108 protein-coding genes (2 of these 108 running past the window's edge) are annotated in these 115,343 nt (G+C 58.5%); 82 read left to right on the forward strand and 26 right to left on the reverse strand.

The window, feature by feature from the left end; genetic code table 11:
- Positions 1-2,948: the 5' portion of a ribonuclease E gene (rne, locus tag HUW52_RS09645; RefSeq protein ID WP_175553500.1), read on the reverse strand. The gene continues 292 nt to the left of window position 1, outside the view; 2,948 of the gene's 3,240 nt are visible here — the first part of the coding sequence; its start codon is at positions 2,946-2,948; its stop codon lies off the left edge, out of view.
- Between the two features lie 699 nt (positions 2,949-3,647).
- Between rne and rluC the strand changes: the two genes are divergently transcribed.
- From rluC to sppA, 3 genes are read left to right on the forward strand one after another with little or no spacing between them, the layout of a single operon-like run.
- A complete protein-coding gene (gene rluC, locus HUW52_RS09650) occupies positions 3,648-4,607 on the forward strand; it encodes a 23S rRNA pseudouridine(955/2504/2580) synthase RluC (RefSeq protein WP_175553501.1) in 960 nt (319 codons plus the stop codon).
- Positions 4,594-5,256: an HAD-IA family hydrolase gene (locus HUW52_RS09655; RefSeq protein WP_016986033.1), complete on the forward strand. Its 663-nt coding sequence runs from the start codon at positions 4,594-4,596 to the stop codon at positions 5,254-5,256. Before rluC ends, HUW52_RS09655 begins: the two co-directional genes overlap by 14 nt.
- Before the next feature lie 24 nt (positions 5,257-5,280).
- Positions 5,281-6,270, forward strand: coding sequence for a signal peptide peptidase SppA (gene sppA / locus HUW52_RS09660; protein ID WP_016986032.1), 990 nt, complete (start codon positions 5,281-5,283; stop codon positions 6,268-6,270).
- Between the two features lie 50 nt (positions 6,271-6,320).
- On the opposite strand, the gene HUW52_RS09665 is transcribed toward sppA, so the two are convergent.
- Complete coding sequence (locus HUW52_RS09665; RefSeq protein ID WP_175553502.1) at positions 6,321-6,899, reverse strand: nucleoside triphosphate pyrophosphatase; 579 nt, start codon at positions 6,897-6,899, stop codon at positions 6,321-6,323.
- A gap of 105 nt (positions 6,900-7,004) precedes the next feature.
- Between HUW52_RS09665 and HUW52_RS09670 the strand changes: the two genes are divergently transcribed.
- From HUW52_RS09670 to HUW52_RS09800, 27 genes are all read left to right on the forward strand, one after another.
- Positions 7,005-7,532, forward strand: a complete 528-nt coding sequence (locus tag HUW52_RS09670) for a YceD family protein (protein ID WP_008086273.1) — start codon at positions 7,005-7,007, stop codon at positions 7,530-7,532.
- A gap of 13 nt (positions 7,533-7,545) precedes the next feature.
- Positions 7,546-7,728 (forward strand): 50S ribosomal protein L32, encoded by a 183-nt coding sequence (rpmF, locus tag HUW52_RS09675; protein WP_003179396.1) that lies wholly within the window; start codon positions 7,546-7,548, stop codon positions 7,726-7,728.
- Positions 7,729-7,732: 4 nt separating this feature from the next.
- Positions 7,733-8,743, forward strand: coding sequence for a phosphate acyltransferase PlsX (gene plsX, locus HUW52_RS09680; RefSeq protein ID WP_016986030.1), 1,011 nt, complete (start codon positions 7,733-7,735; stop codon positions 8,741-8,743).
- A gap of 122 nt (positions 8,744-8,865) precedes the next feature.
- The gene (gene fabD / locus HUW52_RS09685) at positions 8,866-9,804 is read left to right on the forward strand and encodes an ACP S-malonyltransferase (protein ID WP_016986029.1); all 939 of its coding nucleotides are present in this window, start codon (positions 8,866-8,868) and stop codon (positions 9,802-9,804) included.
- A 16-nt stretch (positions 9,805-9,820) separates the two neighbouring features.
- Positions 9,821-10,564 (forward strand): 3-oxoacyl-ACP reductase FabG, encoded by a 744-nt coding sequence (fabG, locus tag HUW52_RS09690; RefSeq protein WP_008086267.1) that lies wholly within the window; start codon positions 9,821-9,823, stop codon positions 10,562-10,564.
- 196 nt (positions 10,565-10,760) lie between these two features.
- A complete protein-coding gene (gene acpP / locus HUW52_RS09695) occupies positions 10,761-10,997 on the forward strand; it encodes an acyl carrier protein (protein ID WP_003442511.1) in 237 nt (78 codons plus the stop codon).
- A 111-nt stretch (positions 10,998-11,108) separates the two neighbouring features.
- Positions 11,109-12,353 (forward strand): beta-ketoacyl-ACP synthase II, encoded by a 1,245-nt coding sequence (gene fabF / locus HUW52_RS09700; protein ID WP_175553503.1) that lies wholly within the window; start codon positions 11,109-11,111, stop codon positions 12,351-12,353.
- A complete protein-coding gene (gene pabC, locus HUW52_RS09705) occupies positions 12,353-13,168 on the forward strand; it encodes an aminodeoxychorismate lyase (protein ID WP_175553504.1) in 816 nt (271 codons plus the stop codon). Before fabF ends, pabC begins: the two co-directional genes overlap by 1 nt.
- 3 nt (positions 13,169-13,171) lie before the next feature.
- A complete protein-coding gene (gene mltG / locus HUW52_RS09710) occupies positions 13,172-14,347 on the forward strand; it encodes an endolytic transglycosylase MltG (protein ID WP_175553505.1) in 1,176 nt (391 codons plus the stop codon).
- Between the two features lie 19 nt (positions 14,348-14,366).
- Positions 14,367-14,999, forward strand: coding sequence for a dTMP kinase (tmk, locus tag HUW52_RS09715; RefSeq protein WP_175553506.1), 633 nt, complete (start codon positions 14,367-14,369; stop codon positions 14,997-14,999).
- Positions 14,992-15,975 carry a DNA polymerase III subunit delta' gene (locus HUW52_RS09720; RefSeq protein ID WP_175553507.1) on the forward strand — a complete coding sequence of 328 codons (984 nt, stop codon included), beginning with the start codon at positions 14,992-14,994 and terminating at the stop codon, positions 15,973-15,975. Before tmk ends, HUW52_RS09720 begins: the two co-directional genes overlap by 8 nt.
- Before the next feature lie 42 nt (positions 15,976-16,017).
- Positions 16,018-16,374, forward strand: a complete 357-nt coding sequence (locus HUW52_RS09725) for a PilZ domain-containing protein (RefSeq protein ID WP_007950801.1) — start codon at positions 16,018-16,020, stop codon at positions 16,372-16,374.
- A 15-nt stretch (positions 16,375-16,389) separates the two neighbouring features.
- On the forward strand, positions 16,390-17,181 hold the full coding sequence (locus tag HUW52_RS09730) for a TatD family hydrolase (protein ID WP_175553508.1): 792 nt from the start codon (positions 16,390-16,392) through the stop codon (positions 17,179-17,181).
- Positions 17,182-17,531: 350 nt separating this feature from the next.
- Positions 17,532-18,170, forward strand: a complete 639-nt coding sequence (locus HUW52_RS09735) for a TetR/AcrR family transcriptional regulator (RefSeq protein ID WP_016986022.1) — start codon at positions 17,532-17,534, stop codon at positions 18,168-18,170.
- Positions 18,171-18,307: 137 nt separating this feature from the next.
- The gene (locus HUW52_RS09740) at positions 18,308-19,276 is read left to right on the forward strand and encodes a GTP 3',8-cyclase MoaA (protein WP_016986021.1); all 969 of its coding nucleotides are present in this window, start codon (positions 18,308-18,310) and stop codon (positions 19,274-19,276) included.
- Between the two features lie 171 nt (positions 19,277-19,447).
- Positions 19,448-20,053 (forward strand): DUF4823 domain-containing protein, encoded by a 606-nt coding sequence (locus tag HUW52_RS09745; protein WP_007908280.1) that lies wholly within the window; start codon positions 19,448-19,450, stop codon positions 20,051-20,053.
- A 15-nt stretch (positions 20,054-20,068) separates the two neighbouring features.
- Positions 20,069-20,629: a DUF1285 domain-containing protein gene (locus HUW52_RS09750; RefSeq protein WP_175553509.1), complete on the forward strand. Its 561-nt coding sequence runs from the start codon at positions 20,069-20,071 to the stop codon at positions 20,627-20,629.
- Positions 20,630-20,822: 193 nt separating this feature from the next.
- Complete coding sequence (locus HUW52_RS09755; protein WP_016986019.1) at positions 20,823-21,539, forward strand: FadR/GntR family transcriptional regulator; 717 nt, start codon at positions 20,823-20,825, stop codon at positions 21,537-21,539.
- A gap of 131 nt (positions 21,540-21,670) precedes the next feature.
- Entirely contained in the window at positions 21,671-22,546 is an 876-nt protein-coding gene (locus HUW52_RS09760; protein ID WP_175553510.1) for an SMP-30/gluconolactonase/LRE family protein, read from the forward strand.
- A 271-nt stretch (positions 22,547-22,817) separates the two neighbouring features.
- Positions 22,818-23,636: an SDR family oxidoreductase gene (locus tag HUW52_RS09765; protein ID WP_175553511.1), complete on the forward strand. Its 819-nt coding sequence runs from the start codon at positions 22,818-22,820 to the stop codon at positions 23,634-23,636.
- Between the two features lie 136 nt (positions 23,637-23,772).
- A complete protein-coding gene (locus tag HUW52_RS09770) occupies positions 23,773-24,777 on the forward strand; it encodes a substrate-binding domain-containing protein (RefSeq protein ID WP_064120360.1) in 1,005 nt (334 codons plus the stop codon).
- A 53-nt stretch (positions 24,778-24,830) separates the two neighbouring features.
- Entirely contained in the window at positions 24,831-26,378 is a 1,548-nt protein-coding gene (araG, locus tag HUW52_RS09775) for an L-arabinose ABC transporter ATP-binding protein AraG (RefSeq protein ID WP_175553512.1), read from the forward strand.
- Between the two features lie 12 nt (positions 26,379-26,390).
- Positions 26,391-27,359 carry an L-arabinose ABC transporter permease AraH gene (gene araH / locus HUW52_RS09780; RefSeq protein WP_026000669.1) on the forward strand — a complete coding sequence of 323 codons (969 nt, stop codon included), beginning with the start codon at positions 26,391-26,393 and terminating at the stop codon, positions 27,357-27,359.
- 267 nt (positions 27,360-27,626) lie between these two features.
- A complete protein-coding gene (locus HUW52_RS09785) occupies positions 27,627-28,340 on the forward strand; it encodes a GntR family transcriptional regulator (RefSeq protein WP_175553513.1) in 714 nt (237 codons plus the stop codon).
- On the forward strand, positions 28,337-29,335 hold the full coding sequence (locus tag HUW52_RS09790; RefSeq protein WP_016986012.1) for an ADP-ribosylglycohydrolase family protein: 999 nt from the start codon (positions 28,337-28,339) through the stop codon (positions 29,333-29,335). The genes HUW52_RS09785 and HUW52_RS09790 overlap by 4 nt, the downstream gene beginning before the upstream one ends.
- 203 nt (positions 29,336-29,538) lie before the next feature.
- Entirely contained in the window at positions 29,539-31,005 is a 1,467-nt protein-coding gene (locus HUW52_RS09795) for a cytosine permease (RefSeq protein WP_016986011.1), read from the forward strand.
- On the forward strand, positions 30,998-31,927 hold the full coding sequence (locus HUW52_RS09800) for a PfkB family carbohydrate kinase (protein WP_175553514.1): 930 nt from the start codon (positions 30,998-31,000) through the stop codon (positions 31,925-31,927). Before HUW52_RS09795 ends, HUW52_RS09800 begins: the two co-directional genes overlap by 8 nt.
- 146 nt (positions 31,928-32,073) lie before the next feature.
- On the opposite strand, the gene HUW52_RS09805 is transcribed toward HUW52_RS09800, so the two are convergent.
- The 4 genes from HUW52_RS09805 to HUW52_RS09820 all read right to left on the reverse strand — a co-directional run bounded on the left by HUW52_RS09805 (position 32,074) and on the right by HUW52_RS09820 (position 34,760).
- Positions 32,074-32,331: a hypothetical protein gene (locus tag HUW52_RS09805; RefSeq protein ID WP_016986009.1), complete on the reverse strand. Its 258-nt coding sequence runs from the start codon at positions 32,329-32,331 to the stop codon at positions 32,074-32,076.
- Positions 32,332-32,375: 44 nt separating this feature from the next.
- A complete protein-coding gene (locus HUW52_RS09810) occupies positions 32,376-32,717 on the reverse strand; it encodes a hypothetical protein (RefSeq protein ID WP_008085503.1) in 342 nt (113 codons plus the stop codon).
- A gap of 82 nt (positions 32,718-32,799) precedes the next feature.
- A complete protein-coding gene (locus HUW52_RS09815; RefSeq protein WP_175553515.1) occupies positions 32,800-33,996 on the reverse strand; it encodes an MFS transporter in 1,197 nt (398 codons plus the stop codon).
- Between the two features lie 110 nt (positions 33,997-34,106).
- Positions 34,107-34,760 (reverse strand): HD domain-containing protein, encoded by a 654-nt coding sequence (locus HUW52_RS09820; protein WP_175553516.1) that lies wholly within the window; start codon positions 34,758-34,760, stop codon positions 34,107-34,109.
- Positions 34,761-34,988: 228 nt separating this feature from the next.
- On the opposite strand from HUW52_RS09820, the gene HUW52_RS09825 reads away from it, so the two are divergent.
- The 10 genes from HUW52_RS09825 (at position 34,989) to HUW52_RS09870 (ending at position 43,323) form a co-directional block, all read left to right on the forward strand.
- Positions 34,989-35,468 (forward strand): GNAT family N-acetyltransferase, encoded by a 480-nt coding sequence (locus tag HUW52_RS09825; protein WP_007908312.1) that lies wholly within the window; start codon positions 34,989-34,991, stop codon positions 35,466-35,468.
- A 158-nt stretch (positions 35,469-35,626) separates the two neighbouring features.
- Positions 35,627-36,289, forward strand: a complete 663-nt coding sequence (locus tag HUW52_RS09830) for a hypothetical protein (protein ID WP_175553517.1) — start codon at positions 35,627-35,629, stop codon at positions 36,287-36,289.
- Positions 36,286-36,780 carry a PAAR domain-containing protein gene (locus HUW52_RS09835; RefSeq protein WP_016986005.1) on the forward strand — a complete coding sequence of 165 codons (495 nt, stop codon included), beginning with the start codon at positions 36,286-36,288 and terminating at the stop codon, positions 36,778-36,780. Before HUW52_RS09830 ends, HUW52_RS09835 begins: the two co-directional genes overlap by 4 nt.
- A 5-nt stretch (positions 36,781-36,785) precedes the next feature.
- A complete protein-coding gene (locus HUW52_RS09840; RefSeq protein ID WP_077574055.1) occupies positions 36,786-37,520 on the forward strand; it encodes a hypothetical protein in 735 nt (244 codons plus the stop codon).
- Complete coding sequence (locus HUW52_RS09845) at positions 37,517-38,047, forward strand: hypothetical protein (protein WP_016986004.1); 531 nt, start codon at positions 37,517-37,519, stop codon at positions 38,045-38,047. Before HUW52_RS09840 ends, HUW52_RS09845 begins: the two co-directional genes overlap by 4 nt.
- A 105-nt stretch (positions 38,048-38,152) precedes the next feature.
- Positions 38,153-39,142, forward strand: a complete 990-nt coding sequence (locus HUW52_RS09850) for a 2-dehydro-3-deoxygalactonokinase (RefSeq protein ID WP_134176392.1) — start codon at positions 38,153-38,155, stop codon at positions 39,140-39,142.
- A gap of 19 nt (positions 39,143-39,161) precedes the next feature.
- Positions 39,162-39,782: a 2-dehydro-3-deoxy-6-phosphogalactonate aldolase gene (locus HUW52_RS09855; protein ID WP_175553518.1), complete on the forward strand. Its 621-nt coding sequence runs from the start codon at positions 39,162-39,164 to the stop codon at positions 39,780-39,782.
- 47 nt (positions 39,783-39,829) lie between these two features.
- On the forward strand, positions 39,830-40,978 hold the full coding sequence (dgoD, locus tag HUW52_RS09860; protein WP_008085519.1) for a galactonate dehydratase: 1,149 nt from the start codon (positions 39,830-39,832) through the stop codon (positions 40,976-40,978).
- A gap of 170 nt (positions 40,979-41,148) precedes the next feature.
- The gene (locus tag HUW52_RS09865; protein WP_175553519.1) at positions 41,149-42,459 is read left to right on the forward strand and encodes an MFS transporter; all 1,311 of its coding nucleotides are present in this window, start codon (positions 41,149-41,151) and stop codon (positions 42,457-42,459) included.
- Between the two features lie 60 nt (positions 42,460-42,519).
- Positions 42,520-43,323 (forward strand): IclR family transcriptional regulator, encoded by an 804-nt coding sequence (locus HUW52_RS09870; RefSeq protein ID WP_016986000.1) that lies wholly within the window; start codon positions 42,520-42,522, stop codon positions 43,321-43,323.
- Here the strand turns inward: HUW52_RS09870 and HUW52_RS09875 are convergent.
- Positions 43,320-44,372 (reverse strand): NAD(P)-dependent alcohol dehydrogenase, encoded by a 1,053-nt coding sequence (locus tag HUW52_RS09875; RefSeq protein ID WP_007908332.1) that lies wholly within the window; start codon positions 44,370-44,372, stop codon positions 43,320-43,322. The genes HUW52_RS09870 and HUW52_RS09875 overlap by 4 nt on opposite strands.
- A 192-nt stretch (positions 44,373-44,564) precedes the next feature.
- On the opposite strand from HUW52_RS09875, the gene HUW52_RS09880 reads away from it, so the two are divergent.
- Positions 44,565-45,455 carry an AraC family transcriptional regulator gene (locus HUW52_RS09880; RefSeq protein WP_008085522.1) on the forward strand — a complete coding sequence of 297 codons (891 nt, stop codon included), beginning with the start codon at positions 44,565-44,567 and terminating at the stop codon, positions 45,453-45,455.
- A 183-nt stretch (positions 45,456-45,638) separates the two neighbouring features.
- Here HUW52_RS09880 and HUW52_RS09885 read toward each other — a convergent pair whose 3' ends face one another.
- Positions 45,639-47,303: an electron transfer flavoprotein-ubiquinone oxidoreductase gene (locus HUW52_RS09885; protein ID WP_016985998.1), complete on the reverse strand. Its 1,665-nt coding sequence runs from the start codon at positions 47,301-47,303 to the stop codon at positions 45,639-45,641.
- 552 nt (positions 47,304-47,855) lie between these two features.
- Between HUW52_RS09885 and HUW52_RS09890 the strand changes: the two genes are divergently transcribed.
- The 10 genes from HUW52_RS09890 (at position 47,856) to HUW52_RS09935 (ending at position 57,278) form a co-directional block, all read left to right on the forward strand.
- On the forward strand, positions 47,856-48,605 hold the full coding sequence (locus tag HUW52_RS09890; RefSeq protein ID WP_007908338.1) for an electron transfer flavoprotein subunit beta/FixA family protein: 750 nt from the start codon (positions 47,856-47,858) through the stop codon (positions 48,603-48,605).
- 2 nt (positions 48,606-48,607) lie between these two features.
- The gene (locus HUW52_RS09895; RefSeq protein WP_007908340.1) at positions 48,608-49,537 is read left to right on the forward strand and encodes an electron transfer flavoprotein subunit alpha/FixB family protein; all 930 of its coding nucleotides are present in this window, start codon (positions 48,608-48,610) and stop codon (positions 49,535-49,537) included.
- Between the two features lie 79 nt (positions 49,538-49,616).
- Positions 49,617-50,450, forward strand: a complete 834-nt coding sequence (locus tag HUW52_RS09900; protein ID WP_175553520.1) for an ABC transporter substrate-binding protein — start codon at positions 49,617-49,619, stop codon at positions 50,448-50,450.
- 9 nt (positions 50,451-50,459) lie between these two features.
- Positions 50,460-50,816, forward strand: a complete 357-nt coding sequence (locus tag HUW52_RS09905) for a DUF4398 domain-containing protein (RefSeq protein ID WP_016985996.1) — start codon at positions 50,460-50,462, stop codon at positions 50,814-50,816.
- A complete protein-coding gene (locus tag HUW52_RS09910; protein ID WP_016985995.1) occupies positions 50,813-51,625 on the forward strand; it encodes an OmpA family protein in 813 nt (270 codons plus the stop codon). Before HUW52_RS09905 ends, HUW52_RS09910 begins: the two co-directional genes overlap by 4 nt.
- A 202-nt stretch (positions 51,626-51,827) precedes the next feature.
- A complete protein-coding gene (locus HUW52_RS09915) occupies positions 51,828-53,267 on the forward strand; it encodes a PLP-dependent aminotransferase family protein (protein WP_016985994.1) in 1,440 nt (479 codons plus the stop codon).
- Between the two features lie 78 nt (positions 53,268-53,345).
- A complete protein-coding gene (locus HUW52_RS09920; RefSeq protein WP_175555659.1) occupies positions 53,346-53,816 on the forward strand; it encodes a translation initiation factor 2 in 471 nt (156 codons plus the stop codon).
- Positions 53,817-53,982: 166 nt separating this feature from the next.
- Complete coding sequence (locus HUW52_RS09925; protein ID WP_150706512.1) at positions 53,983-54,237, forward strand: YkgJ family cysteine cluster protein; 255 nt, start codon at positions 53,983-53,985, stop codon at positions 54,235-54,237.
- A gap of 41 nt (positions 54,238-54,278) precedes the next feature.
- Positions 54,279-54,884 carry an START domain-containing protein gene (locus tag HUW52_RS09930; RefSeq protein WP_122597194.1) on the forward strand — a complete coding sequence of 202 codons (606 nt, stop codon included), beginning with the start codon at positions 54,279-54,281 and terminating at the stop codon, positions 54,882-54,884.
- A gap of 300 nt (positions 54,885-55,184) precedes the next feature.
- A complete protein-coding gene (locus HUW52_RS09935) occupies positions 55,185-57,278 on the forward strand; it encodes an LTA synthase family protein (protein WP_175553521.1) in 2,094 nt (697 codons plus the stop codon).
- A gap of 74 nt (positions 57,279-57,352) precedes the next feature.
- On the opposite strand, the gene HUW52_RS09940 is transcribed toward HUW52_RS09935, so the two are convergent.
- Entirely contained in the window at positions 57,353-57,511 is a 159-nt protein-coding gene (locus HUW52_RS09940; RefSeq protein ID WP_169432680.1) for a DUF3309 family protein, read from the reverse strand.
- A 301-nt stretch (positions 57,512-57,812) separates the two neighbouring features.
- Between HUW52_RS09940 and HUW52_RS09945 the strand changes: the two genes are divergently transcribed.
- From HUW52_RS09945 to csrA, 3 genes are all read left to right on the forward strand, one after another.
- Positions 57,813-58,628, forward strand: coding sequence for an SDR family oxidoreductase (locus HUW52_RS09945; protein WP_095120542.1), 816 nt, complete (start codon positions 57,813-57,815; stop codon positions 58,626-58,628).
- A 63-nt stretch (positions 58,629-58,691) separates the two neighbouring features.
- Positions 58,692-59,024, forward strand: a complete 333-nt coding sequence (locus HUW52_RS09950) for a YnfA family protein (RefSeq protein WP_175553522.1) — start codon at positions 58,692-58,694, stop codon at positions 59,022-59,024.
- A 135-nt stretch (positions 59,025-59,159) separates the two neighbouring features.
- Entirely contained in the window at positions 59,160-59,345 is a 186-nt protein-coding gene (csrA, locus tag HUW52_RS09955) for a carbon storage regulator CsrA (RefSeq protein ID WP_007908359.1), read from the forward strand.
- 5 nt (positions 59,346-59,350) lie between these two features.
- On the opposite strand, the gene HUW52_RS09960 is transcribed toward csrA, so the two are convergent.
- The 5 genes from HUW52_RS09960 to HUW52_RS09980 form a co-directional block, all read right to left on the reverse strand.
- Positions 59,351-59,578, reverse strand: coding sequence for a YheU family protein (locus HUW52_RS09960; RefSeq protein WP_003192759.1), 228 nt, complete (start codon positions 59,576-59,578; stop codon positions 59,351-59,353).
- A gap of 142 nt (positions 59,579-59,720) precedes the next feature.
- Positions 59,721-60,911, reverse strand: coding sequence for an osmoprotectant NAGGN system M42 family peptidase (locus HUW52_RS09965; RefSeq protein ID WP_077574040.1), 1,191 nt, complete (start codon positions 60,909-60,911; stop codon positions 59,721-59,723).
- Positions 60,912-61,070: 159 nt separating this feature from the next.
- Complete coding sequence (ngg, locus tag HUW52_RS09970) at positions 61,071-62,819, reverse strand: N-acetylglutaminylglutamine synthetase (protein ID WP_175553523.1); 1,749 nt, start codon at positions 62,817-62,819, stop codon at positions 61,071-61,073.
- Between the two features lie 3 nt (positions 62,820-62,822).
- Complete coding sequence (locus HUW52_RS09975; RefSeq protein ID WP_175553524.1) at positions 62,823-64,595, reverse strand: N-acetylglutaminylglutamine amidotransferase; 1,773 nt, start codon at positions 64,593-64,595, stop codon at positions 62,823-62,825.
- Positions 64,596-64,722: 127 nt separating this feature from the next.
- Positions 64,723-66,045 carry a dermonecrotic toxin domain-containing protein gene (locus tag HUW52_RS09980; RefSeq protein WP_175553525.1) on the reverse strand — a complete coding sequence of 441 codons (1,323 nt, stop codon included), beginning with the start codon at positions 66,043-66,045 and terminating at the stop codon, positions 64,723-64,725.
- 250 nt (positions 66,046-66,295) lie between these two features.
- Here HUW52_RS09980 and HUW52_RS09985 point away from each other — a divergent pair, with 250 nt between their 5' ends.
- Complete coding sequence (locus HUW52_RS09985; protein WP_175553526.1) at positions 66,296-71,131, forward strand: NEL-type E3 ubiquitin ligase domain-containing protein; 4,836 nt, start codon at positions 66,296-66,298, stop codon at positions 71,129-71,131.
- A 4-nt stretch (positions 71,132-71,135) separates the two neighbouring features.
- Here HUW52_RS09985 and mnmC read toward each other — a convergent pair whose 3' ends face one another.
- Positions 71,136-73,115, reverse strand: a complete 1,980-nt coding sequence (mnmC, locus tag HUW52_RS09990) for a bifunctional tRNA (5-methylaminomethyl-2-thiouridine)(34)-methyltransferase MnmD/FAD-dependent 5-carboxymethylaminomethyl-2-thiouridine(34) oxidoreductase MnmC (protein ID WP_175553527.1) — start codon at positions 73,113-73,115, stop codon at positions 71,136-71,138.
- A gap of 171 nt (positions 73,116-73,286) precedes the next feature.
- On the opposite strand from mnmC, the gene pap reads away from it, so the two are divergent.
- Complete coding sequence (gene pap / locus HUW52_RS09995) at positions 73,287-74,801, forward strand: polyphosphate:AMP phosphotransferase (RefSeq protein ID WP_175553528.1); 1,515 nt, start codon at positions 73,287-73,289, stop codon at positions 74,799-74,801.
- Positions 74,802-74,903: 102 nt separating this feature from the next.
- Complete coding sequence (locus HUW52_RS10000; RefSeq protein WP_175553529.1) at positions 74,904-76,088, forward strand: thiolase family protein; 1,185 nt, start codon at positions 74,904-74,906, stop codon at positions 76,086-76,088.
- A gap of 138 nt (positions 76,089-76,226) precedes the next feature.
- Here the strand turns inward: HUW52_RS10000 and HUW52_RS10005 are convergent, their stop codons facing one another.
- Positions 76,227-76,421, reverse strand: a complete 195-nt coding sequence (locus tag HUW52_RS10005) for a DUF6316 family protein (RefSeq protein ID WP_016986976.1) — start codon at positions 76,419-76,421, stop codon at positions 76,227-76,229.
- A 211-nt stretch (positions 76,422-76,632) separates the two neighbouring features.
- On the opposite strand from HUW52_RS10005, the gene HUW52_RS10010 reads away from it, so the two are divergent.
- On the forward strand, positions 76,633-77,592 hold the full coding sequence (locus HUW52_RS10010; RefSeq protein WP_175553530.1) for a DMT family transporter: 960 nt from the start codon (positions 76,633-76,635) through the stop codon (positions 77,590-77,592).
- A 122-nt stretch (positions 77,593-77,714) separates the two neighbouring features.
- On the opposite strand, the gene HUW52_RS10015 is transcribed toward HUW52_RS10010, so the two are convergent.
- On the reverse strand, positions 77,715-79,109 hold the full coding sequence (locus HUW52_RS10015; protein ID WP_175553531.1) for a class II fumarate hydratase: 1,395 nt from the start codon (positions 79,107-79,109) through the stop codon (positions 77,715-77,717).
- Between the two features lie 193 nt (positions 79,110-79,302).
- On the opposite strand from HUW52_RS10015, the gene HUW52_RS10020 reads away from it, so the two are divergent.
- From HUW52_RS10020 to HUW52_RS10050, 7 genes are all read left to right on the forward strand, one after another.
- Positions 79,303-79,824 (forward strand): DUF2059 domain-containing protein, encoded by a 522-nt coding sequence (locus HUW52_RS10020; RefSeq protein WP_016986973.1) that lies wholly within the window; start codon positions 79,303-79,305, stop codon positions 79,822-79,824.
- 12 nt (positions 79,825-79,836) lie between these two features.
- Entirely contained in the window at positions 79,837-80,136 is a 300-nt protein-coding gene (locus HUW52_RS10025) for a BolA family transcriptional regulator (protein ID WP_016986972.1), read from the forward strand.
- Positions 80,137-80,238: 102 nt separating this feature from the next.
- The gene (locus HUW52_RS10030; RefSeq protein WP_158958083.1) at positions 80,239-81,180 is read left to right on the forward strand and encodes a rhodanese-related sulfurtransferase; all 942 of its coding nucleotides are present in this window, start codon (positions 80,239-80,241) and stop codon (positions 81,178-81,180) included.
- A gap of 35 nt (positions 81,181-81,215) precedes the next feature.
- On the forward strand, positions 81,216-81,818 hold the full coding sequence (locus tag HUW52_RS10035) for a DsbA family protein (protein WP_175555660.1): 603 nt from the start codon (positions 81,216-81,218) through the stop codon (positions 81,816-81,818).
- A complete protein-coding gene (locus HUW52_RS10040; protein ID WP_016986969.1) occupies positions 81,811-83,637 on the forward strand; it encodes an ABC transporter ATP-binding protein in 1,827 nt (608 codons plus the stop codon). Before HUW52_RS10035 ends, HUW52_RS10040 begins: the two co-directional genes overlap by 8 nt.
- A gap of 201 nt (positions 83,638-83,838) precedes the next feature.
- Entirely contained in the window at positions 83,839-86,298 is a 2,460-nt protein-coding gene (locus HUW52_RS10045; RefSeq protein WP_175553532.1) for an EAL domain-containing protein, read from the forward strand.
- A 79-nt stretch (positions 86,299-86,377) separates the two neighbouring features.
- Positions 86,378-87,139 (forward strand): TenA family transcriptional regulator, encoded by a 762-nt coding sequence (locus HUW52_RS10050; RefSeq protein WP_219342090.1) that lies wholly within the window; start codon positions 86,378-86,380, stop codon positions 87,137-87,139.
- 136 nt (positions 87,140-87,275) lie between these two features.
- Here the strand turns inward: HUW52_RS10050 and HUW52_RS10055 are convergent, their stop codons facing one another.
- From HUW52_RS10055 to HUW52_RS10075, 5 genes are all read right to left on the reverse strand, one after another.
- Complete coding sequence (locus HUW52_RS10055; protein WP_175553533.1) at positions 87,276-88,202, reverse strand: GGDEF domain-containing protein; 927 nt, start codon at positions 88,200-88,202, stop codon at positions 87,276-87,278.
- A gap of 361 nt (positions 88,203-88,563) precedes the next feature.
- Positions 88,564-89,304, reverse strand: a complete 741-nt coding sequence (locus HUW52_RS10060) for a YciK family oxidoreductase (RefSeq protein WP_175553534.1) — start codon at positions 89,302-89,304, stop codon at positions 88,564-88,566.
- A 76-nt stretch (positions 89,305-89,380) separates the two neighbouring features.
- Positions 89,381-90,052 (reverse strand): N-acetylmuramic acid 6-phosphate phosphatase MupP, encoded by a 672-nt coding sequence (gene mupP, locus HUW52_RS10065; RefSeq protein ID WP_016986964.1) that lies wholly within the window; start codon positions 90,050-90,052, stop codon positions 89,381-89,383.
- A gap of 4 nt (positions 90,053-90,056) precedes the next feature.
- Positions 90,057-90,755 carry a bifunctional 2-polyprenyl-6-hydroxyphenol methylase/3-demethylubiquinol 3-O-methyltransferase UbiG gene (gene ubiG, locus HUW52_RS10070; protein WP_016986963.1) on the reverse strand — a complete coding sequence of 233 codons (699 nt, stop codon included), beginning with the start codon at positions 90,753-90,755 and terminating at the stop codon, positions 90,057-90,059.
- A 58-nt stretch (positions 90,756-90,813) separates the two neighbouring features.
- The gene (locus HUW52_RS10075) at positions 90,814-92,148 is read right to left on the reverse strand and encodes a TRZ/ATZ family hydrolase (protein WP_016986962.1); all 1,335 of its coding nucleotides are present in this window, start codon (positions 92,146-92,148) and stop codon (positions 90,814-90,816) included.
- A gap of 108 nt (positions 92,149-92,256) precedes the next feature.
- Here HUW52_RS10075 and mtnA point away from each other — a divergent pair, with 108 nt between their 5' ends.
- The 8 genes from mtnA to rpsA all read left to right on the forward strand — a co-directional run bounded on the left by mtnA (position 92,257) and on the right by rpsA (position 104,786).
- Positions 92,257-93,333 (forward strand): S-methyl-5-thioribose-1-phosphate isomerase, encoded by a 1,077-nt coding sequence (gene mtnA / locus HUW52_RS10080; RefSeq protein WP_016986961.1) that lies wholly within the window; start codon positions 92,257-92,259, stop codon positions 93,331-93,333.
- A 425-nt stretch (positions 93,334-93,758) separates the two neighbouring features.
- Positions 93,759-96,533 carry a DNA gyrase subunit A gene (gene gyrA, locus HUW52_RS10085; RefSeq protein ID WP_016986960.1) on the forward strand — a complete coding sequence of 925 codons (2,775 nt, stop codon included), beginning with the start codon at positions 93,759-93,761 and terminating at the stop codon, positions 96,531-96,533.
- Between the two features lie 223 nt (positions 96,534-96,756).
- Positions 96,757-97,842, forward strand: a complete 1,086-nt coding sequence (gene serC, locus HUW52_RS10090) for a 3-phosphoserine/phosphohydroxythreonine transaminase (protein ID WP_175553535.1) — start codon at positions 96,757-96,759, stop codon at positions 97,840-97,842.
- Positions 97,842-98,936 carry a prephenate dehydratase gene (gene pheA, locus HUW52_RS10095; RefSeq protein WP_007908404.1) on the forward strand — a complete coding sequence of 365 codons (1,095 nt, stop codon included), beginning with the start codon at positions 97,842-97,844 and terminating at the stop codon, positions 98,934-98,936. The genes serC and pheA overlap by 1 nt, the downstream gene beginning before the upstream one ends.
- 13 nt (positions 98,937-98,949) lie before the next feature.
- Positions 98,950-100,062: a histidinol-phosphate transaminase gene (hisC, locus tag HUW52_RS10100; protein ID WP_077574022.1), complete on the forward strand. Its 1,113-nt coding sequence runs from the start codon at positions 98,950-98,952 to the stop codon at positions 100,060-100,062.
- A 28-nt stretch (positions 100,063-100,090) separates the two neighbouring features.
- Positions 100,091-102,298, forward strand: a complete 2,208-nt coding sequence (locus tag HUW52_RS10105) for a bifunctional prephenate dehydrogenase/3-phosphoshikimate 1-carboxyvinyltransferase (protein ID WP_256668504.1) — start codon at positions 100,091-100,093, stop codon at positions 102,296-102,298.
- Positions 102,295-102,984: a (d)CMP kinase gene (gene cmk, locus HUW52_RS10110; RefSeq protein WP_064391442.1), complete on the forward strand. Its 690-nt coding sequence runs from the start codon at positions 102,295-102,297 to the stop codon at positions 102,982-102,984. Before HUW52_RS10105 ends, cmk begins: the two co-directional genes overlap by 4 nt.
- A 119-nt stretch (positions 102,985-103,103) precedes the next feature.
- Positions 103,104-104,786, forward strand: coding sequence for a 30S ribosomal protein S1 (gene rpsA, locus HUW52_RS10115; protein ID WP_007908431.1), 1,683 nt, complete (start codon positions 103,104-103,106; stop codon positions 104,784-104,786).
- Positions 104,787-104,894: 108 nt separating this feature from the next.
- Here the strand turns inward: rpsA and HUW52_RS10120 are convergent, their stop codons facing one another.
- The 4 genes from HUW52_RS10120 to HUW52_RS10135 are packed head-to-tail and all read right to left on the reverse strand — an operon-like array spanning position 104,895 to position 108,944.
- Positions 104,895-106,472, reverse strand: coding sequence for an FAD-dependent oxidoreductase (locus HUW52_RS10120; protein WP_175553537.1), 1,578 nt, complete (start codon positions 106,470-106,472; stop codon positions 104,895-104,897).
- The gene (locus tag HUW52_RS10125) at positions 106,462-107,742 is read right to left on the reverse strand and encodes an NAD(P)-dependent oxidoreductase (RefSeq protein WP_016986953.1); all 1,281 of its coding nucleotides are present in this window, start codon (positions 107,740-107,742) and stop codon (positions 106,462-106,464) included. The genes HUW52_RS10120 and HUW52_RS10125 overlap by 11 nt, the downstream gene beginning before the upstream one ends.
- Positions 107,743-107,745: 3 nt before the next feature.
- Positions 107,746-108,153, reverse strand: coding sequence for a GtrA family protein (locus HUW52_RS10130; protein ID WP_175553538.1), 408 nt, complete (start codon positions 108,151-108,153; stop codon positions 107,746-107,748).
- A complete protein-coding gene (locus HUW52_RS10135) occupies positions 108,150-108,944 on the reverse strand; it encodes a class I SAM-dependent methyltransferase (protein ID WP_016986951.1) in 795 nt (264 codons plus the stop codon). Before HUW52_RS10135 ends, HUW52_RS10130 begins: the two co-directional genes overlap by 4 nt.
- Positions 108,945-109,337: 393 nt before the next feature.
- Between HUW52_RS10135 and HUW52_RS30290 the strand changes: the two genes are divergently transcribed.
- The 9 genes from HUW52_RS30290 to HUW52_RS10175 form a co-directional block, all read left to right on the forward strand.
- Complete coding sequence (locus tag HUW52_RS30290) at positions 109,338-109,616, forward strand: hypothetical protein (RefSeq protein ID WP_016986950.1); 279 nt, start codon at positions 109,338-109,340, stop codon at positions 109,614-109,616.
- A 149-nt stretch (positions 109,617-109,765) separates the two neighbouring features.
- The gene (ihfB, locus tag HUW52_RS10140) at positions 109,766-110,062 is read left to right on the forward strand and encodes an integration host factor subunit beta (RefSeq protein ID WP_003189779.1); all 297 of its coding nucleotides are present in this window, start codon (positions 109,766-109,768) and stop codon (positions 110,060-110,062) included.
- 27 nt (positions 110,063-110,089) lie between these two features.
- A complete protein-coding gene (locus tag HUW52_RS10145) occupies positions 110,090-110,329 on the forward strand; it encodes a lipopolysaccharide assembly protein LapA domain-containing protein (RefSeq protein ID WP_016986949.1) in 240 nt (79 codons plus the stop codon).
- A gap of 209 nt (positions 110,330-110,538) precedes the next feature.
- Positions 110,539-111,615, forward strand: coding sequence for a dTDP-glucose 4,6-dehydratase (rfbB, locus tag HUW52_RS10150; protein ID WP_016986948.1), 1,077 nt, complete (start codon positions 110,539-110,541; stop codon positions 111,613-111,615).
- On the forward strand, positions 111,612-112,505 hold the full coding sequence (rfbD, locus tag HUW52_RS10155; protein ID WP_175553539.1) for a dTDP-4-dehydrorhamnose reductase: 894 nt from the start codon (positions 111,612-111,614) through the stop codon (positions 112,503-112,505). Before rfbB ends, rfbD begins: the two co-directional genes overlap by 4 nt.
- Positions 112,502-113,392, forward strand: coding sequence for a glucose-1-phosphate thymidylyltransferase RfbA (gene rfbA / locus HUW52_RS10160; RefSeq protein ID WP_175553540.1), 891 nt, complete (start codon positions 112,502-112,504; stop codon positions 113,390-113,392). The genes rfbD and rfbA overlap by 4 nt, the downstream gene beginning before the upstream one ends.
- A 52-nt stretch (positions 113,393-113,444) precedes the next feature.
- Entirely contained in the window at positions 113,445-114,368 is a 924-nt protein-coding gene (locus HUW52_RS10165) for a glycosyltransferase (RefSeq protein WP_016986945.1), read from the forward strand.
- Positions 114,323-115,327 (forward strand): SDR family oxidoreductase, encoded by a 1,005-nt coding sequence (locus HUW52_RS10170; protein ID WP_306150193.1) that lies wholly within the window; start codon positions 114,323-114,325, stop codon positions 115,325-115,327. The genes HUW52_RS10165 and HUW52_RS10170 overlap by 46 nt, the downstream gene beginning before the upstream one ends.
- Positions 115,324-115,343, forward strand: the 5' end (the start) of a protein-coding gene (locus HUW52_RS10175) for a glycosyltransferase family 4 protein (protein ID WP_016986944.1). The gene runs 991 nt beyond the window's last position; 20 of the gene's 1,011 nt are visible here — the first part of the coding sequence; its start codon is at positions 115,324-115,326; its stop codon lies beyond the right edge, outside the window. Before HUW52_RS10170 ends, HUW52_RS10175 begins: the two co-directional genes overlap by 4 nt.

The following is a 115,343-nucleotide window of genomic DNA, read 5'->3' on the forward strand; positions in this document are numbered from 1 at the left end:
GGAGCTGGAGCTTCGGCAACGACAGGTGCTTCGACAACCGGTGCTGGTTCAGTAACAACCACTGGCTCGGCAACTTTGGTCTCTTCAAACACAGGAGCTTCAACCGCAGGCGCTTCGAACACTGTCGCTTGAACAACCGGTGCTTCAACCACTGGCGCTGGTGTTTCAGCAACAGCTGGTTCGGCAACCCAGTTGAAGGCGGTTTGTTCTTCACGAACTTCACGCACGGTTTCGGTCACGGTTTCAGCGACGGTTTCAACCACTGGCTCAGCGAACACAACTGGCGCTGGCTCGACTTGAGGCAGAGTTTCCTGCACCGGTGCTACTTCGACTTCCGGAGCAGCAACCACTTCTACTGGCGTAGTTGCTTCAACAACCGGCGCTTCCACTGCAGCAGTTTCCTGCACAGTGGCGGTGGCGCGTTCGGCTTGCTCGTGGGCTTGTGCTTCGGCCGGAGCGCTGATCACGCTGCTGGCAACAGCAGCAGTCACCGCCAGGCCAGCAGCCAGTTCGGCAGTGCTTGGCTCTTCAGTGTTTTCGCCGGCTTCGGATTCTTCCGAACCTTCGATCACGTTGCCGTTGGCATCACGCTGACGCTCACGACGGTTGCTGCGACGACGCTGACCGCGCGAACGACGACGTGGACGATCGCCTTCGGCGTTCTCCGAACCGTCTTCCGGCAGTTGCTCTTCGTTGCTGTTCACTTCTTCTTCGGCGACGGCAGCAGCGGCCTGTTCGGCGCGTGGCTGACGCTCTTCACGCGGCGGACGCGGTGCGCGTTCTTCACGTGGCTGACGGGCCGGGCGCTCTTCAGCAGTGACGGCTACGGCAGCTGCAGCGGCTGGAACGGCGTCCAGTGGCTCGCGCAGTTCACGTACACGCTCTTCACGCTCGCCACGTGGCTTGCGATCTTCACGCGGAGCACGTGGTGCACGTTCTTCACGCGGAGCTCGTGGCGCGCGCTCTTCACGAGCGGCCGGAGCAGCTTCGGTACGGGCTTCACGCGGCTCACGCACTTCACGGGCTTCGCGTGGCTGACGCTCTTCGCGCGGCTCACGTGGGGCGCGCTCTTCACGCGGTGCACGTTCTTCGCGCGGCTTGCGCTCTTCATCACGGCGACCGTTACGGTTGCGGCTCTGCTGGCGACCGTTGCGACGTTCTTCGTTACGGGCCGGACGCTCGCTGGCTGGTTTTTCAACTACAACCGGAGCTACTGGCTCTTCTTTGGTGGCGAACAGGCTGACCAGCGATTTCACCAGGCCTTTGAACAGGCTTGGCTCAGGCGCGGCAACCGGGGCCGGTACTGGAGCGGCAGGGGCGGCGGCTTCGGTCGGAACCGGAGCATTGGCGCGGGCCGGAGCCGTCTTGACTGCGGCTTCCTGGCGAACCAGGGTGCGGGTCGCAGCGGCTGGCTGGACTTCTTCGACTTCGGCAGCGGCAGCAGCGATTTCGTAGCTGGACTGGTTGGTCGCGGCTTCCGGGCTGTCATCACGCAGACGCTGAACTTCGAAATGCGGGGTCTCGAGGTGGTCGTTCGGCAGAATGATGATGCGAGCACGGGTGCGCAGTTCGATCTTGGTGATCGAGTTGCGTTTTTCGTTGAGCAGGAACGCAGCGACCGGGATCGGCACCTGAGCGCGCACTTCGGCAGTGCGGTCTTTCAGGGCTTCTTCTTCGATCAGGCGCAGGATGGCCAGCGACAGCGATTCAACGTCACGGATGATGCCGGTGCCGTTGCAACGCGGGCAGACGATGCCGCTGCTTTCGCCCAGCGATGGACGCAGGCGCTGACGGGACATTTCCAGCAGGCCGAAGCGCGAGATGCGGCCGATCTGCACGCGAGCGCGGTCGGCTTCCAGGCATTCGCGGACTTTCTCTTCCACGGCGCGCTGGTTCTTGGCAGGGGTCATGTCGATGAAGTCGATGACGATCAGGCCGCCGATGTCGCGCAGGCGCAACTGACGGGCGATTTCTTCGGCGGCTTCAAGGTTGGTCTGCAGGGCGGTTTCTTCGATGTCGCTGCCTTTGGTGGCGCGCGCCGAGTTGATGTCGATGGACACCAAAGCTTCGGTCGGATCGATAACGATGGAGCCGCCGGAAGGCAGTTCAACGACGCGCTGGAAAGCGGTCTCGATCTGGCTTTCGATCTGGAAACGGTTGAACAGCGGCACGCTGTCTTCGTACAGCTTGATCTTGCTGGCGTACTGCGGCATCACCTGGCGGATGAAGGTCAGGGCTTCGTCCTGGGCTTCAACGCTGTCGATCAACACTTCGCCGATGTCCTGGCGCAGGTAATCGCGGATGGCGCGGATGATCACGTTGCTTTCCTGGTAGATCAGGAATGGCGCGGAACGATCCAGCGAGGCTTCTTTGATGGCGGTCCACAGTTGCAGCAGGTAATCGAGGTCCCACTGCATTTCTTCGCTGCTGCGGCCAAGGCCGGCAGTGCGCACGATCAGACCCATGTCGGCCGGTGCAACCAGACCGTTCAGCGCTTCACGCAGTTCGTTGCGCTCTTCGCCTTCGATGCGACGGGAGATACCGCCGGCACGCGGGTTGTTCGGCATCAGCACGAGGTAACGACCGGCCAGGCTGATGAAGGTGGTCAGGGCGGCGCCCTTGTTGCCACGTTCTTCTTTTTCGACCTGAACGATGACTTCCTGGCCTTCGCTCAGGACGTCCTTGATGTTGACGCGACCTTCAGGGGCTTTCTTGAAGTACTCGCGGGAGATTTCTTTGAGGGGCAGGAAGCCGTGGCGCTCGGAGCCGAAATCGACAAAGGCAGCCTCAAGGCTTGGTTCGATGCGAGTGATGCGGCCTTTATAGATGTTGGCCTTCTTCTGCTCGCGTGCACCGGATTCGATGTCCAGGTCGTAGAGGCGTTGGCCATCTACCAGTGCAACACGCAACTCTTCGGGTTGAGTTGCGTTAATCAGCATTCTTTTCATGTAGTACCGTCGGTTTCCGGGCTGCCGGAAACGGCGTTCGGCACACACGACTTCTCACGGTCGGTGTCAGGTGCGTCGGGAGTGGTTGGCCATTCCCGTGTCCAGCGATATGCGGCCAATTGGGCCGATATAGCGACGTACGCGTCCTGCTTGCTGTGGCTACTTAAGCACTCAGTCAGGAGGAGGAATCAACCAGCGGCTGTGGACGAGATGAAGCGTCTTGATAAAGCCTATTGCTACACAGTCCAGCGGTTGTGCATCTCCACCCTACACGTATCCCTGATAATTCGGGTGCTGCCGCGCGCAGAATCCGCAGCGGGTTGGCATTTACCGTGAGCTCCGAAAGGGGAGGTCACGCATCATGGCTAATTCAGGCGTTGTTTCCGAAGCATTCGCTCGGGGTCATCTGCAGCTGACTGCACTTTGTGAACTGGCCTTGAATGTGTGCCTGCCAGGCGAGTTAAAACTCTGCTCGGCGGTGTAATTCAGGCCTCATGTCACCTGCGCTCGTTGCAACTGAAAACTCCACCGTTACGTAGCAAAAGCCCCGTAGGACGGCCTCGCGTCCTGGTGAATTGCGTTGGTCAGGGCCGGTTTTTGACCGTGGTTCCGCTGTCCAGGCCGCTTTTGGCGGCGTTCGCGACTATAGCAGCAATGATTAAGTGCTTCAATTCCATAAAAATTGTTATCATCCGCGGCATGACAACTACTGCCCCTTCGACTCCAGGCGTTCAATTGCTTGAAGTCTCGCCGGAGTATGCCGGCCAACGAATCGACAATTTTCTCGTCGCCCGGCTCAAAGGCGTGCCCAAGACTTTGATTTACCGCATTTTGCGCAAAGGCGAAGTGCGTGTGAACAAAGGTCGGATCAAGCCCGAATACAAGCTGCAGGCCGGTGATATCGTGCGCGTGCCGCCGGTTCGCGTGCCTGAGCGTGATGAGCCGGTGCCACTCGCCCAAGGCTTGTTGCAGCGCCTGGAAGCCTCGATTGTCTTCGAAGACAAAGCCCTGATCGTGATCAACAAGCCCGCTGGCATTGCGGTTCACGGTGGCAGTGGCTTGAATTTCGGCGTGATCGAAGCCTTTCGTCAGTTGCGTCCCGATGCCAAAGAGCTGGAGCTGGTTCACCGTCTCGACCGCGACACCTCCGGCCTGCTGATGATCGCCAAAAAGCGCAGCATGTTGCGCCACTTGCACGAGCAATTGCGCGGCGATGGCGTCGACAAGCGCTACATGGCGCTGGTTCGCGGCAACTGGGCGACCTCGATCAAGAAAGTCAGTGCGCCATTGCTCAAGAGCAATCTGCGTTCCGGCGAGCGCATGGTCGAAGTCAATGACGAAGGCAAAGAAGCCCTGACCATGTTCAAGGTGCTGCGCCGTTTCGGTGATTTCGCCACCATGGTCGAGGCTAAACCGGTTACCGGTCGAACCCACCAGATTCGCGTGCATACCTTGCATGCTGGTCATTGCATTGCTGGCGACAGCAAGTACGGCGATGAGGACTTCACCAGGGAAATCCGCGATCTGGGCGGCAAGCGCCTGTTCCTGCACGCTTACATGCTGACCGTGCCGCTGCCCGATGGTGGCAAGCTGACCTTGCAGGCGCCTGTCGATGAAATGTGGGCCAAGACCGTGGAGCGATTGAGTGCGCCCATCTGATTACAAGCTGCTGATTTTCGATTGGGACGGCACCCTGGCCGATTCCATTCACCGGATCGTCGAGGCCATGCACTCGGCATCCGGGCGCTCCGGTTTCGAGTTGCGTGATGATTTTGCCGTCAAAGGCATCATCGGTCTGGGCTTGCCCGAGGCGATTCGTACGCTGTATCCCGAAATCAGCGATGCCGAAATGACGTTGTTTCGCGAGTATTACGCCGATCACTACATCGCTGCAGAGGCTGTGCCTTCGCCGTTGTTCGAAGGTGTTGTCGAGTCGATGGCGTCGTTTCGCGAGCAGGGTTATCACTTGGCTGTTGCCACCGGCAAGAATCGCCGGGGACTGGATCGGGTGCTCAAGGCCAATGGCTGGGAAGATTATTTCGATATCACCCGTGCTGCCGATGAAACTGCGAGCAAGCCGCACCCTCTGATGCTGGAGCAGATCCTTGCGCATTGTGGTGTGCGTGCGGAGCAGGCGCTGATGGTCGGGGATTCGTCCTTTGATCTGCTGATGGCGCGCAATGCGGGGATGGATTCGGTGGCGGTCAGTTATGGCGCGCAATCGATCGAGTCGCTGCAGCAGTTCGAGCCGCGCCTGTCGATCGACCGTTTTTGCGAATTGCATGCCTGGCTGGGACAGCAGGCTTAATACGTTTTTGCTGGGGTGGATGGCATGACCGACGAATGGAAAGCACCGGCCAAGGCAAGTGCCGACGGCGGTGACGAGAAAAGCTGGAAGCTGTTGGAAAAGACCCTGCTGGCCGGTGTGCAGGAACAGCGCCGTTCGCGGCGTTGGGGGATTTTCTTCAAGCTGCTGACGTTTGTTTATCTGTTTGTGGCGCTGATTCTGTTCACGCCGCTGATGGACATGGAAAAGAGTGCCACGCGCGGGCCGAACTACACCGCGCTGATCGACGTCACCGGCGTGATCGCCGATAAAGAGCCGGCCAGCGCCGACAATATTGTCGGCAGCCTGCGGGCGGCGTTCGAGGACAAGAAGGTCAAGGGTGTGATCCTGCGGATCAACAGCCCGGGCGGCAGTCCGGTGCAATCGGGTTATGTGTATGACGAGATCAAGCGTCTGCGCGGCCTGCATCCGGATATCAAACTGTATGCGGTGATTTCCGATCTGGGGGCGTCCGGTGCCTATTACATCGCCAGCGCGGCGGATCAGATCTATGCCGACAAGGCGAGCCTGGTCGGTTCGATTGGTGTGACGGCGGCCGGTTATGGCTTTGTCGGCACCATGGAGAAGCTGGGTGTCGAGCGTCGTACGTACACCTCGGGCGAGCACAAATCGTTCCTCGATCCGTTCCAGCCGCAGAAACCTGAAGAAACGGCATTCTGGCAGAGCGTGCTCGATACCACGCACAAGCAGTTCATCAATAGCGTCAAGCAGGGTCGTGGTGATCGCCTGAAGGACAAAGATCATCCGGAGCTGTTCTCTGGGCTGGTCTGGTCGGGCGAGCAGGCGCTGCCGCTGGGCTTGATCGATGGTCTGGGCAATGCCAGTTCGGTGGCGCGTGATGTGATTGGCGAGAAAGAGCTGGTGGACTTCACCGTTCAGGAGTCGCCGTTCGATCGCTTCTCGAAGAAGCTTGGCGCCAGTGTGGCTGAGCAGTTGGCGATGTGGATGGGTTTCCACGGGCCTTCGTTGCGTTAAAAAGTCGCAGTTAAATAAAAAACCGGCCTTGATGGCCGGTTTTTTGTGGATTAGGGGATTTGCACGCCTTCGGCCAGCAGCATGTCGATCAAGCGAATCAGCGGCAGGCCGATCAAACTGGTGGCGTCAGGGCCTTCGGTGGATTGAAACAGGCTCACGCCAAGGCCTTCCGCCTTGAAGCTGCCTGCGCAGTCGTAAGGCTGTTCAATGCGCAAGTAACGTTCGACGCGTGCTTCATCCAGTGTGCGCATGTGGACGGTGAATGGCACGTAGTCGATCTGGCACTGACCGGTCTGGCTGTTGAGCAGGGCCAGGCCGGTCAGGAAGGTCACGCTGGCGCCGCTCGCGGCCAGCAGTTGCTCGCGAGCCTTCTCGAAGGTGTGCGGCTTGCCGATGATCTGCTCGCCGAGCACAGCAACCTGGTCCGAGCCGATGATCAGATGAGCGGGATGACTGTCGGCCAGTGCGCGGGCTTTTTGCTCGGCGAGGCGTTTGACCAGTTCGATGGCTGACTCGTTCGGGCGATGACTTTCATCGATATCCGGCGAGCTGCAGACGAACGGCAGGTGCAGGCGGGCGAGCAATTCCCGGCGGTAGGTCGAGCTTGAAGCGAGTAATAAAGGCAGCATTCGCGTCTCCTGAGGCAGATGCGAATTCTAGCGGAGGCACGCAAGTGACGGACAGGGCACAATTTCCTTTGACATGGGTGGGTGCATCCCTATAATGCTGCGCCTATGTTGAATGACCCGATTCCACCTCACGTTGACCCGCGCAAATTGGCTGACCGTGGCACCACCCTTCAAGGTGAACTGCTGCTGGCCGATTTGAAGAGACTCTGCGACCCGCTTTCCGACGATGTCGGTACGGTGCAGGCGAAATTCGTTTTTGAGCGAGATGAACGTAAATCTGTGGTGATCCACAGCTTTATCGACACCGAGGTCAAAATGGTTTGCCAGCGTTGTCTTGAGCTGGTCACCCTGCCGATCCACAGCGAATGCAGTTATGCTGTGGTGAAAGAGGGTGCGAATACCCAGTCGTTGCCGAAAGGTTATGACGTGCTGGAACTGGGCGAAGATCCATTGGATCTGCAGTCACTGATCGAGGAGGAGCTTCTGCTCGCCTTGCCCATTGTGCCTGCTCATCATCCGGAAGAATGCCAGCAGCCGGCGGGTCTCGATGAGCCCGAACCGAGCGAGGACGAGTCAACGCGGTCCAACCCGTTCAGTGTATTGGCGCAGTTAAAGCGTGACCCAAACGTTTAGGAGTTAATCAATTATGGCTGTTCAGCAGAACAAAAAATCCCGCTCTGCCCGTGACATGCGCCGTTCGCACGACGCTCTCGAGGCTAGCACCCTGTCTGTAGAAAAAACCACTGGTGAAGTTCACCTGCGTCACCACGTATCGCCAGAAGGCGTATACCGTGGCCGTAAAGTGATCGACAAGGGCGCTGACGAGTAATCACTTGTCCGCTCAAGTCATCGCGATTGACGCAATGGGCGGGGACTTCGGTCCCCGCAGCATTGTTCAGGCCAGCCTTGCTTGCCTGTCTGCTACGCCCTCGCTGCACCTGACCCTCGTCGGTCAACCCTCCCTTCTTGAAGAATTGATCCACGGCCAATCGGCTGCTGATCGCGCGCGCCTGACGATTGTTGCGGCCAGTGAAGTCATTACCATGGACGAAAAGCCGACCCAGGCCTTGCGTGGCAAGCCGGATTCGTCGATGCGTGTCGCCCTTGAACTTGTGCGCGATGGCAAGGCTCAGGCCTGTGTCAGTGCTGGCAATACCGGTGCATTGATGGCGTTGTCGCGGTTTGTGCTGAAGACGCTGCCGGGTATTGATCGGCCGGCGATGGTGGCGGCGATTCCAACGCAGAAGGGCTATTGCCAGTTGCTCGATCTGGGCGCCAACGTCGACTGCAGTGCCGAACATCTGCTGCAGTTTGCGGTGATGGGCTCGGTAGCGGCGCAGACGCTGGGCATCCATCGCCCGCGTGTCGCGCTGCTGAACATCGGCACCGAAGACATCAAGGGCAATCAGCAGGTCAAGCTGGCGGCGACGCTGTTGCAGGCTGCTCGCGGCATCAACTACATCGGCTTTATCGAAGGCGACGGCTTGTATCGTGGCGAAGCTGATGTGGTGGTGTGTGATGGATTCGTCGGCAACATCCTGCTCAAGTCCAGCGAAGGGCTGGCGACGATGATTGCTGCGCGCATTGAAGCGTTGTTCAAAAGAAATCTCGTCTCCCGTGCCGTGGGGGCTTTGGCGTTGCCGCTGATGAAGCGCTTGCAGGCCGATCTGGCGCCGGCGCGACATAACGGCGCAAGCTTTCTCGGTTTGCAGGGCATTGTTGTGAAAAGTCACGGTTCGGCCGGGGTTCAGGGCTTTCAGAGTGCGATTCAGCGCGCGCTGATCGAGATTCAGGAGAACCTTCCCGAACGCCTCCACGGTCGTCTGGAGGATTTGTTGTCTTAGGCGTTTTCGTCGGACAATGCTTAAATGTGACCGCCCGGTTCAAAGGGCCATCCAACTGTCAGTTTCTTGCGTCCCCAACGGGACGTCATTTTCCGACGACAAGATCATTAGGGGCTTGTTACATGTCTGCTTCCCTCGCATTCGTCTTTCCAGGACAGGGTTCGCAGTCCCTCGGCATGTTGGCCGAGCTGGGCGCGGAATATCCGTTGATCCTCGAAACTTTCAAAGAGGCCTCTGAGGCTCTGGGTTATGACCTGTGGGCACTGACCCAGCAGGGCCCGGAAGAGCTGCTCAATCAAACCGACAAAACCCAACCGGCCATTCTGACCGCTTCGATCGCTCTGTGGCGTCTGTGGCTGGCTGAAGGTGGTGCGCGTCCGGCATTCGTTGCCGGTCACAGCCTGGGTGAATACAGCGCGCTGGTTGCTGCTGGCAGCCTGACGCTGGCTGACGCGGTCAAGCTCGTTGAGCGCCGTGGTCAACTGATGCAGGAAGCGGTTCCGGCCGGGCAGGGCGGCATGGCTGCCATCCTCGGTCTGGAAGACGCTGACGTGCTGGCGGCCTGCGCTGAAGCTGCGCAAGGCGACGTGGTCAGTGCGGTCAACTTCAACTCTCCGGGCCAGGTGGTCATTGCCGGCGCCAAGGCTGCCGTTGAGCGCGCCATTGAAGGCTGCAAGGCGCGTGGTGCCAAGCGCGCCATGCCGCTGCCGGTGAGCGTGCCGTCGCACTGCGAACTGATGCGCCCGGCCGCCGAGCGCTTCGCCGAATCCATCGCCGCCATCGACTGGCAGGCGCCGCAGATCCCGGTGGTACAGAACGTCAGCGCGCAAGTGCCGGCCGATCTGGAAACCCTCAAGCGTGATCTGCTCGAACAGCTGTACAAGCCAGTGCGCTGGGTCGAGTCGGTACAGACTCTGGCCGCCAAGGGCGCGACCAATCTGGTCGAATGCGGCCCGGGCAAAGTCCTGGCCGGTCTGAACAAGCGTTGCGCCGAAGGCGTGGCGACTTCCAACCTCAATACCCCAGACGCTTTCGCTGCCGCTCGCGCAGCGCAAGCCTGAATCAGGAGAAACTTGCATGAGTCTGCAAGGTAAAGTTGCATTGGTCACCGGTGCAAGCCGCGGTATCGGCCAGGCTATCGCACTGGAGCTGGGTCGTCAGGGCGCCATCGTTGTTGGCACCGCGACTTCCGCTTCGGGCGCTGAGCGTATCGCTGCAACCCTGAAGGAAAACGGTATTCAGGGCACTGGCCTTGAGCTGAACGTGACCAGCGATGAATCGGTCAGCGCAGTGCTGGCGAGCATTCAGGAGCAGTTCGGTGCGCCAGTGGCGATCCTGGTCAATAATGCCGGCATCACCCGCGATAACCTGATGATGCGCATGAAAGACGATGAGTGGTACGACGTGATCGATACCAATCTGAACAGTCTATTCCGCCTGTCCAAGGGCGTTCTGCGCGGCATGACCAAGGCTCGCTGGGGTCGAATTATCAGTATTGGCTCGGTAGTGGGTGCCATGGGCAACGCTGGCCAAGTAAACTATGCAGCCGCCAAGGCCGGTCTGGAAGGTTTCAGCCGTGCAATGGCGCGTGAAGTCGGTTCGCGTTCGATTACGGTCAACTCGGTAACCCCTGGGTTCATCGACACCGATATGACCCGCGAACTGCCTGAAGCACAGCGTGAAGCCTTGCAGACGCAGATTCCGCTGGGTCGTCTGGGACAAGCTCAAGAGATCGCGTCTGTGGTCGCTTTTCTTGCATCCGACGGTGCGGCATACGTCACTGGGGCTACAATCCCGGTGAACGGTGGGATGTACATGTAAGTAAAATGTGACGGATTGCTTCAAAAAAATGTCATACGAGCTGTCTAAAATCCGTTATAAAGCTGCAATCTATTTATAGGCAGAGGGCTGCAGGGTTTGAGGAGTGAAGCTTTCAGTTGAAAAACTGAAAAGTCTTTCTATACACTTACCCACTGGCCAGCTGCCTGAATTTGTCCATTAGGAGTGAAAACAAGGTATGAGCACCATCGAAGAGCGCGTCAAGAAAATCGTTGCCGAGCAACTGGGTGTTAAAGAAGAAGAAGTGGTCAACACCGCTTCCTTCGTAGAAGACCTGGGTGCCGACTCCCTTGACACCGTTGAGCTGGTGATGGCTCTGGAAGAGGAATTCGAGACCGAAATCCCTGACGAAGAAGCTGAGAAGATCACTACTGTACAAGCTGCAATCGATTACGTTACTAACCATCAGGCGTAATAGCTTGTAATCGTTGTTTGCTGTCATGGAAAAACCGCACTGCCATCATGGCGTGCGGTTTTTTCTTTAGGCCTGATGCAAAGTCGTCGTCATTTGAAAAAGGAGAGTGCTGTGTCGCGTAGACGCGTCGTAGTCACCGGTATGGGTATGTTGTCGCCACTGGGCACGGACGTGCCGAGCAGTTGGCAGGGCATTCTGGCTGGCCGCAGTGGCATTGGTCTGATCGAACACACCGACCTTTCTGCCTATTCCACCCGCTTTGGCGGCTCGGTAAAGGGCTTCAATGTCGAGGAATACCTGTCGGTCAAGGAAGCGCGCAAGCTCGACCTGTTCATTCAGTACGGCCTCGCCGCAGGCTTTCAAGCCGTACGCAACGCTGGTCTGGAAGTCACCGACGCCAACCGTGAACGCATTGGCGTGGCCATGGGTTCGGGTATCGGCGGGCTGACCAACATCGAAGAAACCAGCCGTACCCTGCATGAGACGGGTCCGCGTCGAATCTCGCCATTCTTCGTGCCAGGCTCGATCATCAATATGATTTCCGGTTTCCTGTCCATCCACCTGGGTGCACAGGGACCTAACTACGCCATCGCCACTGCATGCACCACCGGTACGCACTGCATCGGCATGGCGGCGCGCAACATCATGTACGACGAAGCCGACGTGATGATTGCCGGTGGTGCCGAAATGGCCGCGTGCGGTCTGGGCATGGGCGGCTTCGGCGCATCCCGTGCGCTGTCGACCCGTAACGACGAGCCGACTCGCGCCAGTCGTCCATGGGACAAGGGTCGTGACGGTTTCGTGTTGTCCGACGGTGCCGGTGCACTGGTTCTCGAAGAGCTGGAGCACGCCAAGGCGCGCGGCGCGACCATCTACGCCGAGCTGATCGGCTTCGGCACCAGCGGCGATGCCTTCCACATGACCTCGCCGCCAGCCGACGGCGCCGGTGCAGCACGCTGCATCACCAACGCGCTGCGTGATGCGAAGATCAATATCGATCAAGTGCAGTACATCAATGCCCACGGTACCTCGACTCCGGCTGGCGACCTCGCCGAAGCCAACGCGATCAAGTCGGTGTTCGGCGAGCACGCCTACAAGCTGGCAGTCAGCTCGACCAAATCGATGACCGGTCACCTGTTGGGTGCGGCGGGCGCAGTTGAAGCAATCTTCAGCGTGCTGGCGATCAACAGCCAGGTAGCGCCGCCGACCATCAACCTCGATGAGCCGGATGAAGGCTGCGATCTCGATTTCGTGCCGCACACCGCGCGAAACATGGACATCGATGTCGTCCTGTCCAACTCCTTCGGTTTTGGCGGCACCAACGGCACCCTGGCATTCCGCCGGTTCGCAGGCTGATGGACTGCTGGGTCGACGGTCAACCGGCTGACAGTCTGTCGCTGAAAGATCGCGGCCTGGCTTACGGTGATGGTCTGTTCGAGACTATCGCCGTGCGTGGCGGCCAGCCGATCCTGCTGGATCGACACCTGACGCGATTGGCCGCTGGCTGTGCGCGTCTGGCTATCGCGGCCGATATCGAGCTGATTCGCCAAGAGCTGCTGAGCTATGCGGCAGCGATGGGTGAGGGTGTGCTCAAGCTCATTCTCACCCGTGGCGACGGTCTGCGCGGCTATGCGCCAGATCCCGCAGCGCCGGGCCGACGCATTCTGCAAGGCAATCCTGCGGCGGCTTATCCTGCTGTGCATGCTAAACAAGGCGTTCGCCTGTTTCCATGCAACACGCGACTGTCCAAACAGCCTTTACTGGCAGGACTCAAACACCTCAATCGCCTTGAACAGGTTCTCGCCCGTGCCGAGTGGCAGGACAGCGAGCACGCCGAAGGCTTGATGCTGGATCAGGTCGGTCGGGTGATCGAGGGTGTGTTCAGCAATCTGTTTCTGGTTAGCGACGGTGTGCTGATAACGCCGGACCTCAAGCGTTGCGGTGTCGCCGGGGTGATGCGCGCCGAAATATTGTTTCAGGCCGAGTCATTGGCCATCCCCACGCAAATCGCCGACATCAGCCTCGAACAGCTGCAATGGGCCGATGAAGTATTTGTCTGCAACAGCGTGTATGGCGTCTGGCCGGTACGCGCCTGTGCTGCACTGAGCTGGCCGGTTGGCCCGCTCACCCGTAAACTGCAAACCATTGCCCGCGCCCTACTGGATGCCTGATTTGTGAGACGTAAACTTTTGCTGCTGCTGGAAACCGGACTGGTTCTGGCAGGGCTGTTGCTGGGCGCCAGCGCCTGGAAGATTCACTCTGCACTGGAACAGCCTCTGAACATCAAGCAGGAAGAACTGCTGGATGTGCCGAAAGGCTCTACACCGACCCGCACTTTCCTTTCACTCGAAACCGATGGCGTCATCAAGGACGCGTTCTGGTTGCGGGTCTATTGGCGCTTCAATCTCGCGGGCACCCCGATCCACAGCGGTGAATACCGCATGCAGCCGGGCATGACCGTTAACGGTCTGATCGACTTGTGGAAGCGTGGCGACGTGGTTCAGTACAGCCTGACGCTGGTTGAGGGCTGGAACTTCCATCAAGTGCGCGCGGCGTTGGCCAAAGACGAAAAGATCGAACAGACCCTGAACGGTTTGAGCGACAGCGACGTCATGGCGAAGATTGGTCATAAAGGGTTGTTCCCGGAAGGGCGTTTCTTCCCCGATACCTACCGCTTCGTGCGGGGCATGTCTGATGCCGAGCTGCTGAAGAAAGCCTTTGAACGTCTCGACGAAGTGCTCGCCAATGAATGGGAAAAGCGTTCGGCCGATACGCCGTACACTGAGCCCTATCAAGCATTGATCATGGCGTCGCTGGTCGAGAAGGAAACCGGCGTGCCGCAGGAGCGCGGGCAGATCGCCGGTGTCTTCGTGCGTCGCATGGCTCTGGGCATGCAGTTGCAGACCGATCCGACGGTGATTTACGGTTTGGGTGATCGCTACAACGGTAAGCTGACCCGTGCTCACTTGAAGGAGCCAACGGCGTATAACACTTACGTGATTCCCGGCTTGCCGCCGACACCGATTGCGATGGTCGGTCGTGAGGCGATTCACGCAGCGCTGAATCCAGTGGAAGGGACAAGTCTGTACTTTGTTGCACGTGGCGACGGCAGTCATGTCTTCTCTGATGATCTCGATGCGCATAACAATGCGGTGCGTGAGTATCAGCTCAAGCGACGTGCCGATTACCGCTCCAGTCCGGCGCCAGCGACAACGCCTGAAGCCGCTCCCGCCAACGAGGAAGCGATTCCGGCAGCGTCTCCGGATACAGCGCCGGAATCGTTGCCACAAGTTGCGCCGCAGGAGCCAGCGCCGACTCCAGAGGCCGCCGCCCCACAAAATACGCAATGACGTTGATTAAGGACTGCCTGTGACTGGCTTGTTTATTACCCTTGAAGGCCCGGAAGGCGCCGGCAAAAGCACCAACCGCGAATATCTCGCCGAGTGCCTGCGCGCCGCCGGTATTGAAGTCGTGCTGACCCGCGAACCAGGCGGCACACCATTGGCCGAGCGGATACGCGATGTGCTGCTGGCCCCGGCCGACGAAGTCATGAACCCTGACACCGAGCTGTTGCTGGTATTCGCTGCACGCGCCCAGCATCTGGCCGAAGTGATTCGCCCGGCGCTGGCCCGTGGTGCGGTGGTGCTGTGTGATCGCTTTACCGATTCGACCTACGCCTATCAGGGCGGCGGTCGTGGTTTGTCGCTGGAGCGCATCGCGGCGCTGGAAGCGTTCGTGCAAGGCGATCTGCGCCCGGATCTGACGCTGATTTTCGATCTGCCGGTGGAAATCGGTCTGGCCCGCGCCAGTGCCCGTGGCCGTCTGGATCGTTTCGAGCTGGAAGGCCGGGCGTTTTTCGAGGCGGTGCGTAGTGCCTTCCTCAAGCGTGCTGAAGCGGATCCTGCGCGTTATGTGCGCATCGATGCCGGTCAGCCATTGGTCAAGGTTCAACAATCGCTGGATACCCTGATTCCGAATTTGCTGGAGCTGGCCCGTGGCTGAGGCCTACCCGTGGCAGGACAGCCTCTGGCAGCAACTGGCCGGGCGTAAGCAGCACGCGCACGCCTATCTGCTGCACGGCCCGGCGGGCATCGGCAAACGCGCGTTGGCCGAACGCCTGATGGCCAGCTTGTTGTGCCAGCGGCCGACGCCGCAAGCCTGCGGCGAATGCAAATCCTGCCTGCTGCTCAAGGCTGGCAGCCACCCGGATAATTACATCCTCGAACCGGAAGAAGCCGACAAGGCCATCAAGGTTGATCAGGTGCGTGATCTGGTCAGTTTCGTGGTGCAAACCGCGCAACTGGGCGGGCGCAAAGTGGTGCTGATCGAGCCAGTCGAGTCGATGAACATCAACGCCGCCAACGCCTTGCTGAAAAGCCTTGAAGAGCCGTCCGGCGATACGGTTTTGCTATTGGTCAGCCATCAGACCAGCCGTTTGCTGCCGACCATCAAAAGCCGTTGCGTGCAGCAAGCCTGTCCGTTGCCGGGCGAGGCAATGAGCCTGCAATGGCTGGCTCATGCGCTGCCGGATTGCTCCGAAGACGAGCGTGTCGAATTGCTGACGCTGGCGGCCGGTTCGCCGTTGATGGCGGTCAGTTTGCAATCCCAAGGCGTGCGCGAACAGCGTGCGCAAGTGGTCGAAGGCGTGAAGAAGTTGCTCAAGCAGCAGCAATCGCCGACGCAATTGGCCGAAGAGTGGAAAAGCATTCCGATGCTGCGCCTGTTCGACTGGTTCTGCGATTGGTCGAGCCTGATCCTGCGTTATCAATTGACTCAGGATGAAGCAGGTCTCGGTCTGACCGACATGCGTAAAGTCGTGCAGTACCTGGCGCAGAAAAGTGCGCAGGGCAAAGTGCTGGAGATTCAGGACTGGATTCTCGCCCAGCGCCAGAAAGTCATGAGCAAGGCCAACCTCAATCCGGCGTTGCTGCTGGAGGCGTTGTTGGTGCAATGGGCGGGATTGCCTGGTCAAAGATAAGAATGTGTACCTAGACTCTGAACATCAGCAGTGGAGGTCAACATGAATGAACCCGTCAGCCCGGGGCCACGCAACGGCATTTTGTCCCTGACCATCAAGGACAAGTCGGTGCTCTACGCCGCTTACATGCCGTTCATCAAGAACGGTGGCTTGTTCATCCCGACCAACAAGAGCTACAAGTTGGGCGACGAGGTGTTCATGCTGCTCAACCTGATGGACGAGGCCGAGAAAATTCCGGTGGCCGGCAAGGTCGCCTGGATCACGCCCAAAGGTGCGCAGGGTAATCGCGCCGCCGGTGTCGGCGTGCAGTTCAACGATGGCGACAACACCGCGCGCAGTCGCATCGAAACCCATCTGGCCGGAGCCCTTAAATCCGACCGTCCCACTCATACGATGTAAGTAGCCGTCTTTTTTATGCTCGTAGATTCCCATTGTCACCTTGATCGCCTCGACCTCGCCGCCCATGACGGTTCGCTGGATGCTGCACTGGATGCGGCCCGTGGGCGCGGAGTAGGGCACTTCCTGTGCATCGGCGTGAGTGCCGACAACGCCGCCGACGTCAAAGCCCTGGCTGAGCGTTATGACGACGTTGATTGTTCGGTGGGTGTGCACCCGCTGGATGTGAAGCCGGGCGCGGCGCCTGCGCTGGACTGGCTGCTGCACGAACTCAATCACCCGAAAGTGGTGGCGATCGGTGAAACCGGCCTCGACTATCACTACGAACCGGAAGCCGCCGAACTGCAGCAGGAGTCATTCCGTCTGCACCTGCAGGCGGCGCAGCAGACTGGCAAACCGGTGATCATCCACACCCGTGGCGCCCGTGCCGATACCCTTGAGTTGCTGCGCGATGCGGCCTTGCCTCAGGCCGGTGTGCTGCATTGCTTCACCGAAGACTGGGACATGGCCAAGGCTGCGCTGGACATGGGTTATTACATTTCCCTTTCCGGCATCGTCACGTTCCGCAATGCCGATGCGTTGCGCGATGTCGCGAGCAAGGTTCCGGCGGATCGTCTGCTGGTGGAAACCGATTCACCGTATCTGGCGCCGATTCCTTATCGCGGCAAGCCCAACCTGCCGCAATACGTGCGCGAGGTGGCGGAATTCCTGGCGATGTTGCGCGGTGAGAACTACGAGCGTTTTGCCGAGCAGACCACCGAGAACTTCAAGCGCCTGTTCCCGCTGGCGAGTGTTAAATCTGCCGTGTAGCCGATTGCCAAATCGCAGGCAAAAAAAACCCGGGTTCTGGGGGGTGAATCCGGGTTAAGACCATTAGGAGTAAAACAAAGGCACGCGGTCCCTTGGTACCTTTATCGGCGCGACACTTGGGGGAGATGTCGCCCGACAGTTCAAGTATTGATCAGTCTGGCGTGCAGTCCAGTGAGCCGGTCGGGGTTTTTAAACAAATTTGGAATACGTTTGCTTCAGTTGAGTTCTCATTGCGCCCAAAACGTTCTCAAAACGAACATGAAACACAGATATGGTCGATGATCCGTGCATTTTTGCGCAAGTTAGGCATAATACGCGGCTTCGAATTTTGACCCTTCAGACCTTTTCTTATGCACAAAGAACCCCGTAAGGTCCGTGAGTTTCGTCGCCGCGAGCAAGAAATTCTCGATACCGCGCTCAAGCTGTTCCTCGACCAAGGTGAAGACAGTGTCACCGTCGAGATGATTGCTGATGCCGTGGGTATCGGCAAAGGCACGATCTACAAGCACTTCAAATCCAAGGCCGAGATCTATCTGCGCCTGATGCTCGATTACGAGCGTGATTTGAACGAGCTGCTGCATTCAGCCGATGTCGACAAGGACAAGGAAGCGCTGTCCCGCGCCTACTTCGAATTCCGCATGCGCGACCCGCAGCGCTATCGCCTGTTCGACCGCCTCGAAGAGAAGGTGGTCAAGGGCAATCAGGTGCCGGAGATGGTCGAGGAGCTGCACAAGATCCGTGCCTCGAACTTCGAACGCCTGACCTTGTTGATCAAGGGCCGCATCAGCGAAGGCAAGCTCGAAGACGTGCCGCCTTACTTCCACTACTGCGCGGCCTGGGCGCTGGTGCACGGCGCTGTGGCGCTGTATCACTCGCCGTTCTGGAGCAATGTGCTGGAAGATCAGGAAGGGTTCTTCCAGTTCCTGATGGACATCGGCGTGCGCATGGGCAACAAACGCAAGCGTGACCCGGAAACGCCAAGCAGCTGAGCCATTCAGCAGCCTTATTGCGCCATGATTTCGCTACATGACGCAGTACCGCAGGAATATACTCAGGCATAGGGCTTGCTAAAACTTGATTTGTGAGTCAAGTTTTAGCGGCTCGAAATCCTTTCGCCGGAGTGATCATGATCGTTGACCGTCAAGGCAGGCGTTTTCGCAATTTGCGGATCAGCCTGACCTCAGCCTGCAACTACGCGTGTACTTACTGCGTGCCCAACGGCAAGCGGTTGGTGGCTGCGCAGGATGAATTGTCGGCCGAAGCCATGGCTCGTGGCGTGGCGTATCTGATCGAAGCCGCCGGCATTGAACGGCTGCGCATCACTGGCGGTGAGCCGCTGGTCAGTCCCAAACTCGAATCGTTCATGACCGCTGTCGGCAAGATGGGCCTGGAAGACATCAGTCTGACCACCAACGGCCAACTCCTCGCGAAGAAACTGCCGCTGCTGGTGGATGCCGGTCTGCGCCGGATCAACGTGTCCCTCGATACCCTCGACGCCGGCGCATTCCGCAGCATCGCCCGTGGCGGCGATCTGGCCACCGTGCTCGACGGCATGGATCAGGCGAAGGCGGCGGGGATGAAGATCAAGGTCAACATGGTGCCGTTGCGCGGGCAGAATCTAGATCAGGTGATGCCGCTGCTGGATTACTGTCTGGAGCGCGGATACGAACTGCGCTTCATCGAGCTGATGCGCATGGGCCACCTGGCCAAGGACAACAATGCGTTCCTGCAACAGTTCGTCAGCCTGCAGCAGTTGCTGGAGCTGATTGGCGAACGTTATGAGTACGCACAAACCGATGCCCCCGTAGACGCCACGGCCGTGCGCTATGCGATCCCGGGGTTGGGCAACTTCGGTGTGATCGCCAACGAAAGCGTACCGTTCTGCCGGACGTGCTCGCGTTTGCGTCTGTCATCGACCGGTTGGCTGCATGGCTGCCTGTCGTCGAGCAACCGTCACTATGTCGGCGATTTGCTCGACAAGCCGCGCCATCAGGCGCTGCCGGCCTTGCAGCGCTTGTTGGTCAAGGCGTTGGGGGACAAGCAGGAAGTGGCGTTCTCCGGCGGCGCGACCATCATGAAAATCATCGGCGGCTGAACAACCGCTTTCGCGAGCAAGCTCGCTCCCACATTTGGAATGCATTTCGAATGTGGGAGCGAGCTTGCTCGCGAATACGATTTATCAATCAACGAAGAACCAGAGCTGGCGCAAAAGCTGCATCCAACGGCCATTCGCCGGTTTTCCGTCACCGGCCTCTGGAGGAATAGGATGCGTAGCCTGGTTTTGCTGCTGGCCGTTTTGGCACTCGGCGGCTGTATGACTGTCAGCGATATGGCCGAAGGCACTCGCTACCAGATGAGCGACGCGGGCCTGCTGGATCACAGCGACAGCCGTCGTGTAAACAACTTCCGCATTCAGCCGGACTCGTTCATCTACATCGCCCAAGGCGCCTTTGCGCCGCCGGGCGGTTCTTACCCGCGCCCGAACGTGGTAGCTGAAGAAGCCTTCAAGGGCTTCGTCGAATACTTCCCGATGGTCCGCCGTGCTCGCGCGCCGGAAGGCCTCGATCAGGCGATGGGCGAAGCTCGCGATGCCGGTGCGCACTATCTGCTGTACACGCGTTTCGCCAAGGCTGACGACCGCATCGGCAACTCCGATGAATGGCTCGATGAGGAGGCGGTCGATCGCCTCGGCATCGATGGCGGCGTGATTCAGATCATGTTGATCGAGACCAGCACCCAGTATTTGATTGATACTGCACGCATCAAGAGTCGTGGCGGTTTACTGACGTTCCACGACAGCAAGCCCGAAGACCTGATCGGCCCGCCGCTGGCACAGTACGCGCGCAGCCTGTTGGGAGTCGGCGACCAATAATTCAAGGAGAACGCCATGAGTGGCCCGCAGAAAGCCAATGACCTGTTGGGACAGATCCCCAAAACCAAAGGCTTGCCGCCGGTGCACTTGTGGAACCCGGACTTTTGCGGCGACATCGACATGCGCATCGCCCGCGATGGCACCTGGTATTACCTGGGCACGCCGATCGGGCGCAAGCCGATGGTCAAATTGTTCTCCACGATCATGCGCCGCGATGGCGATGATTATTTTCTGATCACGCCGGTCGAGAAGGTCGGGATCAAGGTCGATGATGCGCCATTTGTGGCGATTGCGGTCGAGGTTGAAGGCGTAGGGGAGGCGCAGTTGTTGCGCTTTACTACCAACGTTGAAGAAACCGCCGAGGCCGGGCCGGAGCATCCGATCCGCGTCGAGATTGACCCGGCGACGCAGGAGCCTGCGCCTTACGTGCATGTGCGCACCAACCTTGAAGCGCTGATTCATCGCAATGTGTTCTATCAACTGGTGGAGCTGGCGGTGAGCCGCGAGGTCGACGGGCAGCGTTGGCTCGGTGTGTGGAGCGGTGGCGAGTTTTTCCGCATCGGCCTCGAACCCTAAATCCGAACCCTGTGGGAGCGAGCTTGCTCGCGAATGCGTTCTGCCAGTCAATATCTAGGCTGGCAGACAAAACGCCTTCGCGAGCAAGCTCGCTCCCACATTTGGTTTTGTGGCGCGTCTGAAAAATCCTGATTGACTGTTAATCATATGATGATTAGCGTGTTCACCCATTGCGATCCGCTTTGAGGTGTTCATGTCCAGCAGCTTTCATGCAACCACGGTCGACTGGCTGGGCAGCTGGATTGCCGCTGGTCACGTCAAGCCGGGGCAGACCATCAAGGTCGAGGCCGATCTGGGCGAACAGCTCGGGGTCAGCCGCACGGTCATTCGCGAAGCGATCAAAACCCTCGTCGCCAAAGGCATGCTCGAAGTCGGGCCGAAAGTCGGCACCCGCGTATTGCCGGTGCGGCGCTGGAACCTGTTCGATCCGCAGGTCGTCGGTTGGCTGTCGCGTAATGGCTTGCCGGAAAACTTCGTCGATGACTTGCTCGACCTGCGCCGCACCATCGAACCCATGGCCGTGCGCTGGGCTTGCGAGCGGGCGACCCTGGAACAGATCGAAGCGGTGCAACTGGCCTATAACGCCCTTGAGCGTGCGGTCGACAGCGGCATCGATTACAACCGCGCCGATCAGGTCTTCCACGAATGCATCCTCGCGGCCAGCCACAATCAATTCATCGAACAAATGGTTCCGGCGCTCGGCGCGTTGCTCGCTGTGTCGTTCGAAGTTTCTGCGGCCGACCCGGATGAACTGCGCCGCACTTTGCCGATCCACAAAGACATGGCGGATGCCATCGCCGCCCGCGATTCCGCGCGCGGTGTGTGGGCGTGCATGACCCTGATCGACAACGCGGATCTGGCGATCAAACGCTTCTACCCAAAAGTCATGGCCGACAGAAAAGCCAGCTAACACAAAAATCCCCTGTAGGAGTGAGCCTGCTCGCGATAGCGTCGTATCAGGCAAAGTAGCTTCGACTGGTCCACCGCGATCGCGAGCAGGCTCACTCCTACAGTAAAAACAAGAACAATGGAGACCGTCATATGCCGTGGACCGCCCTGACCCAACACCGCGCTCAGCTCGGTGAAGGCCCTTTCTGGGACGCGCCAACCCAGGCGCTGTACTGGGTAGACATCGCTGGCAAACAGGCCCTACGCCTGATCGGCCAGAACGTACAGATCTGGCAGATGCCTGAGCACGTCTCCGCGTTCATCCCCTGCGCCAGCGGCGACGCACTGGTAACCCTGAGCAGTGGCGTCTACCGCCTCGATCTCGACTCCCCGGGCCTTGAGCCACGTCTGACACTGTTCTGCGTCGCCGATCCGCAACCGGGCAATCGCCCCAACGAAGCACGCTGCGATGGTCAAGGTCGTCTGTGGCTCGGCACCATGCAAAACAACATCGGCGAGCAGGGCGAAGACCTGCCGATCACCCGTCGTTCCGGTGGCCTGTTCCGGATCGATCCGGATAAACGCGTCACACCCTTACTGCGCAATCTGGGGATTCCCAACACTTTGCTGTGGAGCGACGACGGCACCACGCTGCTGTTCGGCGACAGTATGGACAGCACGCTGCATCGCTACTTCATTCACACCGACGGCCATCTCGATGCCGCACAAGTCTGGTACGGTCCCGACCAGCAGGGCGGCCCGGACGGCTCGGCGATGGATGCCGAAGGCTATGTGTGGAATGCCCGTTGGGACGGCAGCTGCCTGCTGCGCCTGACGCCTGACGGCAAGGTCGACCGCAAAATCGACCTGCCCGTCAGCCGCCCGACCAGTTGTGTATTCGGCGGTGAAGACCTGAAAACCCTGTTCATCACCAGCGCCAAGAGCCCGCACAACCATCCACTGGATGGCGCGGTACTGACAATGCGCGTTGATGTTGCAGGAAAAATCTGTACACGCTTTGCAGATTAAATCCCAAAATATGGGATGCAAAATTATATATTGAGATTATTTGGCGGTCGGGTTTATAGTCGGCAGCAGCAGTAACACGCACTCACACTTAAAAAGAACAAAACAGGTGAAGTGATGCAGCGAATGTCTATCGCACTCCCGTGTGGAGTCCGCGTCTCGCAACGGCCCCAAGCTGTCGGCCGCGCCTGCCTGTTTCGTTCAAACCGCCTTCCAGACCGGACATCGGCAGATGCCCGGTTTTTTTGTGCTCGCGAAACAGGAGTCCTGTTCCATGGCTGAACCCCTTTCCCTGCCGCCGGTGCCCGCGCCGCCGAAGGGCGAGCGACTGAAAAACAAGGTCGTGCTGCTGACCGGTGCTGCGCAAGGCATCGGCGAAGCCATCGTCGCTGCTTTCGCTTCGCAGCAAGCGAAACTGGTCATCAGTGATATCCAGGCTGAGAAGGTCGAACAGGTTGCCGCTCACTGGCGCGAGCAGGGCTTTGATGTGCAGGCGCTGAAGGCCGATGTCTCACGTCAGCACGATCTGCACGCCATGGCCAAGCGCGCCGTTGAGCTGCACGGGCGCATCGACGTGCTGGTCAACTGCGCCGGAGTCAACGTGTTCCGCGATCCATTGGAAATGACCGAAGAAGATTGGCATCGCTGCTTCGCCATTGATCTCGATGGCGCCTGGTTCGGCTGCAAAGCCGTGTTGCCGCAGATGATCGAGCAGGGCGTCGGCAGCATCATCAACATTGCCTCGACCCATTCCAGCCACATCATTCCCGGCTGCTTCCCGTATCCGGTGGCCAAGCACGGTTTGCTCGGCCTGACCCGCGCGCTCGGCATCGAGTACGCGGCGAAAGGCATTCGCGTCAACGCCATCGCCCCGGGGTATATCGAAACGCAGCTGAACGTCGATTACTGGAACGGTTTCGCCGACCCGCACGCCGAACGTCAGCGTGCTTTCGATCTGCACCCGCCGAAACGCATCGGTCAGCCGCTGGAAGTGGCAATGACCGCTGTATTTCTGGCCAGCGACGAAGCGCCGTTCATCAATGCGTCATGCATCACCATCGATGGTGGGCGCTCGGTGATGTACCACGACTGAGCGCAGTGGCTTTCACGCGGATAAATCCGTTTGCAATCCAATCATCATACGATATGACTATTGTCAGAAGATTTTGCAGGAACACGCTTCAACGCTTTTCAAACATTGCTCAAAAAAAATAACAAGGAGTCAGCTTATGAAACGTCGTTTCGGGATTCGTACCCTCTGCAGTACCGCCCTGGCGGTTACCGCGTTCAGCCTGAGCAGTGCGCTGCTCGCTGCCGACACCGTAAAAATCGGTTTTCTGGTCAAGCAGGCTGAAGAGCCGTGGTTTCAGACCGAGTGGGCCTTCGCCGAGAAAGCCGCCAAGGACAAGGGCTTCGAACTGATCAAGATCGCTGTGCCGGACGGTGAGAAAACCCTCTCGGCCATCGACAGCCTTGCCGCCAACGGCGCCAAGGGTTTCGTGATCTGCCCGCCGGATGTCTCGCTCGGCCCGGCAATCATGGCCAAAGCCAAACTCAATGACCTGAAAGTGATTGCCGTCGATGACCGTTTCGTCGACGCCAACGGCAAATTCATGGAAGACGTGCCGTACCTCGGCATGGCCGCGTTCGAAGTCGGCCAGAAGCAGGGCAACGCCATGGTTGCCGAAGCGAAGAAACGTAACTGGGACTGGAAAGACACTTACGCGGTGGTCAACACCTACAACGAACTCGACACCGGCAAGAAGCGCACTGACGGCTCGGTGAAATCCCTTGAAGACGCCGGCATGCCGAAAGACCACATTCTGTTCGCCGCACTGAAAACCCTCGACGTACCGGGCAGCATGGACGCCACCAACTCGGCGCTGGTGAAACTGCCGAGCGCGGCGAAAAACCTGATCATCGGCGGCATGAACGACAACACCGTGCTCGGCGGTGTACGCGCCACTGAAGCCGCCGGTTTTGCCGCGGCCAACGTGATCGGCATTGGCATCAACGGTACTGACGCCATCGGTGAACTGAAAAAGCCTAACAGCGGCTTCTTCGGCTCGATGCTGCCGAGTCCGCACATCGAAGGCTACAAGACTGCCGAAATGATGTACGAGTGGGTCACCACCGGCAAAGAACCGCCGAAGTACACCGCGATGGACGACGTCACCCTGATCACCCGCGAGAACTTCAAGCAAGAGCTGGAAAAAATCGGCTTGTGGAACTGATGCAGCGACGGCCCGGGCAGCCGGGCCGTTTTTCGGTGTGAAGAGGTGGCTTTATGCACGCGCAAGTACAGACACAAGCACAACACAGCTCCAGCGGCAGCCTGCGCTTCAACGGGATCGGCAAAACCTTTCCCGGTGTGAAGGCACTGGACGCCATCAGCTTCGTCGCGCATCCGGGCCAGGTTCATGCCTTGATGGGCGAGAACGGCGCCGGCAAATCGACCCTGCTGAAAATCCTCGGTGGCGCTTACATCCCGAGCAGCGGCGAGTTGCAGATCGGCGAGCAGACCATGGCGTTCAAATCGACGGCTGACAGCATCGGCAGCGGCGTCGCGGTGATTCACCAGGAGCTGCATCTGGTGCCGGAAATGACTGTCGCCGAAAACCTGTTTCTCGGCCATCTGCCGGCCAGTTTCGGTTTGATCAATCGCAGCACACTGCGTCAGCAAGCGTTGAATTGCCTGAAAGGCCTGGCCGACGAAATCGACCCGCAAACCAAGGTCGGGCGCTTGTCCCTCGGTCAGCGGCAACTGGTGGAAATCGCCAAAGCGCTGTCGCGCGGCGCCCATGTGATCGCTTTCGACGAACCGACCAGCAGTCTTTCGGCCCGCGAGATCGACCGCTTGATGGCGATCATCGGCCGTCTGCGTGACGAGGGCAAAGTGGTGCTCTACGTCTCGCATCGCATGGAAGAAGTGTTCCGCATCTGCGACGCGGTGACGGTGTTCAAGGACGGCCGCTACGTGCGCACGTTCGAAGACATGAGCCAGTTGAGCCACGATCAACTGGTGACCTGCATGGTCGGCCGCGACATTCAGGACATCTACGATTACCGCCATCGTCCACGTGGCGCCGTCGCGCTGAAGGTCGACGGCCTGCTCGGCCCGGGCCTGCGCGAACCGATCAGCTTCGAAGCGCACAAAGGTGAAATCCTTGGCCTGTTCGGATTGGTCGGGGCAGGACGCACCGAGCTGTTTCGTTTGCTTAGCGGGCTGGAACGCAACACCGCTGGACGCCTCGAACTGCGCGGCCACGAGCTGAAATTGCGCTCACCGCGCGACGCGATTGCCGCCGGCATTCTGCTCTGTCCGGAGGATCGCAAGAAGGAAGGCATCATCCCGCTGGCCAGCGTTGCCGAGAACATCAACATCAGTGCACGTGGGGCCAATTCTGGCCTCGGTTGCCTGATTCGCGGCTTGTGGGAAAAGGGCAACGCCGACAAACAGATCAAGGCGCTGAAGGTGAAAACGCCACACGCCGGGCAACAGATCAAATTCCTTTCCGGCGGCAATCAGCAGAAGGCCATTCTCGGTCGTTGGTTGTCGATGCCGATGAAAGTTTTGCTGCTCGACGAACCGACGCGCGGCATCGATATCGGCGCCAAGGCCGAGATCTACCAGATCATCCATAACCTCGCCGCCGAGGGCATTTCGGTGATTGTGGTGTCCAGCGACCTGATGGAAGTGATGGGCATTTCCGACCGCATTCTGGTGCTCTGCGAAGGCGCCCTGCGCGGCGAAATCAGCCGCGACCAGGCCAATGAATCCAACCTGCTGCAACTGGCTTTGCCGCGCCACCGCGCTGACGGCGTGGCGAACTGAGAGGTGACTATGATGACAACCCAAAACGAAACCCTGCCCAAAGAGCGCAAGCCGCTGGACATGCGGCGCTTCCTTGATGACTGGGTCATGCTGCTGGCGGCTGTGGGCATTTTCGTAGCCTGTACGCTGCTGATCGATAACTTCCTGTCACCGCTGAACATGCGTGGTCTGGGCCTGGCGATTTCCACCACCGGGATCGCCGCCTGCACGATGTTGTACTGCCTGGCGTCGGGGCATTTCGACTTGTCGGTGGGCTCGGTGATTGCCTGCGCCGGCGTGGTTGCGGCGGTGGTGATGCGTGACACCAATAGCGTGTTTCTGGGTGTCAGTGCGGCGTTGGTAATGGGCCTGATTGTCGGGTTGATCAACGGGATTGTGATTGCCAAGCTGCGCGTCAATGCCTTGATCACGACGTTGGCGACCATGCAGATTGTTCGCGGTCTGGCTTACATTTTTGCCAATGGCAAAGCGGTGGGTGTGTCGCAGGAATCGTTCTTCGTTTTTGGTAACGGCCAGTTGTTTGGTGTGCCGGTGCCGATTCTGATCACCATCGTCTGCTTTCTGTTTTTTGGCTGGCTGCTGAATTACACCACCTACGGGCGCAACACCATGGCCATCGGTGGCAACCAGGAAGCGGCGTTGCTGGCGGGTGTGAACGTTGACCGGACCAAGATCATTATCTTTGCCGTGCATGGTGTGATTGGTGCGTTGGCCGGGGTGATATTGGCGTCGCGGATGACCTCGGGGCAGCCGATGATTGGTCAGGGATTTGAGCTGACGGTGATCTCGGCTTGTGTGTTGGGCGGGGTGTCGTTGAGTGGCGGGATCGGCATGATTCGGCACGTGATTGCCGGGGTGTTGATTTTGGCGATTATTGAGAATGCGATGAACTTGAAAAATATCGATACGTTTTATCAGTATGTGATTCGTGGTTCGATTTTGTTGCTGGCCGTGGTCATCGACCGCCTCAAACAACGCTGAGTCAAAGGCTACCCTCACCCCAGCCCTCTCCCGGAGGGAGAGGGGGCCGACCGAGGTGTCTTGCGTGATCCGTCGACCTGAAAGATTGTGTCGATTATGGATTCAGCAAGGCGCTTTCAGGTCGGCGAACCTCCTGAGCATCCCCCATTCAGTCCCCTCTCCCTCCGGGAGAGGGCTAGGGTGAGGGTGCCTTTGACTTTCAACCTTCTGTCTCTTCCCCTAAATTTCCCTTGCTCACCCTCACCCGTTTCGGTTATCAATTTGTACATGATTAGACAGGTACGATTTGACAAGAAACAACGGGTGGTCGACGAACTCGTCCGGCGCATCGAAAGCGGCCTCATGGAGGACGGCTTTCTGTTGCCTGGCGAGCATCAGTTGGCTCAAGAATTCCAAGTCAGCCGAGGCACGTTGCGCGAAGCGCTGGCCGAACTGAAACGGCGCAAATACATCGCCACGCAAAGCGGCGTCGGCTCCATCGTCACCTTCGACGGGGTGGTGCTCGACCAGCGCAGCGGATGGGCGCAGGCCTTGGCCGACAGCGGCGTGTTGATCAACACCGAAGTGCTGCGTCTGGAAGCCGTGACCCGTCCCGATCTGTTCTCGCGTTTCGGTACAGACCAATTCATCACCCTCGACCGTCGCCGCCGCTCCAACGACGGTACGCTGGTGTCCCTCGAACGCTCTTTGATGCCAGCGACCGGCGGCCTGGAAAGCCTGCCGCGCGTCGGTCTGATCGACAACTCCCTGACCATCACTCTGGCCGCCTACGGCTACATCGGTGAGCGCGGCGATCAATGGATTGGCGCCGAGCCGCTGAATGCCGAAGACGCCGCACTGCTCGGCCGGCCTGAAGGCACGGTATTCCTCAAAGCGCTGCGCACCACCTACGACCGCCAGAACCGCTTCATGGAGCAGGTCGAAAGCCTGCTCGACCCGGTGCATTTCCGTCTGCACCTGCAATTTGGAGAATCGAAATGACTGCGCTCAACCGTGCTCTCGGCGCTTTCTATGGCCTGGCCCTCGGTGATGCGCTGGGCATGCCGACGCAATCGCTGAACCGCGAAACGATCAAGACCCGCTTCGGCCAGATTACCGATCTGCAGGAAGCCGGCCCCCTGCAACCGATCGCAGCGAACATGCCCAAAGGCTCAATCACCGACGACACCGAGCAGGCGATTCTGGTCGGCGAGTTGCTGGTCGAAGGCAAGGGCCGCATCGAACCGGCGATCCTCGCGCAACGCTTGATCGAGTGGGAAGCCGAGATGCAGGCCAAGGGCTCGCAGGACTTGCTCGGGCCGTCGACCAAACGCGCCATCGAAATGATCCTCGCCGGGCACTCGCCGGAAGAGGCCGGGCGCTACGGCACTACTAACGGCGCAGCGATGCGCATTACGCCAGTGGGAATCGCGGCGGATGTTGCCGACCCTCAGCGATTCATCGCAGCGGTCGTGCAGGCCTGCCAGGTCACGCACAACACCACACTGGGGATTTCCAGTGCGGCGGCGGTGGCGGCGGTGGTATCCGCTGGCATCAATGGCATGGACCTGGGTGAGGCGTTGAACCTCGGTCAGCAAATCGCTCAACAAGCGGAATCACACGGGCACTGGGTGGCCGGTGGGCGCATTGCCTCGCGCATCAGTTGGGCGCGCACCATCAGTGTCGACAGCGACAAGGCTTTGCTCGCGGATCTGCTCTACGACGTGATCGGTACTTCGGTGGCGTCGCAGGAGTCGGTGGTGGTTTCGTTCGCACTGGCACAGCAAGTGGCGGTCGGTGAGATGAGCGCGTTTGATGCGTTGTGCATGGCGGCGAGCCTGGGCGGCGACACAGACACCATCGCCGCGATACTTGGCGCCATGCTGGGGGCTTGCCTGGGTCTTGAGAGTTGGCCTGCCGAGATGATCGAGACGGTGAAAGTCGTCAATCATCTGGAGCTTGAGCCATTGGTGCACGGGCTGTTGGCCTTGCGCTGATCGGACTGACGCCTTCGCGAGCAGGCTCGCTCCCACAGATACGGCATGATCCCTGTGGGAGCGAGCTTGCTCGCGAAGGCCGCACCGCAAATTTCGAATTTTCAACCCGCAATGGATCGCGCAGACAGGCCGAGGACGGCCGCGATGTCTTGTCGTTTTGCATCATTGCCACAACCACAAAAAAGGCAAACAGGAGCACCTTCATGAGTTCATCAAACGCCGGGCAAAGCGCCGGGCAACTGGAAACCCGCGGCATCGAACCGGTACCGGAAGCCGAGTGCAACGGCCATCCGCTGCAACTGTTCTGGGTCTGGTTCGCCGCCAACATCTCCATCCTCGGTCTGCCGCTGGGCGCCACGCTGGTGGCGTTTCGCGGGCTGGCGATCTGGCAGGCAATCATCGTCGCAATCATCGGCGCCGCCGGTTCGTTTGCCGTGGTCGGGATCATCTCGATTGCCGGCCGCCGAGGCCGCGCGCCGAGCCTGACCTTGTCGCGGGCGATCTTCGGCGTGCGTGGCAATATCGGCCCGACACTGGTCTCGCTGATGTCGCGTCTCGGTTGGGAAACCGTCAACACCACCACTGCCGCTTTCGTGCTGCTGTCGCTGTGCTCGATCCTGTTCGGCTCACCGGTCGAAGCGAAAAGTGCGCCGGTACTGACGCTGATCTTCATCGCCATTTTCGTCCTGCTGACCCTGTCGGTATCCGGCCTCGGCCACGCGACCTTGCTGGTGATCCAGAAGTGGGCGACCTACGTGTTCGGCGCGCTGAATATTCTGGTCGGTGGTTTCCTCTGCGCGACCATCGACTGGAGTGCAGTGTTCAACGCCACGCCTGCGCCGATGAGCGCAATGATCATCGGTATCGGCACCATGGCCGCCGGCACCGGGATTGGTTGGGCCAACGCTGGCGCTGACATGTCGCGCTATCAGCACCGCAGCGTCAAGGCTGTGCGTCTGGTTGCGTCCGCCGCGTTTGGTGCGGGCATTCCGCTGGTGTTGCTGATCACCCTCGGCGGCTTGCTGTCGGTGGGCAATAACGATCTGGCGTCGGCGACTGACCCGATCGTGGCGATCCGCGACATGCTGCCAACCTGGATGGCTGTGCCGTACCTGATCACCGCGTTCGGTGGCTTGCTGCTGTCGAACAACTTGTCGGTGTACTCCGCCGGGCTGACCACGCTAACCCTCGGTCTCAAGGTCAAACGCGTCTACGCGGTGGTGGTCGATATCGTCGCGATCTTCGCCGGTTCGATTTACTTCATGCTGATCGCCGACAGCTTCTACGGTCCGTTCATCACCTTCATTTCCCTGTTGGCGGTGCCGATCACTGCGTGGGTCGGGATCTTCGTCGTCGACCTGATTCACCGTCACTACTACAGCCCCAAAGACCTGCTCGACGTCAGCCCGAGCAGCGCTTACTGGTATCGCGGCGGCATCGAGTGGCGTGCATTCGGCGCCTGGGCGATTGCGATCGTCCTCGGCTTCAGTTTCACCACCATTGGCACCACAGCTGAAAACGTCTGGTTCAAAGGCTTCCTGTCCGACTCGTGGCTGGGCCACAACGGCCTCGGCTGGATCGTGACCTTCGTGGTGGCCGGTGGCATTTACTTCGTCCTCGGCGGGGCGAAAGATCGCCGCGCCGCGCAAACCGAGAATGCTCATGCCTAAGATGTTGCACACCGGCCAGGTCATCATCGACCTGGTCATGGCCGTGGATAAGCTGCCGCAGATTGGTGGTGACGTGCTGGCGCAGTCGGCTGGTTTCGAAGCCGGTGGCGGGTTCAATGTGATGGCGGCAGCGGTGCGTAATGGCCTGCCGGTGGTGTATCTCGGTCGGCATGGCACTGGGCGTTTCGGCGATCTCGCGCGTCAGGCGATGAATGCCGAGGGAATTCACATCGGCATCACCGAACCCGCACAGAAAGACACCGGTTTGTGTGTGGCGCTGACCGATGCGTCGGCGGAGCGCAGTTTCATTTCCTACATCGGCGCGGAAGGTGAGGTGACCGAAGAGGATCTGAACAGCGTTGCGGCCGAGGCGGGCGATTACGTTTATCTGAGTGGCTACAGCCTGCTCCACGAAGGCAAGGCCCAGGCGTTGCTCGACTGGACGCTGGCACTGCCGGACTCGATCAACGTCGTGTTCGATCCGGGCCCGTTGGTGGAATCGCCGGACTCGCCGATGATGCAGGCGTTGCTGCCGCGCATCGATGTGTGGACCAGCAACAGTGTTGAAGCACTGCGGTTTACCGGCGTCGATGATATTGGCGCGGCGCTGGATAGCCTCGCTGAGCACCTGCCCAACGATGTGTTGATGGTGGTAAGGGACGGGCCGCAGGGCTGCTGGATTCATCAGCGCGATGAGCGTCGGCATGTGCCCGGGTTTGCGGTGAAAGCGGTAGACAGCAATGGTGCCGGTGACGCCCATGCCGGGGTGTTTGTTGCCGGGTTGGCGCAGGGCTTGTCTGCCCATGAAGCGGCGCGGCGGGCGAATGCGGCAGCGGCTATCGCGGTGACGCGCTGGGGACCGGCGACCTCGCCGGGGGCGACTGAAGTGGATGCGTTTATCCGCAAGTCCGGCGTCGCCTGATAGATAGCTTTCGCGAGCAAGCTCGCTCCCACATTTGAAATGTATTCCAATGTGGGAGCGAGCTTGCTCGCGAAGGGGCCATTAGTTTCAACACAAAATTCAATGTTGGATACCGCTCGCCGCGTCGGCAGCGAGCGGCCGCAGGACTACTGCAGATCCAGCTTGCGCGCAGCCTCAACGCCAGCGGCACTGAGCTTGATCGGCAGGTTCAACGAATGTTCGCCAGCCTCGTTGCAGGTCACATGCCCGTGGTGAATCAGTCCACGATCCTGCAAAGCGGCGAGGGCGCTGGCCACGACCTTCTCGCCCCGGTAATTGTCCAGCACCTCCTTGCCCAGACCACTCGGGTGGGCGTGCAGCAAGCGGGTGAGGACTTCTTTTTCCAGGTTTTTATCGACGTTCATGGTTACCTCTTCATTGGATTGAATAGGACGCTCGCGTCGGCGAACTACTGACCGGAGCCTTCGGAACCGGAGCCACCGGTGGTGGTTTTCGAGCCGATGCCGGGGCCAGCATTGTCTGGCGTTGCGGGGGCGTCGGGGGTGTTCATGCCGCCCTGACGACCCGGATCACTGCCTTGGGTGCGCGGATCAGTACCGGTGGCGGGCGGCTGGTTGATCAGCGGCACGCCGGAGCCGTCGGTATTCATACCGGGAGCACTGTTGATGGCGGGCGCGCGTGGCGGGGTCGGATCGGTAGGGCCGGTGCCCGCAGCGGTGGCGGATGCGGCGAAAACCGCAGGGCAGAGCAGGGCGCTGAATACGAAAGCGGTCAACCTTGACGGGATCATAGGGCTTCTCCAGTGATTGGAATCCTTACCTGTCGTTGGTCTGCCCGCTGATCGGATTGGTGCCTGATGAACGACGAACGGTCTAGATTGCCTGCGTCGATTGCAGACTGATCCGTCGCCAGAGCAAGCGGCCAAGGGTAATCAGCCAGTTGGCCAACGCGACGATCAATACCGTCAAAAGCAGCGTGCTCATGCCGTGCTCGACGATGATTTTCCCGGCCAGTAACGGGAAACCAAACACACCGATAAAGTACGCAAGACTGAACAGCAACAAGGCCTGTGACGTGGTGCCGGCCGGTGCTTCGTTGGCCGCCAAACCGTTGATTACCGAATAGGTAAGGCCATAACCGACGCCAAGCATCACCGCTGCCAGCAGATAACTGAAGCCGCTGTGCACGCCGAACGCGAACAGCACAATCGAACCCAGCATCAGTCCGGACAACAGACACGACGCGCGCAGCGGATCACGTTTGACCACATAACCTGCGATCAACATCCGGCTGCTGATTGCCGCACTCATGAAACCCAGAAAGAACAGTGAGTAATCCAGAGCGCGGGCAGCGGCATAGCTGGTCTGGAAACTCGACAGACCACCGAACACGCAACCGCCGAGACCAACCATGATGATCGGGAACAGTGCGCGCGAGCCGAGCACTTGGGTGGTCGCTCGCCAAGTGATTCTTGCGGCCGAGGTTACTTGCGTGCTTTTCAATCGAGCCCCGAGTTGCCAGTACAACAGCACGCCAACCAGGCTCGCCAGTGCCGCCAGGTAAAACGCCGAGGTCACTGGCAACCCCAAGGCACTGGCTGCACGCCCGAGTAATGGGCCGCTGCCAATGCCGGTCATCATGCTGCCCGACAGCAGCGCGAAGTATTTGGCGCGCTGCGCCGGGGTCACCAGACTGGCGACGATGATCGGCCCCAAGGTGTAGAAAACGCCCCAACCCAATCCCAACAGCAAGCCGAAAAACAACAGCAGATGACCGAACCCCGGCGTCAGCGCAAAGCCCAGACTCGCCACCACCAGCAACAGCCCGAACAACGCAATCGAACGCGCCGCGCCGAGCCAGTCCGACAGATGCCCGGACACCAATACCGCGACAAACGTACTGAGCATCGCCGCCGAAATCACACTGCCGGCATCGTGTTCATTGCCTCCGCGAGAAGCGATCAGCAACGACAGCAAAAACGTCGAGCCATAGGACAGCGACAGCAGATAACTGGCGAGACAGAACAGACCGAACAGCTTGCCTGAGACCTTGGGGGTTGCTTGCGACATGACGCGAATCCTTGACCGGATAAATTCAGCGTCATCTGTTTAACACGCCCGGCGCGCGGGTTAGGTCTGAGCTTGGCGAAGTCAGGATCGCCGTGCGCCGGAGTAACGCATCAGGCGATGCCGATCTCTTCCTTGAACTGCTCCATGAACCCCTTCAAGCGTTGATGACGGATCTGCGCCAGGCGCTGGCCGGTGGCGGTCTGGAAACCGTCAGCGAGGTGTAGCAGTTTGGTCTGGAAGTGATCGAGGCAAAAACGTTTGTCGTCGTAGTCGCGCTGTTTCGCTTCGGGATCCTGTGGGTCGTACAGCGCTGAACCCATGCGCCCGGCAATATAGAAGGTACGGGCGACGCCGAGCATGCCGAGTGAGTCGAGGCGGTCGGCGTCCTGGACGATTTTCGCTTCGAGGGTGAGCGGGGGGATGTTGGCCGAGAAACTGTGGGCTTCGATGGCGTGGGCAACCTCACTGATTTTCGCTGTCGGCCAATTCATACCGGCTAATACTGCAGAAGCTTTTTCCGCCGCCAGCCGCGAAGCCTGCGAACGCAGAGGTGAATTCTTCTCGACCGCCACGCAGTCGTGCAAGAGCACGGCGGCCAACAGCACCTCAAGATCTCCACCTTCTTCTTCATGCAGCGTACGCACGTTGTGCCAGACCCGTTGCAGGTGCGCGAGGTCGTGAGCGCCGTCGTCGGACGGCTCCAGAGCGTGTGGCAGTAACTCTGCTGCCAGTGCCGCCACGGGTGTAAAAAACTCAAGGTTCATAAGCATCCTTTCAGATTGTCGAAGTCCCTGTGGGAGCGAGCCTGCTCGCGAAGGCGCCCTTACAGTCACCTGCATTGTTGAATGACAGAATGTATTCGCGAGCAAGCTCGCTCCCACATGGGGTGGCGGCGTTTGAAGCATTGCGAGAGGGTATCCGCTGTTTTGCCATGTGACGAGCGCCGCCCACGGCCTTAGTATGGCGTTTTCCTTTTCCGACAAGGCCCGTCCATGACGATCGAAATCCGCCCGGCGACCCCCAGCGATGCCCCGCAAATCCTCGCCTTCATCACTGAACTCGCCGATTTCGAAAAGGCCCGCCACGAAGTCATCGCCAGCGTCGCCGACATCGAACGCAGCCTGTTCGGCGAAGGCGCCACCGCCCACGGTTTGATCTGCCTGCGCGATGGTCTGCCGATCGGTTTCGCGGTGTTCTTCTTCAGCTATTCGACCTGGCTCGGCAGCAACTGCCTGTACCTCGAAGACCTCTACATCACCCCCGAACAACGCGGCGGCGGTGCTGGCAAAACCTTGTTGCGTCACTTGGCGAAGATCGCCTGCGACAACGACTGCGGCCGCTTCGAATGGAGCGTGCTCGACTGGAACACGCCGGCGATCGAATTCTACAAATCCCTCGGCGCGCAACCTCAGGAAGAGTGGGTGCGCTACCGCATGGATGGCCAGGTTCTGCGTGAGTTTGCTGAGGGCTGAACACGATGATGGCAATCCGGCAGTAATTCGATTGTCGCCAGCGCTCTAGTCCGGCATCCTACGCGCCATTTTTGCGCGCTCATGGATGACACCTGCATGCCTCTGGCACTACTTCTCCACGCCCGTGGAGCCTTCGCTGCGTCAACGAGTGACCAGCGATGAGCGGACTACGGGCGACAATGCGTCTGTATGGCCTGGTGAAAAACTCAGGCTCGAGCGACAACCCCCAGCGCCAACCGGTCGACATTCTCTGCACTACAAACAGCACGGGCGGCAGCGCCATTCGTGCGTTCGTCTCACGCCTTGATGCCGAGTTGATGACGCGCAGTGCCGGGCTCGCCGAGTACCGCGTGATAGCGCTGCGCACCTTCGATCCGACGGCGTTTATCGACGCTCATCAAGGCTGGCTGACGCTGCACGTCTGTTGCGGTTTCGTCGCCCCTGCCGGGCATTCGCTGCTCAACGACGGCGGGTTGATGCCGATGGGCTGGTACGTCTATTCCGAGATCGGCCAGTGGACGGCCCAGCATCATCTCGACCTCGGCGCACAAATGGCCGAACTGCTGCAATCGACTTACGAGCGTAATCACCTGCGCAACTACAACGCCTGGCTCAACGAACTCGACGACGCCTCGCCGGCCGAACTGGCCTGGCAAACCGACGAAGCCTGGCGGCACCTGCAAACCGCCGCATCACCCGACAGCCGTGAGCATTGCCACGCCCTGTTCGACCCCGTCGACAACCGCTGGCGCTTCGCCGCGACCGACATCGATATTCATCAGCCGCACCCGGAACCCCTGAAGCAAGGAGCTTTGAATTGAGTGGTAAACCCGCTGCACGCGTCACCGACCCGACCGCCTGCCCATTGCCAGGCCATGGCACCAACCCGATTGCCTCCGGCTCGCCGAACGTCTTCTTCGACGGCCTCGCCGCCGCGCGCATGACCGATAAATCGGCGTGCGGCAGCCCGATTACCGGAGCCGTTTCCGGCACCGTATTCATCAACGGCCTGAATGCCGCCACACTCGACAGCACCGGAGGCCACGGCAATGTCGTGGTCGGTGGGTCGGGGACGGTGATTATTGGCCAGAGTGGCGGCGGGGCGGCTTTTAGCGGGTTGTTGCCGATGCCAGTGCATTTTACGGACAGGTTGCAAGTGGTGAATGAGGCGACTGGCGAGCCTATCCCCGATCATCCGTATGCGATCCAGCGAGGTGATGGGCGCATAGAACATGGCATCACCAATGAGCAGGGCTTTACCCATATGGTGAGTTCTCACTTGGCTGAAACTATTAAATTGTTTGTAGAGTGATCGAAATGGAAGTCGAAAATCCTGCACTCAGAGACTGCAAAACTGAAGTGGCTGGCCATGAGTTGACCTGCAAGACTGACCAGAGCGTCAAGCAAGTTACTGTCAAAGTGAAAAAGGTAGCCGTTTTCTTTATTGGCGGTGCTGGGGATAAAGAGGAGTATTATCAGAATGAACCTCCTCATCATAACGTGCAAAATGCGTGGAATCAGTTGTCGAACAGACTGTCTCCGGAACAAAAGCTCGACGTTAATTTACCTTATATAAGCTATAAGGATGTTCGCGGTGAGAAAGATATCGAGAAGTATGTAATACGCCCGTTAAAAGGTGATAAGACGGTTTATCTTGTGATTGTTGGTCATAGCCTTGGGGGGTGGAATGGTGCACATTTGACCTCGATTTTGAAAGAACGAGGTTATACAGTAAAGATGTTGGTAACACTCGATCCTGTTGGCGGTGGTACAGGTGTATGGATGTTCTCTGATATCTATTTTACGACGCCAAAGCCAGTGGCAGATTACTGGATAAATATATTGGCATCCCCCAAGGAAAAAGACGATTCAGATACTGTTGCCAGTTTGGGAGAGCGCTGGATCATGACATCTGGACCGAATATAAATGAGGCGGTCAGTGCGAATCACCGGCAAGCAGGTATGCTGTTCGCCTCCAAACTTCAAAGTGGAAAGTCTGCGTGCGATATAGTTTATGAGCGAGTGACTCAATATTTGGAATCGAAAAAATGATACGACTATTTGTTGTGCTGACGATGCTTCTATGTAGTTCTTGTGCCAATCGGCCGATTCTTCCTGATACCGAGATTGAATTCATTTCTGTCGCTACAGGGGGCGATAGTTTGTCTTGGAGTGTTCGCTTTAGTTCGAAGACCGATGTGTTGAATTTTTTTAAGGATGCGACGGGAGAAACACAGTTGGGTGAAACATTGTTTTGCTCTCTGGATAAAGAGCTTGAATTTGAAAGCTCCGATAAATTGACTAATTATTTTGTTGGTAATCTTGTTGAGGTTGACGCCGATAATTCTGGTTTAGACCATATTTATACGTCTAGATTGTCCGCAGTGAGAAAGGAGGATGAGGGCGTTTCAAATGTTTTCATGAGCGCGGAAGAACTGCTGGCATTATTAAATGAACGTAACGCCGTCTCTTGCAGAGTGTTTACCTCAGCTTACTCATTCGGGGGATACTATTCGAAGTCAATGCTGATTCCAGCAACTGACCTCGTACACGTCATTGAACAGCAGCGCGTGCAATGATTGCTTTATCCCATAATGTGGGATGCAAAATTACATATTGAGATTTCCAGCCTGAGAGGTCTATAGTCCATCGCACTCACTGCCAAAAACAAAACAGGTGAAGCGATGCTGGCGCAATTGATCGCGCTCGACTGGGGGACGACCTCATTACGTGCTTACAAACTCGCGGCGGGCGGCGTGGTGCTGGAGCAGCGCGCGCTGTCGTCCGGGATCATGCAACTGCCGAAGACGCCGCGAGTCATCAACGGTCGCGAATGCGCCGATGGTTTTGAACTGGCATTCGACGAGGCGTGCGGCGACTGGCTCGATGCGCAGCCGGATCTGCCGGTGATCGCCTGCGGCATGGTCGGCAGTGCGCAGGGCTGGCGTGAAGCGGCCTACTGCGAGACGCCGGCGAACGTCGCCAATCTCGGAAAATCCCTACAAACAGTTGTCAGCCTGCGTGGCGCCGTGGTGCATATCGTGCCGGGCGTGATCCAGCGTTCGCGTCTGCCGAATGTGATGCGTGGCGAAGAAACCCAAGTGCTCGGCGTGCTGCAGAATCTGCCGATTGAGGCAGGTGCCGATCTGTTGATCGGTCTGCCGGGCAGTCACTCGAAATGGGTCGACGTTGTCGATGGCCGCATCACCCATTTCGATACGTTCATGACCGGCGAAGTATTCGCCGTGCTCAGTGAACACAGCATCCTCGGTCGCACCCAAAAACACAGTGCGACATTCGACGGTCAGGCGTTTGACCGCGGCGTGCAGGTTGCGCAGTCGACAGATGGCGAACTCGGCGTGCTGTCGACCTTGTTCAGTGCTCGCACGCTGGGGCTGACCGGTGAATTGAGCCCGACCGCGCAGGCGGATTATCTGTCCGGCCTGATGATCGGCCATGAACTGGCGGCGCTCGCCACGGTTCAGCGGCGTCGCCGCAACAATCCGAATCTTCCTTCGATCATCCTCATTGGCAACGCGCAACTCTGTGCGCGCTACAGCCGTGCCCTCGATGCCTGCGGTTTCGCCAACGTAACGCTGGCCGAACAGGCCACCGAGCGTGGTTTGTGGCAACTGGCGCTGGCCGCCGGGCTGATCGATTCCTCATCCCGTTAACCCTGACTGGAGGCCTGACATGCTCAAGCAAGCATTGGCGCAAAACGGTCTGATCGCGATCCTGCGTGGCCTGCATCCGCAGGAAGCCGCCGCTGTCGGAGAAGTCCTGTATGCGGCCGGATTTCGCGTCATCGAAGTACCGCTCAATTCTCCTTTGCCGTACGAAAGTATCCGCATCCTGCGCAAGACCTTGCCCACCGATTGCCTGATCGGTGCCGGCACGGTGTTGACCCCGGAACAGGTCGGGTTGGTGAAAGAGGCCGGCGGCCAAGTGATTGTCATGCCGCACAGCGACGCCAAGGTCTTGCGCGCGGCAAAAGCGGCGGGGCTGTACTTATCGCCGGGTGTCGCCACGCCGACCGAAGCCTTCGCGGCGCTGGAGGAGGGCGCGGACATTCTCAAGCTGTTCCCGGCCGAGCAGATGGGCCCGGCGGTCGTCAAAGCCTGGCTTGCGGTGTTGCCGGCGGGGACGGTGCTGGCGCCGGTCGGCGGTATCACGCCGGACAACATGCAGGCGTTTATCGACGCTGGCGTGAAGGGTTTCGGTCTCGGCTCCGGTCTGTTCAAACCGGGCATGACGGCGGAGCAGGTGGCGGTGAATGCCAAGGCCTACGTGGCCGCGTGGAAGGCCCTTCGCTAAGACTTTTTTGGCGCTGCGTGCGCTACATCTATAAGAGAGACAAAAAGATGAAAATCACCAAACTCACCACCTTCATCGTCCCGCCGCGCTGGTGCTTTCTCAAGGTCGAAACCGACGAGGGCGTGACCGGTTGGGGCGAGCCTGTGGTCGAAGGTCGCGCGCATACCGTCGCGGCTGCCGTTGAAGAATTGTCCGACTACCTGATCGGCAAAGATCCACGCAACATCGAAGACATCTGGACCGTGCTCTATCGTGGTGGCTTCTACCGTGGCGGCGCGATCCACATGAGCGCACTGGCCGGTATCGATCAGGCGCTGTGGGACATCAAGGGCAAGGCCCTCGGTGTGTCGGTGAGTGATCTGCTCGGTGGTCAGGTGCGTGACAAGATTCGCGTGTATTCGTGGATCGGCGGTGACCGTCCGGCCGACACCGCACGTGCCGCAAAAGAGGCGGTGAGCCGTGGTTTCACTGCGGTGAAAATGAACGGCACCGAAGAGCTGCAATTCCTCGATACCTTCGAAAAAGTCGATCTGGCGCTGGCCAACGTCGCCGCTGTGCGTGACGCGGTCGGGCCTAACGTCGGCATCGGTGTTGACTTCCATGGCCGCGTGCACAAGCCGATGGCCAAGGTGCTGATGAAGGAACTCGACCCGTACAAACTGATGTTTATCGAAGAACCGGTGCTCAGCGAAAACTACGAAGCGCTGAAAGAGCTGGCGCCGCTGACCAGCACGCCGATTGCCCTCGGCGAGCGCTTGTTCTCGCGCTGGGACTTTAAACGCGTGTTGAGCGAAGGCTACGTCGACATCATCCAGCCGGACGCCTCGCACGCCGGCGGCATCACCGAAACCCGCAAGATCGCCAACATGGCCGAAGCCTACGATGTGGCGCTGGCGCTGCATTGCCCGTTGGGGCCGATTGCGCTGGCGGCGTGTTTACAACTGGATGCGGTTTGTTACAACGCGTTTATCCAGGAGCAAAGCCTGGGCATCCATTACAACGAGAGCAACGACTTGCTCGACTACGTGAAGGATCCACGGGTGTTCGATTACGACAAAGGTTTCGTGAAGATCCCGAACGGCCCGGGCCTGGGCATCGAGATCAACGAGGAATACGTGATCGAGCGTGCGGCCGTCGGCCACCGCTGGCGCAACCCGATCTGGCGTCATGCCGATGGCAGCTTTGCCGAGTGGTGATTTGTCTCTGACACACCACAACCCCCTGTGGGAGCGAGCTTGCTCGCGAATGCGGCAGGTCAGTCACATTGATGCCGGATGTGTCGCCGTCTTCGCGCGCAAGCTCGCTCCCACAGAGTGCAGTGCAGGCCTCAGGCCGACCTCAATAAACATAAAAAGAGGCTCTCCCCATGCAACCGCAAACCCTCACCGGGCAGGCGTCTTTAGTCACGCCTAGCCGCAAGCGGTTTTTCATCATGGTGTTGCTGTTTATCACCGTGGTCATCAACTACCTCGATCGCAGCAACCTGTCGATTGCCGCGCCCGCGCTGACCAGTGAGTTGGGCATCGATCCGATTCACGTCGGTCTGATCTTTTCCGCGTTCGGCTGGACCTACGCCGCCATGCAGATCCCCGGCGGCTGGCTGGTCGATCGCGTGCCGCCGCGCATTCTGTACAGCGTCGCGTTGCTGCTGTGGTCGATTGCCACGGTGATGCTCGGTTTCGCGGCCAGTTTCATCGCGTTGTTTGTATTGCGTATGGCGGTCGGTGCGCTGGAAGCACCGGCGTATCCAATCAATAGCCGCGTGGTCACCACCTGGTTCCCCGAGCGTGAGCGCGCCACGGCGATTGGTTTTTACACGTCGGGGCAGTTCGTTGGCCTAGCATTCCTGACCCCGGTGCTGGCCTGGCTGCAACACGAATTCGGCTGGCACATGGTGTTCGTCGCCACCGGTGCGGTGGGCATCATCTGGGCTGCAATCTGGTACGCGGTCTATCGCGAACCACGGGATTTCAAAGGCGCTAACGACGCCGAAATCGAGCTGATCCGCGAGGGCGGTGGTCTGGTCGATATTCAGCAGGAAACGGCCAAGGTCAAAGCCAAATTCAGCTGGACTGATCTCGGTATCGTCCTGACCAAGCGCAAGTTGTGGGGCATCTACCTCGGCCAGTTCTGCCTGAACTCAACGTTGTGGTTTTTCCTGACGTGGTTCCCGACTTATCTGGTGAAGTATCGCGGCATGGACTTCATCAAGTCAGGCCTGCTGGCGTCGCTGCCGTTTCTCGCCGCGTTTATTGGCGTGCTGTGTTCAGGGTTCTTTTCCGACTTCTTGATTCGTCGCGGCTACACCGTTGGTTTTGCGCGCAAGCTGCCGATCATTGGCGGACTGCTGATTTCCACTTCGATCATCGGTGCCAACTTCGTTGAGTCGACACCGCTGGTGATTGCCTTCCTGGCGCTGGCGTTCTTCGGCAACGGTCTGGCCTCGATCACCTGGTCGCTGGTGTCGACGCTGGCGCCGGCGCGTTTGCTCGGGCTGACCGGCGGGGTGTTCAACTTCATCGGTAACCTGTCGGCGATTGCCACGCCGATCGTGATTGGCTTCCTCGCCAGTGGCGATTCGTTCGCGCCGGCGATCACCTATATCGCGGTGCTCGCGTTGATCGGTGCCTTGTCCTACGTGCTGCTGGTCGGCAAGGTCGAGCGTATCGAGTTGTAGTGGTCTGCGTCGGGCGACCATAATGCCGCCCGTTCCCTCGCTCAACGGTAAAGGCTGGATATGCAGGAAGACGCTCCGGAAAAAACCAAGGACGCCGCGCCCACCGGCACGCAGACGCTATTGCGCGGCCTCGGCGTGGTGCAAGCGGTGGCCAGTGGCGCCCGCGATCTCAAGGAAATTGCCCGGCTGATCGGCACCACGCGCAGCACCACCCATCGTCTGGCCAGTTGTCTGGTCGATGAGCGCTACCTGCGCGTGGTGCCGCAAATCGGTTATCTGCTCGGGCCGAAGCTGATCGAACTGGGTTTCCAGGCGCGCGAAGAATTGCCGCTGGTGACCCTGGCCGCGCCGTATCTGGACGAGTTGTCGGCGCTGACCGGTGACACCGTGCACTTGGGTATTCGTGAAGGCGACGAGGTGCTTTATCTGTTGAAGAATCCGGGGCGTAATGGCCCGGAAATGCGTTCGCGGGTCGGCCATCGCATGCCGCTGGCACGCACCGGGATTGGTAAGGCGTTGATGCTCGATGATTCGCCGAAAGATTGGCAGCGGCTGTACGACATCAGCCTGCCGGCCGGTGGGAAAAGTCAGTTCTGGCCGCAGCATCCCCAGCAGTCGTGGGAACAGCTTGAGCAGCGCATGACCGAGTACGTGGCCGGTGGCTACGCGTTCGATCTGGAAGACAACGAACCGTCGATCCGCTGCGTGGCGGCGCCTATTCGCGATGCGAGCAGGGGCATCGTGGCGGCGATCAGTATCGCCAGCACCGTGCCGTACATGCCGCTGGAAAAAATGGCCGAGCTGATTCCCCTGATCAAAGGGGTCACAGCCCGGCTGTCGGCGGAGCTCGGTCTAAAGATTTAAACTTTGAGCGTCGCCATGTCGATCACGAAACGATACTTCACATCGCCAGCGATCATGCGCGCATAAGCCTCGTTGATCTGGCGGATGTCGAGCATTTCGATGTCGCAGGTGATGTTGTGCTCGGCGCAGAAATCCAGGACTTCCTGGGTTTCGGCGACGCCACCGATCAACGAGCCGGCCAGTACGCGGCGGCTCATCACCAGTTTGCCAGCGTGAACCGGCGGATCAATCGGCTCGATCAGACCGACCAGAATGTGCACGCCGTCGAAGCGCAGGGTGTCGAGGTACGGGTTGAGATCGTGCTGCACCGGAATGGTGTCGAGCAGGAAGTCGAAGTAACCGGCAGCGGCTTTCATCTGCTCGGCGTCGGTGGAAACGATCACGTGATCGGCACCCTGACGACGGCCTTCTTCAGCCTTGCTCGCCGAGCGGGTGAACAGCGTGACTTCAGCGCCCATGGCCTTGGCGAACTTGATGCCCATGTGGCCGAGGCCGCCCATGCCGAGAATCCCGACTTTGTCGCCCGCTTTCACACCGTAGTGCTTGAGTGGCGAGTAGGTGGTGATGCCCGCGCAAAGAATCGGCGCGGCGCTGGCCAGTGCGAGTTTTTCCGGGATGCGCACAACGAAGTGTTCGCTGACGACGATGCTGTCGGAATAACCGCCCATGGTGTTGCTGCCATCGACCCGATCCGGGGTGGCGTAGGTCATGGTCGGGCCTTCGAGGCAGTATTGCTCAAGGTTCGACTGGCAGGCTTCGCAAGTGCGGCAAGAGTCGACCATGCAGCCAACGCCGACCAGATCGCCAACTTTGTGCTGGGTGACATTCGCACCGATCGCGGTGACTTTTCCGACGATCTCGTGGCCAGGCATCAACGGGTAAACGGCGATGCCCCATTCGTTGCGCGCCTGGTGGATGTCGGAGTGGCAGACGCCACAGTAGAGAATCTCGATGGCAACGTCGTCGGCGCGCGGGCTGCGACGTTCGAATTTCATCGGGGCGAGGGGGGTGGTGGCCGATTGGGCGGCATAACCGATGGCGGTGTACATGTGAAACCTCGCAAAAGCAGGAACAAGTGAGGCGGCGCATTATGGGCGCCGACTGTCGGTCCGGCCATGACGATTCCTCCGGGTCTCATGCCTAATCCTCCGGCATACGGGTTTGATCGGTCGCATTGGCAAAAGGATCTGCGATGATGCTTTCATCCCCTATTTTCGTGATTTTTCGTGAAGAACAATTCGATGCAATTGACCCGTCATCTTGATGCCAATGCCCGGTTGGTTTCGCTGATCGAACCGCTGGCGCTGCGCGATGGTTATTCGCCGACCGGATTGCCCGGTGTGCAAGTATTGCGCGCCAGTTGCGACGTCGCCCGTGGCCCGCACATTTATGAACCGAGCCTGATGATCATCGCCCAGGGCAGCAAACTGGCGTTTCTCGGGCCACGCACCATGGAATACGGCGCCGGGCATTATCTGATTCAGGCGCTGCCGGTGCCGTTCGAATGTGAGACCTTCGCCTTGCCGGATGCGCCGTTGCTCGGCGTGTCGGTGGCGATTGATCGGGTGTTGCTCGGTGAGTTGGTGCTGGCCATGGGGCTGGCGCCGGGCCGGCATATTCCGGCGCAGACGCCGGAGTCGATGACCTCGGTGGTGCTCGACGATGACATGCGTGGCTGTGTCGAGCGCTTGCTGAGTTGCCTGCACGATCCGCTGGAATGCCAGATTCTCGGGCCGGCGCGGGTGCGGGAGTTGTTGTTCGTTGCATTGCGCGGGCCGCAGGCCGATGTATTACGCGCACTGGTCGAGCAGCAGGGGCAGTTCGCGCGGGTGGCGGCGTCGATCAGCCATCTGCATGCGCATTACACCGAACCGTTGAATGTCGAGACCCTGGCCGGTTGCGCGAACATGAGCGTGTCGACGTTTCATGAGCATTTCAAACGCAGCACGTTGTTGTCGCCAGTGCAGTATCTGAAGCGTTTGCGCTTGTTGAAGGCGCAGACGTTGCTGGTGGCGGAAGGGCTGGGTGTGGCGCAGGTGGCGCATCGGGTGGGGTATCAGAGTACTTCGCAGTTCAGCCGCGAGTACAAGCGCTACTTCGAGCGCAGCCCGGGCGACGAGCGCGCCGCCTGAGCTGACGAAGATCCCCTGTAGGAGTGAGCCTGCTCGCGATTGCGGTGTGTCAGTTGACGATGATGCTGATTGACACACCGCAATCGCGAGCAGACTCACTCCTACAGGGTTCGGTGGTGCTGCAGGAATTGTGGGCAACAAAAAGGCCCCCATTTCGGGAGCCTTGTTGTTCAGCGTTTCGACTTACATGTTCGGATAAGTCGGGCCGCCAGCGCCTTCCGGCGTAACCCAGGTGATGTTCTGCGAAGGGTCCTTGATGTCACAGGTCTTGCAGTGCACGCAGTTCTGGGCATTGATCTGGAAGCGCTTCTCACCGTCTTCCTTGGTGATCACTTCGTACACGCCGGCCGGGCAGTAGCGCTGCGCCGGTTCGTCGTACAGCGGCAGGTTCTTGCTGATCGGGATGCTCGGGTCGGTCAGCTTCAGGTGGCAAGGTTGCTCTTCTTCGTGGTTGGTACCGGAGATGAACACCGAGCTGAGCTTGTCGAAGCTGAGTTTGCCGTCCGGTTTCGGGTAGTCGATCTTCTTGCAGTCGGCCGCGAGCTTGAGGCAAGCGTAATCCGGCTTGGTGTCGTGCAGGGTAAACGGCAGTTTGCCACCGAAGATATTCTGGTCCAGCCAGTTGAAACCGCCGCCGACGATGGCGCCGAACTTGTGGATCGCCGGGCCGAAGTTGCGGCTGGCGAACAGCTCGTCGTAGAGCCAGCTCTTCTTGAACGCGTCGACGTAAGTGGTCAGTTCTTCAGTGCCGTCCTTTTCCGCGAACAATGCGTCAGCCACCGATTCAGCGGCGAGCATCCCCGACTTCATCGCGGTGTGGCTGCCTTTGATCTTGGCGAAGTTCAGGGTGCCGAGGTCGCAACCGATCAGCGCGCCGCCCTTGAAAACCATCTTCGGCAGCGAGTTCAGGCCACCTTTGCAGATTGCGCGGGCGCCGTAGCTGATGCGCTTGCCGCCTTCCAGGTACTGCGCCAGCACCGGGTGATGCTTGAGGCGCTGGAATTCGTCGAATGGCGACAGGTACGTGTTGCTGTAGGACAGGTCGACGATCAGACCGACCACCACCTGGTTGTTTTCCAGGTGATACAGGAACGAGCCACCGGTGTTCTCGGTGCCCATGATGTCCAGCGGCCAACCGGCGGTGTGCACCACCAGACCTGGCTGGTGTTTGGCCGGGTCGATTTCCCAGATTTCTTTCAGGCCGATGCCATAGTGCTGGGCGTCGGCATCGCTGTCGAGGTTGTAGCGCTTGATCAGTTGCTTGCCGATGTGGCCACGGCAGCCTTCGGCGAACAGCGTGTATTTGCCACGCAGTTCCATGCCCGGGGTGTACAGGCCTTCTTTCGGATTGCCTTCGCGGTCGACGCCGAGATCACCGGTGATGATCCCGCGCACCACGCCTTGCTCGTCGATCAGCGCTTCCTGAGCGGCGAAACCCGGGTAGATTTCTACGCCAAGGTTCTCGGCCTGCTGGGCGAGCCAGCGGCACAGGTTGCCGAGGGAAATAATGTAGTTGCCTTCGTTGTGCATGGTCTTGGGCACAAAGAAGTCTGGAATTTTTTGCGCGTTTTCGGCGTTTTTCAGCACGAAAATATCGTCGCGGGTCACTGGCGTGTTCAGCGGCGCGCCGAGCTCTTTCCAGTCCGGGAACAACTCGTTCAGAGCGCGTGGTTCGAACACGGCACCGGACAGGATGTGTGCGCCGACTTCGGAGCCTTTTTCGACCACGCAGACGCTGATTTCCTTACCGGCTTCGGCGGCCTTCTGCTTCAGACGGCAGGCGGCGGACAGGCCAGCGGGGCCGGCACCGACGATGACCACGTCGAATTCCATGTATTCGCGTTCCACAGGCTATCTCCTACTCAAGGCTCAACAGTTTTTTTTCTAATTTGGAGGTTCGGTGTCGCATCCGTTATTGCCTTTACGTTAACGTCAAGGGTAATAATGGGCAAACCACCTTTCTCTCTAGGCGGCGCATTATATCTACACCACTCCGAGCGTCCAATACAAACGTTTGTTTGAATCGGCTCCAGCCCAGAGAAATCAAAGAAGCGCGGCTTATGAATGGTCATTTTGCTGTATTGACCGGAATAGGCGTTCCGGTCAAGATACGGGCGGTTTTGCGCTCGTCGTAGGCAGACTGGCGGTTTCAAGAGCACGTCTAAAGACAGGGCACAGGTGGTAGAGAGTGCTGCGCAGCGCAGTCTGGCGCGCAGTTTACACAGCGTGAGGATCAATGACTTGTCGGTCACCACTGACGAACGGTCGCACCCCCTGCACATTGTGGAATCACTTCGCACCCCGGTCGGCGTTTTTAGAGGTGCCCTTTTAGCCTGATGAGCATCAACCGCCAGGTTCGCCTAGGCGACTTTCTTTTCACCGGAGAGTAACGAGGAATCCATGAAGGTTCTTGTAGCTGTCAAACGCGTTGTGGATTACAACGTCAAGGTTCGCGTCAAGGCGGACAATTCCGGCGTCGATCTCGCCAACGTCAAGATGTCGATGAACCCGTTCTGCGAAATCGCAGTGGAAGAAGCCGTACGCCTGAAAGAGAAAGGTGTTGCGACTGAAATCGTCGTCGTCTCCATCGGCCCGACCACCGCTCAGGAACAGCTGCGTACCGCACTGGCTCTGGGTGCCGACCGTGCCATCCTCGTCGAATCCGCTGAAGATCTGACCTCGCTCGCCGTGGCCAAGCTGCTCAAGGCTGTGGTCGACAAGGAACAGCCGCAGCTGGTGATCCTCGGCAAACAGGCCATCGACAGCGACAACAACCAGACCGGCCAGATGCTTGCTGCACTGAGCGGCTACGGTCAGGGCACGTTCGCCTCGAAAGTCGAAGTCTCCGGCGACAGCGTTGCCGTGACTCGCGAAATCGACGGCGGCGCGCAGACGGTTTCGCTGAAACTGCCAGCGATCGTCACCACCGACCTGCGTTTGAACGAGCCGCGCTACGCGTCCCTGCCAAACATCATGAAAGCCAAGAAGAAGCCTCTCGAAGTGCTGACTCCGGACGCTTTGGGCGTTTCCACCGCCTCCACCAACAAGACCCTGAAAGTCGAAGCGCCGGCTGCACGCAGCGCAGGCATCAAGGTCAAGTCGGTGGCTGAACTGGTCGAGAAACTGAAAAACGAAGCGAAGGTAATCTAAAAATGACTATCTTGGTAATCGCTGAACACGACAACAAAGTGCTGGCCCCGGCCACACTGAACACCGTGGCTGCTGCGGCCAAAATCGGCGGCGACATCCACGTTCTGGTTGCAGGCCAAGGCGCTGGCGCCGTGGCTGAAGCCGCGGCGAAAATCGCTGGCGTGAGCAAAGTCCTCAACGCTGACAACGCCGCTTACGCGCATCAGCTGCCGGAAAACGTTGCTCCGCTGGTTGCAGAGCTGGGCGCTGGTTACAGCCACATCCTGGCCGCCGCCACCTCCAACGGCAAAAACATCCTGCCGCGCGTTGCTGCGCAGCTGGACGTTGACCAGATCTCCGAGATCATCTCGGTCGAAAGCGCTGACACTTTCAAGCGTCCGATCTACGCCGGTAACGCTATCGCTACCGTGCAATCGACTGCTGCAATCAAAGTGATCACCGTGCGTGCCACCGGTTTCGACCCGGTTGCCGCTGAAGGTGGTTCGGCTGCTGTTGAAGCTGTTGGTGCTGCGCACGACGCTGGCACTTCGAGCTTCGTAGGTGAAGAACTGGCCAAGTCCGACCGTCCGGAACTGACCGCTGCCAAGATCGTCGTTTCCGGCGGTCGCGGCATGCAGAACGGCGACAACTTCAAACACCTGTACGCCCTGGCCGACAAGCTGGGCGCTGCCGTTGGTGCTTCGCGCGCTGCGGTCGACGCAGGTTTCGTACCGAACGACATGCAGGTCGGTCAGACCGGCAAGATCGTTGCGCCGCAGCTGTACATCGCCGTCGGTATCTCCGGCGCGATCCAGCATCTGGCCGGCATGAAAGACTCCAAAGTGATCGTTGCGATCAACAAGGACGAAGAAGCGCCGATCTTCCAGGTGGCCGATTACGGTCTGGTGGCGGATCTGTTCGAAGCCGTACCTGAGCTGGAGAAGCTGGTCTAATCCAGCGGCTTCACTTATAAAGAGCCCGACCTTTTGGTCGGGCTTTTTTTGTCTCGGATTTGAGTGGGAGCGTTTTGCCATGGATCTGCGCTGCGGATTGCGTTACTCGGTATTGCTGGGATTGGCCTTGCTGCCAGGTGTGGCTACAGCCGCCGGCAAGTGCGAGCGCCTCGTCGTCACCGGTAGCCCGGATGCACCGCCGTACCTGTGGCAGGACCCGCAAAATCCCAAACAGTTGATCGGAGCCAGTGCCGACCTGTTGCAGCAAGTGGCCAAGGATCTCGGCATCAAAGTCGAGTTGCTCTATGCCGGAAAGCGTTCGCAAGCCCTCGACGAAGTGCGCAGCGGGCGCATGGACATGCTGGCCGATGCGCCGCTGACCTTCAATGAACTGGAAAACTTCGACTACATCTATCCACCGCTGCTGGAAAACGACTATCTGGTGTGGACGCGTAAAGGCTCGACACTGGTCTACGGCGAAGCCAAAGACCTGCACGGCCACGCGGGTGCGCTGTCGGAAAAGTCTCGAATCACCCAGGCATTCGGCACTTTCGCCGAGCAGAATCTGACCCTGACCCGGACAGCCAACCTCACTCAGGCCTTTCAGAAACTGCTCCTCGGTGAAGTCGAATATGTACTCGCCGGCCGTTACTCAGGCATGGCCGCCGCGCAGGCATTGGGCATGGCCACTGACCTGCTGGCCTTTGAGCAACCGATCGACCGGCCGGGGCTGTTTCTTGCGGTTTCGCATAACTCGGCGTGCAACGATCCGTGGTTGCGCGGACAGCTAGCCAAAAAGATGACAGAATTGCCCGCGTCCGGACTGACGGAAGCCGCGCTGCAACGCAACATCGAGCGCTGGAAGGCGCAGCAGCAACAGCCGCAACAACCTGTCAGTGCCCCAAAACAGTAGGGATTCTTAGTGAGTATTCGACCTCTTTTCGCGGCTGTGGCCGTTCTGGCTCTGGCCGGTTGCGCAACCGATCCGGCACCCAATGAACAAATGCGCCTGACCGAGCAAGCCATCACCCAGGCCAAAGCTGTTGGCGCCACCGCCGACGAAGTGCCGGAAATGAAACTGGCCGAAACCAAGTACAACCGCGCCAAAGGCAACATGGCTGACGAGTCCTACCGCAATGCGCGCATGCGTTCCGAGCAAGCGGAACTGGATGCCCGTCTGGCCGAAGCCAAAGTGCTGACGCAAAAAAGTGAAGAACAGGTGAATGTGCTCAACACCCGCATCGTCCGTCTGCGCAAGCAACTGGGAGATGCCCAATGAGCCTCAAGTCGAAAATTCTCGGCGGTCTGATCCTCGCCGGTTGCGCCAGCCTGTACGGCTGCGCCGGGCAACACAGCGAATCTGCTCTGCAAGAAGCCAGTGCTGACTTCCAGAAGGTCAAGGAAGACTCCAACGTGCTGCGCATCGCGCCGAAAGACGTGATCCGTGCCGGTGAGTCGCTGGCCCGTGCCGATCGCCTGTCGACCTACTGGGGCAGCGGTTCGGACGTGGTGCATTACGCCTACCTGAGCCAGCGCTACAGTGAAATCGCCCGTGAGCACACCAATCAGGTGCTCAACGAAGAGCGCGCGGCCAAGCTCGAACTGGAGCGTCAGCGCCTGCAACTGGCCCTGCGTGAGTCGAAATTGCTGAGCGTGCAGCAGCAGGGTAAATGGCTCGAAGAGCAGATCGTCGCACTGGCCACCACGCAGACTGATCGCGGTCTGGTGATGACCCTCGGCGATGTGTTGTTCGACACCGGTGAAGCCGAGTTGAAAAACTCGGCCAATCGCGTGGTGCTGAAGATTGTGCAGTTCCTGCAACTGAACCCGAAACGCGTGGTGCGCATCGAGGGCTACACCGACAGCACCGGCGGCAAACAGGAAAACCTCAAACTGTCCCGTGACCGCGCACAATCGGTGGCGGACGTGCTGATGGACCTGGGCATCGACGACAAACGCATTCAGGTCGAAGGCTACGGCGATGAGTATCCGGTGGACGCCAACGCTTCCGAGCGTGGGCGCGCACAGAACCGTCGGGTTGAAATCGTCTTCTCCGACGAAAAAGGCCAGCTCGGCGCCGCCCGTTAAGGGTTGCGTCTCTGGAAAGCCCGGGCTGTCATGCAGTGCCGGGCTTTTTTACGTCTGTCGAATGGCCCACAAATCAGTACAGTCAGGGGCAGACACCGCACTGTATGGTCGAGTAATGTGGCAACTGTCCCAGTACACTTCTAAACTGTTCCGGTATTGTTTCACACAAGAATAAAATGCCCGTGAAATCGAGTGCTGCGTCATGACCAATCTCTTGCTCTACCAACGTATTGCTCAGCAACTGGCCGAAGACATCCGCCGTGGTGTCTATCAACCGGGGGAGCGCGTGCCTTCGGTGCGCAAGATGAGTTCGCAGCTCAACGTCAGCCATGCGACGGTGTTGCAGGCCTACGCCAATCTCGAAGATCAGGGCTTGATCCGCGCACGTCCACAGTCTGGTTATTACGTACACCAGACGCCTGCGTTGACCGCGCCGACGCCGGACATTGCCCGGGTCGAAAGGCCGGGGCTGGTCACCCGCAGCAGCATCATTCAACAGGTTCTGGTCGAATCACGCCGCGAAGGCGTGTTTCCGCTCGGCGCCGCCGTGCCAAGTGTCGATTACTTGCCGGTGCGCGCACTGCATCAGCAACTGGCCAAGGTCACACGTTTCCATAGCCCGCGTGCCTTCAGCTACATGTTCAGCCCGGGTTTTGAACCGCTGCGCCGGCAAGTGGCGATCCGTATGCGCGACGCCGGTGTGGTGGTCGACCCGTCGGAGGTGGTGATCACCCACGGTTGTGTCGATGCCTTGCAGATGTCGTTGCGCGTGCTGACCCGGCCGGGCGATCTGATCGCCGCCGAATCGCCAACCTATTACGGTTTGCTGCAACTGGCCGATCTGCTTGGCCTGAAAGTTATCGAGATTCCGAGCGATCCCGCCACCGGCATGAGCCTCGAGGCCCTGCAACTGGCCGCCAACCAATGGTCGATCAAAGCGCTGGTGCTGACCACGCGCCTGAGCAATCCGCTGGGCGGCACCATGCCCGAAGAGCGGCAGAAACAGTTGCTGCGCCTGGCCTCGGATTTCGACATCCAGATCGTCGAAGATGACATCTATGGCGAACTGATGTTCGAGCAAGGCAAAACCAAGGCGCTCAAGGCTTATGACCGACTGGACCGGGTGATCTACTGCTCGAGTTTTTCCAAGACTTTGTCGCCCGGTGTGCGCATCGGTTGGATGATTGCTGGCAAGTACCAGCAGGAAATCCAGCGCTTGCAGACCTTCAGCACCCACTCGGCGTGCAGCGTCACGCAGATGGCGATTGCCGCTTATCTGGAAAACGGCGGCTATGACCGGCATTTACGGTACATCCGCCAGGAGTACCGGAAAAACCTCAGCGCCTTCCAGTTGGCGGTGCAGCAGTACTTCCCCGAAGGCACGCAAATGACCCGGCCCACCGGCGGTTTCATCCTCTGGGTGAGTTTGCCGGGCAGGGTCAATACGCAAGAATTGCATGTCCGCGCCTTGCAACAGGGCATCAGCATCGCGCCGGGGCTGATCTTCAGTAATACCGAGCAGTTCAACCACTGTATCCGCCTGAACTGCGGCATTCCGTGGAACCGCGAGGCGGAGCGGGCGTTGATGACCCTGGGGTTGCTGGCGACGCAACTGTGTCAGGAAACCGCTGGCGGATTCTGAACGAGCGGTGGGTGATGCTTGTCTTGTGGCGTCCAACAAGCGAGCATATGGCCCTCTGCCGTTAGTGTCGTTGGGTCCATGAAAGCGATTTTTCCTGCTGCTTGGGTTTTGCTGGGTTTACTGATGATCGGTCATGCGCCTGGGGTGATGGCTGCTGCGGTTCAGGAAAAACCGGCTGCGACGAGTCCCGCTAATATAGCCACGGCTGCGCAGAAGGCAGTCCCCGCGAAAAAAAACCAGCAAAAAGTCATCAAGAAGCGCAAGCCGATCGCCTCCAAATCGAAATCTGCCAGCGAAGTGGTGAAAGCCAAATTGCCGCCAGCAAAACTCGATTTGAGCTTGCCCAAGGACATGGTCCAGGAATTGAAGCCCAAGGGCGCTGTTGAATTGCCCAAGCGCGAGCCAATCCTGCCGCAGATGTTTGGCGAGAAAAACAGCGGATTCCAGCTCAATGGCCGCTTGCTCAACAATGAAATGCAGTTGCAACTGCGCAACGAAGACCGTCGGGAAATCGAAGGTGCGGCGCTGGATTTCGAATTCAAGCAGTAAATTCAGACCATCTGTGACCCGCAGACCAGACGCTTTGTCGGAGACTGGTCAGTCACATTGAGTTATCGCTAAAAACCCCGGTTCAGGCAATTTGAAACAGCCGTTTTAGCGGTTACTCTGTTCCGCGTCCCTTTTACACATCGCCCGTCGCGAGGAATTGTTCGTCATGAAATGCCGTGAAGGCTGTGGCGCTTGCTGCATTGCCCCGTCCATCAGTTCGCCGATTCCCGGCATGCCTGATGGCAAACCTGCCGGCGAACGTTGCGTGCAGCTTTCGGTCGAAAACCTGTGCAGCATTTTCGGCCGTCCGGAGCGCCCGCCGGTCTGTTCCGGCTTCGCTGCGGATGTCGAGGTCTGCGGCAGCAGCTCGGAAGAAGCGATCAGGCTGATCGGCTGGTGGGAGCAAATGACGGCGGCGTGATGTGTCAAACGAACGGAACTTCAACAATAAGGAATAAGACTATGGGTTCGCTGCATCGTATCGCTGTGTTGTGTGGTTTGACCGCTGTGCTGGCCACGTCCGTTGCTCAGGCTGAAGACTGGAAAGTCGCCAAGAACGAGGACGGCATCAAGGTGTCCCTCAGTGAAGTGCCGGGTTCGGACTACAAGTCCTACCAGGGCGTCGCACTGATGAAAACCACCGTCGCCAAACTGCGCGCACTGCAGGAAGACGTCGCTGGCGCCTGCGCCTGGATTCACGAGTGCAAGACCCAGAAACTGCTCAAACACGAAGGCGACAAGAGCTGGACCTATAGCCAGTTCAATACGCCTTGGCCGGTAACTCCGCGTGACTCGGTGATCGAAGTCACCACCGTCGAAGGCGCCGATGGCAGCCTGACCCGCAACCTCAAGGGTCTGCCGACGTACGTTCCTGAAGAAAAAGGCTTTGTCCGCGTGCAGCAGGTCAAAGGCTTCTGGAAGTTCGTACCGAAGGGCGACCAGGTTGAAGTCACTTATCAAGTGCACACCGAGCCGGGCGGCAGCGTGCCGGCAATGGTTGCCAACAAGTTCGTCGTCGATGCGCCGTTCAACACCTTGAAAGCTCTGAAAGAACGCGCCGAGAAGTAATCGGCCCGCTTTCAACGAAACGCCTCGAACAAGTCGGGGCGTTTTGTTTTGTATCTATATTGTGTTTCCAGATATGCGTTGCACGAAATTTTCACAAAGTGTTCCAGACAATTCGCCCGCGCTGTTTGCCCGCTGCTGTAAATGAAAGTGTCTGGCGGCGGGGCAGTAATCAATGGCAATGGTGCGGGTGATCGTGCAACATTTGCGCACCGCGCAAGCCCCGGGGTCTGGAATGACCAATAGAGGGCATGGCGCCGCTGTATTTTTGCAACTTCAACTTCCAATGGGTCCTAAAACGACATGGCAAACCCGGACGCCCTGAATCAGCAGCGATCTTCTGCTCGCCTGCTGCAACCGACCGTCAAATCGCATCTGGCCTACACGCTGCTTTGCGCGCTGGTCATGATGGTGATGTTTTCCGTGCTGCGCCTCGCGCTGCTGGTCTACAACCGCGAGATGATCCTCGACACCCCGGCTTCGACGTTCCTTGAAGCCTTCGCCAACGGCCTGCGTTTCGACCTGCGTCTGGTGGTTTACGTGTGCATTCCGCTGGTGCTGGCGCTGTTCAGTGCCCGCGCCATGGCTGCGCGCGGTTTCTTCCGTCTGTGGCTGACGATCGCATCGAGCATTGCGCTGTTTCTCGGCCTGATGGAGATGGACTTCTACCGCGAGTTCCACCAGCGCCTCAACGGTCTGGTGTTCCAGTACGTGAAAGAAGACCCGAAAACCGTGATGAGCATGCTCTGGTACGGTTTTCCGGTGGTGCGCTATCTACTGGCGTGGGTCATCGGCACCGTTATTCTGACCCTGGCGTTCAAAGGCGCCGACCGTGCCACCCGTCCACGCGGACCGTTCAGCGGCGGCAGCGTCAGCAGCCGCCAAATAGCGCCGTGGTACACCCGTCTTGCGGTGTTCGTGGTCTGCTTGCTGATCTGCGTGGTTGCCGCTCGTGGCACTCTGCGTCAAGGCCCGCCAATGCGTTGGGGTGACGTGTACACCACCGATTCCAACTTCGCCAACCAGCTCGGCCTCAACGCCACGCTGTCGCTGATCGAGGCCGCCAAGTCCCGTATGGGCGAGGATCGCGACAACATCTGGAAAGCCACGTTGCCGCAAGAACAAGCGCAGAAGATCGTGCGCGACATGCTGCTGATGCCAGACGAAAAACTGGTCGATGCCGATATTGCCGCCGTGCGCCGTGATTACACGCCGCCGGCCGACAAGACCCTGCCGATCAAGAACGTCGTCGTGATCCTGATGGAAAGCATGGCCGGTCACTCGGTCGGTGCGTTGGGCGCACCAGGCAACATCACGCCATACCTGGACAAGCTGTCGAAGGAAGGCCTGCTGTTCGACCGCTTCTTCTCCAACGGCACACATACCCACCAGGGCATGTTCGCGACCATGGCCTGCTTCCCCAACCTGCCAGGTTTCGAATACCTGATGCAGACCCCGGAAGGTAGCCACAAGCTGTCCGGTCTGCCGCAGGTGCTCAGCGCCCGTAACTACGACGACGTGTACGTCTACAACGGCGACTTCGCCTGGGACAACCAGTCGGGCTTCTTCAGCAACCAGGGCATGACCAACTTCGTTGGCCGTAATGACTTCGTCAACCCGGTGTTCTCCGATCCGACCTGGGGCGTGTCCGACCAGGACATGTTCGACCGTGGTTTGCAGGAGTTGAAGGCGCGGGAAAACGGCAAGCCGTTCTACGCGCTGCTGCAAACCCTGTCCAACCACACACCGTATGCCTTGCCAACGCCGTTGCCGGTCGAGCGCGTAACCGATCGTGGCTCGCTCAACGAGCACCTGACCGCCATGCGTTACTCGGACTGGGCGCTGGGTCAGTTCTTCGAGAAGGCGCGCAAAGAGCCGTACTTCAAGGAAACCCTGTTCGTTATCGTCGGTGACCACGGTTTCGGCAACGAGCGCCAGATCACCGAAATGGACCTGGGCCGCTTCAACGTGCCGATGCTGATGATTGCGCCGGGCATCCAGGAGAAATTCGGTACCCGTGACCACACTGTCGGCACTCAGATCGACATTGTGCCGACCATCATGGGCCGTCTCGGTGGCGAAGTGCGTCATCAGTGCTGGGGTCGCGACTTGCTCAACCTGCCGGAAGGCGACACCGGCTTCGGTGTGATCAAGCCGTCGGGCAGCGAGCAGACCACTGCCATCGTCACCGCTGACCAGATTCTGGTATTGCCGAGAGACAAGGACATGGGTCCGAAAATGTGGCAGTACCAGTTGGGTGCCAACCCGCATGCCGAAGTCGTTCCGAATGCACCGCGCACTGCCGAGTTGAAACTCAAACTGGAAGCGTTCTTGCAAACGGCGACCAAGAGCCTGATGGACAACACCGCCGGTGTGATTCACGGCAAGCCGGATTGATCGCTTGTCGATGATAAAATCCGCGCAATAAAGAAGAGGCCCTGAACAGGGCCTCTTTTTTTACGCTTGAATCGTTATATCCGACCCAGTAACAGCAGCACCAACAGCACCACCAACACCACGCCGATAATGCCCGAAGGACCATAACCCCAACTTCTGGAGTGCGGGAAGACCGGCAGACCACCGATCAGCAACAGGATCAGGATAATGATTAGAATTGTGCCCATGTCGATTTCCTTGTTGATAGTGTTCGAGAAGTCTTGGTATTCAAGGGCGACTGGAGACTAAGTAATTCCAGACGGCTTACAAATTCCGACCGGTGCGCATGAAAGAAAATTCAATGTTTTTTTAATGTATTTGGATCGCAGACTTATTTCCTTTTTTCCTCTCGTCTAGTTCAGAATCCAGACCATTTTCGGGAATCCAACGCGCCACGGTTTGCCCTCACCATTCAGCAATCTGATGGAGCGTGGGCGCGCGCGGATCCTTCGCTACACTCGGCGCATCTTCCCCGGAACAACAAGGCTGTGTGCTATGCAAAATCGCATGATGATCACTGGTGCGGGCTCGGGCCTGGGTCGCGAAATCGCGCTGCGCTGGGCGCGTGAAGGCTGGCAACTGGCCTTGTCCGATGTCAGCGAACCCGGCCTGCAAGAAACCCTGAAAATGGTCCGCGAGGCGGGCGGTGACGGTTTCACTCAGCGCTGCGATGTGCGTGATTACAGCCAGCTCACCGCATTCGCCCAAGCCTGCGAAGAGAAGCTGGGTGGCATCGACATCATCGTCAACAACGCCGGTGTTGCGTCGGGCGGGTTCTTCAGCGAGCTGTCGCTGGAAGACTGGGACTGGCAGATCGCGATCAACCTGATGGGCGTGGTCAAGGGCTGCAAAGCGTTTCTGCCGCTGCTTGAGCAAAGCAAAGGCAAAATCATCAACATCGCCTCCATGGCCGCACTGATGCAAGGCCCGGCGATGAGTAATTACAACGTGGCCAAGGCTGGCGTGGTTGCACTTTCGGAAAGTCTGTTGATTGAACTGGCGCAGCAGGAAGTCGGTGTGCATGTGGTTTGCCCGTCATTCTTCCAGACCAATCTGCTCGACTCTTTCCGTGGCCCGACACCGGCGATGAAGGCGCAAGTGGGCAAGTTGCTGGAAAGTTCGCCGATCACCGCGGCGGATATCGCCGACTACATCTATCAGCAAGTAGCGGCCGGCGAATTCATGATCCTGCCCCACGAACAAGGGCGCATGGCCTGGGCGATCAAGCAGAAAAATCCGCAACTGCTCTATAACGAAATGACTTCAATGGCCGAAAAAATGCGCGCCAAAGCCAAACAGAACAACGGCTGACCTTGCCCGTTGTCGGCGGCGTCGTTAGGGTGGCCGCAATGGTCACCCTGTCGAGACGCGTCAATGCTCAATTACTTGTGGTTTTTCCTCGCGGCGCTGTTTGAAATCGCCGGTTGTTTCGCCTTCTTCATGTGGCTGCGTCAAGGCAAAAGTGCGTTGTGGGTGATTCCTGCGCTGCTCAGTCTGACCTTGTTCGCACTGTTGTTGACCCGCGTCGAAGCCAACTACGCCGGACGTGCCTATGCCGCTTATGGCGGGATCTACATCGTTGCGTCGATTGGCTGGCTGATGATAGTCGAGCGGGTACGCCCATTGGGATCTGACTGGGTCGGCGTGGCGTTGTGCGTGATCGGCGCCAGCGTGATTCTGTTCGGGCCGCGGTTTTCGGCGGCCTGACGGCTATTTGTCGGAAACGTCTGACGGCTCGATGCGAGTATGGGTGTAAGGCAAAACTGATTTGCTCGCCGCGCATTGTAGAGCCGCTGCAAGCCGCGCATCTTCAGGGTTCGCTAACCCTGAAGGACGAATCTCATGCTTGTACTCAGCCGTGTCGTTGGTGAGTTGATTTCAATCGGTGACGATATTTCCCTGCGCGTGCTGTCGGTAAACGGCTCCAGCGTGCGCTTTGGCGTCGAGGCCCCGCAAAAGGTCAATGTGCACCGCGCGGAGGTCTATGACCGGATCAAGCGCAAACAGGCCACTGAAAAGCTGCGCTGAAGCGTTCAGTCGAACAGATGCTTGGGCACATCGTGCTTGAGCATCAACTGGCACTGCTCGCTTTCCGGGTCGAAGACGATCAGCGCCTGGCCTTTGGTCAAGGCCTGACGCACGCGCAGTACACGGGTTTCCAGCGGCGTGTCATCGCCGTTGTCGGTGCCGTCGCGGGTGACGAAATCTTCGATGAGGCGGGTGAGGGTGTCGACTTCAAGCGCGTCGTAGGGAATGAGCATGGGCACCTCGGTCAAATCAATGGCGGGATGCTACGGCGATTGCGGTTTGTCTGCCAGTTTTGTGTTGCCGGATCTGGCCTCTTCGCGAGCAGGTCGAATCGTCGCACCTGCTCGCGAAGGCGATGGTGCTGCCAACAAAGATTTAACTGTCGGAACGCTGCCCCACCAGACTGTCCACCGACGGCACCCGCGTATCGCTCTCCATCTGCGTGTCATGTTCAATCTGATGACTGAAGCGATCGAGCGAGGCATTGGCCGGAGCCGCATCGCTGGCGAACACTGGCGGGCTCAAAATATAAGCGCCAAGCAAACGACTCAGCGCTGCGAGGCTGTCGATGTGCGTACGCTCATAACCATGCGTCGCATCGCAACCAAAGGCCAGCAGGGCCGTGCGGATGTCGTGGCCCGCCGTCACCGCCGAATGCGCATCGCTGAAGTAATAGCGGAACAGGTCACGGCGCACCGGCAGTTCGTTTTCACCGGCCAGACGCAGCAAATGCCGCGACAAGTGATAGTCGTATGGTCCGCCGGAATCCTGCATCGCCACACTCACCGCGTGTTCGCTGGAATGCTGCCCCGGTGCGACCGGCGCGATGTCGATGCCGACAAATTCACTGACGTCCCAAGGCAATGCCGCCGCCGCGCCGCTGCCGGTTTCCTCGGTGATGGTGAACAGCGGGTGGCAGTCGATCATCAGTTCCTGACCGCTGTCGACGATGGCTTTGAGTGCCGCGAGCAGCGCCGCAACCCCGGCCTTGTCATCGAGGTGACGGGCGCTGATGTGGCCGCTTTCGGTGAACTCCGGCAGCGGGTCGAACGCGACCACGTCGCCGATGCTGATACCCAGGGAATCGCAATCGGCCTTGGTCGCGCAATAGGCGTCCAGGCGCAGTTCGACGTGGTCCCAACTGATCGGCATTTCATCGACGGCAGTGTTGAACGCGTGCCCGGAGGCCATTAGCGGCAAGACACTGCCGCGAATCACGCCGTTGTCGGTAAACAGGCTGACGCGACTGCCCTCGGCAAAACGGCTCGACCAGCAGCCGACCGGGGCGAGGGTCAGGCGCCCGTTGTCTTTGATCGCACGAACGGCGGCGCCGATGGTGTCCAGATGCGCGGAAACGGCGCGGTCGGGGCTGTTCTTCTTGCCTTTGAGCGTGGCGCGAATGGTCCCGCGCCGGGTCATTTCGAACGGGATGCCGAGTTCTTCCAGACGCTCGGCGACGTAACGCACGATGGTGTCGGTGAACCCGGTAGGGCTGGGAATGGCTAGCATTTCCAGGAGGACTTTTTGCAGGTAGTTAAGATCCGGTTCGGGGATTTGCGTGGTCATGGAAACTCCTGATGGGTTGAGCACACCGATGGTTTCGATGAGGAGAATTTGTGGTGCATGATGCGGCCCTTTCGCGATCAAGCTCGCTCCCACATTTGGAATGTATTCCCCTGTGGGAGTGAGCTTGCTCGCGAAGGCGTCAGTGGAAGCGCTGCATGATCAAAGTACAGCCGGCTGACTGTGCGGAAACAACAAATCGACAAAGCGCTCGGCCGTCGGCTGTGGCTCATGGTTGGCCAGCCCGGCGCGTTCGTTGGCCTCGATAAACACGTACTCCGGCTGATCCGCCGCCGGCACCATCAAGTCGAGGCCGACCATTGGAATATCCAGCGCCCGCGCCGCCCTTACCGCTGCATCGACCAGCGTCGGGTGCAGAATCGCCGTGACATCTTCCAGCGTGCCTCCGGTGTGCAAATTCGCCGTACGGCGCACAAACAGATGCTCGCCGGCCGGCAGAATGCTGCTGTAGTCATAACCCGCAGCATGCAAGGTGCGCTGGGTTTCGTGATCCAGTGGAATCTTGCTTTCGCCGCTGGTGGCCGCTTGCCGCCGACGGCTCTGCGCCTCGATCAATGCGCCGATCGAATGCTGACCATCGCCAACCACTTCCGCCGGCTTGCGAATCGCCGCTGCCACCACTTCAAAGCCAATCACCAGAATCCGCAGATCAAGCCCTTCGTGGAAGCTTTCGAGCAGCACGCGGCTATCAAATTGCTTCGCCGTTTCGATGGCTTGCTGCACCTCTTCGATGCTTTGCAAATCCACGGCCACGCCTTGGCCCTGTTCACCGTCGAGCGGCTTGACCACCACCCGTTGATGCTCATCGAGAAAGGCCAGGTTATCGTCGGCATTGCCCGCCAGTTGCTGCGAGGGCAGATTCAACCCGGCACCTTTCAGCACTTTGTGCGTCAGGCTTTTGTCCTGACATAGGCTCATGCTGATCGCGCTGGTCAGGTCGCTCAGCGATTCTCGGCAACGCACGCGACGGCCACCATGGCTGAGGGTGAACAGCCCGGCGTCGGCATCGTCGACCTGCACATCGATACCGCGCCGATGGGCTTCTTCAACGATGATCCGCGCATACGGATTGAACTGCGCCTCCGGGCCGGGGCCGAGAAACAGCGGCTGATTGATGCCGTTCTTGCGTTTGATGGCGAAGGTCGACAGATTGCGAAAACCGAGCTTGGCGTAGAGGTTTTTCGCCTGACGGTTGTCGTGCAACACCGACAGGTCGAGATAGCTCAGACCGCGACTCATGAAGTGCTCGATCAGGTGCCGCACCAGCACTTCACCGACACCCGGGCGCGAGCATTGCGGATCAACCGCCAGGCACCACAGGCTGCTGCCGTTTTCCGGGTCGTTGAAGGCTTTTTGATGGTTCAGGCCCATGACGCTGCCGATCACCGCGCCGCTGTCTTCATCCTCGGCCAGCCAGTACACCGGGCCGCCCTGATGATGCGGTGTCAGTCGCGTGGCATCGATCGGCAACATGCCGCGCGCCTGGTACAACTGATTGATCGCCTGCCAATCCGCTTCGCTTTGCGCGCGGCGAATACGGAAGCCGCGAAACACTCGGGTCGCCTGTCGGTAATCGCTGAACCACAGGCGCAAGGTGTCGGACGGGTCGAGAAACAATTGCGTTGGCTCCAGGCCGAGAATCTGCTGCGGCGCGGCGACGTACAGCGCGATGTCGCGCTCGCCGGGCTGCTCTTTGAGCAGTTCCTGCGCCAGCGATGCTGGGTCGGGAAACGTGTGGCCGATCAGCAAGCGGCCCCAGCCGCAATGCAGCGCAATCGGGTCGGCGGCCAGCGTGCTGCCGTCTTCGGCCAGACGTGCCTGCAAGCGTTCATAGGACGGTGTCTGACCGCGTAGCAGCCGCTGGTTGATGGCCGTGGCGTGGGGTTTCATCGATCAGATTCCTTGTTCACTGAGCCACAGATTCAGAGCTGCCAGTTGCCACAGCTTCGAACCGCGCAACGGCGTCAGTTGGCCTTGCGGATCGGTCAGCAATTTGTCGAGCATGGCCGGGTTGAACAAGCCACGATCCTGACTCGGATCGAGCAGCAGTTCACGTACCCAGTTCAGCGTATCGCCTTGCAAGTGCTTGAGACCAGGCACCGGGAAGTAGCCTTTTTTGCGGTCGATCACTTCACTTGGAATCACTCGGCGCGCGGCTTCTTTCAGAACTTGTTTACCGCCATCGGGCAGCTTGAACTGGCCCGGCACACGCGCCGACAGTTCAACCAGTCGATAGTCGAGAAACGGCGTGCGCGCCTCCAGGCCCCAAGCCATGGTCATGTTGTCGACACGTTTGACCGGGTCATCGACCAGCATCACCGTACTGTCCAGACGCAGGGCTTTGTCGACGGCAGCATCAGCGCCGGGCTGGGCGAAATGTTCTTTGACGAAGTCGCCGGCAGCGTCATGCGCGGTCAGCCATTTCGGCTGCACGGTGGCGGCGTAGTCGTCGTAGCTGCGGTCGAAAAACGCGTTGCGATAGGCCGCGTAAGGATCGGCCGCGCCGTCGACTTGCGGGTACCAGTGATAACCGGCGAACAGTTCATCCGCGCCCTGGCCGCTCTGCACAACCTTGCAGTGTTTGGCCACTTCACGGGACAGCAGATAGAAAGCGATGCAGTCATGGCTGACCATTGGCTCGCTCATCGCACGGAATGCGGCGGGCAGTTGTTCGATGATCTCTTTCTCGTCGATGCGCAATTGGTGGTGCTGAGTGCCGTAATGCTTGGCGATCAGATCGGAGTACTGAAATTCATCGCCGCGCTCACCGCCGGCATCCTGGAAACCGATGGAAAAGGTCGAAAGGTTTTCCACACCGACTTCACGCAACAGGCCGACGAGCATGCTCGAATCGACGCCGCCGGAGAGCAGTACGCCGACATCCACCGCCGCACGTTGACGAATTGCCACCGCTTCGCGAGTGCTGTCGAGCACGCGGTCGACCCAGTCTTCCAGCTTCAGGTTTTTCTCGTCTTCGTGCGGGCCGTAGGGCAGGGTCCACCAGGTTTTCTGCTCGGTGGTGCCATCGGCTTCAACGCGCATCCAGGTCGCCGGTGGCAGTTTTTCGATGCCGGCCAGCAGGGTGCGCGGCGCCGGGACCACGGCATGGAAATTCAGGTAATGATTGAGCGCCACCGGATCAAGGATCGGGTTGATGTCACCGCCCTTGAGCAGTGCTGGCAATGCCGAAGCAAAGCGCAGGCGTTGGCCGGTGCGCGACAGGTACAACGGCTTCACGCCGAGACGGTCGCGGGCGATGAACAGACGTTGCGCGTCGCGTTCCCAAATGGCAAACGCGAACATGCCGTTGAGCTTCGGCAGCAACGCTTCGCCCCAGGCGTGGTAGCCCTTGAGCAGCACCTCGGTGTCGCCACCGGAATAGAACGCGTAACCCAGAGCTTCCAGTTCGGCGCGCAGCTCCGGGAAGTTGTAGATCGCGCCGTTGAAGGCCAGCGACAGGCCGAGTTGGCTGTCGATCATCGGCTGCGCCGAGCCATCCGACAGGTCCATGATTTTCAGGCGACGATGACCCAGGGCAATCGGCCCTTGGGCATGGAAGCCCCACGCGTCGGGGCCGCGAGGGGCCAGGTGATGGGTGATTCTCTCGATCGCTGCAAGGTCTGCAGGTTGTTGATCAAAACGTAACTCGCCAGCTAATCCGCACATAAAGTCCTTACCGGTTTTTCCGTTGGGGAGGGGTCAAACGCTACCTCGCCAAAATGGCGGGTACTCAGAAACTGACCCGCCTCGGGAAATGGAGTTTTAGAACGATAAGTTATAAGGCTGCTGTTGGCTAAACATCACCGGCCAAGGATGGCTTTTCCTTGAGATCCAACAGTTGATGGATCGCATGCAACTTTTCAGTGGACGTCCAGCCTTCTACGCCGCTAAACACTTCGCTTATAAGCGCATCCGTTGCGCAGGTGCGCAGACGCTTGCTGAAGTCGTCAGTCAGTGTTTCGCATAGCATCCGGCGTTGCTGAAGCTCAGGGGGCTCTCGCCGCTGCTGATGGTTTGAGCTGCTGATGTCCGCTACGGGAACGGCGCACTGCCTGGCATCGGCGAGAAATGTATCCAGATGCCGACTGGCGATGTATTCGAACAACCGCTGTTTTAACGGGTGAAACGTAATGTCGTCAATAAACGAGATGGAAGACAAGTGACTTGTCAGAAACCCATTCTGATCTGTTTTGGGCAGTCGGGAGGCGAACAGTTTGCGCAATGGGGATTGCCCGAGCAGCTTGACCGCCAGGGTGATTCTGCAGTTGTCTTCGTCAGGGTTGAGGTAAAAGCCGGGCCCCGTATCATTAGGTACATATATCAGGTAGCGATCCTGGGTTGATTGATCTGTCAGGCGACAGGTAATTAAAACCGCGTCTACAAGATATTTGCCAAACAGTTGTACCGAATACAACTGGAGGGGTGCATTGTTAAAGTTTTCCCCGTTGGCAATATCTGCCGATCCGCGGCTCAGGTTTTTCAGCATGAACCACAGGGATTGATGGATGTCATTGCTGAAGTATTTGCTATAGGCCGCCAACTTCATGTTGAGTTTTGCCAGACGCTGAGCGTTCAATTTGACTGAAGACACGTTGAAAGTTCGCGATATGTAGTTTTGATACTGCATGCCGAGATCTAGCGTGCGGCTCAATGCAGCGAATTGGCGGGCGCCAATCCTGGTGTTCGTGGAGCCCTTGGTTGGTATGTCTTGAGCGTCAGTGAGTGTCTCGCTATCGTCGGAAAAATAATGCGCTGCTGTTTCGATGTCGGTGAAGTTCAACATTGCAGCGTCGAGCAAGGTGTAGAGAGGCATCGCCTTGCTCACGGAATGCCGGGGCTGGAGCCTGATCAAGTCCTGGGGATTGAGCTGACTGTTGTATTTATTTTGCAATGCCTCCTGAAGTCGTTGCCTGCAGAAGTCCTCCGGGGTTTTAAGCGGGGCTAACAAGTTGTCGAAAAAAACCTGGTAGGGATGTGCCTGTTCAAGGGTTTCTCGATACTCGGTGATTTTCCTTTTACCTGCATTGGCCAGTTTTTCCGACAGGTAATGTTCAATTGTTTTTGCAGTGTGCAGGTGTTTGATATTGACGGGTGTATCCGTTGCTGATGGAAGCATGTCAGTAAACTCGTTCCTTGAATTGAACTTCCATGGTAGGCGCAAGTGTTGCTCAGGAATAACGCCATTATTCAATGGTTTGCCGGTCGGGTTTAGCAGTATTTTGAATGCTGGATATAAATGGATACCGCACTGTCAACGGCGAAATATGCCGGTTTTGATACGGACGAAAAATATAAGTTAAAAGTGTTTTATTTGACTTTGTATTGGTAGGGTTAAACCTCAATCCTGCAATAAAGGACTATTGCCGATGATCACTACACAGAAAAAATCCGTAGCGCCGGCGCTGACTCAGAACGGGATTTTCAGCGCCTTGCTCGAAGCCACCGGCGATCTGGACAGCGCCGAGGCATTGCAAAAGAGCCTGCCCGACTTGCTGCTCAAGAGTTCGGCCGCCACCTTGGTCGCGCTCGATCAAACCGCGCGAGACTTGCACGTCTCTCAACTGCAGGTCGACAAGGACCTGCTGCGGCTCACGCCTTTGAACACGTTCTGCAAAACCGAGTTGACCCGTGCGCTGAGCAGCAAGTGGTCAGCGCTATTCGACGTCGAGAAAGACCTGTTGAGTCTGCCGGGCCCCGATTGCGGTTGCCCGCCGACTTCCACCGATGGCGAGGCGATTGAAACGGTTCCGCATGCCACCCAGACGTTATTGCAAGCGGCGATGCAGAACTTCAGTGAGGACGAGGAAGCTGACGACTATCCCGTCGGCAGCCTGGTGCGCGTGGCCAGTAGGCCCGCAGGCGTGCCTGGGTTGACCCCGGCGTCGTTTGCCAGGTTCTGTCGGGAACTGGATCTGGGAAAGCGCTATCAGGAACATTTCCAGGCAGTGTTCGGCCTCAAGGACAGTGCCGGCGAGGTCGTAGCGACCAGCGCGATGACCCGCGACATCGCGACGATGAAAAAACACCTGCTGCAACTGGACATGCATCTGGCCGGGCTCAGACAACACATCACACCGGCAGGCGTGCAGACGATACAAAGCCTGATTGCCGCTGATGGCGTGGTGTCAGCGAAAACCCTGCAATACCAGCAACGGCCGTTGATCATGCAAGGCATCGAGATACTCGACAGTTGTATCTGGGGCGTGGTGGTGTTTTCTGCTTGCTCGTTCGAGTTGTACCCGGATCAATGGTGCCTGGTGTACATGGCCAACGAGCCCGAAAGGCCCCTGTATGAATACCCAACCTTTACCGCGTTCAAGCAGTACCTCACGCAGCAATTGAAGGTGAAAAGCTACAAGGACTATTTCGCCAACAGCATCGACGAAGATGACAAGGCGGACTTCTTCAAGACCTTCGCCGATACGGCGGATCTGGGGCACATCAGGCAGTTGCCGATCACCGTGCCACTGTTCGAATTCATGGTGCAGAGCCACGTCGGCAAACTGCAACTCGACGCCCGAAAACTCGCGGTGCCGACCGCTGACATCGATGAAGACGTGCGCCAGAAACGCCTGCTCGATTTTCTTCAGATGGGCGTGACGATTGCGTCGGTGGCCGGGTTTTTTGTGCCGGTCGTGGGGCAATTGATGATGGGCGTCGCGGTCGGACAACTGTTGGCGGAGGTATACGAGGGTGTCGAGGACTGGCGTCGCGGCGACCACCAGCAGGCGTTTTCTCACCTGTTGAGCGTGGCGGAAAATATTGCCTTGATGGCGGCTTTTGGCGCCGGACAGAAGGTGGTGGGGACGATTGGACGCAAACTGGTTCGTGGCCATCCGGAGTTTTTCGGACAGTTCAGTGCTGTCACCAATGCGCTTGGCAAACCGCGGCTGTGGAAGCCTGATCTTGCGAGCTATGAGCATCGGCTGCCTGTGGGGTTTACGGTGGCCGCTGACTCCGAAGAGTTATACGAGATCAGCGGCAACATCGTCGGCCGCGTCGATCATCGAATCGTTTCCGGGGCCATCGATACGCAGACCCATCGCTGGCGCCTGGCCCATCCCCAGCGTTCGCAAGCTTATGTCCCCGAGCTCGAGCGACACGTCGAGGGCGGCTGGCGATTTGCCGCTGAAGACCCTGCACAGTGGAACAGCGCGGCCTATACCCTCAAGCGCATGGACCCGCATCTGAGTGAATTCGTCGACAGCGATATCGACATTGTGCGCCGACTGAGTGGTGTCACCCACGATGAGTTATACCGCGCCTTTAGCGACAATCTGGCGCTGCCGGTGCGGCTGCGCGACAGCGTGGAGCGGCTGCGCATCGGACGCCAGCTGCGCCAGCTTATCCGCGAGCTGGAAAAAGGTGAAACGCATTCTGGCCAGCCGTTGCAGGAACAACTGCACGGTCTGCCGAAACTGCCGGGCTGGCCGACTGATCGTTATATTGAGGTCATCGATGACGACGCCAACGTCACGGCCAGGTATCCGGCCACCCGCATTGCCGATGACACCCTCAGTGTGGTTGTCAGCCAGGACCAGTTGGAGAGCGGTCAATTGCTTCAAACGGTGATCGATGGCCTCTATCAGGAAGAAGTCGATACGTTGCTGGGGACCAGGCCCAATGCCGACAGCGAAAGGCAGGCGCTGGCGAGAAATCTGGGTGCGGCTTTGAAAGCGGATCGTCGTTCGGTTTTCGAGCAGATGTACCAAGGTTATGACCAAAGCGATACTGACGAGGTGAAGAAGTTGCGCAGCGTCTTTGCCGACATCCCTGCGCGCTATGCCCAGCGTTTGATCGATCAGGCGTCGAGTGTCGAGCGCATCCATTTGCGCTCGACCGGGCGGGTGCCTTTGCGCCTCGCCCAGAAAGTCCGCAACGCCACTGCGCAGGTGCGTCTTGATCGTGCGCTGAGCGGGCTGCACATGCCGCAGGTCGCCAATGCCGACAGCGAAAAACTGACTATCGGGTTACTACAGGGATTGAGTGGCTGGGACACGGGACTGCGTCTTGCGCTGCGTGACAAGACCCTGACCGGGCCAGTGCTGGAGGCCATCGGCAATGAGTCGGCGACACCGTTGAACACGTGCACGCTGGTCAAGTCCGGTGGCGGTTATGAAGTGTTCGCCGGCGACGGTAAATCCCTCGGTCGCGTGGCCGCGGGTCCCGACGACCTCTATGCCGCCATCCTCAAGGCACTCCCGTCGCGCCAGCGTAACGCTGCCGGTTTTGCCGATCCGGTCAGCGCTGACAGTGCGCGGCTGCGCAAACAACTGCTGGAGGTTGCGCTGGATGATCGTGAGGCCAGTGCCCGGCTATTGACCGATGGCAAATTTGCGGCGCCGGCCGCCGAAGTCGCGTGTATTCAAGCCGATCATGCATCGACCGCGACCGCTCATCCGCGGGCGCTACTGCGCAAGGTGAGAAAACTCTATCCGCGCTTTTCCGAGGCCCAGGCCAGCGAATTCATCGATGGGTTGGGCACCGACGCGCTGACCCGCGCGATCCGGGTAAAAGCGTTGCGCCGTGAACGCGAGCAACTGCGCGACGTACTGGACGTCTGGAGTGAGGATCGAGTCGCGATGAAGGCGCTCGGTGGCGATTTGCGAGAAGTACGGCAAAGTCGCAAGTCGACGGCTGAGCAGATAGAGGATGGGTTCCGACGACTTTTCACGGTGAACGATGCAAGTGGCAAATCAGTCTACGCGCTGAATCTTGACGGGATGCGTGTGGGAAAATTGCCGACTTTGCCTTCAGGGCTGAACTTCGACCATGTAAAGCATTTGTCGCTGAAGAACATGGACCAGGATGACGATCTTGTTTATTTCCTCAAGTCATTCAAGCAAGTCGAGTCTCTGGAACTCGACAGCAACAAACTCACCCGCTTGCCCGAGGTATTGTCGCACCTGCCCCATCTGTCCCGGTTGAGCCTCGCGGGCAACCAGATCAAGCTGACCGAACACACCCTGGCGAAGTTGGGCAACTTGCGCACGCTGCACCTCTTGAATCTGAACGGTAATCCGTTGGGGGCGACCCTGGACGTGAGCAAGATGCTGGATCTGTGCACGCTGTCCCTGCGCGAGACACAGGCTACCGAATTGCCCAAGGGCCTGGCGCGATTGCCCGTTCTGGACTGGGTGGATCTGCGTGATAACAACATCAGGGATTTGCCGGACTGGTTGTTCAAGACCTCCAGAGGTTTCAGCCGCGCCGTCAACTTGCGAGGTAATCCCTTGTCGCTGGCAAGCAGCACGCACCTGGCCGATTATCGAAACAACGTCGGCATCGGTATGGGCTATCTGGAAAATGATATCGCCCGTCTCGACGAACAGAAGGCGCGTGCGCTGTGGTTCAAGGAAGGCGCCGGCGCCGAGTGGGGGCGGCGTAATCGCATCTGGACAGCCTTCAAGGATGAACCCAAGGCTGAGGGTTTGTTCCAGTTGTTGTCCGAACTCGGCAACACGGCGGATTCGGAGAAGGTCAGTCACGACATGCACCGACGGGTGTGGGCAGTGCTCGAGGCAGCCGAGTCCGATGCGGTCTTGTGCGAGCAAGTGCTGAACCAGGCGGCCAACCCGATAAATTGTACAGATTCGGCGGCGCTCAACTTCAGCCATCTCGAGGTCGCGGTGGAAGTCGACAAGCTGACCAACCTTGCGGGTGGCCGCATTATCACGGCCAGACCTTTGCTCCAACTCGGTCGGGGCCTGTTCAGGCTGGACAAGCTGAACCAGATCGCTCAAGACCATGTGGGCAAGAACCCGACCGTCGATCCACTGGAAGTCAACCTCGCTTTTCGCATCGGTCTTGCCGATCAGCTTGACCTGCCGGGGCAACCGCGCAACATGCGGTTTTCGGTCCTGGCCAAAGTGAGCCAGGCGGATCTGGAGCGGGCAAAGAACATGGTCGACACCGCTGAGCTGTCATCCGAATGGCTGAGATTCATGCTGCGTCAACCGTTCTGGTGCGATTACCTCCAGCGCACGTTCCCCCGACAATTCGCCAGCATCAATGAAGTCTTCCCGGATCGGATGAATGCAGCATACGAACAAGCGCAGAGCCTGACCTCGGCCGATTTTCTCAGCCAGGCCGAGGCAATCAGACTCGAGCGGGAGCAGGCAGAGGAAGCGGTGCTCGAGCGCCTGACCGGGGACGCGTTACGCCTGATGGATCTGGGCATCTGTGTGATGCCCGAGGCGTGAGGTTTTATCGGCCGCGTATCAACTGACGCAACGCAAATCGGTTGGGGTGGCAGGCCTCGGCCACGCTTCTGGGCAGGGGCAACGGCTCATCGTTCAGCCAGGCGGCGAGCAATTCGCCGGACAGCGGCGCGGTGATCAGACCGCGCGAGCCATGACCGCTGTTGACGTATAAGCCGTCGAGCCAGGGGCAGGCGATGTCCGGCACTTGCCGGGCATCCTTGCTCAATACCGCGTATGCCTGGATAAAAGCGCCGCGGTCGGCCAGCGGACCGACGATCGGCAGGTAGTCCGGGCTGGTGCAGCGGAACGCGGCGCGCCCCTCAAGGTTGTCGACATCCTGCTCGCTGATGGTCAGGCGCGCGACCAGATCAGCGGAGATCTCAGCAAGCATTGCCAGATTGCCCTGGTGTTCGGCGGTGGTCGGGGTGAGGTCATCACTATTGAAGTCGAAACTGGCACCGAGGGTGTGTTCGCCCAATCGTGCAGGGGCGACGTAGCCTTCAGCGCAGACGACTGTAGCCAATCCCTGGCTCTGTTCGGTCTGCACCAAACGGGTGATCTGCCCACGAATGCGCTTGAGTGGCAGTTCGGCGCTTTGCGCAAAACGCTTGATCTCGGCAGCACCGGCCAACACGACTACGGGGGCACTGGCGAGTAGGCATTCGCCGTCGAAGGCTTGCCATTGATCGTCGACCTTGCGTATTTCCAGCACGTCGCGATGACTGAGCAGTTCGATGTTTGGCTGCGCCGCTTGCGCCTGACAGAGCGCGGGCGGATGCACCCAGCCACCCTCGGGGTAGAACAAGCCGCCATGGGCCAGACCGACACCGGCGCGGGCCTGCGCCGCGGGCTGATCAAGCCATTGCAACAGGTCTTCCGGGAAGGCTTGCGCCAGTTGCGCGTGGCGCTCGGCTTCCTTGGCATTGAATGCCAGTTGCAGCACGCCGCAGTCGTCCCAATCGGTGCCACGTTGCAGGGTTTCCAGCAGACGTCGGGTGTAACCGAAACCGCTGACAATCAGTTGCGACAGCGCCGTGCCATGGGCGGACAGTTTCAGGTACAGCACGCCCTGCGGGTTGCCCGAGGCTTCTTGCGCCACGGCTGCATGGCGTTCGAGCAATGTGACCCGCCAGCCGCGAGCCGCCAGACTGGACGCCGTGGCACATCCGGCCAGACCGGCGCCGATCACCAGCGCACGACGCTCAGCGGCGATCGGCGCAGGCCGAGCAAACCACGGCTTGTCCGGCACTGGCGGCGCAACCTCGTGCGGCCAGCCAAGAAATTCGCCACGCAGAATTTCCCATTTATGGCCGATGCCCGGGGTGCGCTTCATTTTGAACCCGGCAGCGTTGAGCAAACGTCGTACCCAACCGGTGCTGGTGAAAGTGCTGATGGTCGAGCCGGGCGCTGCCAGTCGCGCCAGCTCGACAAACAGTTCGGCAGTCCACATGTCGGGGTTTTTCGCCGGGGCGAAACCGTCGAGAAACCACGCGTCGATCTGCGCATCGAGCTGCGGCAGTTGCTCCAGTGCATCGCCGATCAACAGCGTCAGCGTCACGCGGCCTTGGGCCAGGGTGATGCGTTGAAAACCGGCGTGGATCGCTACGTAATGGCGCAGCAACTGATCGGCCAGCGGCTTGAGTTCTGGCCACAAGGCCAAGGCCCGTTGCAGATCGGCCGGGCTCAGCGGATATTTTTCGACGCTGACAAAATGCAACCGCGCACTGGCGACGGCGTGTTGCTCGAACAACTGCCAGGCACAGAGAAAATTCAGCCCGGTGCCGAAGCCGGTTTCACCAATAACCAAACGACCGCTTGCCGGCAACGCCGCAAAACGCTCGGCCAGACGGTTTTGTTCGAGGAACACATAACGGGTTTCATCCAGACCTGATTGGTCGGAAAAATACACGTCATCGAACACCCGCGAACGCGGGCGTCCCTGGTCATCCCAGTCGAGTTGGGCGTGGGGCAATACGGGTTTCATGGCAGGCTCGGCAACGACAAGGCCGCCATTCTAGCCGATCGCGCAGGCGTTGCTTGATCCATGGCAAGGCTTGTCGCCGAGACTGGCGGACAATCCGCCACCCGCGGGAATTTCTGCGCCGCTGCTGTGCCCAATCCGCTAGTCTTGCTGAATCCTGGAAGGAGCCGTCCCATGTTTGAATCCGCTGAAATCGGTCACGCCATCGACAAAGACACCTATGAGGCGGCCGTCCCGGCATTGCGTGAAGCCTTGCTCGAAGCCCAGTTCGAATTGCAGCAGCAGAAGCGTTTTCCGGTGATTATCCTGATCAACGGCATCGAGGGTGCGGGCAAGGGCGAGACGGTCAAATTGCTCAACGAGTGGATGGACCCGCGCCTGATCGAAGTGCGCACTTTCGACCAGCAGACCGATGAAGAGTTGTCCCGGCCGCCGGCGTGGCGCTATTGGCGGATGCTCCCGGCCAAGGGGCGCATGGGCATTTTCTTCGGCAACTGGTACAGCCAGATGCTGCAGGGCAGGGTGCACGGCTTGTTCAAGGATCCGCGTCTGGATCAGGCCATCGCCGGCGCCGAGCGTCTGGAAAAGATGCTCTGCGATGAAGGCGCGCTGATCTTCAAGTTCTGGTTTCACCTGTCCAAGAAACAGATGAAGGCGCGACTCAAGGCGCTGGCTGATGACCCGCTGCACAGCTGGCGCATCAGCCCGCTGGACTGGCAGCAGTCGGAGACCTACGACAAGTTCGTCAAATACGGCGAGCGCGTGCTGCGCCGTACCAGCCGTGATTACGCGCCGTGGCATGTGATCGAAGGCGCCGACGCCAACTACCGCAGCCTGGCGGTCGGCAAGATTCTGCTCGAAGGTTTGCAAAATGCGCTGAAACGCCCGGACGTGCATCCCCACGATGTCAGCGCCGCGCCGTTGGGCACGCCGGTCGATCAGTTGAACCTGCTCGACAGCCTCGACCTGACCCAGCGCCTGGAGAAGAAAGACTACGAAGAACAACTGATCACCGAGCAGGCGCGCCTGTCCGGGTTGATGCGCGACAAACGCATGCGCCGCCACGCACTGATCGCTGTATTCGAAGGTAACGACGCGGCAGGCAAGGGCGGGGCGATCCGTCGGGTCGCGGCGGCGCTCGATCCGCGTCAATACAACATCGTGCCGATTGCCGCGCCGACTGAAGAGGAACGTGCACAGCCGTACCTGTGGCGCTTCTGGCGGCACATTCCGGCGCGCGGCAAGTTCACCGTGTTCGACCGTTCCTGGTATGGCCGGGTCCTGGTGGAGCGGGTCGAAGGCTTCTGCACGCCGGCCGACTGGCTGCGCGCCTATGGCGAGATCAACGATTTCGAAGAGCAATTGGCTGACGCCGGCGTGATCGTGGTGAAGTTCTGGCTGGCCATCGACAAGGACACGCAAATGGAGCGTTTCCAGGAGCGCGAGGAGATTCCGTTCAAGCGCTTCAAGATCACCGAAGACGACTGGCGCAACCGCGACAAGTGGGATGACTATCGCGCCGCCGTGGGCGATATGGTCGACCGTACCAGCTCCGAGATCTCGCCATGGACGCTGGTCGAGGCCAATGACAAGCGCTGGGCGCGGGTCAAAGTGTTGCGCACGATCAACCGCGCGCTGGAAGACGCCTTCGAGAAATCCGACAAGCGCGCGAAGAAACACAAGGATTGAGCCGATAGACGCGCATACGCGGGGTGAATGATTGTCGCGGTCGTTGATGCGGTGGACTTATGCTCGGTCCACTCTCAACTGACCACAACAATGAGGTATGCCATGCGTGAAGTGGTGATCGTCGACAGCGTGCGGACTGGCCTGGCCAAATCCTTTCGCGGCAAGTTCAACCAGACCCGCCCCGATGACATGGCGGCTCATTGCGTCAACGCGCTGCTTGAGCGCAACGACATCGACCCGGCCAGCGTCGAAGATTGCATCGTTGGTGCAGGCTCCAACGAGGGCGCGCAGGGCTACAACATCGGTCGCAATGTCGCGGTGCTGTCGCGTCTGGGCACCGGTACTGCCGGCATGACCCTCAACCGTTTCTGCTCCTCGGGCTTGCAGGCGATTGCGATTGCCGCTAACCAGATTGCCTCGGGCTGCAGCGACATCATCGTCGCGGGCGGCGTCGAGTCGATCAGCCTGACGATGAAAAGCGTCAACACCGACCACTTGATCAACCCGCTGCTCAAACAGCAGACGCCGGGCATCTATTACACGATGGGCCAGACCGCCGAAGTGGTGGCTCGGCGTTATGGCGTCAGCCGTGAAGCGCAAGATCGCTATTCATTGCAGAGCCAGATCCGCACTGCGCAGGCTCAGGCCGCCGGGTTGTTCAATGATGAAATCGTGCCGATGGCGGTCAAGTATCGCGTCGAGGACAAAAACACCGGTGAAGTGCAGATTCTCGACGGCGTGGTCGACCGCGACGATTGCAACCGTCCCGATACCACTTACGAAAGCCTCGCTGGGCTGAAACCGGTGTTTGCCGAGGACGGTTCGGTGACGGCGGGCAACTCGTCTCAACTGTCCGATGGTGCCTCAATGACCCTCGTGATGAGCCTGGAAAAAGCCCTGCAACTGGGGCTCAAGCCGAAAGCGTTTTTCCGTGGTTTCACCGTCGCCGGTTGCGAACCGGACGAGATGGGCATCGGCCCGGTGTTCTCGGTGCCGAAGCTGCTCAAGGCCAAGGGTTTGCAGGTGGCGGATATCGATTTGTGGGAGCTGAACGAAGCGTTTGCTTCGCAGTGCCTGTACAGCCGGGATCGACTGGAGATCGATAACGACAAGTACAACGTCAATGGAGGGTCGATTTCGATTGGTCACCCGTTTGGCATGACCGGATCGCGGCAGATCGGGCATCTGGTGCGCGAGTTGCAGCGGCGTAATTTGCGTTATGGGATCGTGACGATGTGTGTGGGCGGCGGGATGGGGGCGACGGGGTTGTTTGAGGCAGTGTGTTAACCCTCAATTCACTGGTTGTTGGTTCAGCCCTCTTCGCGAGCAAGCTCGCTCCCACAGTAGACCTTCAGTGAAAACTGATTTTGCGTACACCAGAGATCCAATGTGGGAGCGAGCTTGCTCGCGAAGGGATCAACCGGGTCACCGGTTGGAATCCAATGCTTGCATCCGCGCGATGTAAGCTTTTATTTGCTGCTCAGCGATCTCGGGACTGTCGAAAGGCCCTTCAAGGGTATTTTCCCGAGTGCTGAAAAACAGTTCGCCATTGACCCGGCACAGCCTACCGCTGCGAAAGCGCATGGCGGGGGCGCTGTCCTGGGCGCGCATTCCTAACATGATCGGTCTCCTCGGCTGATGTGCTGAAAGGGATCCAATGAGCTTATGCCTGAAGCACTTGACGCGCCCGGCCAGCCGATCAACGGCGCCGCGTCAATTTAATGCTGCGACCTGCACAGTTTCATTCGCGTCCTGGCCTTAACTGTCCCTGTGTGCGGATCTAAGGCGCGCCTAGAATGTGCGCACTTGTCAGCGGGCTTTTGGGGTTTCCATGCACATTTCATCCGGTCGCTGGGTCTACGGCCTGTTCCTGGCGCTGCTGACCGCGTTTCTGTGGGGCATCCTGCCGATCAAACTCAAACAGGTGCTGCTGGTGATGGACCCGGTCACGGTGACCTGGTTTCGTCTGTTGGTTTCCGGTGGTTGTCTGTTCATCTATCTGGCGGCGGTCAAGCGTCTGCCCAGCCGCAAAGTGCTCGGGCCTAGGGGCGGCTGGCTGGTGCTGATGGCGGTGCTCGGGCTGGTCGGCAACTATGTGTTGTACCTGATGGGGCTCAATCTGCTCAGCCCCGGCACCGCGCAACTGGTGGTGCAGATGGGCCCGATCATGTTGCTGATCGCCAGTCTGTTTGTGTTCAAGGAGCGTTTCAGTATTGGCCAGGGCATTGGTCTGGCGGTGCTGTTGATAGGTTTTGTGTTGTTCTTCAATCAGCGCCTGGCTGAGCTGCTGACCTCGCTGTCGGATTACACCGCCGGAGTGTTGCTAGTGCTGTTGGCGTCGACGGTGTGGACCTTCTATGCACTGGGCCAGAAGCAATTGCTGACGGTGTGGAATTCGCTGCAGGTGATGATGGTGATTTATCTGTTTTGCGCATTGCTGCTGACGCCGTGGGTACACCCGCTCGAAGCGCTGAATCTGAGTCCGCTGCAGGGCTGGCTGCTGTTGGCATGCTGCATGAATACGCTGATTGCCTATGGCGCGTTCGCCGAGGCGCTGGCGCACTGGGAGGCTTCGCGGGTCAGTGCGACGTTGGCGATTACGCCGTTGGTAACGTTTGGCGCGGTGGCAATTGCGGCGGGGATCTGGCCGGAATATGTGCATGCCGAGCAGATCAACGGGCTCGGGTATGGCGGGGCGGTGCTGGTAGTGCTGGGTTCGGCGTTGGTGGCGTTGGGGCCTTCATTAATTGCTGGATTGAAGGCGCGGCGGATGAAGATGGCCGCCAGTTAAACCGCGTCGCTCCCATTCGCGAGCAAGCTCGCTCCCACAATTGACCGCGATCCCATGTCAGGAATGCGATCGAATGTGGGAGCGAGCTTGCTCGCGAAGACGGATTTACAGCCGCTACAAAACTAGCCCTTGGCACCAGCCTCGATCATGTTCTCCGGCCGCACCCACGCATCAAATTCTTCATCGGTCAGATAGCCCAGCGCCAGCGCCGCCTCACGCAACGTCAGCCCTTCGCTATAGGCCTTCTTGGCGATCTCCGCCGACTTGTCGTAACCGATGTGCGGATTCAGCGCTGTCACCAACATCAGACCACGCTCCAGATGCCTGGCCATGACCTCGGCATCCGGCTCCAGCCCGGCGATGCAGTGCTGCTGGAAGTTGCTGCAGCCATCGGCCAGCAGACGAATCGATTGCAGCAGGTTGTGGATGATCACCGGTTTGAACACGTTCAACTGCAAGTGACCCTGACTCGCGGCAATGCCGATGGTCACGTCGTTGCCCAGCACCTGACAGGCGAGCATCGACAGCGCTTCGCACTGGGTCGGGTTGACCTTGCCCGGCATGATCGAGCTGCCCGGCTCATTCGCCGGCAGCCGCACTTCGGCAAAACCTGCCCGTGGGCCGGAGCCGAGCAGACGCAGGTCGTTGGCGATTTTCATCAACGCGACGGCAAGGGTTTTCAGTGCGCCGGAGAGGCTGGTCAGCGGTTCGTGGCCGGCGAGGGCGGCAAACTTGTTCGGCGCAGTGACAAACGGCAGGCCCGACAGCGCCGCCAGTTCTGCGGCAATCGCCTCACCAAAACCGTGTGGCGAATTCAGCCCGGTGCCGACCGCAGTGCCACCCTGCGCCAGTTCACACACCGCCGGCAGTGCAGCGCGGATCGCGCGCTCGGCGTAATCCAGCTGCGCGATAAAACCGGAGAGCTCCTGACCGAAGGTGATCGGCGTCGCGTCCATCATGTGCGTGCGCCCGGTTTTCACCAGTTTCATGTGCCGCGCCGCCAGCTCGGCGAGACCACCGGACAACTCGGCAATCGCCGGCAGCAGTTGTTCCTGCACGGCTTGCGCGGTGGCGATGCTCATGGCGGTAGGGAAGCAGTCGTTGGAGCTTTGCGAGCGGTTGACGTGATCGTTGGGGTGCACCGGGGTCTTGCCGCCGCGCGGGTTGCCGGCCAGTTCGTTGGCACGACCGGCGATGACTTCGTTGACGTTCATGTTGCTCTGGGTGCCGCTGCCGGTCTGCCAGACCACCAGCGGAAACTGGTTGTCGTGCTGACCGTCGAGGACTTCATCGGCGGCCTGTTCGATCAGGCGGGCAATGTCGGCGGGCAGGTCGCCGTTGCGGTCGTTGACCCGTGCGGCGGCTTTCTTGATCAGGGCCAGGGCGTGCAGTACCGGCAGCGGCATGCGTTCCTGACCAATGGCGAAGTTGATCAGCGAGCGTTGCGTCTGAGCACCCCAGTAGGCTTCGTCCGGGACTTCGATCTGGCCCAGGCTGTCGGTTTCGATACGGCTCATCGTGCACACTCCTGTTGGTCTGTTTGCGCAGTTTAGGCCCGGTCGGGCCCAGGTGGTTCCCTCGATCCGATTGTTGACCGGTAAAACCCCGCCAATCAAGCACGGCAAGGCCCGGGGGTTGAGCCACGAGGTTTTTTAGGCGCAGAATGGTCGCCCTTGGGGTTTGACCTCGCTTTGCTTAAAAGGAAACTCGATGACTCGTCTTCGTGCCATCTGCACCGCGGTTGCACTGGTTTGCGCCAGCGGCCAGGTGCTTGCCGATACCGCCAGCCACAACGCCAGTGCCGAAGCTTTCCTGACCCTGGCTCACGCTGACAAGCTCGGCACTCCGGTGTACATGCAAGTGCAGCAAATGTTTGCTCAGCGTTTTGAGCAGACCAAAGCCCCGGAAGCCAAGAAAGCCGTACTGGAAACCTACCAGGCCAAAGCCAACGCCGCGCTGGATCAGGCCATCGGCTGGAACAAGCTCAAGCCTGACATGGTCAAGCTCTACACCACTAACTTCAGCGAATCCGAGCTGAAAGACCTGGTCGCGTTCTACCAGTCGCCACTGGGCAAGAAAGTCCTGGAAAAAATGCCGCAGCTGACTCAGCAATCGGCCCAGATGACCCAAGCCAAGCTGGAAAGCGCCGTGCCTGTGGTCAACAAGCTGCTCGACGACATGACCAAAGAGCTGGACCCGAAAGGCGCTGCTGCGCCGGCCAAGAAGAAGTAAGCGGAGTTCGTGATGACCATGCAACAACGCATCGAATCGACGCTGGCGCTGCTTCAGCCCGAACATCTGCAAGTGCTGGATGAAAGCCACATGCACAGTCGCGGGTTGCAGACCCACTTCAAGGCTGTGGTGGTCAGCGCGCAGTTCGACGGCCTGAACCGGGTCAAGCGCCACCAGAAAGTCTACGGCACGCTCGGTGAGCTGATGGGCGAGTTCCATGCGTTGGCGCTGCACACCTACACTCCGCAGGAATGGGCAGAGACTGGCGCCGCTCCGGCGTCGCCAACCTGTGCCGGCGGCAGCAAGCATTAAGCTTCGGTTTTTTGCTAGAATCCGCAACGCGCCGCTCACCCGGCGCGTTTTTTTTTGAATCCGGTTCACCCTTTGCGAGGGTAGCCACCTGGAGAAATACCCATGACACAGCCGATTGTCGTGGCGGCACTGTATAAGTTCGTCACCCTCGAAGATTACGTCAACCTGCGCGAGCCCCTGCTGCAAGCGATGGTCGACAACCAGATCAAAGGCACCCTGCTGATCGCCGAAGAAGGCATCAACGGCACGGTGTCGGGCACTCGCGAAGGCATTGATGGCCTGCTCGCCTGGCTGAAGAACGACCCACGCATGATCGACATTGATCACAAAGAGTCGTACTGCGACGAGCAGCCGTTCTACCGCACCAAGGTCAAACTGAAAAAAGAGATCGTCACCCTCGGTGTCGAAGGCGTCGACCCGAACAAAAAGGTCGGCACGTACGTTGATCCGCAAGACTGGAACGCGTTGATCAGCGACCCGGAAGTGCTGTTGATCGACACGCGCAACGATTACGAAGTGTCGATCGGCACCTTCGAAGGCGCCATCGATCCGAAAACCACCAGCTTTCGCGAATTTCCCGACTACATCAAAGAGCATTTCAACCCGGCCGTGCACAAGAAGGTCGCGATGTTCTGCACCGGTGGCATTCGCTGCGAAAAAGCCTCGAGCTACATGCTCGGCGAAGGCTATGAAGAGGTTTACCACCTCAAGGGCGGCATCCTGAAGTATCTCGAAGAAGTGCCGCAGGAAGAAACCAAGTGGCAGGGCGACTGCTTTGTGTTCGACAACCGTGTGACCGTGCGTCACGACCTCAGCGAAGGCGACTACGATCAATGTCATGCCTGCCGCACACCGGTCAGTGTTGAAGATCGCGCTTCGGAGCATTATGTGGCCGGCATCAGTTGCCCGCATTGCTGGGACAAACTGAGCGAGAAAACCCGGCGCAGTGCCATCGATCGGCAGAAGCAGATCGAACTGGCCAAGGCGCGTAACCAGCCGCACCCGATCGGCTACAACTACAAGCAAGCATCCACCGAGGCTTAATCATGTCTGCACGCCTGCTCTATGTGATGGACCCGATGTGTTCGTGGTGCTGGGGTTTTGCTCCAGTAGCCAAGGCATTGGTCGAGCAGGCGCAAGCAGCGGGAGTCGAGTTGCATCTGGTGGTCGGTGGTTTGCGCACCGGCAGTGGCTCGGCGCTGGAGCCGACCACCCGCCGCTATATTCTTGAACACTGGCAAGCGGTCACCGAGGCCACCGGCCAGCCGTTCAAGTTTGACGGCGCGTTGCCCGACGGTTTTGTCTACGACACCGAGCCTGCCTGCCGGGCGATTGTCACCGCACGCAGCCTGGCACCGGATTGCGCGTGGAAATTGGTCGGACTGATCCAGGAGGCGTTTTACGCTGAAGGTCGCGATGTCACCCAGGCCAGTGTGTTGGTCGAGCTGGCCGAAAAGGCTGGTGTACCGCGTATCGAATTCGCTGCGTTGTTTGATCATGCCGATCAGCACAAAGCCACTCAGGCCGATTTCAGTTGGGTGCAGGATCTCGGCATCGCCGGTTTCCCGACCCTGCTCGCCGAACGCAATGGCCAACTGGCCCTGCTGACCAACGGCTACCAACCGCTCAGTGAACTGTCGCCGTTACTGGGTCGATGGCTGGAGCGTGCGGCCTGTGTCTGATCGGGCCGATGACACGCCAGCCGTAAAGCGTGTCGACCGGCTGAGCTGGGCAGAAGTCCGGCGACTGGCACTTACACACAAAAAATCCCTGTGGATCGCCAACGGCGTCGCTGTTCTGGCGACGCTGTGCAGTGTGCCGATTCCGTTGCTGCTGCCGTTGCTGGTGGACGAAGTCCTGCTCGGTCACGGCGACGCGGCATTGAAAGCCATGAACCATGTGCTGCCGACGATGTGGCAGCAAGCGGCAGGCTATATCGGCTTGATGCTGGTCGTGACGCTGACCCTGCGTTGCAGTTCACTGTGCTTCGGCGTGTTGCAGTCGCGGCTGTTCGCACGGCTGGCCAAAGACATCGTCTATCGCATTCGCGTGCGCCTGATCGAGCGCCTCAAACGCATCTCGCTCGGCGAGTACGAAAGCCTCGGCAGCGGCACGGTAACCACGCACCTGGTCACGGACCTCGATACCCTCGACAAATTTGTCGGCGAAACCCTCAGTCGTTTTCTGGTGGCGATGCTGACCCTGGTCGGCACCGCGAGCATCCTCATGTGGATGCACTGGAAACTGGCGCTGCTGATTCTGTTGTTCAACCCGCTGGTGATTTACGCCACCGTGCAGTTGGGCAAACGCGTCAAACACCTGAAGAAACTCGAGAACGACAGTACGGCGCGCTTCACCCAGGCGTTGAGCGAAACCCTTGATGCGATTCAGGAAATCCGCGCCGGCAATCGTCAGGGTTTCTTCCTCGGCCGGCTCGGCCTGCGCGCGCAGGAAGTGCGCAATTACGCGGTCAACTCGCAATGGAAAACCGACGCGTCGAACCGCGCCAGTGGTCTGCTGTTCCAGTTCGGCATCGACATTTTTCGCGCGGCAGCGATGCTCACCGTGCTGTTTTCCGACCTGTCGATCGGCCAGATGCTCGCGGTGTTCAGCTACCTGTGGTTCATGATCGGCCCGGTCGAACAACTGCTCAATCTGCAATACGCCTATTACGCGGCGGGCGGAGCGCTGGCGCGGATCAACGAACTGCTGGCGCGCGCCGATGAGCCGCAATATCCCGGCGGCGTCGATCCGTTCAAGGGCCGTGACACCGTCGGCATTCAGGTGCAAGGCCTGAGCTTCGGCTACGGTGATGAGCTAGTGCTGGATCAGCTGAATCTGTCGATTGCCCCGGGTGAAAAAGTCGCGATTGTCGGCGCCAGCGGCGGTGGCAAAAGTACCCTGGTGCAATTACTCCTCGGGCTGTATACGCCAGTGTCCGGCACCATCCGTTTCGGCGGTTCGACCCAGCAGGAGATCGGCCTCGACACAGTACGGGAAAACGTCGCGGTGGTGCTGCAACACCCGGCACTGTTCAACGATACCGTGCGCGCCAACCTGACCATGGGCCGCACTCGCAGCGACGAAGCCTGCTGGCAGGCGCTGGAAATCGCTCAGCTCGAAGCGACCATCCGTGCTTTGCCCAATGGTCTGGACAGTATTGTCGGGCGCTCCGGCGTGCGCTTGTCGGGCGGGCAACGCCAACGCCTGGCCATCGCGCGGATGATTCTCGCCGAGCCGAAAGTCGTCATCCTCGACGAAGCCACCTCGGCCCTCGACGCCGCCACCGAGTACAACCTGCATCAAGCCATGGCGCGCTTCCTCAATGGTCGCACCACGCTGATCATTGCTCACCGACTGTCGGCGGTGAAACAGGCCGATCGCGTGCTGGTGTTCGATGGTGGTCAGGTCGCTGAAGACGGCGATCATCAGCAGTTGATTGCCGACGGCGGTCTGTATGCCAAGCTTTATGGTCACCTGCAGCAGATCCAGCGCCCTTGAGTTTCGTCACGGTTTCTGTGCTTAGTGCTTGAATTGCATTGAGTAAAACCACTCGGAACGCCCGCACAGTCCCGCCATTTGCACAATCGACCTAGAGGACGGCAGAGCTGTCCCTTTGACTTGGCGAAAATTAGCCTAGGCTGAGCTGTCAGGAGCGGGATTTTCCGGTGTTCATCTGGCAGTGCTTGCGCAAGGGATCTCATGAAGCAAAAGCGGACTCTCGGAACGCCACGGTTGTTGGGCATCGTCTGGCCATTTATTGCCGTCGTGTTATTTCAAGCGTTACTGGGCGGCGTGAGTCTTTACGTGCTCTCGGCCGTTCGCGGCTACGTCGCCGGCGAAAGCCTTTGGTCCAAGGGCCAGAAAGATGCCATCTACTACCTCAATCTTTACGCCGACAGCCGTGACGAGGCGATTTTCCTCAAATACCGTAACGCGATCGCCGTGCCACAAGGCGGACATCAGTTGCGTCTGGCGCTGGATCATCAACCGCCGGATCTGGCTGCCGCGCGTGAAGGTATTCTCAAGGGCGGCAACCATCCGGACGACGTTTCCAGCCTGATCTGGCTGTACCTCAACTTCCGCCATTTCAGTTATCTGGAAACCGCCATTGATCGCTGGACGGTCGGTGACGCCTATCTGGTCGAGCTGGATGACGTGGCGCAGGAGATGCACCGCAGCATTTCGCAGAACGCGGCCAACAGCGCCGATATCCAGCGCTGGAAAGCACGGATTTTTGCCATCAACGATGGCGTCACCCCGGCAGCAAAAGCTTTCAGCGATGCTCTGGGCGAAGGTTCGCGGATGATCATGCGTCTGCTGCTGTTCACCAACCTGGCGACGGCGCTGGGGCTGATCGTGCTGGCCTTGTGGCGTACGCATAAATTGCTCAAGCAACGTCATGCCTTTGCCGAGGCGCTGCAACTGGAGAAGGATCGGGCGCACGTTACGTTGCATTCGATCGGTGATGGCGTCATTACCACCGATGTCAGCGGTGCCATCGATTACATGAACCCTGCCGCTGAAGTCATGACCCACTGGAAGGCCGAGCAGGCGGCGGGCCTGCCATTGGCCGCGCTGTTCAATTTGCTCGACGACAACGCCCAGGCCGAGGGGCTGACCCTGATCGAGCACATCCTCAGCGGTAAGCTCAGTGGCGGCAGCGAGCACTCGAAACTGATCCAGCGCCTGGATGGCACAACGTTGTCGGTGACGCTGGTCGGCGCACCGATCCGCAATGCCGGCAAGGTCAGCGGCACGGTGCTGGTGTTGCACGACATGACTCAGGAGCGGCAATACATCGCCAATCTGTCCTGGCAGGCCACCCATGACGCGCTGACCGGGCTGGCCAATCGCCGCGAATTTGAATATCGGCTGGAGCAGGCGCTGCATAAGCTCACGCGCCATTCCGGGCGGCATGCGCTGATGTTCCTCGACCTCGATCAATTCAAACTGGTCAACGACACCTGTGGTCACGCCGCCGGTGATGAGCTGTTACGGCATATTTGCACGCTGCTGCAATCGGGGCTGCGTGAGGGCGATACGCTGGCGCGGCTCGGCGGTGACGAGTTCGGCATTCTATTGGAGAACTGCGCGCCGGAAGCTGCGGAAAAGATCGCTGAGGCACTGCGCCAGACCGTACAGAATCTGCATTTTGTCTGGAAGGGGCGGCCGTTCCTGACCACGGTGAGCATTGGCCTGGTGCATATCGCGCAGACCCCGACGACCCTCGAAGCCTCACTGCGCGCGGCCGATATGGCCTGTTACATGGCCAAGGAGAAGGGCCGCAACCGGGTGCAGGTGTACCACGCCGACGATTCCGAACTGTCGCTGCGCTTTGGTGAAATGGCTTGGGTACAACGACTGCACATGGCGCTGGAAGAGAATCGCTTCTGCCTCTATGCCCAGGAAATCGCCCCGCTGAAACAGGAAGTTGGCAAGGGTGGGCACATTGAAATCCTGTTGCGTCTGCATGATGAGGCCGGGCGGATGATTCTGCCGGACAGTTTCATTCCAGCTGCCGAACGCTATGGTTTGATGAGTCAACTGGATCGCTGGGTAGTTCAGAACGTATTCAAGGTTATTGCTCAATGTATAGCGCAAGAACATAAACGGCCATTAGCGATGTGTGCGATTAATCTGTCAGGCATTACTATAGGAGATGACGCGTTTTTGCACTTTCTGCGAGAGCAGTTTGATAACTACGCAATACCGCCTGAAATGATTTGTTTTGAAATTACAGAAACCAGCGCAATTTCAAATCTGGGCAGTGCAATAAGATTTATTAATGAACTCAAAGGCTTAGGTTGCTATTTTTCGTTAGATGACTTTTGTGCCGGAATGTCTTCATTCGCTTATCTGAAACATTTGCCTGTAGACTTCCTGAAGATCGACGGGAGTTTCGTAAAGGATATGCTGGACGACCCGATTAACCGCGCAATGGTCGAAGTGATCAATCACATCGGGCATGTCATGGGTAAGCAGACAATTGCCGAGTTTGTTGAAACAACCCAGATCGAGCAGGCATTGCTTGAAATCGGTGTGGATTACGCTCAGGGTTATGTTATAGAGCGTCCACAGTTGTTTACCTGTGACAGTTTGCAAAGTCGGCCCGCCAGACCGCAACCGCTGTTATTCAAAGCGCCTGGCACGTTCCGTTGAAGTCTCTCGCCGATCCTTACAATCACAAATCAAAAGGAGCCGAACAGTGATCGACACATTCAACCGAACCGGACCACTCATGGAAGCTGCAAGTTATCCTGCCTGGGCACAACAGCTCATTGAGGATTGCAGCGAGAGCAAGCGCCGGGTTGTCGAACATGAACTTTATCTGCGCATGCGTGATAACAAACTCAGCGCCAGAACCATGCGTCAGTACCTGATTGGCGGCTGGCCAGTGGTTGAGCAATTCGCCTTGTACATGGCGCAGAATCTCACCAAAACCCGGTTTGCCCGCCACCCCGGAGAGGACATGGCGCGGCGCTGGCTGATGCGCAATATCCGCGTTGAACTCAATCACGCGGATTACTGGGTGCATTGGAGTCGTGCCCATGGCGTCAGTCTGGAAGATCTCCAGGCCCAACATGTGCCACCGGAGTTGCATGCCCTGAGTCATTGGTGCTGGCACACCAGTTCGGCCGATTCGCTGATCGTGGCTATCGCCGCCACCAACTACGCCATCGAGGGTGCGACCGGGGAGTGGTCGGCTGTGGTTTGTTCGACGGGCGTTTATGCGGCGGCGTTTCCCGAAGAAGACCGCAAGCGGGCAATGAAGTGGCTGAAGATGCATGCCCAGTACGATGATGCCCACCCGTGGGAAGCGCTGGAAATCATCTGCACTCTGGCCGGAATGAACCCGACCAAGGCTTTGCAGGAAGAACTGCGTCAGGCAGTGTGCAAGAGCTACGACTACATGTACCTGTTTCTGGAGCGCTGCATGCAACTGGAGACTTCCGAGCGCTTGCTGGTCAACCGGGAACGCAGGGCGGTAGTCGAGAGCTGATTTTCGGCTTAATGCAAAACCAATGTGGGAGCGAGCCTGCTCGCGAAGGGGGCCTGTCAGTCAGCATTGTTTTGACTGATGCACCGCTTTCGCGAGCAAGCTCGCTCCCACACTGTCTTGTATCGTTTGGAAGGACTTAGCCCGCCATCGCCAAGCGGTTACGTCCTTCGCGCTTGGCCACGTACAACGCACTGTCCGCACGGCGCAGCAAGCTGTCAGCCGATTCGCCCGGCAACAACGTCGAACATCCCAGGCTCACGGTCAATTCGATCAACTGCCCATCCGCATAGTATTCAGCTGCCTGCGTCGCATAACGCAGCCGTTCGCCGACCATTGCGGCGGCATCCCGGCTGGTATTGGACAGCAGCACCAGAAACTCTTCGCCACCGTAACGAAACACCATGTCGACGTTGCGCAGTTGCGCCTTGATTGTCGCCGCGATGGCTTTAAGTACGTCATCGCCGGCGCTGTGACCATGGCTGTCGTTGACCCGTTTGAAGTGGTCGATATCGAGCATCAGCAGCGACAGCGGTTGCAGATGCCGACGGGACATTTCGATTTCCCGCTGCAAGGTCTGCTCCATGGCAATGCGGTTGCCGGCGCCGGTCAGCGGATCGCGCAGGGCGCTCTGCGTGGCAGCGCGGTAGAGCAGGGCATTGCGCATCGGGTACAGCAGCGACGACAAAAGCGATTCAAGGTTGCCCTGATCCTGTTCGTTGAAGCGCTGATTGCGGCGGAATATCAGTTCACCCATGTGCTCGCCTTCATGGCTCAGGGTATAGCTGATCGAGTGGTGGCCGCGGCTGCCGAACTCCAGGCGCAGATCGCTGCCCTGGTGCACGTAACTCAGTGCGTCCAGTGGCACGAGGCGCTGAACTTCGCGGAAAAACAGACCGAGGATGCGTTGCGGTTCGAGGCTGGTTTGCAGTTGCAGGCTCATTTGCTGGCGCAATTGCGCAAGACTGGCCGGTCGCTCCAGAAGGGGCGGCAGTTGACCAAAGCCCAGGCGTTGCAATTTGGCACTGTCAAAGTCAATTGCATTGGTCTGGGAGGGTGATTTCATATGGCGTGAACCCTTAGCGGTAAGTCTGTCTTACAGGCTGGGTGAGAGCGGCTATGGGCTGCGCGTCATACTGATCCATCAGTCCCGTAGGACGTTTGGCGTAAGTCTAGTCTGCCGGATGACGATTAGTAAGCTATCGAAATCGGCCTCGCCCCAATGCCTTCACGCGGCTTGTTTTGAGGAAATTTAGAGCGAAAGTCGTGCCATTCGGTTCGTTTTTATTTAAACCGTATTAAATCAATGGCTTGGCTTGGAAGGTGAGCAAAGGGTGCTGGAAAATTGACTGGATTGTGACGCTCTCGAACGGCAAATGCATGCCGCGACAGGAATCTGCCGCGGCAACAAATGCGACGTATGGCAGTTACTGGGCGTTGAATGCCTGGCCGTTGATGCCAGTACTGTCCGGGCCCATCAGGTAAAGGTAGACCGGCATGATCTCTTCGGGCGTCGGGTTGTTCAACGGGTTTTCCCCTGGATACGCCTGGGCGCGCATGCTCGTGCGCGTGCCACCCGGGTTGATGCTGTTGGAACGCACCGGCGCCACACCATCGACTTCATCGGCCAGGGTTTGCATCAGGCCTTCGGTGGCGAACTTCGACACGCCATAGGCGCCCCAGTACGCCCGACCCTTGCGCCCGACGCTACTGGAGGTGAACACCACCGAGGCGTCTTGTGACAGCTTGAGCAGCGGCAGCAGAGTGCTGGTCAGCATGAACATGGCGTTGACGTTGACCTGCATGACGCGCATGAAGTTTTCGCCGGACAACTGCTCGATCGGCGTACGTGGGCCGATGATCGAGGCATTGTGCAGCAGGCCGTCGAGGTGGCCGAACTCGTTCTCGATCATCGCTGCCAGTTCATCGTACTGATGGGGTAGGGCGGTTTCGAGGTTGAACGGGATCACTGCCGGTTGCGGGTGGCCCGCGGCTTCGATCTCGTCGTAAACCTGGGTCAGATTGGCTTCGGTCTTACCCAACAGCAACACGGTGGCGCCGTGGGCCGCATAGGTTTTCGCGGCCGCCGCACCGATGCCACGACCGGCACCGGTGACCAGAATGACCCGATCCTTGAGCAATTCGGGACGAGCGGAATAATCAAACATAAAAACCTCATCATGGAGTCAGATCGTTTCCCACGCTCCGCGTGGGAATGCAGCCAATGACGCTCTGCGTCAGGTCTCAGCAGCTGCAAAGCGCGCTATCGAGCACCTTGCGCAACTCCGACGGATGATCCACCACGACATCCGCGCCCCAGTGGCGAGGATTGTCGTCCGGGTGGATATAACCAAACGTCACCGCCGCGGTTTTCGTGCCGGCATCGCGGCCCGATTCGATATCACGCAGATCATCGCCGACAAACAGAACCGTCGCCGGATCCAGATCAAGCATCTTGCATGCAAGGATCAACGGCTCCGGATCCGGCTTGCTGTTCTTCACATGATCCGGGCAGATCAGCAGTGCCGAGCGCTCGGCCAGCCCCAGTTGTTGCATGATCGGCTCGGCAAAGCGCAAAGGCTTGTTGGTCACCACGCCCCAGATCAGGTTGGCCTTCTCGATGTCGGCGAGCAGTTCGCCCATGCCGTCGAACAGCTTGCTGTGCACCGCGCAGCCGACCAGATAGCGCTCAAGGAACTCCAGACGCAGTTCCTCGAAGCCCGGCGATTCCGGATCCATCGAGAACGTCACCGCGACCATGGCTTTGGCGCCGCCGGAGATCTCGTCGCGGATGTGCTTGTCGTTGATCGGCGGCAAGCCACGATCGGCGCGCATCGCCTGGCAGATGGCGATGAAGTCCGGCGCCGTGTCGAGCAGGGTGCCGTCCATGTCGAAGAGAACTGCTCTGATGGCCATCGGCTTATTCCTCGCGCAGGGTCTGGATCATGTAGTTGACGTCAACATCGTTGGCCAGCTTGTAGTGCTTGGTCAGCGGGTTGTAGGTCAGGCCGATGATGTCCTTGACGGTCAGGCCAGCCATGCGGCTCCAGGCACCGAGCTCGGACGGGCGGATGAATTTCTTGAAGTCGTGAGTGCCGCGCGGCAACAGCTTCATGATGTATTCAGCGCCGATAATGGCGAACAGATACGCCTTCGGGTTGCGGTTGATGGTCGAGAAGAACACCTGGCCGCCGGGCTTGACCATGCGGAAGCAGGCGCGAATGACTGACGATGGATCAGGCACGTGCTCGAGCATCTCAAGGCAGGTCACTACGTCGAACTGCTCAGGCATTTCTTCAGCGAGGTCTTCGGCGGTGATCTGGCGGTATTCGACGTTGACGCCTGATTCCAGTTGATGCAGTTGCGCGACCGCCAGCGGCGCTTCACCCATGTCGATGCCCATCACAGTGGCGCCGCGTTGCGCCATGGCTTCGCTGAGAATGCCGCCGCCGCAACCGACGTCGAGGACCTTCTTGCCGGCCAGATTGACCCGCTCGTCAATCCAGTTGACCCGCAGCGGGTTGATGTCATGCAGCGGTTTGAATTCGCTTTCACGGTCCCACCAGCGATGAGCCAGGGCTTCGAATTTGGCGATTTCGGCGTGGTCGACGTTGCTCATGTTCAATTCCTCTAAAACTTGAAAAAGGGCTGTAGCCGCGGATGGTGTTCCGCGGTGTTTACGATTCGGTGTGGCCGCTGATGCGCTGACCCCAGGCCCGGGCGGTAGCGCCCAGTTGCTCTTCGTCCATGCGCGTCAGGCGCCGGTCGTCGAGCAGTTGTTTGCCGGCGACCCACAGGTGTTTCACGCAATCGCGACCGGTGGCATAGATAAGCTGCGAAACCGGGTCGTACACCGGTTGCTGCGCCAGGCCGGACAGGTCGAAAGCGACGATGTCGGCGGCTTTGCCGATTTCCAGGGAGCCAACCTGTGCTTCGATTCCCAGTGCGCGCGCGCCATTCAATGTGGCCATGCGCAGCGCCCGATGGGCGTCCAGTGCAGTGGCCGAGCCAGCGACGGCTTTGGCCAGCAGCGCGGCGGTGCGGGTTTCGCCGAGCAGATCCAGATCGTTATTGCTGGCGGCGCCATCGGTGCCGACCGCGACATTTACCCCAGCCTGCCATAAACGCTCGACCGGGCAGAAACCGCTGGCCAGTTTCAGGTTCGATTCCGGACAGTGGATCACGCTGGTGTTGCTTTCTACCAGCAACGCCAGGTCGTCATCGCTGATCTGGGTCATGTGCACGGCCTGGAAACGCGGGCCGAGCAGGCCCAGACGGCCAAGGCGAGCGAGTGGACGCTCGCCGTGTTGCTCCAGCGCTTGCTGGACTTCGAAAGCGGTCTCATGGACGTGCATGTGGATCGACGCGTCCAGTTCCTCGGCAATCACGCGGACTTTCTCGAGGTTTTCGTCGCCAACGGTGTACGGTGCATGAGGACCGAAGGTGATCTTGATGCGTTCGTGATGCTTCAGATCGCCGAACAATTCGACGCCCTGACGAATGGCTTCATCGGCGCTGCTGGCGCCTGGAATCGGGAAGTCGAGGATCGGAATCGCGATCTGCGCGCGAATGCCGCTGTTGTGCACGCGCTCGCTGGCGATCTTCGGGAAGAAATACATGTCCGAGAAACAAGTGATGCCGCCCTTGATCTGCTCGGCGATGGCCAGATCGGTGCCGTCACGCACGAAATCTTCGCTGACCCATTTCGCTTCGGCCGGCCAGATGTGGTTTTCCAGCCAGGTCATCAGCGGCAGGTCGTCAGCCAGACCACGGAACAGCGTCATTGCCGCGTGGCCGTGGGCATTGATCAGGCCAGGGGCGAGCAGCACATCCGGCAGTTCGCGAACTTCCGTGACGTTACACTTCAATGCTTCGGCGCGCGGGCCGATAAACACGATGCGACCGTCGCGGATGCCCAGGCCGTGCTCCTTGAGCACAACGCCTGCAGGTTCGACGGGTACCAGCCAGGTCGGCAGCAATAATAAGTCGAGCGCAATGGCAGGTTTCGGCATCGAGGGTCGGTTCCAGTGCTTTTGTAAAGGATGGCGAAGTATACCCGAGCGTCTTCGCGGGGGGATCGCTATAATCGGCGGCTTTTGTTCATGAGTGCGGGGTGTGGGATGCGCGATCGACTGTTGGCTGCGGAGAAAGTGAAGGCCATCGATTGGCGAGACGGCGCGCTGCACCTGCTGGATCAGCGTATTTTGCCGTTCGAGGAAACCTGGATTGCCTACACCAGCGCCGCTGGCGTAGCTGAAGCGATTCGCTCGATGGTGGTGCGTGGCGCGCCAGCCATCGGCATCAGTGCGGCGTATGGCATCGTCCTCGCGGCGCGTGCGCGGATCGCCGAAGGTGGCGACTGGTACGCGGCGCTGGAGGAGGATTTTGCCTTGCTGGCCGATTCCCGTCCGACCGCGGTCAATTTGTTCTGGGCCCTTGGCCGCATGCACGATCGGCTCGATCGCTTGAAAGAAAACGCCGATCCGCTGGCGGCGCTGGAAGCCGAAGCCATCGCCATTCATGAAAGCGACCGCGAAGCCAACCTGACCATGGCGCAGCTCGGCGTCGACCTGATCCGCAAACATCAGGGTAACGCCCAGGCGATTCTGACCCACTGCAATACCGGCGCGCTGGCTACCGGCGGTTTCGGTACTGCGCTGGGGGTCATTCGCGCAGCTTTTCTGGAAGGCATGGTCGAGCGCGTTTATGCCGACGAAACCCGCCCGTGGTTGCAAGGCTCGCGCCTGACCGCGTGGGAGCTGGCCAACGAAGGCATCCCGGTAACGCTCAATGCTGACTCCGCTGCCGCGCACATCATGAAAACCAAAGGCGTGACCTGGGTGATCGTAGGGGCTGACCGCATCACCGCCAACGGCGACGTGGCGAACAAGATCGGCACCTATCAACTGGCGGTCAACGCCATGCACCACGGCGTGCGCTTCATGGTGGTGGCACCGAGTTCGACCATCGACATGAATCTGGCCAGCGGTGACGACATTCCGATTGAAGAACGTGATGGCGCCGAGCTGCTGGAAGTCGGCGGTAAGCGTGTCGGCGCCGATGTTGAAGCGTTCAATCCGGTGTTTGACGTGACCCCGGCGGACCTGATTGATGCGATCGTTACCGAGAAAGGCATCGTCGAGCGCCCGGATACCGCGAAAATGGCCCAGTTGATGTGCCGCAAGCGCCTGCATTAACAGGCTTGAATCCCGCGTCGACCTCTTCGCGAGCAAGCTCGCCCCCACAGGTTTTGTGACCGCCACAGAACAATGTGGGAGCGAGCTTGCTCGCGAAGGGGCCCTAAACGTCAATAAACATCGCTAATCCAGAGCACAAATCTGCATTCAACCAGGCTCTGAGCCTCTCTCGTCCCCGTTAAGCCTGTCACCGGTCAACTAACTATGCTCCATGCGCATCTGGGGGATAGGTGCGTGGCGGCCTTTGTGATAACATCCGGCGTTTTCCGAGGCAGCTCCACGGAGCTGTCTTTACTGCGCAAATCCACTCTTCAGATTGTTGATTTGTCGTAAGTCGGCGCATGGCACTCGGCCGGGCCCGACGAGCTTCGTTGCTCCCACATGGATATGACGAAGTTTCACCAGAAAAAGGAATCAGGCTTCTCATGGGCGAACTGGCCAAAGAAATCCTCCCGGTCAATATCGAAGACGAGCTGAAACAGTCCTACCTCGACTACGCGATGAGCGTGATCGTCGGCCGTGCACTGCCGGATGCGCGCGATGGCCTCAAGCCCGTGCACCGTCGCGTACTGTTCGCGATGAGCGAGCTGGGCAACGACTTCAACAAGCCGTACAAGAAATCTGCCCGTGTTGTCGGCGACGTGATCGGTAAGTATCACCCGCACGGTGACACTGCCGTGTACGACACCATCGTTCGTATGGCTCAGCCTTTCTCCCTGCGCTACCTGCTGGTAGACGGTCAGGGCAACTTCGGTTCGGTCGACGGCGACAACGCTGCGGCGATGCGATACACCGAAGTGCGCATGACCAAGCTGGCGCACGAACTGCTGGCTGACCTGCACAAGGAAACCGTGGACTGGGTGCCGAACTACGACGGCACCGAAATGATCCCGGCGGTCATGCCGACCCGTATTCCCAACCTGCTGGTCAACGGCTCCAGCGGTATCGCCGTGGGCATGGCGACCAACATTCCGCCGCACAACCTCGGTGAAGTCATCGACGGTTGCCTGGCGCTCATCGACAACCCTGAGCTGACCGTCGATGAGCTGATGCAATACATCCCCGGTCCGGACTTCCCGACCGCGGCGATCATCAATGGTCGCGCCGGCATCATCGAAGCCTACCGCACCGGTCGCGGGCGCATTTACATGCGTGCCCGCTCGATCATTGAAGACATCGACAAGGTCGGTGGCCGTCAGCAGATCGTCATCACCGAACTCCCTTACCAGCTGAACAAGGCGCGTCTGATCGAGAAGATCGCCGAACTGGTCAAAGAGAAGAAGCTGGAAGGCATCACCGAATTGCGCGACGAGTCCGACAAGGACGGTATGCGCGTCGTGATCGAACTGCGTCGCGGCGAAGTGCCTGAGGTGATCCTCAACAACCTCTACGCCCAGACCCAGCTGCAATCGGTATTCGGCATCAACATCGTTGCGCTGATCGACGGCCGCCCACGCATCCTCAACCTCAAGGATCTGCTGGAAGCCTTCGTCCGTCACCGTCGCGAAGTGGTCACCCGCCGTACTGTGTTCGAACTGCGCAAGGCGCGCGAGCGTGGTCACATCCTCGAAGGTCAGGCCGTTGCCCTGTCGAACATCGACCCGGTTATTGCCCTGATCAAAGCCTCGCCGACCCCTTCGGAAGCGAAAGAAGCGCTGATCAGCACACCGTGGGAATCCTCGGCAGTGGTGGCGATGGTTGAGCGTGCCGGTGCCGATTCGTGCCGTCCGGAAAACCTCGATCCGCAATACGGTCTGCGTGAAGGCAAGTACTTCCTGTCGCCAGAACAGGCGCAAGCCATTCTGGAACTGCGTCTGCACCGTCTGACCGGTCTGGAACACGAAAAACTGCTGGCCGAGTATCAAGAGATTCTCAACCAGATCGGCGAGCTGATCCGCATCCTCAACAGCGCTGTGCGCCTGATGGAAGTGATCCGCGAAGAGCTGGAAGTGATTCGTGCCGAATACGGCGACGTGCGTCGCACCGAAATTCTCGATGCCCGTCTCGACCTGACCCTGGGTGACATGATCCCGGAAGAAGAGCGCGTCGTGACCATTTCCCACGGTGGTTACGCCAAGACCCAGCCATTGGCTGCGTACCAGGCTCAGCGTCGTGGCGGTAAAGGCAAATCGGCCACCGGCGTCAAGGATGAGGACTACATCGCTCACCTGCTGGTTGCCAACAGCCACACCACGCTGTTGCTGTTCTCCAGCAAGGGCAAGGTGTACTGGCTCAAGACCTACGAAATCCCGGAAGCGTCCCGCGCTGCCCGTGGTCGTCCGCTGGTCAACCTTCTGCCGTTGAGCGAAGGCGAATACATCACCACCATGCTGCCGGTCGATCTCGAAGCCATGAAGCGTCAGGCTGATGAAGAAGAAGCCGAAGGCGTCGAGGCTGATGTAGAAGACATCGAAAACAGCAACGAGACCGACGAAGAGCGTCGTGCCCGTATCAAAGCTGCTGACCGCAAGAAAGCCCCGTTCATCTTCATGTCGACCGCCAACGGTACCGTGAAGAAGACCCCGCTGGTGGCGTTCAGCCGTCAGCGCAGCGTCGGTCTGATCGCGCTGGAGCTGGACGAAGGCGACATCCTGATCTCCGCTGCTATCACCGATGGCGAGCAGGAAATCATGCTGTTCTCCGACGGCGGCAAAGTGACGCGTTTCAAGGAATCCGAAGTTCGCGCCATGGGCCGTACCGCCCGCGGTGTGCGTGGTATGCGTCTGCCGGAAGGGCAGAAGCTGATCTCCATGCTGATTCCGGAAGAAGGCAGCGAGATCCTCACCGCCTCCGAGCGCGGCTACGGCAAGCGTACGGCGATCACCGAGTTCCCTGAATACAAGCGTGGTGGTCAGGGCGTTATCGCCATGGTCAGCAACGAGCGTAACGGCCGTCTGGTCGGCGCGGTTCAGGTGCAGGACGGTGAAGAAATCATGCTGATCTCCGATCAGGGCACTCTGGTGCGTACCCGTGTCGACGAAGTGTCGAGCCTGGGCCGTAACACTCAAGGTGTCACGCTGATCAAGCTGGCGAAGGATGAAACCCTGGTCGGGCTGGAGCGGGTTCAGGAGCCTTCGGAAATTGAAGGTGAAGAGCTTGAAGGGGAAGAGGGCGAGGAGTTCGAAGGCAGCGTCGTGATCGACGACGCTGGCGAAGACCAGCAACTCGACGCCGCAGCAGACGAAGAACCGCAAGAATAAGCGGACAAACGAGGGGGCGGATGAGAATTCGCCCCCTTGTTATTTGTCCGGTATGAAATTTCGGCGCCCATGGAGATCCTTGTGGGAGCGAGCTTGCTCGCGAAAGCGGAGTATCAGGCGACATTATTGTTGAATGTCAGTCCGCCTTCGCGAGCAAGCTCGCTCCCACACACGATTGGCGCCGACTGATATGTGATACCACCAAATCAGAGCGAGATTGGATGTGAGCAAGCGAGCCTATAACTTCTGCGCCGGTCCTGCGGCGCTTCCTGAAGCTGTCCTGCAACGTGCCCAGGGTGAACTCCTTGATTGGCACGGCAAGGGTCTGTCGGTCATGGAAATGAGCCATCGCAGCGATGAGTTCGTGTCCATTGCCACCCAGGCCGAGCAGGATCTGCGTGACCTGCTGAATATCCCGTCGAACTATAAAGTGCTGTTTCTGCAAGGTGGCGCCAGCCAGCAATTCGCGCAGATCCCGCTGAACCTGCTGCCTGAAGGCGGTTCGGCCGACTACATCGACACCGGTATCTGGTCGCAGAAAGCCATCGAAGAAGCCTCGCGCTACGGTCACGTCAACGTTGCCGCTACCGCCAAGCCTTACGACTATTTCGCCATCCCGGGCCAGAACGAGTGGAAGCTGTCGAAAGACGCCGCTTACGTTCATTACGCGCCGAACGAAACCATCGGCGGTCTGGAATTCCAGTGGATCCCGGAAGTCGGTGATGTGCCGCTGGTGGCTGACATGTCTTCGGACATCCTCTCGCGTCCGGTCGACATCTCGCGTTTCGGCATGATCTACGCCGGCGCGCAGAAAAACATCGGCCCGAGCGGTATCGTCGTCAACATCATTCGTGAAGACTTGCTCGGCAAGGCGCGCTCGCTGTGCCCGACCATGCTCGACTACAAGGTCGCAGCCGATAACGGTTCGATGTACAACACGCCGCCGACCCTGGCCTGGTACCTGTCCGGTCTGGTGTTCCAGTGGCTGAAAGAGCAGGGTGGCGTCGACGCGATCGCCAGGCTCAACGACGTCAAGCAGCGCACGCTGTACGACTTCATCGACGCCAGTGGTCTCTACAGCAACCCGATCAACAAGTCGGACCGCTCGTGGATGAACGTGCCGTTCCGTCTGGCTGATGATCGTCTCGACAAGCCGTTCCTCGTCGGCGCCGAAGAGCGCGGCCTGCTCAATCTCAAAGGCCACCGCTCCGTGGGCGGCATGCGCGCCTCCATCTATAACGCTGTCGACATCACCGCGGTCAACGCGCTGGTGGCGTACATGGCTGAATTCGAGAAGGAACACGGCTGATGTCCGAGCAAGAACTCAAGGCATTGCGCGTTCGCATTGACGCTCTGGACACCAAAGTCATGGAGCTGATCAGTGAGCGTGCGCGTTGCGCCCAGGAAGTCGCGCGAGTAAAGATGGCCTCGCTGGCCGAAGGCGAAGTGCCGGTGTTCTATCGTCCCGAGCGTGAAGCTCAGGTGCTCAAACGCGTGATGGAGCGCAATCAGGGGCCGCTGGGCAACGAAGAGATGGCGCGGTTGTTCCGCGAAATCATGTCGTCGTGCCTGGCGCTGGAGCAGCCGCTGAAAGTGGCTTACCTCGGTCCTGAGGGCACCTTTACCCAAGCGGCAGCCATGAAGCACTTCGGTCACGCGGTGATCAGCAAGCCAATGGCGGCGATCGACGAAGTGTTCCGTGAAGTGGCAGCCGGTGCGGTGAATTTTGGCGTGGTCCCGGTGGAAAACTCCACCGAAGGCGCGGTCAACCACACGCTGGACAGCTTCCTCGAACACGACATGGTCATCTGTGGCGAAGTCGAGCTGCGCATTCACCATCACCTGTTGGTCGGTGAAAACACCAAAACCGACAGCATCAGCCGCATCTATTCCCACGCACAGTCGCTGGCTCAGTGCCGCAAGTGGCTGGACGCGCATTACCCGAATGTCGAGCGCGTTGCGGTATCGAGCAATGCGGAAGCGGCCAAGCGGGTTAAAGGCGAGTGGAACTCGGCGGCGATTGCCGGTGACATGGCGGCAGGCCTTTATGGTCTGACCCGCCTGGCCGAGAAGATCGAAGACCGTCCGGACAACTCGACGCGTTTCCTGATGATCGGTAATCAGGAAGTGCCGCCGACCGGCGACGACAAGACTTCGATCATCGTGTCCATGAGCAACAAACCCGGCGCGCTCCATGAGCTGCTGGTGCCATTCCATGACAACGGGATCGACCTGACCCGTATCGAAACCCGTCCGTCGCGCAGCGGCAAATGGACCTACGTATTCTTCATCGACTTCGTCGGCCATCACCGTGATCCGTTGATCAAAGGTGTTTTGGAAAAGATCAGTCAGGAAGCGGTAGCACTCAAAGTGCTGGGTTCCTACCCGAAAGCAGTTCTCTAAGGGGCGGTAGCAAATGAGTGGCAATTTCCTCGCTCTGGCACAGCCGGGCGTGCAACAACTTTCGCCGTACGTTCCGGGCAAGCCTGTGGACGAACTGGCGCGCGAGCTGGATCTGGATCCGGCAAAAATCGTCAAGCTGGCCAGCAACGAAAATCCGCTGGGCGCCAGTCCAAAAGCCTTGGCGGCCATCCGCGAAGAGCTGGCCGAGCTCACCCGTTATCCGGATGGCAACGGTTTCGCGCTGAAATCGCTGCTGGCCGAGCAATGCCGCGTCGAACTGAGCCAGGTCACGCTGGGCAACGGCTCCAACGACATTCTTGAGCTGGTCGCGCGTGCCTATCTGGCGCCGGGCCTGAATGCAGTGTTCAGTGAGCACGCGTTCGCGGTGTATCCGATTGCTACTCAAGCGGTAGGCGCTCAGGCCAAAGTGGTTCCGGCCAAGGATTGGGGGCATGACCTGCCGGCAATGCTCGCCGCTATCGATGCCAATACCCGCGTGGTGTTCATCGCCAACCCGAACAACCCGACCGGCACCTGGTTCGGTGCTGAAGCGCTGGACGAGTTCCTGCAGGATGTTCCAGAGCATGTGCTGGTGGTGCTCGACGAGGCTTATATCGAGTACGCCGAAGGCAGCGATCTGCCGGATGGCCTGGATTTCCTCGCTGCTTACCCGAATCTGCTGGTATCGCGCACCTTCTCCAAGGCCTATGGTCTGGCAGCGCTGCGCGTCGGCTACGGTCTGTCCACCCCGGTCGTCGCTGATGTGTTGAACCGTGTTCGCCAGCCATTCAACGTCAACAGCCTCGCCCTCGCGGCAGCCTGCGCAGCGCTGAAGGATGAGGAATATCTGGCGCAAAGCCGTCAACTCAACGAGGCGGGCATGCAGCAGTTGCAGGCCGGTTTCCGTGAGTTGGGCTTGAGCTGGATTGAATCCAAAGGCAACTTCATCTGTGTCGACCTCGCTCAAGTCGCGGCTCCGGTATTCCAGGGCTTGCTGCGCGAAGGCGTGATCGTGCGTCCAGTGGCCAACTACGGCATGCCGAACCACCTGCGGGTGACCATTGGTCTGCCGGCGGAAAACAGCCGCTTCCTCGAAGCGTTGCGCAAGGTTCTGGCTCGTGGGTGATGTCACTGCACTGCAATCTGCTGCACCTATGATCGGGCGCCTTGTAGTGGTCGGTCTGGGGTTGATCGGTGGTTCGTTTGCCAAAGGCTTGCGTGAAAGCGGTGTATGCCGCGAAGTGGTCGGGGTCGATCTCGACCCGCAATCGCGCAAGCTGGCGGTCGAGTTGGGTGTGGTTGATCGTTGCGAAGACGACTTGGTGGCTGCATGTCAGGGCGCCGACGTGATTCAACTGGCAGTGCCGATCCTGGCCATGGAAAAAGTGCTCGCGCGTCTGGCGAGCATGGATCTGGGGCAGGCGATTCTGACTGATGTCGGCAGCGCCAAAGGCAATGTCGTGCGCGCGGCAACTGAGGCGTTCGGCGGCATGCCGGCACGTTTCGTGCCGGGTCATCCTATTGCCGGTTCCGAGCAGAGCGGGGTGGAAGCCTCCAATGCCGAACTGTTCCGTCGTCACAAGGTGATTCTTACGCCGCTCGAGCAAACCGATCCGGCGGCGCTGGCTGTGGTCGACCGTCTCTGGCGAGAACTGGGCGCCGACGTCGAGCACATGCAGGTCGAGCGTCACGATGAAGTGCTGGCTGCGACCAGTCATCTGCCGCACTTGCTGGCCTTTGGTCTGGTCGATTCGTTGGCCAAGCGCAATGAAAATCTTGAGATCTTCCGTTACGCTGCGGGCGGTTTCCGCGATTTCACAAGAATCGCCGGAAGCGACCCGGTGATGTGGCACGACATCTTTCTCGCCAACCGCGAAGCTGTCCTGCGCACACTCGATACATTTCGCAGCGACCTCGACGCCTTGCGCGACGCGGTCGATGCAGGGGATGGGCACCAATTGTTGGGCGTTTTCACTCGCGCCCGGGTTGCCCGCGAGCATTTCAGTAAAATCCTGGCCCGCAGGGCCTATGTGGACGCTATGAATTCCAACGATCTGATCTTCCTGGCTCAACCTGGTGGCCGCCTGTCCGGTCGGATTCGCGTACCGGGTGACAAATCCATTTCCCACCGTTCGATCATGCTCGGCTCGCTGGCCGAAGGCGTCACCGAAGTCGAAGGCTTCCTTGAGGGCGAAGACGCTCTGGCGACCCTGCAGGCATTTCGCGATATGGGCGTGGTCATCGAAGGCCCGCACCACGGCCGCGTGACCATCCACGGTGTCGGCCTGCACGGTCTGAAACCGGCGCCGGGCCCGATCTATCTGGGCAACTCCGGCACTTCGATGCGTTTGCTGTCCGGCCTGCTGGCGGCGCAGAACTTCGATAGCGTTTTGACTGGCGATGCCTCGCTGTCCAAGCGTCCGATGAATCGCGTAGCCAATCCACTGCGTGAAATGGGTGCCGTGATTGAAACCGCTGCTGAAGGTCGTCCGCCGATGACCATTCGTGGTGGTCACAAGCTTAAAGGCCTGACGTACACCATGCCGATGGCCAGTGCTCAGGTGAAATCCTGCCTGCTGCTCGCCGGTCTGTACGCTGAAGGCAAGACCACCGTGACCGAACCAGCGCCGACTCGCGACCACACCGAGCGCATGCTGCGCGGTTTCGGTTATTCGGTGAACGTTGAAGGCGCAACGGCTTCGGTTGAATCCGGCGGCAAACTGACCGCAACTCACATTGAAGTGCCGGGCGACATCTCGTCGTCAGCGTTCTTCCTTGTAGCGGCCTCGATCGCCGAAGGTTCGGAGCTGGTGCTTGAGCACGTCGGCATCAACCCGACTCGTACCGGTGTGATCGACATCCTGCGCCTGATGGGTGCGGACATCACTCTGGAAAACCAGCGTGAAGTCGGCGGCGAGCCTGTGGCTGACCTGCGCGTGCGGGCAGCTAAACTCAAAGGTATCGAGATTCCCGAAGAGCTGGTTCCGCTGGCCATCGACGAATTCCCGGTGCTGTTCGTGGCGGCTGCCTGCGCCGAAGGTCGTACCGTGCTGACTGGCGCTGAAGAGCTGCGGGTCAAGGAGTCGGATCGCATTCAAGTCATGGCGGATGGTTTGCTGGCGCTGGGCGTCAAGTGCGAGCCGACCCCGGACGGCATCATCATCGACGGCGGCCAGATTGGTGGCGGCGAAGTGCATGGTCATGGCGATCACCGTATCGCGATGGCTTTCAGTGTGGCCTCCCTGCGCGCCACCGCACCGATCCGCATCCATGATTGTGCCAACGTCGCGACGTCGTTCCCGAACTTCCTCGCACTGTGCGGGCAGGTCGGTATTCGTGTGGCGCAAGAGGCTCAGTCGTGAAAAACATTGCACCGGTCATCACCATTGATGGGCCAAGCGGCTCGGGCAAAGGCACCGTAGCCGGAATTCTGGCCAAACGTCTGGGCTGGAACCTGCTGGATTCCGGTGCGTTGTACCGCTTGCTGGCATTTGCTGCGCACAACCACGGTGTGGATCTGACCAATGAAGAGCTGCTGAAGAAACTCGCCGCTCATCTGGATGTTCAGTTCATTGCGGCGACCGAAGGTCAGTTGCAACGGATCATTCTGGAAGGCGACGAAGTCAGCGATGTCATTCGTACCGAAAGCGTCGGTTCCGGTGCTTCGCAAGTGGCTGCATTGCCCGCCGTGCGCGAGGCGCTGCTGCAGCGCCAGCGTGCATTCCAGGAAGCGCCGGGCCTGGTGGCCGACGGTCGCGACATGGGTACGGTGGTTTTTCCTGATGCGCCGCTGAAGATTTTCCTGACCGCCAGTGCCGAGGAGAGGGCGCGCCGTCGATATTTGCAGTTGAAGGGCAAAGTCGAGGGTGTTAGTCTGTCGAGTCTGCTAGATGAGATCCGTGCACGCGACGAGCGTGACACCCAGCGAGCGGTAGCCCCGCTTAAGCCGGCGGCTGACGCCATACAGCTGGATTCCACGGAGTTGTCCATCGATCAGGTGCTTGAACGCATCATGAGCGAGATCGCCATTCGCGATATCGCCGGGTGACCAAGAAGGTTGCAGGGGACCAGTCATAGTCCTGCGGCGCTTCTTCTATATGAAACTAACCCACACCGTCTGGGGTGTGGAGATGGGCGTATCCTTCGCCCTCATTTACAGGAATTAAAATGAGCGAAAGCTTTGCGGAACTCTTTGAAGAAAGCCTAAAAACCCTGAACCTTCAGGCAGGCTCCATCATCACCGGTGTTATCGTTGATATCGATTACCAGGCTCGCTGGGTAACCGTTCACGCTGGCCTGAAGTCTGAAGCACTCATCCCGCTTGAGCAGTTCTACAACGACGCTGGCGATCTGACTATCAATGTCGGTGACGAAGTTCACGTTGCTCTGGACTCGGTTGAAGACGGTTTCGGTGAAACCAAGCTGTCCCGTGAAAAAGCCAAGCGCGCTGAATGCTGGATCGTTCTGGAAGCAGCCTTCGCAGCTGAGGAAGTGGTCAAGGGCGTTATCAACGGTAAGGTTAAAGGCGGCTTCACTGTCGACGTTAACGGCATCCGTGCGTTCCTGCCAGGTTCCCTGGTTGACGTCCGTCCAGTGCGCGACACCACGCACCTGGAAGGCAAAGAGCTGGAATTCAAGGTCATCAAGCTGGACCAGAAGCGCAACAACGTTGTCGTTTCCCGTCGCAGCGTCCTGGAAGCCGAGAACTCCGCCGAGCGTGAAGCTCTGCTGGAATCCCTGCAGGAAGGCCAGCAAGTCAAAGGTATCGTCAAAAACCTCACCGATTACGGCGCATTCGTCGATCTGGGTGGCGTGGACGGCCTGCTGCACATCACCGACATGGCCTGGAAGCGCATCAAGCATCCTTCCGAGATCGTCAACGTTGGTGACGAAATCGACGTTAAGGTTCTGAAATACGATCGCGAACGCAACCGTGTTTCCCTGGGCCTGAAGCAACTGGGCGAAGATCCATGGGTTGCTATCAAAGCCCGTTACCCAGAAAGCACTCGCGTTACCGCTCGTGTAACCAACCTGACCGACTACGGCTGCTTCGCTGAGCTGGAAGAAGGCGTTGAAGGTCTGGTACACGTTTCGGAAATGGACTGGACCAACAAGAACATCCACCCTTCGAAAGTCGTACAAGTCGGCGACGAAGTGGAAGTTATGGTTCTGGACATCGACGAAGAGCGTCGTCGTATCTCCCTGGGCATCAAGCAGTGCAAATCTAACCCATGGGAAGATTTCTCTGGCCAGTTCAACAAGGGCGATAAAATCTCCGGCACCATCAAGTCGATCACCGATTTCGGTATCTTCATTGGTCTGGACGGCGGCATCGACGGTCTGGTTCACCTGTCCGACATCTCCTGGAACGAAGTTGGCGAAGAAGCTGTTCGTCGTTTCAAGAAGGGCGACGAGCTGGACACCGTTATCCTGTCGGTTGACCCAGAGCGCGAGCGTATCTCCCTGGGTATCAAGCAACTGGAAAGCGATCCGTTCTCCGAGTACGTTCAAGAGAACGACAAAGGCGCAATCGTTAAAGGCACTGTGAAAGAAGTTGACGCCAAAGGCGCCATCATCGTTCTGGCCGACGATATCGAAGCGACTCTGAAAGCCTCCGAAATCAGCCGTGACCGCGTTGAAGACGCGCGCAACGTTCTGAAAGAAGGCCAGGAAGTAGAAGCCAAGATCATCAGCGTTGACCGCAAGAGCCGCGTGATCCAGCTCTCCATCAAGTCGAAAGACGATGCTGAAGAGAAAGAAGCTATCCAAAGCCTGAAGGCTGAGGAAGCTCCTGCTGGCGACACCACCATGGCGGCACTGCTGCGCCAGGCAATGGCCAAACAGAACTAAGTTCTGCTTGATCATGAAAAAGGGCGACTTCGGTCGCCCTTTTTTGTGCCTGTGATTTGACTCGGTTTAGTGGGGTGAATGAATGTGGCCCTTGTAGTTTTCCGCAGGTCAGGCGGTGCTTTTGGTCAGTAGTGCTCGAGCGATGCGGTCAGCGTTTGCCATGATGGTAAGGGTGTGGGACTTCTCTGTTAATTGAGGGAGGCATGCGCCATCAACAATGTGCAGGTTTTCATGTCCTGCCAATTCGCCAACAAGGTTTGTGTTGCCTTCACCTGGGGTTGCCCGCATGGGGAAAGTTGAGGCGTAGTGAATGTCTGCACCCGGTTTGCCCACTGTAAAGCTCATGGGCATCAGGATCGCCCCAAGTTTCCAATAAGCTTTACGCAGTAGGGCCTGTGTTCTTTTCATCAGTGCCGGTGTGTCCGGATGTTCTACGCCTTTGATTGACAGGCGTCCGTCATCGGTCAGGGTGGCACTGTGGTTGGACAGGTGTCCGGGCAAAAAGACATTTCCTACCAGGCATGAGCTCAACAGGTTGCTCATGAGCTCGATGCTATATCTTTTGCTCAAGGGGGCCCGGCTGACGAATTCGGACATGGGCAGGCCGGTGGTGCTGAACGTGGAGCCAAACGCCGTCAGTTCAGGACCTAGCTCAAGGGCAAATGACAACTGTCCCAAGCCTACTGTCGACGCTCTCTGTGCTCCCAGTTGTTGCGGCAGCCAAAGCAGGAAGGCCGCGGTGGGAGAAGATTGAAGTGCGACAGGAGCGGTGTGCCCTAGATATTGGAGTGTCAGCTTTGTCGTCGCCAGGGTGCCGGCGGCGAGTAACAGTCGTTTGGCCGAAAACGTTGTTCGGCCTTGCTTGTCGGAGATCGTCCAAACGTCGTTGTGCTTGCTGATGGCGTCAACCAGAAAGCCGGTCTCATGGAAAAATCCGGGGTAGGCTTTCAGTTTCGGAATTTCCTGCTCTGCCGAGTAAAGTGAGTGATTGTCACATCCCCACAAACAGTTGCCTGAGAGATCGCAGGCTTTGCGGTCATCAAGGTTCTGACTCAATACGGCGATGCGTGAGCGCCCCATGCGAAACCCGCTTGCGGGTGCGGATTGTCGTTGACGGGTGTATTTGCCCAGCAGTTGGTGATGAAGGTTGTCCATCGGGATCGAGGGTTGCGCCCACTGATCTACGCCGAAATAGCCGGACAGGTCATCCGCGCCATTTCCGCTGATGCCCATGCGTTTTGCAACGATCTCGTAGGATTCTTCAATCCCGGACTGCGCCAGGTTCAGTCCTGCGAAATCATTTGTATTGAATCGTGCTACGCCACAGCCCCACGCATTTGAAAGGCCTCCGGTTGCCAGCGAGCCAATCGAGATGAAGTTCTCTGTCTTCAAGCCGTTGGCTTCATTGAAGCGGTCGAAGGTTTTTTTGTGCGTGGGGGTTTTCAGCTTTGGAGAAACCGCATCCATATTGTTGAGAGCGTGGAAGCTCTCGCCGACCATCCATTTCCATTGCAGTGGATCGGTTGCCCGGTTATGGAGGTAGTTGCCGGCCGGGGGGGGGGGATTGTGGGATGGGGTGCTGGCATCAACCATTAGCACGCGCAGTCCGGCCTGGACCAATGGATAGGCCGCCGAGGTTCCTGCCGGGCCGCTGCCCACAATGATCACATCAAAATCAGTCGTCACGCTGGATCTTCCTTTTAACGAGGCGTGGAAGCACCGGACTGGCAACGATGGACAGTACGCGCCAGCAGATGTCCTTCAGCACGGCCATGCCCAGCGCAATAAAGGCTCTGGCAAATCCTGCGGGCCGCTTGAGCCCGAGAAAGGTGCTGGCACCTTGGGGGCTGGCTTCCGCCAACGCCGTTGCCATGTGCAGTCGCCTGGAAATGGCTTGTCCGTACACTGTGTTTCGCACAGCGCCGGTGTCCAGAAGAGCCACGGCGCAGGGAAGTTTTGAGAGCGTTTTGGAGTCAAGCAGCGCCTGCCCGTCATCAAGGATCTCGATGGCTCTCGCGTAGCGACGAAGCAAGTCTTTGTGTGGTTGGCATTTGAGCAGGTAGCTCAAAAAGGTATTGGCTTCGATAAGCAGGCGCCGACGCCGGCCGCTCCCGGATTTGTGCATTCCATCGGCAAGCGGTCGCAGCGTTATTCCTAGTCGGATCAGTGAGGCTTGCGATTGCATCGGCTTGAGGCTTAGTAGCGAGAGCAGGCGATCAAGTCCCAGCCTGGCGGTCAGGTTTTTTCCGAGGATCGCGGTGCCGAGGTTAATCAGGGGGACGGGAAGCGGCACAGGTAAGCGGAGCTTGTGCAGCTTGTCGGTCGCGATGGATTCCAGGAAGGCGCCAAAGGAGATGGGCTGGATCATCCCCAGCGAAAGGGTTTCCCCTCTAATGTCGTTATTGTCGGCTGCCGTGAGTATCGCTGCGGCCAGGTCGTCAACGTGTATGGGCTGGATCAACGGTGCCGGTAGCAGGGCAGGAATGGCCGGCACGCGACGCACCAATGACGACAGAACCCCAAAAAGTCCGCGCTCCTGGCCGCCATACACCTGTCCTGGTCTGATCACCACGCCACCGGCGGCAAGGATGTCCTGTTCAATGCGCCACTTGGTCTGCCCGTACGAAGTCGGTGCGTCAGGCGAAGCGGTCTGGCTGGAGATGAAGATGATCTTCGTGCCGGTGAGTGATGACTGTTGAATTAGCGCTCTGGCAGCGATTATTTCGGTTTCGGAGGACGTGTTCTTGTTGTGGCTGGTATCGGCGGCAAGGTGGACCAGTGCCTTGCAATCTTGCGGTATTTCGAGCGTGGGTGAGCCCAAGTCGAATGGCAGCCATTTGTACTTCGTCAGAGTAGGTTTGCGGCTGGCGCAATAGACGTCATGTCCATCTCTGGCTGCCAAGCTGGTCAGTCGTTCACCAATATATCCCGTGGCGCCGGTAATCAGCAGTTTCATTGTTTATAAGCCTTTCGAGTCTACGGACTTCTCATTCTGTGGGGTTTTTTTGTGGAAGATCGCGACTTTGCTGATCCAGTAAGTCATTGCCGTGCAGGCAGCGTCCGACAAAAACTTTGCCAGGGCGGGCGGCGCAACAAGTGCCAGAGTCAGGGTGAAAAGTCCTGACGAAACCGGAATGTTTATCGCGAGCAGCGAAAAGTAGCGAATCGCCTGGGTCCGGCGGCTGGTCTCAGTAGACTGAAATGTAAAGTGACGGTGCAGGAAAAACGCGAATATCCCTGAAAACAATTTGCTGAAAATGTTGGCAAGAATGTGTTGGCCGTCGAGCAGGTGGGCGAACAAAAGGAACGAGCTCATGTCCAGGGCGTAAGCGAATAGCTGTACGCCCATATACTTTGCAAATGTCAAGCTGGTTTTTTCCTTATTACTATAATGTGATGCAGGCCCAATAACGTATTCAGCGGCTGCAAGATCTTTTCGAGCAGTTTGATGAGGGGCGTGCAGAAATTCGGAAGTAACTGACGGAAATTCAGGCCTCCGGAAATCAGGTATCGGAGGTAATTATTGCATACCTCTTGGTGGACTATTTCCAAGCTTGGGTGCTTGCGGTCGAACTCCTCTTTGTCACGAATGAAGACGAGAAAACTGAGGGCTTGGTTTGCTCCATTCATTGGGCCGGTCGCGGGCGTGTTCCACGACCCATAAGCCTTGTCGAACCCTTCGGACTTGAACATCCGCTTATAGAGAGTGCTAGCCAGCGGCCCGTAATAAGGTTCGATCAGGATCAAACCGCCTCCGGGTTTGAGGGTTCGCTTGACCTCATTGAAAAAGAGATCAGGTTCCGGGAAGTGGTGAAAGCAATTCTGCCCATAGAAGACGGCGACGCCTGCATCGTCCAGCTCCATATTCTGTGCGTCTACGACCTGGTCCAGATAAGGGGCGGCAACGATGTCTGTTGCCAGTACCTGCCGATAGGTGTCGCGCATCGGGGCAACACCGGCTCCGAGTTCTACTTCCAATCCTTTGGCTGGAATATGGCGAGCGGCCAGTTCATGAAATGAGTGATGAAACTCAACGAAGACTTCCTTGAGCATCTGCTTTGTTTCCAGAACCTTACTGTGAAGCTCGATGCGCTCGATGCCGTCAACGTCGAATTTTTTCAGTGAGGGTTCAGAAAGAAACGCTATAAATCCTTTCATTGCTTACTCCACATCAATCGATTTTATTGTTAGTTGATTTCCAGGGATTTTGGCAGTGCGTTCGTTTTTGCAGGGTCTGATGCCAAGGGCTTTCTAGCCAAGCTGACGCTTCAGATCCGGTTCTCAATGTAGGGTCGGGCGGCTGACACGTTTAAATCGAAGGAGTATATCCGATCGCTCACTTCTGTCAGGGGCGTTTTGGTGACCGCCGGGCCGGAGGGTTTCGAGGTGCCGGCAGATACGCTTTCATGGGTGGGGGCTTGTTTTCTGCTCTCTTGGGATGAAACGAATGTGCTCGTGAGCGGGTCTGTTTTCGTGGCTGTAAGGTAAATCGAGGCTATTCTTTGGTTTGGGGTCGAAAAGCCGGGCGTTGTTTCTGGCATAAGGATGTGAATGAAAAGGTTCGTATTGCCACTGATAGTGTTGGTATTGGCCGGTTGTTCCACGAGCGCCAAAACTCATGCTGTGCGGGGCGTCAGTGGTATCGAAGTCGATTGCTCGGGAATAGGGGGGGGTTGGGATAAATGCCACAGGCGAGCGGCAAAAGAGTGCAAGGGTGCAGGCTATAAAGTGATAGTGAGATCCGACGATGCAAAAGACGTCGATGACTTCCCTTTCGGCTTTAATCCTGCTGGCTACTTGACTCGTACGATGCTGGTCATCTGTCGATGATCTTCCGTATTGACTGATTTTGCCAGCCACGGCAAGAGTGACGTGCGTGTGGGTTCGATATATGTCAATCCCTAGGCTGTTCAAAACCCTTTGCGCGTGCTAAAACCTCTGAAGCGATGATCTAGCTGCTTGAAAAAGAAGGGAAAAATATGACGAAGTCGGAGTTGATCGAACGAATTGTCACCCATCAAGGGCTGCTCTCATCCAAAGATGTGGAGTTGGCCATCAAGACCATGCTTGAGCAAATGTCTCAATGCCTTGCCACCGGGGATCGTATAGAGATCCGTGGTTTTGGCAGCTTCTCTTTGCACTATCGTGCGCCACGCGTCGGTCGCAATCCTAAAACCGGACAATCTGTCAGTCTCGACGGAAAATTTGTTCCGCATTTCAAGCCCGGTAAAGAGCTGCGCGATCGGGTGAACGAGGAAGAGGAGGAAGGCGTTTGACAGTCGCTACCGTTCAGGAATTTGCTCATGCGTAATCTCAAGCGCATGCTTCTTGGTGTTTTTGTTCTTTTATTGGTATTGGCGATCCTGGCATTCGTTCTGGAAAACCAGCAGGCGATCTCTCTGGCGTTTCTCGGCTGGACAGGCCCGCAGCTTCCAGTGTCGGTGGTGGTAGTCGTGGCGTTGTTGATCGGAATGGTTGCAGGCCCAGTATTGAGCTGGTTCCTGAATCGTCCGTCCAGGATTGCGCGCAAGCGCCTCGACTGAGAGCCTCCTTTGATATCGCGTCGCTACCCGTCTATATCCATTAGTAAAATGTACATTAAGCTGTAAAATACAGCCCCTGTTCGATAGTGGTGTACTCCTCAATCGCTTCGGCTTGTTTTTACAGAAGCCTCAAGTCTGACGGCTTTTGCATTCATGGATCAGATGGCGCACGTTGAGGCGCTGTCCGCAGCTCAAGGGTATGGTTTCGCGTGAAAATTCTAGTTACCGGCGGTGCCGGGTTTATCGGCTCGGCAGTCATTCGCCATATCATCTCCAGTACCACCGACTCTGTCGTTAACGTCGATAAGCTGACCTACGCCGGCAACCTTGAGTCTTTGGCTGAAGTCAGTCAGAGCGAGCGGTATGCGTTCGAACGCGTTGATATCTGTGATCGAGACCAGATTGATCGTGTTCTGCGTGAGCATCAACCGGATGCCATCATGCATCTGGCCGCAGAATCTCACGTCGATCGCTCTATCTCTGGTCCGTCCGAATTCATTCAGACCAACATCATTGGCACCTACGTATTGTTGGAGGCCGCACGTCATTATTGGGCGGCAATGGATGATATGCGTAAGGGCAGCTTTCGTTTCCATCACATTTCAACTGATGAAGTGTACGGTGACCTCGAAGGTCCGGAAGATCTCTTTACTGAAAGCACGCCTTACCAACCGAGTTCGCCATACTCGGCCAGCAAAGCCAGTTCCGACCACTTGGTTCGCGCTTGGGCGCGCACTTACGGCCTGCCAACATTGGTCACCAACTGCTCAAATAACTACGGTCCGTGTCACTTCCCGGAGAAGTTGATTCCGCTGATTATTCTTAATGCCCTCGAAGGCAAGCCGCTGCCGGTGTACGGAAAAGGTAATCAGGTTCGCGATTGGCTTTATGTCGAGGATCATGCCCGGGCATTGTACAAAGTCGTCACCGAAGGCGTTGTCGGCGAGACTTACAACATCGGTGGTCATAACGAAAAGCAGAATATTGAAGTGGTCAACGCATTGTGTGCACTGCTTGATGAGTTGTGCCCTGCCTCTGCTCATCGTCCACATGCAAGCCTGATCACCTATGTCGCCGATCGTCCTGGCCATGATCAGCGTTATGCCATTGATGCGAGCAAAATCCAGCGAGAGTTGGGCTGGTCGCCTGAAGAAACCTTTGAAACCGGCATTCGCAAAACCGTTGAATGGTATTTGAACAACTCTGAATGGGTGGCGCACGTGAAGAGCGGCAGCTACCAACAGTGGATCGATCAGAACTACGCAGAACGTTCAAAAAAAGCATGAAAATCCTTCTTTTGGGAAAAAATGGTCAGGTGGGCTGGGAGTTGCAGCGTTCCCTGGCCCCTCTTGGCGAGTTGATTGCTCTTGATCGCAACCCGGTAGATGGTTTGGTTGGCGATCTGTCCGATCCCGAACTGTTGCGCAAGACGATCCGTCAGATCGCTCCCGATATCATCGTGAATGCAGCTGCTTATACTGCGGTCGATAAGGCAGAGTCCGAAGTAGAGTTGGCCGATCGCGTTAATGGTCAAGCGACTCAGGTCATGGCTGAAGAGGCTGCATTCCTGGGCGCCTGGTTAATCCATTACTCGACTGACTATGTGTTCAGCGGCGAGGGCGACAAGGCTTGGCAGGAGACGGACACTGTTTCCCCAGTCAATCACTATGGCGCCAGCAAGCTAGCCGGCGAACAGGCAATCACTGCCTCGGGCTGCCAGCATCTTATTTTCCGTACCAGTTGGGTTTATGGTGCGCGCGGCAACAATTTTGCCAAGACAATGCTGCGACTGGCCAAGGAACGCGAAATCCTCAATGTCATCGACGACCAGGTTGGTGCCCCGACGGGTGCAGATTTGATCGCTGACGTGACAGCTTTGGCAATCCGGCAGGTCCTGATAAATCCTGAGTTGGCTGGCCTGTATCATCTGGCGGCCGGCGGTGCAGTGTCCTGGTATGACTATGCCGCTCATGTGATCGATTTCGCCAAAGCCAATGGTGAGATTTTAGCGATTAGCACGCTCAAGCCAATCCCGACTACCGCTTATCCAACACCAGCGGCCCGTCCGCTGAATTCACGGTTGGATACTTTCAAACTGCGGGACAATTTTTCTCTACACTTGCCGGATTGGCAAAGTGGCGTAACTCGAATGCTTAGGGAAGTTTTAAACAAATGACCACGACAAATCGTAAAGGCATCATCCTGGCTGGTGGCTCGGGTACACGCCTGCACCCGCTGACACTGGGTGTTTCCAAGCAAATGTTGCCTATCTACGACAAGCCGATGATCTTTTATCCGCTCTCCGTGCTGATGCTGGCCGGGATGCGTGAAATTCTCATCATTTCCACCCCTGAAGATCTGCCTTGTTTTAAGAAGCTTCTGGGAGATGGCAGTCTGTACGGCATCAATCTCTCTTATGCCGAGCAACCTAGCCCGGACGGATTGGCCCAGGCTTTTATCATTGGGGAGGAGTTCATCGGCAAGGATCCATGCTGCCTTATCCTTGGTGACAACATTTTCTATGGTCAGCACTTCTCAGAAAATCTGCGTTCTGCCAGCGCGCAAACGCGGGGTGCGACGGTCTTTGGGTATCACGTTTCTGACCCGGAGCGATTTGGCGTAGTTGAGTTTGATAGTACCGGCAAGGCGCTGAGCATTCAGGAAAAACCTGCCAAGCCCAAGTCAAACTATGCCGTTACCGGTTTGTATTTCTACGACAACCAAGTTGTGGAGATTGCGAAAAATATCAAACCATCCGAACGTGGTGAGCTTGAAATTACTGACGTCAATCAGGCCTATCTTGATAACCAGAGTCTGAACGTCGAGATGTTGGGCAGGGGCTTCGCTTGGTTGGATACCGGGACTCATGACTCGCTGTTGGAAGCCAGTCACTTTGTTCATACCATCGAGCAGCGTCAGGGGCTGAAAGTGGCTTGCCTGGAAGAGATTGCCTACCATAATGGCTGGATCTCTGCAGAACAGCTTGCTGCGCAAGCCGAAGCCTTGAAGAAAACTGGCTACGGTCAGTACTTGCAAAAACTACTGAGTTCGCCTTCTCACTGATTCGAAAGCCACTTTCGGACAGCAGTGTCTAACCAGTGCAAGCAGGAATAGCATGCCAGTATTTCGTCAAAAGGTCGCGGTCCTGCTCGCGGCCTATAATGGTATGCAATGGATCGAGCAGCAGTTGCTGTCGATCCAGGCCCAGGTTGGGGTCGATCTCGTTATATACATTAGCGTCGATCCATCGACCGATGGTACCGAGGCGTGGTGCGAGGCTTACGCAGATCAGCATTCCAATGTTGTTCTGCTTCCTCCTGCTGGTGCTTTTGGTGGCGCGTCTCGAAACTTCTTCAGGTTGATGCGGGATGTCGAATTTCACGATTTCGATGCCGTAGCTTTTGCTGATCAGGATGATATTTGGGATACGGATAAGCTGCAGCGAGCCTCGCTGGTAATTCAAGCGCGTGGCTTCGATGCTTATTCTAGTAACGTAATCGCCTTCTGGCCCGACAGGAGTGACTGCCTGCTCGATAAGGCGCAGCCTCAGGTCGCTTGGGATTTTCTCTTCGAAGCGGCGGGCCCTGGCTGTACTTATGTGATGGGTAAGCAGTTGGCCGAATCGCTCAAGAGTTCGATCCTGAGTAACTGGCAGCAATTGCAAGATGTCAGTCTTCATGACTGGTTCTGCTATGCGTATGCTCGAAGCCATGGTTATCGTTGGTATATAGATCCCGTATCGTCGATGAGATATCGACAGCATGAGAGTAATCAGGTCGGGGCGAATACCGGATTGAGCTCTCTCGTCTCTCGCTATAAAACCATCCACAATGGCTGGTGGTTCAATCAGGTGCAGTTAATTGCGCATTTGGTCGGGCTAGATAAAGACCCGTTTGTCAGATCATGGCGAGAGTTTCGTCGTATCCAGCTCATCAAACTTTCATTTTATGCTTGGCGCTGTCGCCGTCGCGTCAGGGACAAGGTGCTTTTCTTTTGTATCTGCTGGATGAAAGCAGTAGCTGGAAACAAAGAAAAATGACGATGCTAAAAGTACTGGTGACCGGTGCAAGTGGGTTTGTCGGTAGCGCGCTGCTGTCCAGGCTTGAAATTGATCAGGGCTACATACCGATTGCCGCTGTGCGAGACGTACAGGGATTTCAAGGCGTATGCCAGGTTCGGGCATTCGACCTGTGTGCTCCGAACTCATTACCCTCCATGCAAGACGTCGATGTAGTCGTTCATTCCGCCGCTCGGGTGCATGTAATGAACGAGACTGCTGCAGACGCGTTATATGAGTTTCGAAAGGCTAATCTGGAAGGGACTCTCAGATTGGCTCGACGCGCTTGCGAGGAGGGCGTCAAACGTTTTGTTTTCATAAGCACGATCAAAGTAAATGGCGAAAGGACTCAGTCAAATAGCCCTTTCAAGGCAAGCGACACCCCCGGTCCTGTCGATCCTTACAGCATTTCCAAGTACGAAGCTGAATTGGCGCTTCGTGAAATCTGCGATGCTTCTGAAATGGAGTTGGTAATTATCAGGCCGCCATTGGTCTATGGGCCGGGTGTGAAAGCAAACTTCCTGAGTATGTTGAAGTGGCTTGATAAGGGCGTGCCATTACCATTTGGTGCTCTGCATAACCAGCGTAGTTTGGTTGCGGTTGGAAATTTGGTCGATCTCATTTTTGTTTGTATGTCCCATCCGGCTGCGCGAAATCAAGTATTTTTGGCGAGTGATGGTGCTGATCTTTCAACCACTGAGCTCCTGTGCGAATTAGCGAACGCGATGAACAAGAAAGCAAATTTGCTACCGGTGCCCGTATTTCTGTTAAAGGTAATCGGTCGGTTGTTTCGAAAGGAAGATGTTGTTCAGCGCATATGTGACTCATTGCAAGTTGATATCAGGAAGAATGAAGAACTGCTCGGTTGGACACCTTCAGTAGACAGAGTGACAGCCTTTCGAGAAACCATCACTCACTACAAGGAAAGTAAAATTCGATGATAGCCGGATTGTTATT

This window comes from Pseudomonas sp. 43A, assembly GCF_013363935.1.
GTDB classification, from domain to species: Bacteria; Pseudomonadota; Gammaproteobacteria; order Pseudomonadales; family Pseudomonadaceae; genus Aquipseudomonas; species Aquipseudomonas crudilactis.

Excerpts from the sequence above, each read along its gene's own strand:
- rluC (WP_175553501.1), top strand. The coding sequence starts at position 3,648 with ATGACAACTACTGCCCCTTCGACTCCAGGCGTTCAATTGCTTGAAGTC.
- sppA (WP_016986032.1), top strand. The coding sequence starts at position 5,281 with ATGACCGACGAATGGAAAGCACCGGCCAAGGCAAGTGCCGACGGCGGT.
- HUW52_RS09665 (WP_175553502.1), bottom strand. The coding sequence starts at position 6,899 with ATGCTGCCTTTATTACTCGCTTCAAGCTCGACCTACCGCCGGGAATTG.
- HUW52_RS09670 (WP_008086273.1), top strand. The coding sequence starts at position 7,005 with ATGTTGAATGACCCGATTCCACCTCACGTTGACCCGCGCAAATTGGCT.
- rpmF (WP_003179396.1), top strand. The coding sequence starts at position 7,546 with ATGGCTGTTCAGCAGAACAAAAAATCCCGCTCTGCCCGTGACATGCGC.
- fabD (WP_016986029.1), top strand. The coding sequence starts at position 8,866 with ATGTCTGCTTCCCTCGCATTCGTCTTTCCAGGACAGGGTTCGCAGTCC.
- fabG (WP_008086267.1), top strand. The coding sequence starts at position 9,821 with ATGAGTCTGCAAGGTAAAGTTGCATTGGTCACCGGTGCAAGCCGCGGT.
- acpP (WP_003442511.1), top strand. The coding sequence starts at position 10,761 with ATGAGCACCATCGAAGAGCGCGTCAAGAAAATCGTTGCCGAGCAACTG.
- pabC (WP_175553504.1), top strand. The coding sequence starts at position 12,353 with ATGGACTGCTGGGTCGACGGTCAACCGGCTGACAGTCTGTCGCTGAAA.
- HUW52_RS09725 (WP_007950801.1), top strand. The coding sequence starts at position 16,018 with ATGAATGAACCCGTCAGCCCGGGGCCACGCAACGGCATTTTGTCCCTG.
- HUW52_RS09730 (WP_175553508.1), top strand. The coding sequence starts at position 16,390 with ATGCTCGTAGATTCCCATTGTCACCTTGATCGCCTCGACCTCGCCGCC.
- HUW52_RS09735 (WP_016986022.1), top strand. The coding sequence starts at position 17,532 with ATGCACAAAGAACCCCGTAAGGTCCGTGAGTTTCGTCGCCGCGAGCAA.
- HUW52_RS09740 (WP_016986021.1), top strand. The coding sequence starts at position 18,308 with ATGATCGTTGACCGTCAAGGCAGGCGTTTTCGCAATTTGCGGATCAGC.
- HUW52_RS09745 (WP_007908280.1), top strand. The coding sequence starts at position 19,448 with ATGCGTAGCCTGGTTTTGCTGCTGGCCGTTTTGGCACTCGGCGGCTGT.
- HUW52_RS09750 (WP_175553509.1), top strand. The coding sequence starts at position 20,069 with ATGAGTGGCCCGCAGAAAGCCAATGACCTGTTGGGACAGATCCCCAAA.
- HUW52_RS09755 (WP_016986019.1), top strand. The coding sequence starts at position 20,823 with ATGTCCAGCAGCTTTCATGCAACCACGGTCGACTGGCTGGGCAGCTGG.
- HUW52_RS09760 (WP_175553510.1), top strand. The coding sequence starts at position 21,671 with ATGCCGTGGACCGCCCTGACCCAACACCGCGCTCAGCTCGGTGAAGGC.
- HUW52_RS09765 (WP_175553511.1), top strand. The coding sequence starts at position 22,818 with ATGGCTGAACCCCTTTCCCTGCCGCCGGTGCCCGCGCCGCCGAAGGGC.
- HUW52_RS09770 (WP_064120360.1), top strand. The coding sequence starts at position 23,773 with ATGAAACGTCGTTTCGGGATTCGTACCCTCTGCAGTACCGCCCTGGCG.
- araG (WP_175553512.1), top strand. The coding sequence starts at position 24,831 with ATGCACGCGCAAGTACAGACACAAGCACAACACAGCTCCAGCGGCAGC.
- araH (WP_026000669.1), top strand. The coding sequence starts at position 26,391 with ATGACAACCCAAAACGAAACCCTGCCCAAAGAGCGCAAGCCGCTGGAC.
- HUW52_RS09785 (WP_175553513.1), top strand. The coding sequence starts at position 27,627 with ATGATTAGACAGGTACGATTTGACAAGAAACAACGGGTGGTCGACGAA.
- HUW52_RS09790 (WP_016986012.1), top strand. The coding sequence starts at position 28,337 with ATGACTGCGCTCAACCGTGCTCTCGGCGCTTTCTATGGCCTGGCCCTC.
- HUW52_RS09795 (WP_016986011.1), top strand. The coding sequence starts at position 29,539 with ATGAGTTCATCAAACGCCGGGCAAAGCGCCGGGCAACTGGAAACCCGC.
- HUW52_RS09800 (WP_175553514.1), top strand. The coding sequence starts at position 30,998 with ATGCCTAAGATGTTGCACACCGGCCAGGTCATCATCGACCTGGTCATG.
- HUW52_RS09805 (WP_016986009.1), bottom strand. The coding sequence starts at position 32,331 with ATGAACGTCGATAAAAACCTGGAAAAAGAAGTCCTCACCCGCTTGCTG.
- HUW52_RS09810 (WP_008085503.1), bottom strand. The coding sequence starts at position 32,717 with ATGATCCCGTCAAGGTTGACCGCTTTCGTATTCAGCGCCCTGCTCTGC.
- HUW52_RS09815 (WP_175553515.1), bottom strand. The coding sequence starts at position 33,996 with ATGTCGCAAGCAACCCCCAAGGTCTCAGGCAAGCTGTTCGGTCTGTTC.
- HUW52_RS09820 (WP_175553516.1), bottom strand. The coding sequence starts at position 34,760 with ATGAACCTTGAGTTTTTTACACCCGTGGCGGCACTGGCAGCAGAGTTA.
- HUW52_RS09825 (WP_007908312.1), top strand. The coding sequence starts at position 34,989 with ATGACGATCGAAATCCGCCCGGCGACCCCCAGCGATGCCCCGCAAATC.
- HUW52_RS09830 (WP_175553517.1), top strand. The coding sequence starts at position 35,627 with ATGAGCGGACTACGGGCGACAATGCGTCTGTATGGCCTGGTGAAAAAC.
- HUW52_RS09840 (WP_077574055.1), top strand. The coding sequence starts at position 36,786 with ATGGAAGTCGAAAATCCTGCACTCAGAGACTGCAAAACTGAAGTGGCT.
- HUW52_RS09845 (WP_016986004.1), top strand. The coding sequence starts at position 37,517 with ATGATACGACTATTTGTTGTGCTGACGATGCTTCTATGTAGTTCTTGT.
- HUW52_RS09850 (WP_134176392.1), top strand. The coding sequence starts at position 38,153 with ATGCTGGCGCAATTGATCGCGCTCGACTGGGGGACGACCTCATTACGT.
- HUW52_RS09855 (WP_175553518.1), top strand. The coding sequence starts at position 39,162 with ATGCTCAAGCAAGCATTGGCGCAAAACGGTCTGATCGCGATCCTGCGT.
- dgoD (WP_008085519.1), top strand. The coding sequence starts at position 39,830 with ATGAAAATCACCAAACTCACCACCTTCATCGTCCCGCCGCGCTGGTGC.
- HUW52_RS09865 (WP_175553519.1), top strand. The coding sequence starts at position 41,149 with ATGCAACCGCAAACCCTCACCGGGCAGGCGTCTTTAGTCACGCCTAGC.
- HUW52_RS09870 (WP_016986000.1), top strand. The coding sequence starts at position 42,520 with ATGCAGGAAGACGCTCCGGAAAAAACCAAGGACGCCGCGCCCACCGGC.
- HUW52_RS09875 (WP_007908332.1), bottom strand. The coding sequence starts at position 44,372 with ATGTACACCGCCATCGGTTATGCCGCCCAATCGGCCACCACCCCCCTC.
- HUW52_RS09880 (WP_008085522.1), top strand. The coding sequence starts at position 44,565 with ATGCAATTGACCCGTCATCTTGATGCCAATGCCCGGTTGGTTTCGCTG.
- HUW52_RS09890 (WP_007908338.1), top strand. The coding sequence starts at position 47,856 with ATGAAGGTTCTTGTAGCTGTCAAACGCGTTGTGGATTACAACGTCAAG.
- HUW52_RS09895 (WP_007908340.1), top strand. The coding sequence starts at position 48,608 with ATGACTATCTTGGTAATCGCTGAACACGACAACAAAGTGCTGGCCCCG.
- HUW52_RS09900 (WP_175553520.1), top strand. The coding sequence starts at position 49,617 with ATGGATCTGCGCTGCGGATTGCGTTACTCGGTATTGCTGGGATTGGCC.
- HUW52_RS09910 (WP_016985995.1), top strand. The coding sequence starts at position 50,813 with ATGAGCCTCAAGTCGAAAATTCTCGGCGGTCTGATCCTCGCCGGTTGC.
- HUW52_RS09915 (WP_016985994.1), top strand. The coding sequence starts at position 51,828 with ATGACCAATCTCTTGCTCTACCAACGTATTGCTCAGCAACTGGCCGAA.
- HUW52_RS09920 (WP_175555659.1), top strand. The coding sequence starts at position 53,346 with ATGAAAGCGATTTTTCCTGCTGCTTGGGTTTTGCTGGGTTTACTGATG.
- HUW52_RS09925 (WP_150706512.1), top strand. The coding sequence starts at position 53,983 with ATGAAATGCCGTGAAGGCTGTGGCGCTTGCTGCATTGCCCCGTCCATC.
- HUW52_RS09930 (WP_122597194.1), top strand. The coding sequence starts at position 54,279 with ATGGGTTCGCTGCATCGTATCGCTGTGTTGTGTGGTTTGACCGCTGTG.
- HUW52_RS09935 (WP_175553521.1), top strand. The coding sequence starts at position 55,185 with ATGGCAAACCCGGACGCCCTGAATCAGCAGCGATCTTCTGCTCGCCTG.
- HUW52_RS09945 (WP_095120542.1), top strand. The coding sequence starts at position 57,813 with ATGCAAAATCGCATGATGATCACTGGTGCGGGCTCGGGCCTGGGTCGC.
- HUW52_RS09950 (WP_175553522.1), top strand. The coding sequence starts at position 58,692 with ATGCTCAATTACTTGTGGTTTTTCCTCGCGGCGCTGTTTGAAATCGCC.
- csrA (WP_007908359.1), top strand. The coding sequence starts at position 59,160 with ATGCTTGTACTCAGCCGTGTCGTTGGTGAGTTGATTTCAATCGGTGAC.
- HUW52_RS09960 (WP_003192759.1), bottom strand. The coding sequence starts at position 59,578 with ATGCTCATTCCCTACGACGCGCTTGAAGTCGACACCCTCACCCGCCTC.
- HUW52_RS09965 (WP_077574040.1), bottom strand. The coding sequence starts at position 60,911 with ATGACCACGCAAATCCCCGAACCGGATCTTAACTACCTGCAAAAAGTC.
- ngg (WP_175553523.1), bottom strand. The coding sequence starts at position 62,819 with ATGAAACCCCACGCCACGGCCATCAACCAGCGGCTGCTACGCGGTCAG.
- HUW52_RS09975 (WP_175553524.1), bottom strand. The coding sequence starts at position 64,595 with ATGTGCGGATTAGCTGGCGAGTTACGTTTTGATCAACAACCTGCAGAC.
- HUW52_RS09980 (WP_175553525.1), bottom strand. The coding sequence starts at position 66,045 with ATGCTTCCATCAGCAACGGATACACCCGTCAATATCAAACACCTGCAC.
- HUW52_RS09985 (WP_175553526.1), top strand. The coding sequence starts at position 66,296 with ATGATCACTACACAGAAAAAATCCGTAGCGCCGGCGCTGACTCAGAAC.
- mnmC (WP_175553527.1), bottom strand. The coding sequence starts at position 73,115 with ATGAAACCCGTATTGCCCCACGCCCAACTCGACTGGGATGACCAGGGA.
- pap (WP_175553528.1), top strand. The coding sequence starts at position 73,287 with ATGTTTGAATCCGCTGAAATCGGTCACGCCATCGACAAAGACACCTAT.
- HUW52_RS10000 (WP_175553529.1), top strand. The coding sequence starts at position 74,904 with ATGCGTGAAGTGGTGATCGTCGACAGCGTGCGGACTGGCCTGGCCAAA.
- HUW52_RS10005 (WP_016986976.1), bottom strand. The coding sequence starts at position 76,421 with ATGTTAGGAATGCGCGCCCAGGACAGCGCCCCCGCCATGCGCTTTCGC.
- HUW52_RS10010 (WP_175553530.1), top strand. The coding sequence starts at position 76,633 with ATGCACATTTCATCCGGTCGCTGGGTCTACGGCCTGTTCCTGGCGCTG.
- HUW52_RS10015 (WP_175553531.1), bottom strand. The coding sequence starts at position 79,109 with ATGAGCCGTATCGAAACCGACAGCCTGGGCCAGATCGAAGTCCCGGAC.
- HUW52_RS10020 (WP_016986973.1), top strand. The coding sequence starts at position 79,303 with ATGACTCGTCTTCGTGCCATCTGCACCGCGGTTGCACTGGTTTGCGCC.
- HUW52_RS10025 (WP_016986972.1), top strand. The coding sequence starts at position 79,837 with ATGACCATGCAACAACGCATCGAATCGACGCTGGCGCTGCTTCAGCCC.
- HUW52_RS10030 (WP_158958083.1), top strand. The coding sequence starts at position 80,239 with ATGACACAGCCGATTGTCGTGGCGGCACTGTATAAGTTCGTCACCCTC.
- HUW52_RS10035 (WP_175555660.1), top strand. The coding sequence starts at position 81,216 with ATGTGTTCGTGGTGCTGGGGTTTTGCTCCAGTAGCCAAGGCATTGGTC.
- HUW52_RS10045 (WP_175553532.1), top strand. The coding sequence starts at position 83,839 with ATGAAGCAAAAGCGGACTCTCGGAACGCCACGGTTGTTGGGCATCGTC.
- HUW52_RS10050 (WP_219342090.1), top strand. The coding sequence starts at position 86,378 with ATGGAAGCTGCAAGTTATCCTGCCTGGGCACAACAGCTCATTGAGGAT.
- HUW52_RS10055 (WP_175553533.1), bottom strand. The coding sequence starts at position 88,202 with ATGAAATCACCCTCCCAGACCAATGCAATTGACTTTGACAGTGCCAAA.
- HUW52_RS10060 (WP_175553534.1), bottom strand. The coding sequence starts at position 89,304 with ATGTTTGATTATTCCGCTCGTCCCGAATTGCTCAAGGATCGGGTCATT.
- mupP (WP_016986964.1), bottom strand. The coding sequence starts at position 90,052 with ATGGCCATCAGAGCAGTTCTCTTCGACATGGACGGCACCCTGCTCGAC.
- ubiG (WP_016986963.1), bottom strand. The coding sequence starts at position 90,755 with ATGAGCAACGTCGACCACGCCGAAATCGCCAAATTCGAAGCCCTGGCT.
- HUW52_RS10075 (WP_016986962.1), bottom strand. The coding sequence starts at position 92,148 with ATGCCGAAACCTGCCATTGCGCTCGACTTATTATTGCTGCCGACCTGG.
- mtnA (WP_016986961.1), top strand. The coding sequence starts at position 92,257 with ATGCGCGATCGACTGTTGGCTGCGGAGAAAGTGAAGGCCATCGATTGG.
- gyrA (WP_016986960.1), top strand. The coding sequence starts at position 93,759 with ATGGGCGAACTGGCCAAAGAAATCCTCCCGGTCAATATCGAAGACGAG.
- pheA (WP_007908404.1), top strand. The coding sequence starts at position 97,842 with ATGTCCGAGCAAGAACTCAAGGCATTGCGCGTTCGCATTGACGCTCTG.
- hisC (WP_077574022.1), top strand. The coding sequence starts at position 98,950 with ATGAGTGGCAATTTCCTCGCTCTGGCACAGCCGGGCGTGCAACAACTT.
- HUW52_RS10105 (WP_256668504.1), top strand. The coding sequence starts at position 100,091 with ATGATCGGGCGCCTTGTAGTGGTCGGTCTGGGGTTGATCGGTGGTTCG.
- rpsA (WP_007908431.1), top strand. The coding sequence starts at position 103,104 with ATGAGCGAAAGCTTTGCGGAACTCTTTGAAGAAAGCCTAAAAACCCTG.
- HUW52_RS10125 (WP_016986953.1), bottom strand. The coding sequence starts at position 107,742 with ATGAAACTGCTGATTACCGGCGCCACGGGATATATTGGTGAACGACTG.
- HUW52_RS10135 (WP_016986951.1), bottom strand. The coding sequence starts at position 108,944 with ATGAAAGGATTTATAGCGTTTCTTTCTGAACCCTCACTGAAAAAATTC.
- HUW52_RS30290 (WP_016986950.1), top strand. The coding sequence starts at position 109,338 with ATGAAAAGGTTCGTATTGCCACTGATAGTGTTGGTATTGGCCGGTTGT.
- ihfB (WP_003189779.1), top strand. The coding sequence starts at position 109,766 with ATGACGAAGTCGGAGTTGATCGAACGAATTGTCACCCATCAAGGGCTG.
- HUW52_RS10145 (WP_016986949.1), top strand. The coding sequence starts at position 110,090 with ATGCGTAATCTCAAGCGCATGCTTCTTGGTGTTTTTGTTCTTTTATTG.
- rfbD (WP_175553539.1), top strand. The coding sequence starts at position 111,612 with ATGAAAATCCTTCTTTTGGGAAAAAATGGTCAGGTGGGCTGGGAGTTG.
- rfbA (WP_175553540.1), top strand. The coding sequence starts at position 112,502 with ATGACCACGACAAATCGTAAAGGCATCATCCTGGCTGGTGGCTCGGGT.
- HUW52_RS10165 (WP_016986945.1), top strand. The coding sequence starts at position 113,445 with ATGCCAGTATTTCGTCAAAAGGTCGCGGTCCTGCTCGCGGCCTATAAT.